This is a genomic window from Pantoea sp. B_9 (genome assembly GCF_008632015.1).
GTDB classification, from domain to species: domain Bacteria; phylum Pseudomonadota; class Gammaproteobacteria; order Enterobacterales; family Enterobacteriaceae; genus Pantoea; species Pantoea dispersa.
The window spans coordinates 279,081-392,905 of the sequence record NZ_VWVL01000003.1; the positions used below are offsets into that span (position 1 = coordinate 279,081).

Sequence of the window (113,825 nt, forward strand, 5' to 3'; positions counted from 1 at the left end):
TTATTACTGATATCACTGATTTGAAAGCGTGTATTCTACGGCAATTTTATTCAAATGGAAATATTCACCCGCCGACAGATTTGTCCGGAAATATGCCCCGACCTGTACAGTTTTTGATTGGGCGTAAAGATTTTTGTCTCTTCATTGATTACGCATAAACATGTTAGCGGCTGATTTAATATTACTCGCCACCTACGTTAAGCCGTTCATTTAACATCGCGGCATCTCACACAATATACGTCACGGCGATTTACAGCTTAATAAATGGCGCCATGTTAACAACGCAGCGATTGCTGCAGGATTAAAAGCATAACTGGTCCACCTTAGCGCAGAAAAGGAAACTTTATAAACACCTTTCCTATCGGCAGCGTAATTATAAATCAATGGCGGTGACCGGGTACGAAGCTGGTACATGCGTGGTGTTCAGATGCCAGATCAGGATGCAGGCACAGCCGTTCAGGCGGGGAGGCCGTAGCTCACGCACCGGTTGACTGAGATTAAGGATGATTTCAGGCGTGATAGTTTCCTGTAAAGCAGCCTCAGGGCCGTTACTCCCTGAAGCATAAGATTTTTTCGCAGTGTAAAGGCGTCAGAAAGGCCGTAACAATTTCTTGCAATGCTAATCTTAATGCGTATATTTCTCATTTGCTTTCTTAACCAAATGCTCACCACAAAATAACGATAAGCCGATTGAGGAATATTATGTCTTGCAAAGAGATGCGCGTCCGGGACGGAGGTCTTGCGCCGCAGCGCGCGCTGCGCCGGTCACTGCTGGCAGTGCTGGTTGCCTCGGGTGTCGCTCAGGCGGCCGATACGCAAAACAGTGAGGCCACCCTGATCGTTGATGCCAGCGCCAGCGCAGAAGCGCAGCAGGCGCAGGCCGCAGCGGATTACAGCGTACCGGTGACGCGGGCCGGCACCAAAATGGCGCTGACCGCACGTGATATTCCCCAGTCGGTCACCATCGTCAGCAAGCAGCGCATGCAGGATCAACAGCTGCAGTCGCTGAACGACGTACTGAGCAACACCACCGGCATCCACGGTGTGGCCGCCGATATGGACCGCATCAATTACTATTCGCGCGGTTTCCTGATCGATAATTACATGACCGACGGCATTCCGACCGCGTTTGCCCAGCGCTGGAACCTCGGTGATGCGCAGACCGATACCGCGCTGTACGAGCGCGTCGAAGTGGTGCGCGGCGCAACGGGCCTGCTGACCGGACCGGGCAATCCTTCCGCCGCCATCAACATGGTGCGTAAACATGCCGACAGCAAAGAGTTTACCGGTAGCCTTGAAGCGGGCTATGGCAGCTGGAATAAGCAGCGTTACGTCGCCGATCTTTCTGCACCGTTATCACCGGAAGGCAACGTGCGCGGTCGCCTGGTTGCCGGCTATGAAGACAAAAACAGCTTCATTGAACGCTACGGCGCCGATAAGAAGTTTATCTACGGCGTGGTCGACGCTGACGTGACGGACGCCACCAGACTGTCTGTTGGTTATGAATTCAGCCAGGTAAATACCGATTCACCGATGTGGGGCGGTGCGCCGCGCTGGTACACCGACGGCACGCAGATCCACTCCCGTCGCGGCTATAACACCGCACCTGAATGGGCTTACAACAACAAAGAAAATAAAAAGGTCTTTGTTAATCTGCAGCAGAATTTCGATAACGGCTGGAACATCACCCTTAACGGCACGCATAACGAGATGTTCCTCGACAGCAAGCAGCTGTATCTCGACGGTTACTTCGATAAAACCACTGGCGCAGGCGTCTCTGGTTATGCCGGCTATCCGGTGGTGGGCGGAACCGGCTACAACACCGGCAAACGTAAGGTGGATGCGGTCGATGCCTTCGCCAGCGGTCCTTATGAACTGCTGGGCCGCCAGCATGAGCTGATGGTCGGGGTGAACTACAGCCGTCAGGACAACAAATATTACAGCGCCTGGGCCAACATTTCGTCAGCCGAGCTGGGCAACTTCAACCAGTTTAACGGCGATTTCCCGGAAACCGACTGGAATCCGCGTGAACCCGCGGCCGACACCCAACTGGTGCGGCAGAAGTCAGCGTATCTTGCGACGCGCATCAATCTGGCCGATCCGCTGCACCTGATTGTCGGGGCGCGCTACACCAACTGGAACCGCCAGACGCTGACGGCAGAGATGGAGAAAAACAACATCACGCCGTACGGTGGGGTGATTTGGGACTTCTACGATAACTGGTCTGCCTACGCCAGCTACACTTCGGTGTTCCAGCCGCAGGATTATCAGGATGCGTCAGGCGCTTATCTCTCGCCGGTGATTGGCAAAAACTACGAAGCTGGCGTGAAATCTGACTGGTTCAACAGCCGTCTGACCACCTCGGTATCGATCTTCCGCACCGAACTGGATAACGTCGGTCAGAGCACCGGACAGACCAATGCGCAGACCGGTAATACCATTTACGTGGCGAAGAAGGGTGTGGTAAGTCGTGGCGTCGAGTTTGAGGTGAATGGGGCGCTGACCGATAACTGGCAGATGACCTTTGGCGGGACTTCGTATGTGGCGGAAGATGCCAACGGCGATCGCTATAATTCACAGCTGCCGCGCACGTCGTTCAACCTGTTCACCAGCTATCGCCTGCCGATGCTGGACCAGCTGACGCTGGGCGGCGGGGTGAACTGGCAGGCGAGAACTTACGCGGATATCAATGGCCCGGATGGCAATGGCACCTGGCGCACCCGTCAGGGCAGCTATGCGCTGGTGGATCTGTTCGCGCGCTACGACGTGACCAAAAACCTCAGCCTGCAGGCCAACCTGAATAACCTGTTCGACAAAGAGTACGACGAAAACGTCGACAGCACCGGCATCGTCTACGGCGAACCGCGCAATTTTATGCTGTCCGCGAAATACCGTTTCTGATCATTAAGCAAGAGCCCAAAGCGGCACTTAACGTTCCCTCTCCCGGGGAACAGGCCGCACCTGACATTCCCTCTCCCGCGTGCGGGAGAGGGTTAGGGTGAGGGGAAAACCGCACCCTCCCCAACCCATGCACCTCAACATCCCGCCGCAATATAATCCCCGTTGGCACTCACCGGCACCACGGTAAAAAACAGCACCAGCGCAAACATCACCAGCAATATCCCACCGGCGATCCGTACCGCTCTCAGCAGCGACACCGCCTGCGGCGAGCGCTCTGCCAGCCACAGCTGCCCGGCGCGCTGACGATAATGTTGCACAAACAGTGCCAGCGCCACCAGCGCCATGCCGGTACCGAGCGCCATACTCATCACCGCCAGCATACCCCAGCGCGTAATCCCGATGACGCTGGCGAACAGCAGCACCGTCAGCGCACCGCTGCACGGCCGCACGCCGGTGGCAATGATAATACCCGCCCAGCTTTTCCAGTCGCTGCCGTGCCCAGCCGCGACGCCATGCGCGTGGCCGCAATGATCATGATGATGCTCCGCTGGTGGCCTGCGCCAGGCTTGCAGCAGCAGCATCACGCCCAGCCCGGCAATGAACACAGCGCTGGCTTTCTCCAGATACCAGCGACTCAGGCTGAGATCGCCGGTGGTCAGGTTAAAACCAACCGCCAGAATAAAGACAAAGGCAATCGCGCTCAGGCCCTGCACCAGGCTGCCCAGCAGCGGCACGCTCAGCGCCACGCCGCGCGGGGGCTGATGGGTGGTCAGCCAGGTGGTAACGATAAATTTACCGTGCCCGGGACCCACCGCGTGCAGAATGCCGTAAATGAAGGTCACAGCTAGCAGCCACAGTCCGGCACTGTACTGGCCGCTATTGATTTGCAGTAAATGGGTAACCAGCAGCCGGTGCAGCTGAATCTGACTTTGCAGCGCCCATGCCTGAAACGCGCTCCAGTGCAATGACAGCAGCGTCAGCGCGCTCAGCAGCAGCACGCTCGCGCAGAGAAATCCGGTTTTGGTGGCGGTCATAGTAATGAAGAAAGTGGTCCTGAATGTCACCAGCATGCGGATTTCTGCCGCGTTGTAAAGCCACGGCGGTTAAACGGCTGCCGCTCTCCGCATCGTGACGCATTCCCCTGCCTTGTGCAGCTGTCTATAATCTGCCGACAATTTCTCACGGATACCTTTTATGTCTGCTGATTCTCCTTTGCTGGCGGTACAAGACGTCACGCTGGCCGTGCAGGGGCGCACCTTGCTGGCGCCGGTATCACTGCAGCTGTACGCAGGTGAAACGCTGTTGCTCACCGGCCCGTCCGGCAGCGGCAAAAGCACGTTGCTGAAAATTATTGCCTCACTGCTGGAGCCCGATAGCGGCCAGATCCTGTTTCAGCAGCGGGATATTCATTCGCTGAAAGTCGAACACTATCGCCAGCAGGTCTCCTACTGTTTTCAGACACCGCAACTGTTTGGTGACACGGTGTACGATAACCTAGCGCTGCCGTGGCAGCTGCGTCAGCAACAACCGTCGCGCGAGCAGCTGGTGGCGGCGTTGCGCAGTCTGCATTTATCCGGCGACCTGCTGGACAAAAACGTTGCCGGACTCTCTGGCGGTGAAAAACAGCGGGTGGCTTTGCTGCGCAATCTGCAGTTTCTGCCACAGATATTGTTGCTGGACGAAGTGACCAGCGCACTGGACGAGCCCAATAAACAACGGGTTAACCAGCTGATTGCCGCGCTGGTGGCGGAAAAAGGGCTGGCGGTGATTCGTATCAGCCATGACGTACAGGAGATTGATGCCGCTGAGCGTATTCTGCGGCTGACCCCACCCGCAGCGGGAGAACAGCATGAATCAGCATAATATCAGCGATAGCTCGCTGCTGCTTTCACTCATGCTGGTGCTGGTGGCGTTGCTGATTAGCCAGAAAGAGAAGCTGGGGATGAGCAAAGACATTCTGTGGAGTGTCACGCGCGCCATTATCCAGCTGGTGATCGTCGGTTATGTGCTGAAGTCAATTTTCGATGTTAATAATGACTGGCTGACGCTACTGATGGTGCTGTTTATCTGCGTCAATGCAGCGCTGAATGCGCGCAAACGCAGCCGGCAGATCGATCATGGTTTTATCATCGCGCTGGTGGCGATTACCAGCGGTACGGCACTGACACTAACGGTGCTGCTGCTGAGCGGCGCCATTGCCTTTGTTCCCATGCAGGTAATCCCCATTTCCGGCATGATTGCCGGTAACGCCATGGTCGCGGTCGGGCTGTGTTTCACCAACCTCAATCAGCGCTTTAGCGACAACCAGCAGAAAATCATGGAGATGCTCAGCCTGGGCGCGCCGATCAAACGCGCATCCGCCGGGCTGATGCGTGACAGTATTCGTGCCGCGATGATCCCCACCGTTGATGGCGCAAAAACGGTGGGGCTGGTAAGTCTGCCAGGCATGATGTCCGGGTTGATTTTTGCCGGGATCGATCCGGTAAAGGCGATCAAGTACCAGATCATGGTGACGTTTATGCTGATTGCCACCGCCAGCCTGTCGACCATCATCGCGGCGTATCTGTCCTACCGTCGCTTTTACACCGCGCGGGCGCAGCTCAAACTGTAGATTACGCCTGAAACCGCAGTGCCACGCCGCTGGCCTGTTCCGCGCTGACCACGATGGTGTCTGGCGTTTCCTGTCAGCGACGATCAGCTAAAATCCGGGCAGGTTATCTGCGACATCAGCTGCTGATAATGCTGATGCTTGCCCATCTTCAGCGCATCAGCCGCCTGCAGCAGCGCGTTGTGATTGCTCTTATCCGCCAGAAAGGTCTGCTTGATTTTTTCGTCGTCGATGGAGACCGGCACGCGGCAGTGAGTGCGCAGATCGTTGATCATGGTCTGCTGCCGCAGCGCCAGCGCCAGATTCTCATACGGCGACGCTGCCAGCGCAGACGTGGCACTCAGGGTGAGCAGGGCGATCATGGCAGTGAAAGGTAATGTTTTCATTTTGCTTCTCCTTGATGAACGGAAACGGCGGCCGGGCACTGGGCGGGATCGAACACCGTACCCCAGTCCTGTTTTATATCGACAACGGTCCAGCCATAGTGCGCGGCCAGCCTGAGACCGTTAACCAGTTTGCCGCTGGCCGGCGGATGCGCATCGTAGGCGTATTCCCGCTGTGCATCGGTGTGATGCACCAGCAGGCCGAAGGTGCTGGCGGCAGGGTTGCCCGAGGTGTATTGCAGCATCGGGACATCGCCGTCGCTGTTGCCGAACGCTGCTACTGGCCGATGACCCATGAACAGATGGATGGCCACCGGTTTGGCCGCTTCATCATCATAAAATGCACCATTCATGGTTTTCCGCAACTGCGTGCCGTTGTCGCTGAGTGAAAATTCCGCAAGGGAAAACGAGCCAACCACCTGCTCAGGTGGAATGCCGTACATCTGTTCCGCCAGCACGCGCATAAAATCGATGCCGCCGCCGGAGATAATCCATGTGCGGAAACCGTGAGCGCGCAGATAATCCAGCAGCTGGCGCATCGGCAGATAGCCCATGCGATCGTAGCGGCAGCCAAAACGCGTATCCCGCTGCGTCGCCACCCAGTTCTGCACGCGTTGTGCAAACTCATCGGTGGTGATACCGCTGTGAGTCAGCGTCAGCAAATGCATCAGCCCCTTTTTCCCGCTGGCGGCAATAGCGGCCGTGTTGTTGCTGAGCACCGCCTGCACCAGCGCATCCTGCTGCCACTGCGGATGCTGCGGTGCCAGCCGTTTCACTTCATCGAGCGCAAACTGCAGCTGAAAGGTGAGCGGTGCTTCCGGCCATAGCGTGCCGTCATTATCGAACACCACGTAGCGCTGGTTAATAGGAATAAAGTCAGCGCTGCCGGCGCGGGTGGTGTCATCCACCCACTGTGTAATGGCACGCTTTGCCGCACCGTCACGCCAGGCGGAGAGATCGTCAGCCTGACTGACGCTAGCGAGGCACAGCGTGAGGCCCGCCAGTATAGAAACAGTTTTCATCGGCGACTCCTGTGATGTGGAACGAGATCGGGCAGCGCATGAATACGCCAAAGGCGGCTCCACGCATGGCCGGCAAACATCAGCGCCTGACGCAGTAAACGGCGGCCAGCCCACAGCACCGCGACGAGGAGAACCACGGTTGCGGCGAGCAGCAGCCACTGCCGCCAGGGGCGTTCAGGCCCGGCACGCAGCACCTGTTCGCTGCCGGCCGGGCGCGCAGGCAGAATGTCATAGTGATGGGCGGGCAGCGTGGCGAGCTGCCATGTCTGTTGTCGGGTATCCCACCAGCGCAGCTGCACCGGCGGCAGCGTCAGGCTGCCGGCGCTGTCCGGCAGATAGCGCAGCCGCTCGCGTCGCTGGCTGCCAGTGATTTCACCGCGTCCGCTGGTCAGGACGCTAACCTCGGGCGTCAGCAGCTGTGTACTGGCACCGGGCAAATCGATCAGCACCGGTGGAATCTGTCCGGCGACCACACCACTGGCCTGCAGCGTAATCTGACGTTCCACCACGTCGCCTGCGTGCAGCGCGTCGCCCTGCGCGGCACGATACAGCGTCACTTTTTCCTGCAGATGAAGCGTGGCGGCGGGCAGGAAGCGATCCGGCTGCTGCACACCCGGCGGCCAGCGCACATTTTTTTCCAGCGCTGGCAGCGTAACGGTCTGCGGCGGCTGGTCCGCGGATTGCAGGGTGATGTCCAGCGCCGGCAGCTGCAGTTTGCCCTGATCCCAGGCCATCAGCTGGCGCTCCATGCGGATGCCGCTCCAGCTGACACCGTCACGCTGACGCGATACCAGCTGATTGGGAATGGCCGCCGGCAACAGCGTGCCGTTGCTGACCGGGAAGTCAGGCCACTGTGGCGGTGGGTTAAACCAGCTATCGGTCCAGTAGGTTACCGCGACGCGCAGCGGCTGACCCGGCACCAAACGGTCATCGCCAACCAGCTCGCGCGTGATGTCCATCGCGGCGCGCGCGGGCCCGGTCAGCAGCAACAGGCAAATCAGCAGCGTTCTCATGGTGACTCCTGACGATAGAGATTTTCCAGCAGGCCACCGGGCGACAGGCTGAGATTGTCGTACCACTGACTGACCTGCGGTGCCGCGTGACCTGCAGGCTGCATGACCTGCTGCGCGACGCCTTGCTGTTTGTGCAGGTCTTTTTTGCTGCCGTCAGGATCGTAATCCTGCTCTTTTCCCTGTGCCGCCTGGCGATCGCGCTCCTGCTGACGAAGCTGCATCACAATGCGCGCGATGCTGGCGCGATTTTGCTGTGCCATTCGCCAGTCGGGACGCAGGCTCAGCGCCTGATCGTAATGCTGCAGCGCCTGCTGCCACTGTTTCTGCTGCGCCAGGCTGTTGCCCAGCCACAACAGCGATTCAGGCGTCACGGGTGCCTGACGAAAAGCGCCGCTGGCGGCGGAAAAATCACCGGCATAGTAGAGCGCAATGCCGCGGCGCAGCGGATCAACATAGTGCTGCGCCGCGCGCGCGTAATCCTGCCGTTGAAAGGCATGTTGCCCTTGCAGGTCGGGCGGGATAAACGCATCCAGCAGCGCGGCGGCCGCCGGCGGCGTTATCCCACTGAGCGGCAACACAATCAGCACGATCAGAATCTGACGACGCCACCACAGCAGCAGCAACAACATCGGCGCAATCAGCCAGTAGCCGCTGTTGTGCCACGGCAGATCCTCGCGACTGTTTTGCTGGGCGCTGAGGCTTTGCTGAATATGGTGCCTGATGGCAGGCAGATCGCTGTCATCGGGGGTGGCGAGCGTAACCGCCACGCCGTTGGCGCGTAGCTGCTGGAAGCGCGCCACGTTGAGGCGGGTATCAATAGCCTGACTGGCGAAAGCGGGCGGCAAGGGGCCGCCTGGCGCAGTGCCGGGCACCCACAGTTGCAGCGGCAGCGAGGTCTGGCTGAGCAACCGGGCATCATCCTGGCGCAACGTATCGGCCACCAGCACAATGCTGCGCGGCGTGTCCGGCAGATTATCATCGGCCAGCCTGAGAGCGGCCGCCAGGCCATTGCCCTGACCGTCCGGTAGTAACGTTGGCTGCTGCGCCTGCAAGAACAGCGAGTAAAAGACCGGATCGTTGGTCAGCGGCGTGGTCAGCCAGGCACCGCCGCGATACACCACCAGGCCAAAGTGGCTACCCGGCATCTGCTGCATCAGCTGAGCGATCTTATGCTGCATGCGCTGATGCCGGTCGGGCGGGAGATCCTGCGCCAGCATGCTGAGATCCTGTTGCAGAATCACCATCACGTTACTTTGCGGCGTAACGCCGCCCGGCAACGCCTTCTGCCATGACGGCCCTGCCAGCGCCAGCACGCCGAGCGCCAGCAGCCACGGAACGGGTGACAACCGCTGCAGTCGCTTACCGGTAATCAGGGCGTGAAACGGCGCTGTCATAATGCGCTGCCAGGCGCTGCGCTGCGCGCGCAATAGCCACGCCAGTGCCAGACAAACCAGCAGCCCGGACAGCCACCACGGGTGCATAAAATGAAAGCCATTCATGCTGCACGCTCCCGCAGGCGCGCCAGCAACAACGTCGCGGTTAACAGCGTCAGCGCCGCGCCGAGCGGCCAGGCAAACAGCGGGCGCGTAAACGACAGACCGAGCGTCGCCACCTGCGCGGGCGTTTGGGCGTCAATGGTTTGCCAGACACGTTGTAGTGCGCTGCCTGAGGTAGCCGCCTGAAACGCGCTACCGCCGGTGATGCGGGCAATATCCTGCATCAGCGCGCTATCGACTTTGTCCTCGCCGCTGGCGTTAATATCGCCAAAGGCGATGGTATCAACCTGCACCTGATGCTCTGCTGCCAGCTGCGCAGCGAGGGCGGGCGGCAGCTGTGAAGCGGTATCGTTGCCGTCGGTAAGTAAAATCACCATGCGGCTGGCGTCCTGTTCCAGGCTGCTGTCCAGCAGTTTGACCGCCACCCCCAGCGCATCGCCGATGGCGGTTTGCTGGCCCACCATGCCGGGTGCCAGCTGGTTGATGCGCGCCAGCAGTGCCTGCTTATCGGCGCTGATCGGCGCAAATGGCCACGCCTGACTGGCAAAAATCACCAGCCCGATGCGATCGCGGGTTCGCTGCAGCACAAAATTGTGCACCGAGCGCTGCACCGCCTGCAGGCGAGTGGTGCCCGCGCCGGCGTCGTTTTTCGCCATCGAACCGGAAACATCCAGCACCAGCACCACATTGCGCATCGGCTTATGCTGTAGCTGCGGTGGCAACAGCAGCTCAGGGCGCGCCAGCGCGGCCAGTAACAGCAGCCACACCAGCCAGAACAGCAGCGTTTGAGGCCAGCGGCTGGCCGGTGGGGCATTCTCCAGACGCAACTCCCTCACCAGTTCCGGCAGGAACGGCACGCGCACCTCTTCGCTGACCGGCTGGCGTGGTGGTAGCAGAAAGCGCGTCAGCAGCGGCAGCGGCAGCAGGAGCCAGACCCACGGCCAGGCAAAATCGAAGCGGGTAAGCAGTTCAGACATCGGGCAGTGCCTCCAGCCAGCGCCGCAGCTGGCTGCGCAGGCGCTGCATTTCATCAGGCGACAGGCTATTGTCCGGCTGGCAGTAACCGTCAAGCAGCCGCTGATAGGTCGCGGCATCCAGCGGTAGCTCCTGCAGTAACTGGCTGAGGCTCAGTTCACTGACCTGAGCACGCGGCTGGTGCACCAGCCGCACCCGCTTAATCAGCCGCAGCCAGCTATCAATGCTGTTGTCGTGACGTAAAACCTGACGCGCTTCACGCCGCCAGCGATTGCGCCGCCAGCGCGCTGTGCGCCACAGCGCCAGCAGCACAAGCAGGGCCGCTAACGCGCCTGCCAGCCACCACCAGCCCGCAGGCAGCGGCAGCCAGGATATCGCGGGCGGCAGGTCAGGCTGCAGCAGTGGCGGAACGCTAAAGCCTTTTTCCAGCATGCTCGTCTCCCTGCGTCAGCTGACGCAATAACGGTTCACTCACCACAATGTGCTGCACGCGGATGCCGAGCCGCAGCAGTCGCGTCTGCTGCTGTGCCAGCCGGGCGGTGACCCGCTCGCTAATCTGCTGACGCAACGCGGGCGAAAGCGGCAGCGTAACGTGCTGATGCTGGTAATGCGCGGCGAGATAGCCCTGATGCGGAAGCCGCAGATGCAGATCGTCGAGCAGCACAAAGGCGGTGATATCACACCGGCGCGCCAGCGCCGCCAGCAGCGCGTCACTCTGAGCGTCAAGATCGTGGAAATCGCTGATCAGTGCCAGCCAGCTTCCGGCAGGCACCTGCGCCCGGATACGTTGCAGCACCTGATGGAGTGGCAGACTGCTGGCGGGCTCCTGCGGATAGCGCGCCGGCAGCTGATTATTCATTTGATGCAGGTCATTCAGGCACGGCGCCAGGGCGAGTTTCGGCGAGCGGCAGCGCTGCAACCTTAGGGTATCATCGCTGAACACGGCGGCCCCGAGACGATCGCCATCGTGCCAGCTACGCCACGCCAGCAGCGCTGCCAGATGAGCGGCGGCAACCGATTTAGTCAGCCCGCGCGTGGCGAAATACATGTCCAAGCGCTGATCAACCAGCAGAAATACCGGCCGCTCGCGCTCTTCGTTATACAACCGCACCCAGGGTGTGCGCAGACGCGCGGTGGCCTGCCAGTCGATCAGCCGCACATCATCGCCCGGCTGATAGCGGCGCAGGCTGTCAAAATTGAGTCCGCGTCCCTGCTGACGCGACACGCGCTCGCCGGCCATCGCGCCGGGCGGCAGCTGAGCCGGCGGATTGCGCAGCTGCTGCGCTGCACCCGCCAGCGCCAGCAGGCCGGGCAGGGTGACGGCCAGTGCGGTATCCGTCATGCGACCACCGCATCCAGCAGCATGCGCACCACATCATCGGCTGTCACCTGGTCGGCGCTGGCCTGATAACTCAGCAGCAGACGATGCCGCAGCACCGCCGGGGCAATGCGCTGAATATCGTCCGGCAACACCGCATCGCGCCCTTCGAGCCACGCCTGCGCACGCCCGGCGCGGTCCAATGCCAGCGTGCCGCGCGGGCTGATACCCAGCGCCACATAGCTGGCAAAGGTGTCGCTGACCTGCTGCGGCTGGCGCGTCATTTCCACCAGCGAGACGATGTAATCTTCCACCGTGGGCGCGACGTAAATGTCGGAGATGGCCTGCCAGCAGCGCCCGATGTCCGCCTGGCTGATTTTCACCAGCGGCGGCACAGCGGCGCTGACGGCAGGGGTGTCCTGTTCGCGATATTTTGCCTGCTGTTCGGCGCGCACCAGCTGCATCACGCGCTGTTCATTCTCTTTCGAGGGATAGTGCACCAGCACTTTCATCAGGAAGCGATCCAGCTGCGCTTCCGGCAGAGGCCAGGTGCCTTCCTGATCGACCGGGTTCTGCGTCGCCAGCACCATAAACACGCCGGGCAGCGGCCAGCTGTTGCCCGCCACCGTGACATGACGCTCCTCCATGGCTTCCAGCAACGCCGACTGCACGCGGGCCGAGGCGCGGTTGATCTCATCGGCCAGAATCAGGTTGCCGAACACCGGGCCTGGCCGGAAACGAAACTGCTCCTCTTCACGCGTGGCGTGTTGCTGATAAATTTCGCTGCCGGTGATATCCGAGGGCAGCAGATCCGGTGTGAACTGAATACGGCTGAAGTCGCCTTCAATGTGGCGCGCCAGCTCACGCACCGCACGGGTTTTGGCCAGTCCGGGCAGTCCTTCCAGCAGAACGTGGCCGTCGCATAGCAGCGCGATAATCAGCATGCGCACCAGCTCTGGCTGACCCAGCACCTGCTGGTTCATGCTTGCTTCCAGGTCGAGAAACCGTTGCCGCAGGGTCATTGCGTCACTCCCTGTTTTTCCCGCTCAAGCAGCGTGGCGATACCCACCAGGATCGGCTGAGCATAGGAAAAAAACGCTTTGATGCCGGGACAGAGATAGTTAAGGCCGGGTTCACCCTCTGCGCTGCGCACGATGCGGTTTTTCGGGCATTCGCCCCAGCATAATTTGAGGTAAGGACAGCGTTTGCAGACGGCGGGCAGGGTGTCGCGTTTCCCGAGGCCAAACGCTTTTTGCCGTTCGGAAAACGCCAGGTGCGCCAGTTTAGTGTTGGCAATATTGCCCAGCTGATACTCCGGATAGACGTAGTGATCGCAGGCATAGATATCACCGTTTTTTTCAATGGCGAGGCCCTTGCCGCAGAACTCTGAAGTCACGCAGATCTGGCCCGGCAGGCCCAGGGTTTGCGCCACTGCCGTTTCAAACAGGTTAACCTGCACGCGCCCTAAATCGTTGTTGACCCACTCCTCAAACACGGCGATGAGAAAGCGTCCCCAGTCATCGGGATCGACCGACCAGTCGGTCACCACCGAGTCGAGATCGCCCGGCCGCGCGCGGCGGGAACCGCTCACCGGGATGCTGTCATCGCGCCAGAACTGCGGCGCGGTTTGGGTAAAATCGACCGGCTCGACGCAGGGATTGAATTGCAGATAGGTCGCGCCCAGTTCGCGCGTGAGAAAACGGTACACCTGCAGCGGAAAGCGTGCATTGGTCCGGTTGACCGTGACCAGCGCGTTGAACGGCACGCCGTGGCGTTGCAGCGCCGCCACACCCGCCATCACTTTGTCGAAAGTCGGTTTACCGCTGCGTGTTACGCGATAGCGATCGTGCAACTCGCGCGGGCCATCAATCGACAGCCCGACCAGAAAGTGATGCTGCTTCAGAAAGCGCGCCCAGCTATCGTTCAGCAGGATGCCATTGGTTTGCAGATCATTCTCGATGCGTTGCCCTGGCTTCTGATACTTTTGCTGCAGCGCCACCACCTTTTCGAACCACAGCAACCCCATCAGCGTCGGTTCACCGCCTTGCCACGAGAACACCACCTGATCGCCATCCTGACTATCAATGTACTGGCGAATATAGTTCTCCAGCACTTCATCGGACATGCCGCTGTGATGATCCTGCTGCAGCAGCTGCTCTTTATGCAGGTAAAAACAGTAGTTGCAGTCGATATTGCAGCGCGAGCCGGTGGGTTTGGCCATTACGTGAAAGCGGCGTTTATACGCCGGGCCGATGCCGTTGTATTTTTCCGCCGAGGGCAACGGGCGAACCGGCAGTGTGGTGCTGTATTTCATCAATGCCTCCGAATACCGGGCACGGCGTGCCCGGCTGTGAGTGATAACTCAGTTGGTGGCCGGGCTGCCTTCGTCAATCAGTTTCTGCACATCCGAAACGGTGAAGGAGCCGGGTTTCTGACGAGGCGGGAACTCTTTGAAGCTTTGCAGCATTTCTGCGGCATATTTCTGCGCGCCACCCAGCAGGAACAGACGGTCATAGAACCAGTGGTTGTAATCCATACCGCTGTCACCGCGCTCCAGCGGGTCGATCTCGAGGTCGAAGATCAGTGGCGTGCGCAGTTTAACGAACGGATATTTCCACAGGTCGAGGCCGGTGTGTTCCTGAATCATGAAATGGGCTTTCCAGCGACCGTAGCGCATCGCTAACAGATCGCCGTCATCGCTCCAGTAGAAGAACTCATTACGCTGATCGGGCCCTTTGCCCTGCAGGAAATCCAGCTGGTTGTAACCGTCCAGATGCACTTTGTAGGTCATGGCGCTGGTCTTATAGCCTTTCAGCAGCTGCTGTTTGATATCCGGCACGCCCGCTGCGGCAACCAGCGTCGGGAACCAGTCGTTGCTGCCGAAAATATCGTTGATCATCGTGCCAGGCTTAATATGCCCCGGCCATTTGATCATCGCGGGTACGCGGAACCCGCCCTCCCAGCCGGTATTTTTCTCGCCGCGGAATGGCGTCATGCCGGAATCAGGCCAGGTGGCGATCATCGGACCGTTGTCGGTGGTGTAAATCACGATGGTGTTATCTTCGATACCCAGATCTTTGATTTTCTTCAGCACCTCGCCGATCATTTTATCGTGCTCAACCATGCCGTCTGCGTAGTCGCCGAGGCCGGTCACGCCCTGATCCTGCGGTTTAATGTGCGTTTTGTTGTGCATGCGCGTGGTGTTGAACCAGGTAAAAAACGGTTTGCCCGCTTTGACCTGACGCTCCATGAAATCGTTGTTGGCGGCGAGGAACTCTTCATCCACAGTGCCCATACGTTTCACGTTCAGTGGCCCGGTATCTTCAACCTTGCCATCCGCGCTGGCTTTAATGACGCCGCGCGGACCGAACTGTTTACGGTACTCAGGATCTTTCGGATAGTCCGGGTTCTCCGGTTCTTCTTCGGCGTTCAGGTGATACAGATTGCCAAAGAACTCGTCGAAACCGTGCGCGGTAGGCAGGAATTCATTGCGATCGCCCAGATGGTTTTTACCAAACTGACCGGTGGCATAGCCGAGCTGTTTCAGGATCGAGGCGATGGTCGGATCTTCTTTCTGCAGGCCCTGCGGCGCACCTGGCATACCGACTTTACTCATGCCGGTGCGGAACGGCATCTGCCCGGTGATAAACGACGAGCGTCCGGCGGTGGAGCTTTGCTCGGCGTAATACGAGGTGAATTTGGCGCCCTCGGCGGCAATACTGTCGATGTTGGGCGTTTTGTATCCCATGGTGCCCTGGTTATAGGAACTGATGTTCCAGTAGCCAATGTCATCGCCAAAAATCACCACGATGTTAGGCTTGCCCGAATTTTGCTCGGGCGCGGTAGAGGGCGTCGGGGATTGAGGAGCCGCATGGGCGCTCCAGGAACAGCAGGCCACAGATAGCATGGACGCTAATAGTGACTTGCTAAAAGGTAATCTGGACATTTCTGCACTCCGATAATTGTATTCCGACCAGGTCAGAATTTTTCCGACCGAATAAGTGCTGCGCAGACGGTTATTTCCTCCTTATCCTGAAAGGACGATAGATGAATAAACACATCTTTTTGATAGCTATTTCCCGGTGCGGAATGGCGGTGCTCAGTCAGTCTGATTATCTGTGATTTTAAATAGTTTTTATTAAAGCGTGGCCCGCTGCACGCAGGCTGCGTGCAGGCGAAAAAAATGCGGTGTGCGAGAGGATAAAAGTAACCAAGGTATAAAAATGCAAAAAATGAGCAGGCTGTGTATCTGGTTATGTAGCAACCATAGCGGCTCATAACTGGAATGCCAAGTGCTATTTTAAAAATGTGAGCAGCAGAGTGATTTTTTCCTGCTGTATCGCACTGCTCCGCATTTCGGCTAAGGTATTTCTTATTTTGAATAAGCTTAAAATAACTTAATATATTGTAATATATGAATTATTTTTCCGTGGACTGAAAGTGCTTGGTTATTTTTTACGAGGCGGGTCATATTTTTCAGCGTTCAGGTTTGCGTTATTTTTATGGCTCACCTAAGCCTTAAAAGGCCATCCGGAACGGGATGGAATCAATTAATCTGGGGTGATTTATGAAAAAATTACGGTAGCAATAATGTCATTGCTGGTGGCGTCAACTTTCTCTTTATCGGCTCTGGCAGCGCAGGAGATTACTAAAGAAGAGGCTAAGCAGTATCAGGAAGTTGGTAAGGTTAGTACCAATAATGAATACAGTTCACCGGCAGAGGCCATGGCTGAAATCTCGAAAAAGGCCGATGAGATGGGGGGTAAATATTTTGTGATCACCTCCGGCAAAGAAGGCAAGAAAATACAGGGTACGGCAACAGTGTATAAATAAAAATTTATACGCTGATAATCAGGCGTTATAGCCACGACAACAGGCCGTTTTAATAACGGCCTGTTGTCGTGTTTCTATTTCTACAGGAAGCGATGAGATTAAGATCTGGTTCGCTTACCAGGTCGTCAGCAGGCAATCTACTCCGACAATATTTTCATAGCTGAAACCGCAGCGCCACGCCGCTGGCCTGTTCCGCGCTGACCACGATGGCATCCGACTCTTCGCGAAAAGGCACATCGCCCAGCAGCAGGCTGGCTTTCACCCTGCGTAAGTCGCTGCTGCGCAGCGTCAGCGCGGCCATACGCGCACTGCCGTCATAATCGGGCGGCAGGCCGGTAAAGCGCTGCGTCACATAGTGCGCAGCGGCAAAGCGCACGGTGGCCACGCCCGCTTTCAGCACAAACGCGCCCTGCTGGCAGGCGGTGAGCTTATCGGCACCAAATAAACGACTGTAGGGCAGCGCGGCGGCTGCCGGATCCTGGGCCACCACCACAAACTCAATAATATCGGTCACCGCGTTGGGATGCTGCTGCCACACTGGCTGCCAGACCGCCTGCGGTGTCTCATGCTGGCAGAAAAAACTGCGTCCGTTTGGCACCAGAGCGGGGCGCAGGCGTACGGTGCGAAAGCGCGCCTGCTGTGCGCTGCCATCCGGCAACTGCACCGGCCGGTAAAAACTGGCGGCGGGATCGCCATCAATATCCTGACTTTCCAGATAGCGCCACACCGCATCGGCATCGCCGGTTTTCCATGCCAGACCGCTCAGGCCCGCCGGTGCCTGCCAGATATCCTGACGCTGGTGCGCACGCCCGGCTTCATAGCCCAGCAGTTCCAGATAATTATCACCAAACACCGCCAGATGATTACTGGAGCCAAGCGAATGATGGCCGCGTGGCGTGAGCTGGAAACCGAGCCGGCGATACAACGCGCTGGCGTCATCCAGCCGATCGGCAACATTGATCACTGCATGATCGAGCTGTGGAACGGGTACCGGTATCGCCATTATCTGCCTCCTGGTTCGCATCATTACGATGACCGCGGTGTCGCGCTGCGTTCGGCTTCGCGTTGCGGTTGCCAGGCGAGCTGCGCGTCGGCGCCGAACGCCCGGGCAATATGTCTGACCAGCGTCGCGGCCTGCGCCGATGATCGCTGGCGCGCGCTGGCATCCTCGCTGTGCAGCACGCCTTCCACGACGACCTCTGGCGGCAGCACGTTCCAGCTGTTGCCGCCCTGAAAGCGGGTGACATCCAGGCCGGCGGCCGCCAGCGCGCTGACGATGTGGCTGCCGGTAACGATACTGTCGATGCCCTCATGCGGACGTGCAGCATGAGCGCCTTTGCCGTGAATGGTGATATGAAAATGGTCAGTAAACGCTGCCGGTGTGGCAGATAACGTGTGTGTCATGGTCATCCCTGCGGCTGTTCGGGTAAGAAAGGTTCGCCCAGCGTTAGCATCAGGCGGTTGGCCCAGGCAAAAAACGCGGCGGACTGGATCAGGTCCAGCAGCTGCAGCGTATCCAGTCCGTGCTCGCGCAGCGCCTGCAGTTGGGTCTGGCTGCTGGCGACCGGGGTTAGCGATAAGGTGGCGACAAAATCGATAATCGCCGCCCAGCGCGCGGACTGGCCGTGTGCCAGCTCGGCACCCGGCGCGACATTCAGGAGTTTCTGCACCGCAGTCTCATCTTTTGACAGCTGACTGGCTTTGCGGGCATGCACGGACGCGCAGTAAATGCAGCCGTTGACTTTACTCACCACCGTGGCCGCCAGTTCGCGCTCGGCGCGAGGCAAACCGCCCGGCGTATAAAAAATGCCTTTATCCGTCAGCGTGCGTTGTTCCAGCAGCGGCAGATTGCGCGCCAGCAGACGGAAATAGTCGGACTCGCTATGACCGTTTTTTGCCAGTGTCGCCTGTTCTTCCGCCGTAAACTCGCTGAGCGGTTTGGCTGCCAGCCACGGCTCCCAGCCCAGCTCCTGCTGGGTAAACGCAGTGAGCGCAGTCTGACCGCTGGCCGTAAGCGGGGCGCTATGCCATTTGCCGGCCACCGCATGCGGCTGCGCGCGCGATGTTTCACCGCTCAGCAGGCGCAGGCCGGTCAGCAGGCGACTCTGAAAGCTGACAAATCCCACCAGCTGCGCCAGCGTGACGATGCCGCGCGGCGTCCAGCCGGCATGGCGCAGCGTGGTCAGTTGTTGCGGTGTGGCGTCGACCGGATGCAGGCTCAGCAGCTCAGCAAAGGCGCGACCGGCGGCAAAGCGCGCATCTGCCGGGGGGGCGCTGGATTGCTGCTGATAGTGTGCCTGCAATGACGTGACGCCGTGCCAGCCGGCGACCTGCCCGGCGAGCGCGTAGCGCTGCGCCAGCGGGAAATCGTCGTCATCCTCGCCAAACAGCACCTCATAGCTGCCCTGAGCGTGTCGGGTCGCGGCCTGACGCACGTTGCGCGCCTCTGCCAGTTGCGCAGCCGGGTCGATATCGGCCAGCGCCGCCAGTAAATCTGTAGCCTGAGACATGGTTTTCTCCTGTTAAGCGGTACCCAGCGCACGCAGCGTGGGGGCAATATGTTCAGCAATTAACGCCACCGAACGCAGCGTATCGGCGTGCGGCGGATCGATAGAGTGCACCTGGAAGGTTATGTCGGTGGCGCGCGTCAGCGTGCTGTCGGCCAGCAGCGAAGCCAGCACCGCGTCGGCATCGCCGATATGCGCATCGAGCTGGCGCGCGTGGCTCTCCAGCGTGCTGCCGGTGATGTCGTGGCCCGCCTTGCGAAACTGCTCCGCCTGGCGCTGCAGGCCGGGTGCGGCAAGGCGACGCGCGTAGTCGTTCGAGTCGGCAACAAACGCGGTGCGTGAAGCCAGGATGCGGGGCGCCACGCCCGACGGCAGCGCCGCGAGATAAGCATCGATCATCGGGTTTTGCAGCTGCTGCAGCGACAGGTCCGGCTGGCCCGCCGGCCGCGGCTGGGTACGCGATAACATCAGCCCGTGACCGGCCTGGCCGGCATGCGTCGCGCCTGCAACGGAAAAGGTGGCGATCCACACACGCTGCGCCAGCGTGGGAGCCGGCGGATAGAGATGATTGTCCGGATGGGCCAGCGTGTCGCCGCGCCACGCGCTGAGCAGCGTATGCAACTGGTCGGCAAACACGCCGGCGCGCTGTTCGCTGGTCAGGCCAAACGGCAAAAATGAGGTTGGCGTGCCGCCGGAGCCGAGCCCCACCTCCAGTCGTCCGTCGCTCAGCAGGTCCAGCACCGCCGCGTCTTCGGCCACGCGCAGGGCATTTTCCAGCGGCAGGGTGATGATGCCGGTGCCGAGGCGGATATGACGGGTGTGCGCGGCCACGTGAGCAAGAAACACCAGCGGTGAGGGCAGCCCGCCTTCTTTTTCATGAAAGTGGTGCTGCGCGATCCAGGCACTGTCAAATCCGCAGCGTTCAGCGTGCTGAATCTGTTCCGTCGCCAGCCGGTAGCGCTGTTGCGCCGTGGTGTCGTCGAGCAGGCGGGTAAAAAAACCGATGCGTTTGCGCGTCATGCAGACTCCTTAATCAGCGGACGGAAAACCGGAATGGCGTCAATCAACGCGCGGGTGTAAGGGTGCTGCGGTGCATTGAACAGTGTGACGGTGTCACCTTGTTCAACCACTTCGCCGGCGCGCAGCACGGTAACGCTGTGTGCCAGTCGTCGTACGGTGGCTAAATCGTGGGTGATAAACAGATACGTGAGGCCCAGCTCGCGCTGTAACTGTTGCAGCAATTGCAGAATCTGCGCCTGCACCGTGACGTCCAGCGCTGACGTTGCCTCATCCAGCACCAGAATCGCCGGTTGCGGGATCAACGCCCGTGCGATGGCGACGCGCTGACGCTGGCCGCCGGACAGCTCGCGCGGCTTGCGCGTCAGCAGATCCAGCGGCAGTGCCACCCGCTGCGCCACCTCGCGCACCCGCTGCTGGCGCGCGGCGGCGCTGAGCGAGCCGAAGTTGCGCAGCGGTTCTTCAATGATGTTAAACAGCGTCTGGCGCGGATCGAGCGAGGTAAACGGATTCTGGTAAACAAACTGGATTTTGCGCCGCAGCTGACGCAGCGCTTCGCCGCGCAGGCTGCTGGCATCAATGCCGTCGATCACCACTTTGCCGCGATCGGCGCGTTCAAAGCCAAGCAGAATGCGCGCCAGCGTGGTTTTGCCGGAGCCGGATTCACCTACCAGCGCGTGCGTCGTACCGCGTGGCACCGTCAGGCTGACCGCTTTCGCCACCGTCAGCGTCTGCTGCCTGCCAAGCGCAAACTGTTTATCGATGGCGTTGAGCTGAATCGCCGGTGTGGAAAAACGGGCTGCGGACGGATAAGGCAGAGCAGTAGCGTCGGGCACCGCGTCCTGTAATAGCTGGCGGGTATAAGGATGCTGTGGCGCGCTGACCAGCGTCGCTGCGCTTCCCTGTTCCTGGATCTCACCGTGACGAAACACCAGCAGACGGTCCGCGCGTTCCGCGGCCAGCGCCAGGTCGTGGGTGACAAACAGCACGGCGGTGGCGAACTCACGGCGTAGCTGGTCGAGCAGATCGAGAATGCGCTTTTGCACCGTAACATCGAGCGCGCTGGTCGGCTCATCGGCGATGATCAACTGTGGTTGCAGGGCGAGGGCTATGGCAATCAGCACGCGCTGCTTCATTCCGCCAGAAAGCTGATGCGGATATTGATGCAGGCGCTGCTCAGGATGGCTCAGCCCAACTTTTTGCAGCAGTTCCAGCACGCGCTGCTGGCGCGCGGTCCGGCTAAGCTTCTGATGCAGCTGCAGGATCTCGCCAACCTGATCGCCAATGGTCTTCACCGGATTAAGCGAATTACCGGGATCCTGCGGCACCAGGCTGATATGCACGCCGCGCACGCTGTCCATGCGCCGGGATGACCAGCCAGCGATATCGGTGCCGTTCAGCAAAATTTTACCGCTATCGCGCCGGGCATTGTCCGCCAGCAGACCGATAATCGCCTGGGCCGTGGTGGTTTTGCCTGAGCCGGATTCACCGACCAGCGCCACCATTTCGCCCGGCTGCAGGGAAAAGCTCACGTTATGCACCACTTCACGCCACACGCCGCGCTGGCGATAGCTGAGGCTGAGGTTTTCCACGCTTAATAGCGCTGTCATGCGTCACCTCCTGCCAGCTGACGGCTGACGCGATTCGCCGCCAGCACCACGGCGACCACCACCACGCCGGGAAAGGTAGTCAGCCACCACGCGGTAGCCAGATAGTTGCGGCCTTCGGCGATCAGCAAACCCCATTCGGGGGTCGGTGGCGGCGTGCCATAGCCGAGAAAGCTGAGGGTTGAGAGCGCCAGAATGGCCTGACCGAACTGCAGTGCGGCGAAGGCAATCACCGCGGTCAGCGAGTTCGGGACAATGTGGCGCCACAGTACCTGCCAGAAACGGCCGCCACTGCCGAAAGCCGCTTCCACATATTCACTGCGGCGAACCCGCACCACTTCGCCGCGCGCCAGCCGGGCAAAACTGGCAATCGAGGCAATGCCCACCGCCAGCGCAGCGTGCACGGTGCCAAAACCCAGCAGGATCAGCAGGCTTAATGACAGCAGCAGCGCCGGGATTGAAAGCAGCACATCAACCAGTCGCATCAGCGCCTGTTCAGTGCGGCCGCCCACGGCCCCGGCCAGGACGCCCAGTGCGGTTCCGCCAGTGAGCCCCATCGCCACCGCCGCGACCGCCGCAGAGAGCGACTGCGAGGCACCATAGACGATGCGCGCCAGCAGGTCGCGTCCGAGTTGATCGGTGCCGAGCCAGTGCGCACTGTGCGGCGCTAAGCGCTGCGCGCCGGCAATGCCTTCGGTCGGGCTATAGTGGGTGAACAGTTGCGGTGCCACGGCCGCCACGAATGCCAGCGCCAGCACCGTCCATGCCAGCCACAAGCCAGGCTGCAGGCGACGGGCACGATCGCGCCGCAAGGCCGGCTGTCCCTGACGCGCGGTAGAGTAATCGACCAGACTCATGAATTTCCTCCGGCTACGGTTTGCAGACGTGGGTCGAACAGCGGCATCAGCAGATCGACCAGCAGGTTGATCAGTACAAACGCCAGTGCGGAGATCATTACTACCGCCTGTAACACCGCCACATCCTGATTGTTGACCGCCTGCTGGGTCAGCTGACCGATGCCGCTTAAGCCGAACACGGTTTCGGTAATCAGCGCGCCCGCGATCAATTCCCCCAGCAGCAAACCGGCCACATTGAGCACCGGCAGCAGCGCGTTGCGCATGATATGGCGCCACAGCACGTGTGGTGCGCTGGCACCTTTGGCGCGGGCCACGGCGACAAACGGCTGAGTAGCAACCTGATCGATGCTGCGCAGCAGTATCTGGGCCAGCGGGGCGGAGATGGGCACGGCGACGGTCAGCACCGGCAGAATCAGCCCCTGCAGGGGCGATGGGTTGATCACCGGGATCCAGCGCAGTTGAAAGGAGAACAGCTGAATCAGCGCGATGCCAAGCCAGAACGTCGGCAGCGAAATAAACAGTGCCGGCAGCGACTGCAATAGCGTACGCAGCAGGCGTAGCGCAGGCAGTCGCGCCAGCGCCGCCAGTACGAAGGCCACCACGCAGGCAACGGCAAATCCGGCCAGCGCCAGCTGCAGCGTGGCGGGCAGATTGCTGCGCAGCAGATCGCTGACCGGCACACCTGCCTGCACCGAGTAGCCAAAGTCACCGCGCAGCATCGCCAGCAGCGTATGCAGATACTGCTGCCAGATCGGGCTATCGGCACCGTAGGCCTGCCGCATCTCTGTAATTTGCTGCGGGCTGAGACCCAGATCCGGATTCTGGAACTTGATCAGCACCGCATCGCCAGGCAGCACCTGCAGCAGCAAAAACGACAGGGTAAATGCCGCCCATAACACCAGCAGGCTTTGCCCCGCTCTATGCAGCAGTGCGTGTCGCATCATCATCCTCTCAATGTTTTTCCAGCCATGCGCCGTAGAACGACGGCCGGCCTACGGCTTCAAAACTCACGCCCTTCAGCCACGGCGCGCCGGCAAACACCTGCGGCTCTTCAAAGATCGGGATCACATAAGCCTGATCCAGCAGATAACGCTGGGCGTCTCCGGTGAGCGCCAGACGTTTCGCCGGATCGACTTCGGCCGAGATTGCCACCAAAAGCTTGTTGAGTTGGTCGTCACGGAAATGCCGGACTTTGTCGCTGGAGCCGCCTTTTTGCAGCAGCGCATCGCGGTTGGCGGGATAAAACATGCTCTTCACCACGTCCGGGTCGGCGCGGCCCACTTCCGAGACCGTGAGCGGGGTTTTTAGCGGATCGAGGTTGTCCAGCGTGCGGCTGCCGGCGTCACCGGCTTTCACCGTGAGCTGGACGCCAACCTGACGCCACTGCTGGGCCACCAGCTGCAGCACTTCTTTGTTCTGCGGCTGCGGCAGCGATTCATACACGGTCAGGGCCAGCTTTTGCCCCGCTTTAGCGCGGATGCCGTCGCTGCCGGGCTGCCAGCCAGCCTCATCAAGCAGTTGTCTGGCGCGGGCGGGATCGTATTTCAGTTTGTCCGCGAGGTTGACATACCCGGCGGCCGAGGCGGCGATCACCGAGGTGGCCTGCGGATAGTTAGGTGAAAACAGGGTTTGCACCACCTGCTGCGCGTTGGTCGCGTGCAACAGCGCCTGACGTACGCGCAGATCGCTGACCAGCGGGTTGTCCGGGCGGAAGCTGATGCTGTCGTTGACGCCACGCGTCGGCGCTGCGTAAACCGGGAACGCCTGCTGCTGCGCCTGTTTTTCGTCATACGCCTGCACCTGGCGAATAAAATCGGCCTGGCCGGCCAGCAGCGCGCCGATGCGCACGCTATCTTCCGGTGTGACGATAAATTTGATACCAGCCAGATTCGCCGGTCCCTGCTGGGTGCTGTTTTTCGGTCCCCACTGGTAATCTTTGCGCGCGGTTAAATCCACTTCCCGTCCAAGCTTTTCATCGCTGACCACAAATGGCCCGGAGCCAATAATATGGCGCGCATCGCCGAGCTGGTCGAAACTGCGCTGCAGCGTGCTAAGAGAAACCAGCCCGGAGCCAATGGTGGCGGTGCCCTGTAAAAATCCAGGTGAGGGCTGTTTGAAATAAAATTTCACCGTCTGGGGATCAATCACTTCGCTGCGTTCGTAATTATTAATCACTTCAGATACCGGCAGGCGCTGGGCTTTATTACCGAGTCCGTAAGTATCAAAGTTTTTCGCTACGGCATTCGCATCCAGCGGCGTGCCATCGGAAAAGGTGACGCCAGGACGAATTTTAAAGGTATATTCCGTTTTATCCGCGTTGCTGCTCCAGCTTTCGGCAATCCACGGTTCCACCTGCAGCGTTTTCGGATTTTGCCACGTCAGTTTGTCGGTGATCTGATTGAGAATGCCGCCGTTGGGATAAAAACCCCCGGCCGGCGGATAAAGATTGGTATGTGCCTGCTGTTCCAGATAAATCAGCGTGCCGCCTTTGACCGGCGTCTCCGCCGCGTGGGCGCTAAATATCCCTGTCAGCAGGGCTAAGCTCAGCGCCCGCAAGTGAAAATGCGTCTTCATGATGATTTCCTTTGTTATCAAGTGCCCGGTGGGCTGAAATCATCATCAAATGTGCAACCCGTGAGTTGAACCAATGAATTGCACTAAGCTTTTGCGAAAATAACAAAAGCGGAGAATTAATTGTATGCCGCAATTACCGGGTTGTTTTCCTGGCTCGATAAAAATTGTTTTTTTCTCAACCTGAAAACCTGCACTGAGGTTATTGCTGCTGCGGATCATTACCGGCTCGCGTAATGTTAACCCGATAGAAAGCGAAATCCGCTTTACGAAAAATCAGGCTTTCATCAACCAGTATTATGACTATTTCTCATTTCCTGATTCGCTTTGCCGATTTAGTTGTTTTACGAAATATAAATCTCCCCGCCACACTAAGCGCCATATTCATCGCAACCCTATTCATCGAAATAAGGAACAGGCGCATGTCATACCGACTGAGTTTGCTCGACAAATCACCGATTGCAGCAGGTGAGAGCGCCACGCAGGCCCTGCATCGCACACTGCAGCTGGCTCAGCGCGCGGAAGCCTGGGGTTATCACCGCTTCTGGCTGGCGGAGCACCACAACAGCGAGCAGCTGGCGAGTCCTTCGCCGGAATTGTTGATTGCCTGGATCATTGGCCAGACCCGGCATATCCGCGTGGGTTCCGGCGGCGTGATGTTGCAGCACTACAGCCCTTATAAAGTGGCGGAAAACTTCAACCTGCTGGCTGCGCTGGCACCTGGACGTATCGACCTGGGCGTGGGGAAAGCGCCCGGCGGGCTGCCGCTTTCCACCCGCGCGCTGCAATTGGGGGTGCACCAGCAGGAGAAAGGCAGCTTTGCCGAACAGCTGGCGCTGCTGGATAGCTGGCTCAGTGTGCCGCCGGTGGGGGATGAGGAGATCCTGCGCGCCACGCCGCAGCCGCCGCGTCCGGCCAATCGCTTTCTGCTCGGAGCCAGCGAAGCGAGCGCCCGACTGGCGGCAGAGCTCGGCTGGCAGCTGGTGTTCGCCGCACACCACAACGGCGATCCGCAACTGATGGCGCAGGTGCTGAACAGCTATCGCCAGCACAGTCAGGGTCAGCGTGCGCTGGTGGCGGTGCAGGTGGTGGTGGCGGATTCGCCGGCAGAAGCTGACCTGCTGGTCGACACACTGCGTATTTATCACGTCAGCGTGACGGGCGGACAGAGCGTTAACGTCGGCAGCATTGAACAGGCTGAGCGCTATGTGCGTCAGGGCGGCTTCAGTGACTACGTGATTGAGCCACGCACGCCGTCGCTGCTGAAAGGGACCGCGGCACAGGTGCACGCGCAGCTTGATGCGCTGCACCAGCGCTACGGCATTGAAGAGTTTGTTATTGATACGCCGGTGGCGGAGGAGCAGGCGCGGGTGAAATCCCTCGAACTGCTGGCGACGCATCGTCTGGTTAGCGCCTGACCGGGAGGTCCTGTGACGATAGTAAACGAACAGCAGCTGATTGACTGGCGGCGCGAGCTGCACAGCTGGCCGGAACTCTCCGGTCATGAAGTGGAAACCAGCGCGCGGCTGCGCCGCTGGCTGCAGCAGGCTGACGTGCGCCTGCTGGATTATCCGCTGCACACCGGCGTGGTGGCGGAAGTGGGTCAGGGCGCGCCCCTGATCGCCCTGCGTGCCGATATCGATGCATTACCGATCCATGAAGCCACCGGGCTGCCTTTTCGTTCACGGCAAGCCGGCGTCATGCACGCCTGCGGTCACGATGTGCACAGTGCGGTGATACTGGGTGCCACGCTGCAGCTGAAAGCACAGGAAGCTCAGCTACCGGGGCGGGTGCGCATCCTGTTCCAGCCAGCGGAAGAGATTGCTCAGGGCGCGCGCCAGTTCATCGACGCGGGGGTGCTGGATCAGGTGCAGGCGATTTTTGGCATGCACAACGAACCGGGTTTGCCCAGGGGCACCTTTGCCACGCGCAGCGGTGCGTTTTATGCCAACGCCGATAAATTTGTGGTGCGCGTGCACAGCACCCGCGCGGACGTGAACAGCATCCTGGTCGCCAGCCAGATTATTCAGGCGCTGCAATCCCTTACCAGCCGCAGCTTTAATACGCTGGACAGTCTGGTGCTGAGCGTCACGCGGATTGATGCGCACAGGCACGACGGTCAGCCGACGGCTGAAGCGGAATTTGGCGGCACGGTGCGCACGCACGATAAACAGGTGCGCGCGCAGCTGGAGCAGCGTGCGCGTGAGGTGGTGGTCAATATCGCCGCCGCCAGCGGTGCCACGGCCACCTTTAGCTGGCATCCGGGGCCGCCGGTACTGGAGAACGACGCCCACTGGGCACAGTTTGCCAGTCAGGTGGCGCAGCAGGTGGGTTATCAGGTGCAACAGGCTGAGCTACACCTTGGCGGCGAAGATTTCGCTTATTACCTGCAGCAGCTCCCTGGCGCGTTTGTCAGCATTGGCAGCGCCAGTGAATTTGGCCTGCATCACGGTGGCTTCAACCCCGATGAAGCGCTGATCGCCCCGGCGGCACACTACTTTAGTCAGCTGGCGCAACAGGCATTGCAGCAGCTAAACGCGCGATGTCGCGACGCCATCATTAACTGATTTTCTTCCATTTCTGGCAGCGCTGTACGGCGATAAGGCTATCGCCGGCAGGCTGCGCCATGAGCAAAGAGAGACGATTATGACTGCAAGACAACTGCGCCTCGGCACCATTCTGCACGGCGCATCCGGCAACATGTCCGCCTGGCGTCATCCGGCGGCGCAGGCGGATGCCAGCATCAGTTTTGATTACGCCCGCCGTATCGCCCGTAAAGCCGAGGCTGGCAAACTGGATTTCCTGTTTGTCGCCGATGGCCTGTTCATCAATGAGAAATCGATCCCGCACTTTCTTAACCGCTTTGAACCGCTGACGCTGCTGTCGGCGCTGGCCGGCGTCACCGAGCATCTCGGCCTGGTCGGTACGGTGTCTACCTCCTACAGTGAGCCGTTCACCGTCGCCCGCCAGTTCGCCAGTCTCGACCATCTCAGCGGCGGGCGCGCGGGCTGGAATGTGGTGACATCGCCGCTGGAGGGCTCGGCAAAAAACTTTTCGCGTCAGCAGCATCCCGAGCATGCGCTGCGCTACCGCATCGCCGACGAATACCTGCAGGTGGTGAAAGGGTTGTGGGATTCCTGGGAAGAGGGCGCGTTTGTGCGCAATAAAGCCAGCGGTCAGTTCTATGCGCCTGACAAACTGCACACGCTGAATCATCACGGTGATTTTTTCCAGGTACAGGGGCCGCTGAACATTGAGCGCACGCCGCAGGGCCGGCCGATTATCTTTCAGGCGGGCGCCTCGGAAGATGGCCGCAAGCTGGCGGCGCGTCATGCCGATGCCATCTTCACTCATCAGCCAACGCGCGAAGAGGCGCAGGCGTTCTACCGGGATGTGAAGCAGCAGCTGGTGGCGAACGGGCGTGAACCGGGCGATCTGCACATTTTCCAGGGCGTCAGTGTGATCGTGGGGGAGGATGACGCAGACGTCGAGCGCCAGTACCAGACCACCGCGGCGCTGGTGTCGATTGAGGATGCACTCAACTACCTTGGTCGCTTCTTTGACCATCACGACTTCTCGCAGTATCCGCTCGACCAGCCGTTCCCGGACATTGGCGACATTGGCCAGAACAGCTTCCGTAGCACCACTGACGAAATCAAACGCAAAGCGCGCGAACACGGCCATACGCTGCGCCAGGCGGCGCTGGAAGCCGCGACGCCGCGTCCGCTGTTTCACGGTACGCCACAGCAGGTGGCGGATGGTCTGCAGCTGTGGTTCGAAACCGAAGCCACTGACGGTTTCATTATTCAGGGCGGCACGCCGGACACCTTCGAGCGTTTTGTTGATCAGGTGATTCCGGTTCTCCAGGCGCGCGGCCTGACGCGTCGCGAATACCCGGGCAGCACGCTGCGCGCCAGCTTTGGTCTGAAACAACCGCTCAACCAGTTCACACCACAATAACGATGAGAAAACACGCTATGCAGAAAAAATCCCTGATTGTGCTGCTGTTACTGAGCCTGAGCAGTGCGGCACTGGCCGAGGACGTGGCCGTCAATGGTCAGCAGGTGAGCCTTGCCGCCAATAAAACGCCCATCAACACGCCAGAGAATCCTGCCGCCGTGGCGCAAATTCCGGCGGGCCACAAATTTGCCGTGCCGGGATCGTTCACCGTGGCGGTGGCGGCACTCAACTCGCCGCCGCTCACGGTATTCAGCGACGACAATAAAACGCTGCTGGGCAGTGAGGTGGATATCGCGCGTCTGGTGGCCGACAGCCTCGGGCTGAAGCTCAACATCGTGCCCACCTCGTGGGAGGACTGGCCGCTGGGCGTGGCATCGGGCAAATATGACGCGGCGATCACCAACGTGACGGTGACCAAAGATCGTAAACAGCGTTTTGATTTTGCCACCTACCGCAAAGATTCGCTGGGCTTCTATGTGAAAACCAGCAGCCCGATTACCTCGCTGAGCAAGGCAGAAGATATTGCCGGCCTGCGCATCATCGTCGGCTCCGGCACCAATCAGGAGGCCATCCTGCTGGCCTGGGATAAAGAGAATCAGGCTAAGGGACTGAAGCCTTTCACACCGGTTTATACCAAAGATGACGCTGCGCAGACGCTGGCGTTACAGGCCGGGCGCGCCGACGCTTACTTCGGCCCTAACGTGATTGGCGCATGGAAAGCGGCGCTGACCAAAAAGACCCGGCTGGTGGGTAGCGTGGACGGCGGCTGGCCGAAGGCGGCGCACATCGCGGTGACGGTGAAGAAAGACAACGGGCTGGTGCAGCCAATCAACACCGCACTCAACGGCGTGATCAAAAACGGTGACTACGACAAGGTGCTGAACCGCTGGGGTGAAGGCGTGGAGCGTCTGGATCGTTCCGAGATCAATCCGCCCGGACTGGGCGATTAAGGAGGCGGCATGAGCCAGCAATTTTTCCGCGAAGTGTCACCGGAAGCGCCGGAGCTGCAGCCGATTCTTGACGGTCTGTTTGGTGAATATGCAGCACGCTACGGCGATTTCTTCAGAAAACACAATGAAGTCGAGCTGACCGAGTGGTATCTGCCGCCGCGCGGGCTGTTCATCGTGCTGGAGCGCGACGGTGAGATCATCGCCATGGGCGCCTACAAACCGTGGGATGCTACCACCGCCGAACTGAAGCGCATCTGGACGCGGCGTGACCTGCGCCGTCAGGGACTGGCACTGCTGATTCTGCAGGAGCTGGAGCGCCGGGCGCTGCGCGCAGGCTATCAGCGCGTGTTTCTCACCACCGGTTTCCGTCAGCCGGAAGCGGTACAGCTGTATATCGGCCACGGCTATCAGCCGCAGTTTGAGCTGCGCGAAGATATGGAGATTTACGGCCAGCCGCCGCACGATGGCCGACTGCGTTTTCTGAAAGTCATTGATGTGCACAACGTGGCGCAGGCCAGCTAAGGAGAGCCACCATGAGTAAGCAACAACCTTTGACCGTGGTGCCGGCACGCTATCCGGCGCGTACCGTCGGTGCCATCATCGCGCTATTTATCCTTGCGGCGGTAATCGATTCCGTGGCCTTTAATCCGCGCTGGGAGTGGAGCGTGTTTGCCCGCTGGTTTTTCGATCCGGTGATTCTTAATGGCCTGGGACAAACGCTGCTGCTGACGCTGTGCGGCACGCTGCTGAGCCTGATATTCGGCGGCCTGCTGGCCCTGGCGCGGCTTTCGTCATCGTGGCTGCTGAGCACGCTGGCGTTTGGCTATATCTGGCTGTTTCGCTCGCTGCCGCTGATTGTGGTGCTGATCATTCTGTATAACTTCTCGTATCTGTACGACACGCTGTCGTTCGGTATTCCTTTCACCGCCCTGTCGTGGGGGCACTTCCAGACCATTAACGTGCTCGGCCAGTTCCCGGCGGCGGTGATTGGCCTGACGCTGGTGCAGAGCGCGTATAGCGCGGAGATTATTCGCGGCGGGTTTCTCGGTGTCGATCACGGTCAGTTTGAAGCCGCTTCGGCGCTGGGATTATCGTCGTCGCGTCGCACGTTTCGCATCATTCTGCCGCAGGCACTGCGCGCGATTATTCCCACCACCTTTAATGAGATCATCAGCCTCGCCAAGGGCACCTCAATGGTGTATGTGCTGGCGATGCCCGAGCTGTTTTACACCATCCAGATGATCTACAACCGCACCCAGCAGGTGATCCCGCTGCTAATGGTCGGGGCCGCCTGGTATCTGATCATCACCACCGTACTGTCGCTGCTGCAGCACAGCGTCGAGCGCTGGCTGGCACGCAGCGTCACGCGTGAACCGCAACCTTCGCGCTGGCGCCAGTGGCGCAACCGCAGCGTGAACCCCGCCGTCAACGAGGAGCTGTCTCATGTCCGAAGCCATTGATTACCGCTATCTGCATACCACCGGCGCCATCAGTATTACCGGCGTCAGCAAGACGTTTGGCCGGCATAAAGCGCTGGATGAGGTGTCGCTTGAGCTGGCTCCCGGTTCGGTGACGGTGATCCTCGGGCCGTCCGGTTCTGGCAAATCGACGCTGCTGCGCACCATCAATCATCTGGAGCGCGTGGATGAAGGCTTTATTCAGATCGATGGCGATTACATCGGCTACCAGCGGCGCGGCGATAAACTCTATGAGCTGAAAGAGAAGGCGATTTTGCGGCAGCGCATCAACGTCGGCTATGTGTTCCAGAACTTCAATCTGTTTCCGCACCTGACGGTGCTGGAAAATCTGATTGAAGCGCCGATTGCCCATCGTCAGCTGTCGCGCCGGGCAGCGATCGATCGCGCCGGTGAGCTGCTGGATGTGGTCGGCCTGCGGCACAAAGCCGATGCCTGGCCGCGGCATCTCTCTGGCGGTCAGCAGCAGCGCATTGCGATTGCGCGTGCGCTGATGCTCAACCCGCGTGTGATGCTGTTTGATGAGCCGACTTCGGCGCTCGACCCGGAACTGGTGGGCGAAGTGCTGGATGTGATTAAAAAGCTGGCGCGATCCGGCACCACGCTGGTGATTGTCACGCACGAGATCGGCTTTGCGCGCGAAGTGGCAGATAACGTGGTATTTATGGTTGACGGTCGCGTGGTTGAGCAGGGCAGCAGCCAGCAGGTGCTGAATCAGCCGCGTCATGAGCGCACCAAACGTTTCCTCGCCCGGGTGCTGTAATGAAGCAAGTGATCATAGTCGCGCTGGCGGGTGCGGTGCTGGCGGCACCCGCGACAGGCGCGCAACAGCTGGACGCCAGTCATAACGAAACGCCGATCACCATGGCGGCCAATCCGCAGGCGATCGCGAAGATCCCCACCGGATTTCATTTTGTTCAACCCGGCTATTTAACCGTCGCCACTTCAGCCAATAATTCACCGCCGATTGGCCTCTGGGCGTCTGATAATAAAACGCTGATCGGCAGCGACCCGGACATTGCGCGCCTGCTGGCCGACAGCCTCGGTCTGAAACTCAGGCTGGTGCCGGCGGCGTGGGAGGACTGGCCGCTGGGCATCACGGCAGGGCGCTATGATGTGGCGATGTTTAATATCGCGGTGACCGAGGAGCGCAAGCAGAAGTTTGATTTCGCCACCTATCGCGCGGATAACCACGCCTTCGCGGTGAAAGCGGACAGTAAAATCAGCGCGATTCGTCGCCGGGAAGACGTGGCCGGCAAACGGATTATCGTGGGCTCCGGCACCAATCAGGAGCGAATCTTACTCAGCTGGGATGAGAAGAATCGGGCGCAGGGCCTGGCCCCGGTGCAACCGATTTATCTCAACGATGATGCCTCCGCCACGCTGGCGCTGCTCTCTGGCCGGGCCGATGCGTCATTTGGCCCGCAGGCCATGGCGGCGTGGAAAGTGGCTTCGCGCGGGCAAACCAAAATTGTCGGGCACGGACCGTTTCGCGCCTGGGTGGCGGTCACCACGAAGAAGGGCAATGGCCTGGACGTCGCGCTGCAGCAGGCGATCAACGGCGCTATTGCTGGCGGCCAGTACCACCAGGTGCTGGCAAGATGGGGTGAAGAGGGCGAAGCAGTAGAGATTTCGCAGGTTAATCCGCCTGGGATTGTTTATCAGGAGAATTAGGGCGGGGTGGCAGAGCGGCGAGATGAGTTTTTATCCGTTCAACAACACAGGCAATAGCGGTAACGGCACAATTCATTGCGCTATGCCGGGAGGGCATGGCGCTTCTGAACATTAGCGCGATAAATCGCGCCGCTACAAGATGTGCGGTTTACAAGCACCAGAATGACACTTCGCACGTAGCGTAGCGGCGCAATTTATTGCGCTATGACGGGATGGGCATGGCGCTTCTGAACATTCGCGCGATGAATCGCGCCGCTACAGTTTCGTGCAATGTGATGTATTGCGTGAGGACACAGCAATCCGTCCACACGTCATCCCGCCCGGTTTATCCTGCTTTTTTTATCCACTGCAATGCTTCGGCGGCGGGCAGCGGGCGGGCAAAATGGTAGCCCTGGAATAAATGGCAGCCCTTATTGCGCAGGTGCTCGAAATACTCCTCGCTCTCAATCCCTTCCGCCAGCACGTTCAGCCCCATCGCGCGCGACAACTCAATGGTCTTTTGCACCACAATCGCCGCCGATTCGTTTTCAAAAATGTGCATGATCAGGGATTTATCAATCTTAATATCATCAATAGCGAAATCACTCAGCGACTTAAGCGAAGAGTAACCGACGCCGAAATCGTCGATCGCCCACTTAATCCCTAACTGGCTGAAGTGGTTAATGACATCCCCAATGCGCTGCTGATCGTAAATAAAGGTGGTCTCGGTAATTTCAAACTTCAGCCGCTCGGGACGGATTTTGTAATGCGACAGCGTCAGCAGCGTGTCATGGGTAAAGTCGCGGTGCATCAACTGCAGCGGGCTGATATTGATGGAAAACACCAGCGGGGGCAGCCGCAGCACGCGATCCCACTCAACGATTTGCTGCAGCATGCGCTCCAGCACCCACTTGCCGATATCGATAATCAGCCCGCTTTTTTCGGCTACCGGAATAAACACTTCCGGCGAGATAAAGCCTTTCTCCGGGTGCTTCCAGCGCAGCAGCGCTTCAAAACCGATGAGATTTTTGTCGCCATCGACCTGCGGCTGGTAATAGAGCTCCAGCTGCTGGCGCTCAATGGCGGACGCGAGCTCGCGCTTGATAAGATCGGTGGCGGAATAATTGCCGCCATAGGTGAACACGGTCGACAGCAATGCCGTCACCGGCACTGCACAATTGAAAACGGTAAAAACGGCTTCCTGCGGAATATTCAGATGGAAACGATTATTTTCCCAGGTCAAACCGGTGGTGACAAAAAACAGATAACACAGCAGGCACAGCAGCGGAAATATTTTACTCAGATAAAAGGATTGCTGGCGCAACACCAGTGCCGAACCGATGATCAAGGCCACCAGATAGTTATATTCTGAACGCTTGCCGGCAGCGTGATGATTATCCACCAGCAACAGCACGATGATGGTAAATAATAACGCATGGGTAATGATCGCCAGATGCCGCTCCAGCCGGTCGCTGAAGGCGCCGATGATGATGTAGCCCCCCAGCGCTATACTGGCGATATACAGACAGCCAATGTCATGATGACCGCGACTGAAATTCAGGGTTGCCATAAAGATACCAGCCACGATACTGGCGACGCCGGCAATCAGCAGCGTCAGGCGGAGCTTTTTTTCCGGGCTATCACCCTGCAGAATGAAGGGCAGATTACGGATGCGCGACCAGGCTGAACTCAACAAAGGGTTCATAAACGGTTCCGGGTTTTATTGTCATGACGCGTGAAGGTGTAAACGCCACATAATATATTTAAGCGAGACGACTGTCATAATTGTTTTCAGATTATTTGCGCGTTAAGCGCGGATTTTTATATTTGACATAAGCGGCGTCAAATAGCGCTATTAACGCATTCAGGTGCAATATTTAACGCCGCCAGCGATAAGCGATGCGCTATACCGGCGAAGGCGCGCGCAGCGCGGCCCGATTGTTCCTCGCCAGTGACGTCGCCGCAGAGTAGAATGACCACGCGGCGCGGCGACAGCGTGCCGGACAATAACAGCCGGAACCGCAGCCGGATACGCGTCACCAGGTTGGACTAACCCACTTTCAACATACTGATTGCAATGAAAATTCGTTTCTTATCTGCTAATGAACTCAAGCTGGCCGAGGTGCGTACCATCCTTGAGCCGGTGGGTGTCGAAGTGGTGCCCATTGCGCGCCGTATTGAAGAGATTCAGACCGAAAATGAGGTGGAGCTGGTTCGTGACAAACTGACTAAAGCCTTTTCAATCATTGGCCGCCCGCTGTTTGTCGAGCATACCGGTCTTTATCTGGATGGGCTCAATGGCCTGCCCGCCGGTCTGACGCGCATCTTCTGGAGCCGGCTGAATGCGGAACGCTTTACCAAACTGGTGAACGGGCTGGACAGTCCGGGCGTGACCGCCAAAACCGTCCTCGGCTACTGTGACGGGCGCAAAATGTACCAGTTTGAAGGCCAGCTGCGCGGCACCATTGCACGAGAGCCGGCGGGGCCGCGTGAGTTTCAGTGGGACTGTGTGTTTATCCCCGAAGGGCACACCCAGACGTTCGCTGAAATGGGCGAACTGAAAAACGAAATCTCGATGCGCCGCCTGGCGCTGGATCGCTTTGCCACCTTTCTGAAAACTTCGCGGGGACTGGCATGAAACCGGAACTCAAACGCGCTTACGATGCCGGCAAACTGATTCTGTTCGCCGGTGCGGGCATCTCACGCAATCTCGGACTGCCGGAGTGGCACGAGCTGATTGCACATCTGGCTAATGAACTGGGCTACGATCCGAAGATCTTCAATACCTACGGCACCCATTTGTCGCTGGCGGAGTATTACAAACAGCGCAAAGGCTCGCTCGGCCCGCTGCGCAGCTGGATGGATCGCGAGTGGCACCGTCCGGACATCGACGTACGCAGCTCTGAAATCCACACCATGATCACTCAGGGCAATTTCTCGCGCATCTATACCACTAATTACGACCGCTGGCTGGAGATGGCGCATGAAGCGCACAACGTGCCGTACAGCAAGGTCGCTAATGCCGCCGATCTGGTGTCGCTGACCGAAGATAAGCGCCATATTATTAAACTCCATGGCGACTTTGACGATGATACCTCCATTGTGCTGGATGAGAGCAGCTACTTTGAGCGGCTCTATTTTGACTCGCCGCTGGATATCAAACTGACCCATGATGTTATGGGTAACTCCGTGCTGTTTGTTGGCTACAGCATCAGCGATTTCAATATCCGTCTGCTGTTTTATCGCCTGACCAAGATGTGGGGCCGCACCGGGCTGGCGACCGCACGGCCTAAATCCTACCTGTTCACCAACCGTAATAATCCGGTGGCGAAAGAGGTACTGGGGCAGTGGGGCATTGAGATGATCGTGTCTGAAGAGGACGATCCGCGCAAAGCGCTGGCAACCTTCCTCGAAGAGCTGCTGGCTTAAACGGCAAGCAGAAACCGTTGGCGAAAAAAAGCCGAATGAAATATACTGTATATAAACACAGTAAATGAGGTGCATCATGGCAGTCGAAACCAAATATGTTGTGGTCAGAAAGGGTGAAGAGAAGATGACGTTTGCCAATAAAAAAGACGCAGATGCATGGGACAAGATGCTCGATATGGCCGACGCGTTCACCGACTGGCTGCAGCAACATCAGCCAGCGATGGATGAGGCCCAGGCCGAAGCGCTGGGCATGCTGCTGGCCGAACAGAAAGACGCGGTGCAACACATTCTGCGCACCAGCAAACTGCCGGACGCGGTGAAAGACAGCGGCGAAACCGCTGCTGACTACAGCGATACGGCTGTGCCGGAAAAAGAGAAGAAGGTGCGTGCGGTCAAAGCCGCCTGAGTAACAGCTTGTTCGCTTTTTACTGCTGCTGAATCCGGGCCAGCCTCTGTGCTGGCCTGGGATCCGTGCTAAGGATCAGTGCGTGAACAGAGAGAAGGTGCCTGAGTAGTAACTGATCATCCACGCCACATACACCAGCCAGACCACCATTAACCCTGCCAGACTCAATTTACCTGCCATGTTGCATTCCTCTTGTTATGCGGCGCGTTGCGCCCGTACGCAATAACCTGACAGCACAACGAAGTGGCGATCTTGCGCCAGATCAAATTCCCTCTTTTTTACTGCATCGTCTTAGCGTTTTTAATGGCGACCCGACGCCACAACAGCGGTTGATGGTTTTCTGATCGGACCTGCCAGGCCATCAAGTTCCCGGATTGTGCGCCGATAGAGTGATTACAGGGATGCAGGTGCACAGGGCGTGATTCTTTTTCAGTAATAAAGTGTCAACACCAGGAGCGCCGACATGGCCACAACCGTATCTAATAAGAAAAAAATGAGCACCCGCACACAAATGCTGCTGACGGGCGCCTTAACCATCACCCTCGGCTTCGCCGTGACTATCGGCGTGCTCAGCTGGCAGTCCAGCAATGAGCAAAAATCGCTGGCGGAAAGTTACTTACAGCAGATTGCGCAGAGTCAGGCGCTGCAAATCCAGCAGGAGCTGAGTTACGCACGCGATGTCGCACACAACCTCGGCCACAGTCTGATTGCCCTGCCGGCTGCCGGCGTGCAGGACCGCAAAGTGGCCGATAAGCTGCTGGTCTCTGCACTGCGTGATAATCCGGACTATCTCTCTATATCGGTCATCTTCGAAGAAAACGCGTTTGACGGACGCGATGCTGAGTTTGCCTCTCAGGCTGGCGCGGCACCTAAAGGACGTTACGCCTATTTCGTCGATCGCGACCAGGGCGGCAATTTTGCCCTGCATCCGCTGACCTCAATCTTTACGCCAGGCCAGGGCGATTACTATCTGCTGCCGCAGAAAAGCCAGAAAGATACGCTGATCGAACCTTATAGCTATGCCTATAACGGTGTGCCAACGCTGCTGACCTCGGTGGCCGCGCCAATTATCAGCCAGGGCAAACTGTGGGGCGTGGTGACGTCCGATATCTCACTGGCGTCATTGCAGGAAAAAGTGAACAGCATCAAACCGTGGGAAGGCAGCGGTTACGCCATGCTGCTCTCCAGCGCGGGCAATGTGGTGTCTTATCCGGACAAAAGCCAGACCAGCAAAGCCTGGAAGGGCGACACACATAATTTCAGCAGCACGGTCACCGAACAGCATGACGCTATTCTGGGCGAGGATGCGCTGGTAGCCTGGCGGCCGGTGGTGATCGGTAACAGCGATCAGAAATGGTATCTCGGCGTGGTGGCCCCGGTGAGCAAAGTCATGGAAGCGGCGCACCGTCAGCTGATTAACGCGGTGATTTTAATGGTGATCAGCATCCTGGTGGTGTGCGCACTGCTTGGGCTGGTATTTAGTCGCAAAGTGCTGAAGCCGATTGGCGGTGAGCCACTGACCGCAGCCACCATTGCGCTGGCGGTGGCCGATGGCAAACTGGATAACGCTATCCCGCTGAAAGCGCGCGACAGCAGCAGTCTGTTCTTCGCCTTGCACACCATGCAAAACCAGCTGCGCGAGATTGTCGGGCAGATTCAGGATGCCAGCGCGTCGGTGCGCCAGGGCGCAGGTGAAATCGCCAGCGGCAACCTCAACCTCGCGTCACGTACCGAAGAGCAGGCGGCCGCGCTGGAACAAACTGCCGCCAGCATGGAGCAGATTACCGCGACGGTGAAACACAACGCTGCTAACGCGCATCAGGCGACGACGCTGACCGATAACGCCACGCACATCGCCAGCCGCGGTGAGTCACTGGTGGGCCAGGTAGTGCAGACCATGGCGCAAATCGACGACAGCGCGAAGAAAATCGGCGACATCACCGCCATTATCAACAGCATCGCCTTCCAGACCAACATTCTGGCGCTCAACGCCGCGGTTGAAGCGGCGCGCGCCGGGGAACAGGGACGCGGTTTTGCCGTGGTGGCGTCGGAAGTGCGTAATCTGGCACAGCGCAGCGCCAATGCGGTGAAGGATATCGCTGCGCTGATTGAAGAGTCCGGCCAGCGCGTCGGCAGCGGTGTGCAGCTGGTGCAGGATGCCGGTAAAACCATGCAGGAGATGACGCAGGCGGTGAACTCGGTGCGCACCATTATCGGCGAGATTGTTACCGCGTCAGACGAGCAGGCGCGCGGCATCAGCCAGGTAACGATCGCGGTGAACGAGATGGATGGCACCACCCAGCAGAACGCCGCGCTGGTCCAGCAGATGTCAGCCGCCGCCAGTTCGCTGGAAGACCAGGCGGCACAGCTGGCGCATACCGTGGGACGTTTTCACCTCAGCTGAGGTCGGTGACAGATCGCCGGCACGCGGCGTAAATCAGGACGGTCGCCACATCAGGCGACCGTTTTATTCCTTTCATCCGTTTCGCCGTGACGGCATCATGCGCAGCAACGTATTGTCTTTAATCAGATAATGATGCACCAGCGCGGCCGCCGCGTGCAGACCAATCAGCCAGTAGCCGTAGGGCGCGAGGGTTTCGTGCCAGTCGCTCAGCATATCGGCAAAGTCAGGATCCGGGCTGGCGCTGACCGGCATCGGAATCGCAAAAATCCACCAGTTACGGCCCATGTAAAAGCGCGAAAGAATGCCAAGAATCGGCAGCACGATAAAGAACAGATAGATCGCCAGATGCATCAGATGCGCCAGTCCGGTTTGCCAGTGTGGCGGCTGGGGTTCGATTTTCGGGCTGCGATGGCGAAAACGCAGCACAATGCGTGACAGCATCAGCAACAGCACACAACTGCCGGCGCTGAAATGTCCGACGATCATGGTGTAGCCTTGCCAGGATCCGCGCGTGAATAAGCCGCGAAACTCCATGGTGCAGTAAGCGGTGGCCACCAGTACCAGCGTCAGCCAGTGAATAAAGATTTGCGCAGGGGCATATTTGTTACGCATAGCCAGTCCGAAAATAAGCGGTGTGGGATGCTTAACATAGCGAAAAACGCGCTGAATTAATTCATTTTTTGCCACATCCCGTTCGGCTTACTGTTCGGCTGCCTGCAACAGCTGACGCAGCAGGGTGGCAAGCTGCTGCTGCTGCCGATCGTCCAGCGTGGCCAGCAGCGCGTTCTGCGTTTGCGTATGCACCTGCAGCGCCTGCTCAATCTTCGCCAGCCCGGCCGGCGTCAGCGTCACCAGCGTGCTGCGCTTATCATCGGCATCGGCAACACGCGCAATCAAGCCCTCTTCTTCCAGCCGGTTAAGCCGGTTGGTCATGGCACCGGAGGTGACCAGCAGCGATTTGTAGAGCTGCGTGGGCGACAGCCGGTAAGGTGCGCCGGCACGCCGCAGCGTCGCCAGCACATCAAATTCGCCGTCGCGAAAACCAAAGGGCGCCAGCGCCTCAGCGCGCTTTTTCGCCAGAAGCTTCATCAGGCGCAGCATGCGGCCAAAAATCGCCATGGAAGAGGCGTCCAGCTCCGGCATGGCGCTGGCCCATTGCGCAACGACAAAATCTACGTGGTCAGTCATGTCAATTCTCATCAGTTCACGGCGGGCAATGTGTCGCTTTGTGCGCACCCGCTATCGTTCTTCCGCAAAGTATCTTAACGTTAAGATACTTTGGTGTATGGAGACAGAATGTGAATCGTACCTTACCTGCTATTGGCTTGTTTGCTTTACTGGTTTTTGTAGTGGCGTTGAATTTGCGTCCGGTGATGGCGGCCATCGGACCGCTGTTCCTGCAACTGCAGCACGATGCAGATCTCAGTGCCACGCAGCTGAGCCTGCTGACGACGCTGCCGGTCATTATGATGGGGCTGGCGGCGCTGGCCGGACCGCTGCTGCTGCGCAGGCTGGGTGAAGCGCGCGGCATTACCGCTGGCCTGATAGTACTGGTGTTCGCGGGTGGCGCGCGTGGCGTCGATCACAGCGCCGCCATGCTAACCGCCAGCGCGCTGCTGGCCGGCTGCGGCATCGGGCTGATCCAGGTGCTGATGCCCGCGCTCATTAAACGTCACTTCGCCTCGCGTGCCGGTACGCTAATGGCACTGTTCACCACCGGTATTATGGCCGGAGCCGCAGTGGCCGCTGCCAGCGCCGCGCCGCTCGCCAGCCATGCCGGACTGACGATCGCCCTGATGCTGCCGTCGCTACCGGCGCTGATCGCATTGATTCTGTGGCTGCGCCTGCAGCCTGTGACCACGAGAGTAAACACGCCACCGGCCGGCGGCGTACACCGCACGCCGCGCGCCTGGCTGTTGATGCTGTTTTTTGGCATCGGCACCGGTGCTTACACGCTGGTGCTGGCGTGGCTGCCGCCATTTTACATGCAACACGGCTGGCTGCCGGCGCAGAGCGGCTACGTGCTGGGCGCATTAACCCTGACCGAAGTCGCCGCCGGATTTATGCTCTCCGCGCTGATTCATCGCTGCCGCGATCGCCGCTGGCCGCTGCTGCTGGTGCTGGCTTCCCTCCTGCTGGGGCTGATCGCACTGCTCTGGCTGGGCGGCGAACGCGCCTGGTTGCCGACGCTGCTGCTGGGATTGGGGATCGGTGCGCTGTTTCCGCTATCGCTGATTGTCACGCTTGATCATGCCCGTACGCCGGAAGAAGCCACTGCGCTGCTGTCGTTTGTGCAGGGCGGCGGCTATATGCTGGCCGCGCTGATGCCGCTGATAGCCGGCATCGTGCGCGACCGCGCGGCATCGCTCGACAGCGCGTGGCAGATCATGGCGGCGGGCGTGCTGCTACTGATGCTGATGGCGCTGCGACTCAAACCCCAGCGATAACGGCAGGAAACCATTGTCAGGCGGGGTGCGCTGTTTTATAAACCGTGCAGAGTGAGAGGATCGATAAATCAGGAGCAATGATGTCCCCGCAGGTCGGTGTTGGCGTATTAATTTTCCGCGATGGCAAGCTGTTGCTCGGCCAGCGTAAAGGCAGCCACGGTGCCGGTGACTGGTCGGCGCCGGGCGGCCATCTGGAGTTTGGTGAATCACCGGAAGCCTGTGCGCGGCGGGAAGTGCTGGAGGAGACCGGTCTACAGCTGCACAGCGTACACAACGGCGCCTTCGTCAGCGATGTGTTTCCGGCGGTCAACCGGCACTATATTACGCTGTTGATGGTAGCGCCGGACGCCAGCGGCGAGCCGCAGTTACGGGAACCGGATAAGTGCGCAGGCTGGCACTGGTTCGCGCCTGAGGCGCTGCCTGAACCGTTGTTTGCCCCGCTGCAAAGCTGGCTGGCGCGCGACGGTCTGGCAGCACTGCAGGCGCTGGCCCAGCGCAAAGATCGCTAACCGTATTGCTTCATCGAGGCTTCGGCATCTTCTCCGGCCGGGATGCGCATCGGTGTGGCGGGATCGGTCGCGGCACGCCACACGGCAGCGGCAACGTCCTGTGCTTTAGTGGTTGGCTGGGGCTGCTGCATGCCGGCGATGATGCCATCAAACATCGGCTGGTAAGGCTCGAGCAAGGTGTTTTCCATGCGCGGCCGGGCATTTTTGCCAAAGTCGGTGGTGGGAGCCATCCCGGGTAATACCAGTTTCACCTGAACATTAAAGGGCTGCAGTTCCAGCGCCAGCGACTCGGTAAAGGCGTTGACGGCCGCTTTGCTGCCGGTATAAACCGCCAGCATCGGCAGAGATTTCAGCGTCACCGTCGAGGTCACATTGATCACCATGCCACTGTTTTTAGCGCGAAACTGCGGGATGACCGCCTGCGTCATGGCGATGGTGCCCAGCGTGTTGGTTTCGAACACCTCCCGCACTGAGGACATCGGCGCGCCTTCCAGCGAGGTTAATAATCCGATGCCGGCATTGTTGACCAGCACATCAATCTCTCCTGCTTCAGCCAGCGTTTGCCTGATGCTGGTGGCATCGGTGACATCCAGTGGCAACAGGCGCAGATGGGCGGATTCAGGAAACAGTTCGGCGCGCGGGGTGCGCATGGTGGCGATGACTTTCCAGCCGCGCTCCAGAAACCAGAGCGCGGTAGCATGACCAAAACCAGAAGAGCAGCCGGTGATTAAAATGGTTTTCATGGTTCACTCCTGCATTGCGTTGGGTAAGAGCTCACTATAGAGTGCCACTACCGGACTCACTACAACGTACAGTCCTGGTTTCATTTGCAGGAGTCCATTATGATCGATCCGCTCGCCGAAATGGTGTCACTGTTACAGCCCGGGGCGGCTTATTCCAAACGCGCGCGTGCCAATGGATTATGGCGTGTGCAGCGCAGTGAGACCGGCCAGCCGTTTTACTGCGTGGTGCTGGAGGGGCGCACCCGACTGGAAATGAAAGGTCATCCTCCGGTTGCGCTTGAGCCGGGGGATTTTGTCCTGATTCCGGCCGCGTGGGAGTTTTGCATGACCAGCGAGCAGCCACCGGCCGCAGATGCGCCTGATTCGATGCCGGAGATGCTTGCGCCGGGCGAAGTGTGGCTTGGCGATCGGCAGCAGCCAGCCGAGGTTCAGACGCTGATTGGTTATTGCCAGTTTGCCGCACCTGACGCGGGATTGATTGTCTCGTTACTGCCACAGTTTATTCATGTGCGTGGCGTATCGCGCCTGACCACGCTGGTGCAGCTGGTCAGGGATGAGTGTCGTGCACAGCGTCCGGCACGGCAGATCGTGCTGGAACGTTTGCTGGAATTACTGCTGATCGAGGCGCTGCGCGCAATGCCCGCGGCGAATGCATCGCCTGGCGTGATGCGGGGACTGGCCGATGAGCGGCTGGCCGGGGCGATTCGCGCCATCCACGCCAGGCCAGCCCATGGCTGGACGGTGCCCCAGCTGGCGAAACACGCGGCGCTATCGCGCTCGGCGTTTTTCGTGCGTTTTCGCGATGCAGTGGGCATGGCGCCGATGGCATATCTGCTGACGTGGCGCATGGCGCTGGCGAAAAATCTGCTGCGCAGCAGCCGCCTGTCAGTAGCCGACGTGGCTGAACGGGTGGGTTACCGCTCTGCCAGCGCCTTCAGCATCGCTTTCACCCGCTTCACCGGCCAGACGCCGACCGGCTTCGCTGGCGCGGAACGGCGCAGCGGCACCGCAGAAGCTGAGCCAGCAATCGCCCAGGTAAGTTAATCACGCCCGCAGTGGCCGCCAGCGTAAAACGGGCCGCCATAAAGCGTGCAATGCCGTTCAGTTCAAAAATACCCTGTTAAAGCCGGTGCGCATCAATGCGCACCCTACAAAACCGTGCCGTTACCCGGCAGGGCCACCATTTATGGTGAGCCAAAACACATTATAAAACCGTGCAATTAACCCGTAGGGTCGCCATTTATGGTGACCCAAAACATATTATAAAACTGCGCAGTTACCTTGTAGGGTCGCCATTTATGGCGACCAGGGAATACTTGCCTGCGCCACAGACGACCATACAAGACAGCCATAACGCTACAATAGCGTTAAGCCGTTTTCACCGGTCAGCCAATCACCGGCTTAGCGTTTCGCCACCTGCTCGCCATCCGGGTTTTTGCCATGCCCGGCAGCAGCCAGCTCGGTATTAAAGTGGGAGACCAGCACCGAAAAAGTTTCCTCTGCTTTCATGCGGTACAGCTGTTCGGACGGATGAATACAATCGGGTGACATCAGCGACTGCCAGTCTTTCATCTGCAGGATGCGCTGATACTGACGCGCCAGCGGCACCGACTCCGCTTTAGCCAGCGCGTCCAGTTTGGTGACGTAAGGTGCAACGTGCCATTTCTCCGCGCGGCCACAAATCGGGTGCGGCTCCTGTAATATCACCTGCTTACCCTCTTCACGGGCAATAGTGATCAGCTGTGTCATCACCTGGGTATATTTATCCGGGCTAACCTGGTAATCCTTTTCTATATCGCGGAAATGGAAATGGCGTGCATCGTTGGTGGCAAAATTCAGCAAAATGATTTTTGCCGGCGATTTCTTCATCTCTTCGCGCCAGCTTTTATTATTCTTGTAGAAATATTTGCCATTTAACAGGTCCATGGCCTGCGATGAGGACGCACCTTTATTCACTACGCGGATGCCATCGCCGTACTTCTCCTGTAACCACTGGTTAATCAGAGCAATCTCATTGTCTTTAATATAGATTGCGCGCAATTTGCCATTTTCCTTTATCGCCATGGCACCGCGCGTACTGGAACCGCCATAGGCTTCAATAATAAAGTTATTATCGGGCTTGCCGCTTTCGGCGAATGCGGTATTGCACAGACAGGCTGTGGTAATCAGCAAAGTGACGATGCCAGATAGCGCTCGTTGCATAACAAATTTCCGCCTTTTGATACTCAAGGTTACATGGAGAATCGGTTGTTTACCGTAAGCGAATTACCTTAACAGGGGAGATTGCGGGTCAACAATCCGAAAGCACGGTTGCGAGGTGAAAATTAGGTCAACTCTGAGACAAAAGCTGCTCGCCGAATAAAAGTTATTTAAATACAGTCACATAAAATCAAACCTTGTCCAGCATTCACTCTTCAGCCAGAAAATCCCGCATTGACGCCTGCTTAAAACATCACGGTTGCTTCAGGACATAACGCGGTTTGATTAGCGAATTTTCGCACTACGAGTCGAACCGTTAATCCACAACCTGATGTAAAAGAGTGGGTTTTCGCTGTTTTTCCGGCAGTTAGCTGCTAATAAGCACTGCCTGACGATAACTTTTACCATCAGAACATTCTGGCTTAAGCTTTATAGCCATTGCACAGTGACATTCTTTACACTATGGCGAAATTCCGAAACGTTTCTAAACATAATGTATACAGATTAATCCGGTGTTAGCATTCTGACTGAATCATTATGATTGCGTTACAACTCATTTCAGGATGTGCAATGTGAAAACAGAATCCTTTTTATCCAGCCGCAATATTGGCCTGGATCTGCTGCGTGCCGGCCTAATTCTGGAAGGGGTGTTATTACACGCCTCACGGAGTTTACCGGGTGAGAATGGCTGGTATTATGTCGCGCAGCGCGATCCCTCGGAAATATTCACGGCACTGCTGAGCATGGTGCACACCTTCAGGATGGAAGTGTTCTTCTTTCTTTCGGGCATGTTCTCCGCGCTGATTATTTTGCGCAAAGGGCAGAAATTCTTTACGGATAATCGCCGTAAGCGCGTCCTGATTCCGCTGATATCAGCCTATCTGTTTATTCCGCCGCTGATGTATTTTATCGCGGGACAGATGAATAACACCCCGCTGAGTCTCGAAGGCTGGCTAAACAGCTATACCATGATGCACCACCTGTGGTTCCTCGTGTCGCTGTCGGTGATGTCGCTGCTGGTACCTGGCGCGTTCTATCAGTGGAGCGCCCGTCAGCTGGGCAAAATGTCGTTGCCAATGCTGATCGCCACGCTGGTGGTTCTCGGTAACGCCTGCTTCGTGCTGAAGTTTCTGGTGAAAGGGCGCGGTGAATTTGTCGAGCTCATCCCGGTGACCGCACGTTTCCTCGTCTACTATACCGCTGGTTTTGCGTTATACGTCAACCGCGAGAAAATTGCCCGGTACGCCAACAGTAAACTGATGAATGGCTGGCTGGTGGCCGCGCTGGTGCTGGCGGTGTGGGCCGCCTGCTATGTTGTCGCGCATAACCATATCACCGGGGTAATGAAATATGTGCCGGTGATGCTGGGAAGCGTGCTGTCGGTGATGCTGTCCTACTGGCTGGTATTTAGCTTCGAACGCATCAACGTGAAAGAGAGTCGCATTCTGACGGCGATTGTGGATTCCGCGCTGATCATCTATTTGCTGCACTATCCGGTGGTGATCATTTTCTCATGGCTGCTGGATGTCTGGTTACCGGATAACCTGTCAGTCCTGTATGTCCTGATCGATTTTGCCCTCGGCATTGCGCTGAGCGCGGTGTGTTACGCCATCGTCAAACGTTCACGCTTCGCCTCGTTCATGTTTGGCCTCAAGCCGAAAGATAAAAAAGTGGCGGTGCCGGTCGAAGCGCGACTGTAATTGTCATCATGCCCGGCAGCCACTGGCGTGCCGGGTATTATTTCCCGCCATCTGATTTTTGCCATTTTCCGCATTTTTAGTTCCAGATAATTATCTCAGGCCGTTAGCGCAATTCCTAAAGCTTATCGCCGTCATCACAATTCCTTAAGTCAAACTGGACGTTTTAAGCTGATCGCGGTAATACTCATTTCAACGGATTTCCAGCCGTAAGCTATTACGACAATATATTTCGCTTCGCTATTTCCCCGCACTGCGCATTCGCTGTGCGGCATTTGTCTTTTCTCTGGTGAGGACAATAGTGTGTTTAAATTAAATCCTTTGTTGCTGAGCCTGCTTGCTGCGCAGGGCTTAATGCTGCCTGCCACACCGGTATCGGCGGTGGTATTAAAACCTTTCACTCCCGAGCGCAACGACGATAAAGTTGGCGCTTATTGCTTATGTAATGGTTCCACCCAGACGCTAAGCGGCGTGCCGCGCTTTGCCGCTGGAGAAAGTGGCATGAGCAGCGTCACGCTGGGTGAACTACAAAAGGTTGGGCGTATTATTAATGACAATTTAATCGGCGAGCCCCGCCTGCAACTCGGCGCACAAAATTACGCTATTGGTATTCCGGATGAAGAAACAGGCAGTTATCGTGTCTATCAGGTTTATAACAGTGCGGAAATGATTGCGCCGGCGGAAATTAATGGCGCTACGGTAGTGCCAGATTATTATGATGTGAACGATAAGCAATATATTGATGCGCGCGAGGCGACAGTCACTAATGGCCGGTTAAATATCAATATTGGTCAGCAAGGCGCAGCCGCTAACGCCAGCACCAATCGCTGGTCAATGGCGGCCAAACAGAGTCAGTTATTTGCCAGCAGTAATAACGGCCAGATTAACTGGGACAGTAATAACCGCATCCGCTTTACCGCCGCCACGCCGCCGTACGGTGGCGATCGGCTGGCATTTGATGCCGGAGGCGTGGTGACCTACGCCGGTCTGTTTGATGTCACGCTCAAGGATGGCAGCAGCAACGCGTACTACGTCAGTAATCTCAATGAATTGCGGAACTATAACGACTGGCTGATTGACCAGATTAGTGGCGGCAACCTGAGCCCGGAAAGTTATAACGCCGCGCTGAACCAGGCGTTCAGCCTGCGCGACGGTCGTGTGGTTTACCGCATGAGCACCGGTAATTACGATGATGAAGTGGCTGCCGCACTGGGCGATCAGGTGGTGCTGAGTGCCGATGGCGCGAAAGCCAGTGTGAAAATCAATCGCGGCAAAACGCTGGAAGTGGCCAACAGCGCCAGCGCCGTGATGCGCGCCAGCAACGGTGCAACGGCGATTATCGCCGGAAAACTGGCGACCAGTAACGCGCTCTCATCCGAAGCGGGCGCGCTGGAGCTGATCAGCGGCGCGCGCGGTATCAATAATGGTGTCATCAACAGCGGTTTTTTCAACGCCGCCAATGGACGGGGCGTGGCGGAGGATTCCCTCGGCTATGCGGGCACGGCGGTGTCAGCGATTTATGACAGTGAGTTCCGCAACAATGGCGTGCTCAATGTGCATATCGGTGATGCGCCGTGGGGCACCGCCGGCTTATTTCTCGGCAGCAGCAGCGCGGTCAACCACGGCAATATTAACATCGGCATTCACGATGTGGCGAACGGCTCCTCAGCAGCAGCGGTGAGTTTCAGCGGCGAGGGCAGCTTCGTCAACGCGCGCGATGGCACGATTTACCTCGGCCGCACACCGCAAAATCATAAGGGCGACGTCACGCAGGATGTCGCGGTCAGCCTCGGCGGTGGCATCAGCGCCATTTCCGGCCTGCTCGACTCGCGTGCCATCAATGATGGCCGTATTGTTATCGGCTCAAAAGTCGAGAACGCGGTTGGCATGCGCATCGAGGCCGGGCCCAACGCGGTGTCACTGAATAACGGTGTTATCGACGTCAACGGTATGGCGCAGGCGCTACCGCGCGAAAATATCGCCATGCTGGCGATGGATTCCGGCAGCGGCGGCCAGGTGGGCAACCGCGGTACCCTCAATCTGAATGGCTATAACAGCACCGGCCTGAAAGTGATCGCCACGGCGGGCAATCAGGCGCACGCCTTCTCCAGCGGCGCGATCAACGTGGCGGGTGACGCCGACCGCTTTGGCGGCACCAACAATACGGCGGTGTGGGTAACTGGCGAACCGGGCGGTCACGCCAGTGCCGATATCACCGGCCCAATCCGGCTCAGCGGCAAAGCGGGCATCGGGATTCGTGCTGAAGGCCAGGCAACGGTCAACGTTAGCGCCCGCGCCATTCCCACCTCCAGCGGCAGCGACAGCATGCTGGATAGCGGACAGATCAGTTTCTACCGTATCGGCCCGGATGCGCGCATTAATCTGCCGGCCAACGGCCGCTACAGCGCCTCCGTGTGGAACGGCACGATTTTTCGCGTCGAGCAGGGAGCGGATTTTGAAGGGCGCGGCCTGACTTTGTCGATGAACAGCCCGTTTGCGACCGGTGTGTACGGCAGCGGTGCCGGCACCGACATTGATACCCACGGCGCGACGCTGAACATCGCCAGCTTTGCCAGCGGGCTGACCATTACTGATGGCGCCCGCGCCACCATTGATGCCGCAACGCGTATTCACCTCAACGGGTCTGATGCCCGCGTCGCCATCGCTGACGGTAATCGCTATACGCTGCAGGGTAACGTTGTTAACCCTAATACGCAGTTCGACCCGAACACTTTACTGATCAATCAGGCGGCGATAGACGGCCGCGCCAATAACCAGCAGCCGTTTACCGTGATGAATCATGCGCGGCTGGTGAATCGCGGCGCGATCTCCCTGCGGGGTGAAGGCGTAACGGGTATCTACGCGCAGTATGGCGCAACGGTCGACAACCGCGGCGATATCAACATTTTACGTAACGGCCGGGCACTGTTCGCCGATGGCTATCCGGGCGCCGGCGACGGCAAAACCCTGACGGAGATTAACAATAGCGGCACGCTTAATCTCTACAGCGGTCAGAGCACCCAGCAAACCACCACCTTCGGTGCGGTCTCGTATCACCAGCTGGGGCGGATTAACCAGAACGGCACGATTAATCTGTACGGCGATAACGTGGTCGGCGCGAAAGCCTTTGCCGGCGGTCGTATTACGCTGGGCACGAACAGCCGCGTGGTGTTCCATGACGCACAGCAGATCGGCTATCAGGCTTTCGATCCCGGCTCACGCCTGATCGTCAACGGCAGCCCGATTGATGTCAGCAGTCGTAACTCGACGTTGTATGAAATCCGCAACGGCGCGTGGCTGTACAACCAGGGCTTTGGCAACGTCACGCTGAGCGGCAGGGACAGCACCGGCATCGTGGTCAGCGGGACGGATGCGCTGGTATCCAGCACCGATGTTTATCAGGTCACCGGTAAGGGTGCCACCGTGTTGCGCGCCAGCGATCGCGCGCAGGGGATCATTACCAGCCTAATCGCGCTGAACGGCAAAAACACCCTCGGCGCGCAGGCGACAGGCGATGGCACCGAGGTCTACGCCGCCTCGCTCATCACCGGCACCGGGCACAACGCCACGGCGTTTGATGTCAGCGGCGACGCGCGCCTGTTTAATCAGCAGCAGGGCGTAGTGGATTTGCGTGGCCGCAACAGTACCGGGGCCCGGGTGCACGATGGCGGTAACTTTATCAACCGAGGCACGGTTAGCGTCGCCAACGGCACCGGCGTGGATGTCAGCAGCGGTTATGGCCAGTATGTCCCGCTCGACAGTACCTTACGTGTGAATGACGGCACCGCCGCGCTGCGCGTGGGCTCCGGCGGCGCGATGAAAATTTACGGCGACGGGCAGGGGGCCAGCACGCTGGCGGCTTACGGCAAAGCCGATGGTTTGCTGCTCGACAGCGGTGCGCAGCGCTTTGAAGCCAACGACATCATCATCGGCGCTTACGGCAGCGGCACTGCGCTGAACAATCGCGCCGGCATCAGTGATATTTCGCTGAGTAATGTGCGCTTCAAGGCCAATGGTGGCACCGGCATTCGCTCTGCCACCTCGTTCGATCCGGCGGGCAGCGCGCAGATTCACGTCGGCGCAGGCGGTACCGGCTATCGTTTTGAAAACGCAGATGGATCGACCACGGGCAACGATTTAGTGATTGGGCGCGACTACCGCATTGAAGTCAACGGCAGCGGCACCGGCGTGCGTGCCAACACCCGTGGACGGGTGATTGCTCAGGGCCTGATTGATATCCGCGATGCCGATGGCGGTTCGGCGATTGTCACCCGCAGCGCCAGCCAGGTGATCAACCAGGGCACCATCCGCTCACAAAGCCGCGTCGCACCGCTCATTGATTTGCGCGGCGGCGAGACGGTGTTTATCAACCAGGGCACGCTGGATGCGCCGTACGCCGATCAGGTGGTAGTGGCGGGCGGCGCGACCCGTGATGTGGTGGCACTGCTGGCGGGCAAAGTCACGGGCGAAGTGAACACCGGCAACGGCAGCGATACGCTGCTGGTTACGGGCGGCACGCTGGATGGCGGCCTGAGTATGGGTGACGGCAGCGCGAATCAGGCGACGGTGCAGGCTATCAGCCTGAACCAGACCCGTCATATCACCAGCGGCGGCGCGGATAGCACGCTGAACCTCAGCCAGCTCAATGCGCGCGGCGGTTCGTTCCGGCAGGACGACCTCACCAAAGGCACCAACCTCGGCGCGGGCTGGAGCACGCTGAACTTCATCGATACGCAGTGGACGCTGAGCGACAACATTAAACTGGCGCACAGCACCATTAATATCGATGCCGGGTCCACGCTGTTCGCCGGCGATGGCGTTAACGCGCGGCTGCAGGGGGCCAGCAATGATTCGCTGGTAGTGAATAATGCAGGCACGCTCGACCTGACCAACGGTGGCAATTTGGCGGCAAATACCCTGACCATCGAAGGTAGTCTGGCCTCCGCGCAGGGCCGCCTGAAACTCAATTCGACAGCCACCCACAGCGACGTGCTGCTTGTTAACGGTAACGCCAGCGGCACGACCTGGGTGGATGACCGCCTGCAGGGCGGCGGGCTGCTGGACACTAATCGTGACAACGTTATTGCCGCTAGCGAAGGCGTTTCGCTGGCGCAGGTGACCGGCAGCGCCAGCGCCGACAGCTTCAGGCTGAGCAATGGCTATGTGGCAGCCGGGCCGTGGCAGTATGGTCTGTACAGTTTTGCACGGGGCAGTAGCGCGGGCGGCAACGTATGGGACTATCGTCTGGCAAACAATTTCATCTGCAGCGATGGCTCGCTGTGCCAGCCGCAGGCGGGCAGTGCGGTGAAGGCGGTACGTCCGGCGGTTACGCCGCAGGTGCCGTCCTGGATCTCCGCACCGGTCGGGCTGGCGTACTACTCGCTGGCAGTCACTGACGATCTGCATAAGCGTCTCGGCGAATTGCGCCAGCAGCCGGCAGACAACGCAGAGATGTTTATCCGCTACCTCGGTTCGGATTTGCAGTATCGAAGCAATCGCGGCCTGGACGCCTGGGGTTATGACTTCGACCTCAACTACAGCGCCGTACAGCTCGGCGGCAATTTGCTGCGCGCCGATGGCGCTGAAGATAGCGTACGTGGCGGCGTCGCCTATACGCGCGGCAACACGCGCATTCGCCCGCATGCCGCTGACGGGTACAGCTCCACCAGCTTTGATAGCGATACGTTGTCACTTTATGGCACCTGGCTGCGCAGCAGTGGCTGGTATGTAGATGGTTCGCTGAGCTGGAGCGGCTACCGTGGCGAAACCGACATTGCGCGGCAGAAAGCGGTCGCCAAACCCAAAGGGCACGGCTGGACGGCGTCAGTCGAGTCTGGCTATCCACTGATGCTGGCGGGTGATGTGCGCCTGGAACCGCAGGCACAGGTTAGCTGGCTGCGTATGAACATGGACAGTTTTACCGATGATGACGGCGCGCGCGTCTCTTATAACGATTACGATCAAACCATTGGCCGGCTCGGCGCACGCGTGGCGCGCAGCTGGCAGGACAGCAGTCAGAACCAGTACACGCCGTATCTGCGCGCTAACTATTATCGCGGCTGGGGCGGTACGGCGCAGGTCAGGGTCGGCGCCAGCGCCAGCGACCTGAGCCAGAGCTTCAGCAGCGGCAAATTTGGCCAGATGTGGGACGTCGGCCTCGGCGGCACGGCGACGCTGATCAACAACGTGGCGCTGTATGCCGAGGCGGATTACCGCGAAGAGATTGCCGGCAATGGCGTCAAAGGCTGGCGCTACAATGCCGGGGTGCGCTGGTCGTTTTGATCGCTTAAACGTGCAATTACAGGCGGCGCTGTGATGCGGCGTCGAACAGCATCGCACGTTCGCTGTCCAGCGTGACCGGTAAAATATCACCGGCGCGCGCGCCGGAACGCTGGGTGGTAAACAGCATCAGCGGGTGGCCAAACAGCGAACCGTGAATCAGTTCGGACAGGCCGGTCGGCTCCACCAGCGACACTTCAAGAGGCAGCGCATGCTGCTCACCCGGCTGCGCCAGACTGATGTTTTCCGGCCGGATGCCGTAAATGACGTCACGGCCAGCGGCCTGTGCTGCCCAGTGCGTATTCAGGGGCAACTGAGCGCTGTCGCTGATACGCACGCCGCTGGGGGTCATCACGCCGTTGATAAAATTCATCGACGGTGAACCGATAAAACTGGCGACAAACTTATTGGCCGGTGTGTCGTACAGCTCCAGCGGTGTGCCCACCTGCTGAATGACGCCGTGATTGAGCACCACGATGCGGTCCGCCAGCGTCATGGCCTCAACCTGATCGTGGGTAACATAAACGATGGTGTTGTTCATTTGCTGATGCAGTTTTTTGATCTCCACGCGCATCTGGCCGCGCAGTTGCGCATCGAGGTTGGAAAGCGGCTCATCAAACAGAAACACCTGCGGCTGACGCACAATGGCGCGGCCCATCGCCACGCGCTGCCGTTGTCCACCCGACAGCTCTTTTGGCCGGCGATCAAGCAGATGTGTCAGGCTGAGAATCTCCGCCGCTCGCCGGACTTTCTCCTCAATCTCATCACGCGGTCGTTTCTGAATTTCAAGGCTGAAGCCCATGTTGCGCGCGACCGTCAGATGCGGATAGAGCGCATAGCTCTGGAACACCATCGAAATATCGCGGTCTTTCGGCGCCACCTCGTTCATCAGCTGACTGCCGATATGAATATTGCCGCCCGTTGCCAACTCCAGACCGGCAATGGTGCGCAGCAGGGTGGATTTACCGCAGCCGGACGGGCCGACCAGCACCACGAACTCACCATCTTTAATGGTCAGATTGATGTCGCGCAGAACCTCAACGTTGCCGTAGCGCTTTTCAATTTGTGCCAGCGTAATTTCAGCCATTATTTACCCCTTAACCGCACCGGCGGTGAGTCCCTGAACCAGGTAGCGTTGAATGAAAGCGAAGAACAGACAGGCTGGAATTAACGCCAGCACGGCGGCAGCCATCATTTCGCCCCACGAAACGGCGAATTTGGAGACGAAACTGAGCAGCCCGACCGGAAAGGTCATGACTTCGTTTTTGTTGATCAGCATCAGTGAGAACAGCAACTCACTCCACGCGGCGGTGAAAACGAAGCCGAGCGTCGCCGCCATGCCGGGCAGCGTCAGCGGCATCAGCACGCGGTACAGCGCCTGAAAGCGGGTGCAGCCTTCCAGCATGGCGGACTCTTCGAGATCTTTCGGGATGGCATCAAAAAATGACTGCATCAGGAAGGTGGCGAACGGGACATTAAAGGCGCTGTAAATCAGAATCAGCCCCAGCAGACTATTCGTCAGTCCCAGCGGGGCCATCACCCGGTAAATCGGCGCAATGATCATCACCAGCGGAAACATCTGGGTAAACAGCAGCAGGGCCGCCATCACCATCTTGCCGCGAAACTGAAAGCGGGAAAAGGCATAGCCGGCAGCCGCGGCAATCAAGGTGGTGAGCGCGGCAGTGCTGCAGGAGACAATGAGACTGTTCATAAAAAACGTGGGGAAATCACTGTCGGTCAATACCTTCGCAAAATGGCTCAGGGTGAAACCGCCAGGTAACAGCGTCACACCCTGACTGAACAGTAACCTGTCCGGCGTGACGGCAATTTTAATGATCCAGTACAACGGAAACAGCGCAAACAGCAAATAGGCGGCGATGCTGAGACGATGACCGATCAACGGTAACAGGCGCATGCAGACTCCTTACTTAAGTAACTGATGGCGGATGCGCAGCAATACCAGCGCATAGCAGGTCATCAGCAGTAACAGACACACCGCCATCGCCGAGGCATAACCAAAATCCAGTTTGCGATAAGCGGTGGTGAAGATGTAACTGGAAAGAATCGAGGTTGAACCGGCCGGACCGCCGTCGGTCATCACCACGATTAAATCGGCAAAGTTAGCGATCCAGATGGTACGCAGCATCACGGTAATGGCGATCATCGGGGCGAGAAACGGCAGGGTGACTCGGCGAAACTGCTGCCAGCCGCTGGCACCGTCAATGGCTGCTGCTTCATACAAATCTTTGGGAATCGACTGCAGTGCCGCCAGTAAAGTGATGGCAAAAAACGGGATGCCGAACCAGACGTTAGCAATCACCGGCCCCCACATCGCCAGTTGCGGATCGGAAAGAATATTGTAGGGTTCACTGAGAATGCCCACGTCGCTGAGCCACTGTGGCAGCGGACCCACAACCGGGTTGAGCAGCCAGGACCAGGTCAGGCCGGAAAGAAACGCCGGCACCGCCCACGGTAAGAACACCAGCGCCTGCACCCAGCGGCGAAAGCGAAACTCGCGGTTAAGCAGCAGCGCCAGCGCGAGGCCGAAAAAGAACTGCAGCAGCAGTGAACTCAGCGTCCAGTTAAGGGTATGGCCGAGCGCGCGAAAGAAGCGGCGATCGTCGAGCATCTGCGCAAAGTTCGCCCAGCCAACCCAGCCGCTCTCCAGCGGATTGAGCAGGTTCATGCTCTGAAAAGCGTAAGAAATGCCGATCGCCATCGGCACGAAGATGAACAGGGCGATCAGCAACAGGCCCGGTGACAGATACCACCATGGCTCCGCAAGCCGGGTCCAGCGCCAGCGGCGGCGCGCCGGGCTGGCAGGAAGAGAGATTTCAGGCGTCATTTCAGGGCTCCGGTTTACGCGGGATTACTGGCTGGCGAGCCAGGCTTTTTGCTCTTTACTCAGATAGCTGGCCCAGTCCTGCACCATATCTTTGGTGTCGTTTTCGCCCAGTAACGTCTCCTGGCTGCTCTCTTTCACGATCACTGAATTGAAATAGCCCCAGCCTTTGAGATGGGTCGGCATGGTGAGCGGCACATAATTTGGATCGTTCAGCTCCTTAAACCAGCCGGCAAACTGCGGCGTCTGATAGAACGGGTCCTGTTCCGCACCTTTATAGATGGGTAGCGTGCCGACAAACTTCGCCCACGCCAGGTTGTTGGTTTTATTACTGAGGAAGGTAATCAGCGGCCAGGCGACATCGTTTTGTTTACCCTGTTTGAACATCGCCCAGCCGGTATAGCCGATGGTCGGGAAGGCTTTACCGGACGGTCCGACCGGCATGGGCGCCACAGCAAAATCCTCAGCCGCCATGCTATTTTTAATCGCGATCAGCGCGTCCGGATCCTGATCGAGCATCGCGCATTTGCCGGAATAGAAGCCCGAGACAATCTCGTTAAAGCCCCAGTTCACGCTGTCTTTTGGCGCGCCGCCTTGCTGATACAAATCGACCAGCAGTTGTGCCCCCTTTATCGCTCCCGGCTGGGTTAAGGTACTGTTGCCGTCTTTATCAAAGAAGGCAGGCGAACCGTTCATCGCCGCCATAAACATCATCCACGCATTGGTTCCCCCGACACCGCCGCGCATGCAGTAGCCGCTGATACCGTTACCTGACTGACTAATACGCTTCGCGTCGCGGGCAAACTCGTCCATGGTTTTCGGCGGCTCACTCAGTCCTGCCTGCTTAAACAGCTTTTTATTCCAGAACAGCGCCCGCAGGTAAAAACCGTACGGTACCATGGTGGCTTTGCCGTTCGCGGCCCGCGCCATTGCCAGCGTTTTATCCGTCAGCTGGGCGCTTTCAGGCCAGCTTTTCAGGCGGGGTTCCAGATCTTCCAGCATATTGTTGCTGGCGTATAAGCCTTGCCAGGTATCGGGCATCTCCACCAAATCCGGAACCTGTCCGCTCTGTAACATGGTGCCCAGTTTTTCAAATGCCTGACCCCACGGCAGTGAAATCAGCTCAATCTCGGTACCGGGATGCTGCGTCTTATATTCGTCGAGCATTTTTTGCAGAAGCGCGGTACGTGGCGGGCTGGTAATAACTTCCACCACGGTGAGTTTGGCGGCGAGGCTGCAAAAGGCGCTGCCTAAACCCACGGCGAGTACCAGGGCTTTCAGGGCGAAACGTGTTGTCATGGCTGGTTCTCCGGAGCGTGATTAATGGTGAGTGGCGGCAGCAAGTGCCTGATTCAGATCGGTCCAAAGATCGTCGGTCTCTTCGAGGCCAACAGAGATACGGATCAGGCGCGGCGAGACACCAAAATCCTGGGCTGAATTAAATTCACTGGCCTGATTAATGACCGAAATCGCCGGCATGACCAGGCTCTCGAAACCTCCCCAGCTGACGCCCATGTGGAACAGTTGCAGGGCGTTGCAGAATTGCGGTATGTCGACCTGTTCGGTCACGGCAAAGGAAAACAGCCCGCTGTAACCGCGCAGCGTGGACCATGCAGGGGGATTGAGCCCGGGATGGCAAACCGCGCTGACCTGCGGATGGTCACGCAGCTTTTCCGCCAGCTGCAGGGCGCTGTGCTGATGCTGCTTCATACGCAGCGGCAGCGTGCGCAGGCCACGCATCAGCAAAGAGGCTTCGTTCGCAGACAGTTTGCCGCCCAGGAACGGACTAATGTGACGGGCAATGTTGTTGATGTGCTGGTGGCTGGCAATCACCAGGCCGGCCACCACATCGCTGTGGCCGCTGATGTACTTCGAGGCGGAGTGCACCACGATGTCGATACCACACAGCAGCGGCTGCTGGAAAATGGGCGAAGCCCAGCTGTTATCAATCAACGTGACGACGCCCGCATCACGCGCCAGCGTGGCCAGCTGCCGCAGGTTCTGTTCACTCATCACCCAGCTGGAGGGACTTTCCAGATAGAGCAGGCTGGCACCGGGCAGCGCGGCGGCCATCGCCGCTTCATCGTCGCCATCAACAAACTGCGTCGTGATGCCGAAACGCTGACAAAAGCCGCGCAAAAAGCGGTAAGTATCGGGATAGACATGATTAACGCAGACCACTTTCGCGCCTGGCTGAACCACACTCAAAATCGCGTTGCTGATGGCGGCCATGCCGCTGGCAAAGGCGAGGCAGGCGTCACCGCCTTCCAGCGCGGCAACTTTATCCTGTAGCGCTTTGACCGTCGGATTATCAACGCGGGAATAGAGCGGCTGGTCGCTCTCACCGCGAAAGCGGGCGATCATGCTGTCGTAATCGCTGAAGGTAAACAGCGAGGACTGATAAATCGGTGGCGTTACGGCGCCCTGTTCGTGGCGCTGGTCGTGGGTCAGCAGTGTCTGTTGCGCAGTAGGTTTAGCGTTTGGCATGGATCACGTCCTTCATGTCGCGTTCGGTGATATCAAGAATCTGGTGGCAAAGGGCGCGCGCGGCCTGGCTGTCGCGGGCGCGGATGGCGTTAAACAGTTCACGGTGCAGGGGAAACGAGTCTGAAAACAGCGCCTGCTCCGGCGGGGATTCGAAAAAGGCGTGCAGCGTGTCGTAGACGCCGTTAAGCATCTGCAACAGCAGCGGATTACCGGCGGCGCGGTAGATGCTGGTGTGGAAAGCCCAATCCTCCGGCCCGGCGGAACCGATAGCCAGGTGCACACGCTCCATCTCTTCCAGCCGCCGTTCGATTTCCAGCAGGTCGTCGGCGCTGGCGCGCTGCGCGGCCAGCACGCAGGATTCGGACTCAATGATGCGGCGCACTTCCAGCGCATGAAGCATGTTGGCGGAGTCGTTTTTAAAGCGCAGAGAGAGAAAGCTGTCATGCAGACCGACTTCCGCCTGCAGAAAAGTGCCGCTGCCTTTTTTGCGCACAATGATACCGAGTGCTTCCCAGCGCTTGAGCGCCTCGCGCACCGTATTACGGCTGACGCCCAGTTTCTCCGCCAGCTCGCGCTCCGGCGGCAGGCGACTGCCCGGCTGCGCGCCGGCATGCGCCATGTAGCGCGTGAGCGCATCAAGAATCAGCGTATCGCTGCGCGTCGGAATGATGGGATGGAGTTCAGCCGGGTCATGCATCGCTATGCCTTAATTGGTCCAACATCTCTACCAAAGACATAGCAACCCGCATGCCAGAATCATGAAGCTTTGATTCAGCAGGAGATTTGATGCCGTAATAAGCGCAGATTATGAGATCTGCTGGTGCAAAACCCGCCAGAGTGCACCGTGGTGTGGCGGTGCGGTGGTCGTTTTTTGATTAACCGGGGTGTGAATTCAGCAGATGCAGTGGCACAGCGGCAACGCTCAGCCAGCAAAACCGTTAGCGATGACGTTAAGGTATAAAAAGAGCGTTGTGACAGGTTAAATGGGCAGCCTTCATTGCGTGCCCATCTCTTAAAACCGCGATCAGCGGCTAAACGGCATCGATCAGGCCGCCGTCGACGCGGATCACGCTGCCGGTAATGTAGCTGGCGGGCTCACTGGCGAGAAAAGCGGCGGTGGCGCCATATTCGTGTGGCGCGCCGTAGCGGCCCATCGGTATGCTGCGCCGGCTTTGGGCCGCGACGGCAGCGGCGGTGCTGTTTTCGCGTTGCGCCTTCAGCGCATCAAGCTGACTGACGCGCTCAGTATCAATGCGTCCCGGCACCAGGACGTTAACCGTTACACCATCCGCGGCTACCTCGCTTGCCAGCGTTTTCGACCAGCCCAGCAGGCTCATGCGCAGCGCATTGGACAGCGCCAGATTGGGGATAGGCGTGACCACGCCGGACGAGGTGGAAGTGATAATGCGTCCCCAGCCGCGCTGGCGCATGGCCGGCAGCACCTTGTCGCTCAGTTGAATCAGCGCGTCCACCATCACCGCAAACTGCTGTCGCCAGAGTTCACTGCCGGTACCCGCGGCTTTCGCGGGTGGCGGCCCACCTGAATTATTCACCAGAATATCCACCGCGCCCCAGCGCTGGCGAATCGCCTCCAGCACGCTGTCAAAGGTGTCGGGTGCCGCCAGATCCAGCTGGAACGCCTGCGCCTCACCGCCGTCAGCGATAATGCGCTCCACCGTTGCCTGCAACTTGCTGCTATTGCGCCCGGTGACCGCCACGCGCACGCCCTCCTGCGCCAGTGCCAGCGCTATCGCCTGACCCAGACCGCTGCCTGCACCACATACCAGCGCCACGCGCCCTTGTATTTGCAAATCCATCACTGCCTCCTGATTGTATTTTCAGGATCGTAATGTGCAAAAACAGTGCCGGTTATGCGCCCGGTTTACGCATCTGTACCTGATCGAAGGCGAATTGCAGATGCGTTTTCATCAATTCGGCCGCCTGCTGCGGTCGGTTTTCACGCAGCGCGTCGATAATGGCCACGTGCTCTTCGCACCACTCTTTCACCCGCCGTTTATTTTGGTAGCTGCCAAATTCCAGCAGGCGGCGCAGGCGGTTTTGCTGTTGAATCGCCTGCAGCACAAACAGATTGCCGCTGGCTTCGGCCAGCGATTCATGAAAAGCGGCATCCGTCTCGAAAATGTCGCGCGCCGGTACCTGCGTGAGGTCCGGATGGGTAATCAATCGCAGATGCTGTGCCCGCAGGCGCTTCAGCATGGCACGGTCCGCACGTAATTGCGGGCTGAGCAGGGCGGCTGGCTCAATCATCAGACGAAATCCATAACTGTTGCGCAGCGCGACTTCCGAGTTAAGCGTTTGCTGAAAACGCCAGCCATGTCCCGCATTGCGCGCGATTAACCCGTCTTCCGACAGCTTGACCAGCGTGCGTGTCAGAATGCCGCGATCAACGTCATAGCGCTGGCTGATTTCCGTCTGGGTGAACGATTCGGGCAGGGCACCGGCAATACGATCGCGTACCAGTAGCTCGTACAACGTCTGGTCGCTGCTCTGCGGGGGTTCAATGTCCAGCTGCTGTAACTCGTCTGCCCCTTTTAGCAGAAAAAATCCCTGATTGGGCCGCGCTTCCACTGCGCCCAGTCGGGTCAGTTCTTTAAGTCCTGCCCGCACCGGCGTGCGGGAAACGCCCAGCGCGTCTGCCAGAGGTTGTTCACGTAAGTGCTGACCTGGATCGAATCTTGCTTCATAGATCAGGTCAAGTAGCTGACGTGCAATACGACGGCTGCTGGCGGAGGAGTCAGGCTGCATAGAACGGGATTTCCTGAAATGTATTATTGTCAACTAAAGGTACAATAACATGTTGAGGAAAATGCTGCGATATAAAGCAATGCATGCACGCTAAGCGTGCAGAGTGCACCAGGAGAAGACGTTTTTTATCACCATGAATGTATTTTATGAATCATAAAAACCAATTTAAACGTTTACCAGGAGACACAGATGATCAGCAATTCATTTCGCTCTACCGGTCGGTTGCTGGCGCTTGCCACGCTGGCCCTGATGCCCATCATCAGCCAGGCGGCAAGCGATCGCGTTGCGCCAGGCAAACTGACCTACGGCACCGCAGCCACCTTTATGCCGTTCGAGTTTGTGAAAGACGGCAAGCTCACCGGTTTTGATATCGAGCTGATAACCGCGCTAAGTAAGACGCTCAATCTGCAACCCGCAGCCATGCCAATGGAGTTTAAAGGGCTGATCCCGGCACTGCAGGGCAAACGTCTCGACATCATTAACTCAGCGATGTACGTCAACCCGGCGCGTGCGGCGCAGGTGGATTTTGTTCCTTACCTCAAAATCGGCAGTCGCGTCGTGGTGCGTAAAGGCAATCCGGCCGGCATCACCGGGCGCGATCTGTCGCTGTGCGGCAAAAACGTGGCGGTCACGCTTGGCGGTATCGAAGAGAGCCAGGCGCGGGTGGATAACCAGAACTGCCTCGCCGCCAAAAAAGCCGCGATCAATGTCATGACGTTCCCGGCGGCAACGGACTCGGCAGTGGCTGTTGCGCAGGGGCGCGCCGATGCAGAGTTCCTCTCAACGCCCGGTACCGTTGCGTTGTTTAGCGAGAAGCCCGGCATGTTTGAAGCGGCAGGCGCTGAGTTTGAAGCCGATACCCACATCGCTTTTGCGGTCCGTAAAGGCGACAGCGCCACCAAAGCGCAACTGGAACAGGGACTGCAAAACCTGGTGAAAGACGGCACTTACAAGCAACTGATTGAGAAATGGAACTTCCCGGACTCCGTTGCCATTTTTTAAACCGCTGACCGGAGAAAGCTATGTCGATCGATTTAATGTGGCAGTACTTCCTCTCCCGCGAATTTCTGCAGGGCGCGTGGATGACGCTGCTGATTACTCTGTGCTCGCTGTTGTGCGGCGTAGTGCTGGGACTGGTGCTGGCGCTGCTACAGGAAGCGCCATTTCGTGCCGCGAAAGGGCTGGCGTTTTTTTATCTCTGGCTGTTTCGCGGTACGCCGGTGCTGTTCCAGATCATCTTTGTCTACAACGTGTTGCCTGGTTTCGGTCTGCGCTTCTCCGCGTTTACCTGTGCTGTGCTGGCGCTGTCGCTTAATGAGGGCGCCTACATGGCGGAGATATTACGTTCCGGCTTACAGGCGGTAAAAAGCGGCCAGCGCACCGCCGGTATGGCGCTGGGAATGACCCAGGCTCAGATCATGCGCAAGATTGTCTTGCCGCAGGCCGCGCGCATCGTGCTGCCACCGATGGGCAATCAGATGATCAGCATGCTGAAGTCCAGCGCGCTGGTGTCGGTGATTGCGGTGCAGGAGTTGTTGCTGGTGGCGAACCAGACCGCCAGCGCCAGCTTCCGCTATTTCGAGGCGCTTTGCGCGGCGGGGCTCTATTACCTGCTGCTGACCTCGCTGTTCATGCTGTTTCAGTCGTGGCTGGAGCGCACGCTCGACCCGAAACTGCGGCGTGGAAAATGGCAAAAGGCCCGGGCGCGCCACCGTCGGTTAACCAAAGCGGCGGATACCGCAGGAGATCTGTCATGAACGAGACAAAACCACCGCTGCTGGAGCTGATTGGCATCGACAAGAGCTTTGGCCGTCAGCCGGTATTGAAGAACTGTTCGCTCAGCGTTCAGCGTGGGGAAACGGTGGTGCTGATTGGGCCTTCCGGTTCCGGCAAATCTACGCTGCTGCGCTGCGTCAATCTGTTGTCACCCGCCGATAGCGGCGATGTGTTCTTCACCCGCCAGAATATCAGCCGGGGAGAAGTGCCGCCGCACCAGTTGCGCCAGCGTATTGGCATGGTGTTTCAGAACTACGAGCTGTTTTCCCATCTGACGGCGGCGGAAAACATCATGCTGGCACCAATGACGGTACTCGGCGTCAACCGCATCACGGCACGCAAACAGGCAGAAGCGCTGCTGGCGAAGGTGCGTATTCACGATCGGGCCGATCATTTCCCCGACGAATTGTCTGGCGGTCAGCAGCAGCGCGTGGCTATTGCCCGGGCGCTGGCGATGAAGCCGGAACTGATGCTGTACGACGAACCCACGTCAGCGCTCGATCCGGAGATGATCCGCGAAGTGCTTGATGTGATGGCGGAACTGAGCGCCGAAGGGATGACCAGCATGGTCGTCACCCATGAAATGGGGTTCGCGCGCCGTGCCGCCAGTCAGATTCTGTTCATGGAAGAGGGCGAAATCCTGGAGCGCGCCAGCGCCAGCGACTTCTTCAACCGCCAGGTTAGCGAACGCGCCCAGCGTTTTCTCGATCAAATCCTACATTAACAGCGGAGCCATAATGACTATTCACCCGGTCGACAGCGTGCGCATGAAGCGCGACCTCGCCACGCTGGTAGCCATCAATACAGAAAATCCTCCCGGTCAGGAGCGCGAAGCGGCAGAGTGCGTGGCAGGCTGGCTGCGCGAGGCCGGTTTTGACCTGTCGTTCAGTGAATATGCGGCAGGGCGCACCAACGTCATCGCGGTTCTGCACAACGGTGCCGGACCCTGCTTCGCCTTTAATACCCATCTGGATACAGTGCCTGCCGGCAGCGGCTGGTGTAGCGATCCCTTTACCCTTACCGAGCGCGAGGGACGCCTGTACGGTCGTGGTGCCTGCGATGCCAAAGGACCGCTAGTGGCGATGGTAGAAGCGCTGCGCCTGCTGGCCGCCAGTCGCCACCGCTGGTCCGGCACGCTGATGGGGGTGTTCACCGCCGATGAAGAGGTCGCCAGTGAAGGCGCGAAGTTTTATGTCCGGCAGGCACCGCCGGCCATCGATTTTGCGGTGATTGGCGAACCCACCGGCAACGCCACGTTTTCTGCCCATAAAGGCAGCCTGCGACCGCGCGTCAGGGTGAAGGGCGTAACGGCGCACTCGGGCACGCCAGAGCTGGGGGTAAATGCCATCTATCAGTCCGCCAGATTACTGGGCCTGATTGAGCAGTCGCATCAGCAGCAGGTGCGCTGTCGCTGCCACGCGCTGGTGGGCAATGCCAGCCTGACGGTGACGCGCATCCATGGGGGGCACGCTGATAACGTGGTGCCGGACAGCTGCGAGCTGCTCCTCGACCGCCGCATGGTGCCCGGTGAGGACGAGCAGGCGGTGAAGGCCGAACTGCAGCAGCTGCTTGACCACGCGAAAGCCACTGCTGGCGTGGAGGCGGACATCATCGCCTGGCAGGCCACCACGGGCGGGGCCACCGAGACCGACAGTAACGAAGCGATTGTGCAGCACAGCCTCGCCGCCTGTCGTCGCCACGGGCAGGCGGAACCGGGCCCGTTTGGTTTTCAGGGGGGATGCGATTTAGTGCATTTTCGTTCGCTCGGGGCGAAAGGCGTGGTGATCGGACCCGGCAGCCTGGCGGTGGCTCACAAGCCAGATGAGTTCGTGCCTGTTGAAGAATTTATTGCTGCCGCAGCCATCTACCTCGACGTGGCACTGGCGATGCTGCCGCAGGAGTCCGCAACGTGAAAGCAACGCTTTGGCGCGGTCAGCTGCGCTATGACGCAGTCACGCTGCACACCGCGTCCTCGGGCGCAATCAGCGCGCTGGATACGCTGTGGCTGCGGCTGGACGATGGCACGCGCTGCGGCACGGGCGAGGTGCGGCTCAACATTCAGTACCTGCACGGCTACAGCGCCGATCGGGTGCTGGAAAACATCACCCGCGCCCTGGCAGGCTGGAACTGGGCACTGGCGCCGCAGGCGATGCTGGAGCGTGTGCATGCGGATGGGGCGGGACTGCTGGCACCGGCGCGCATGCTGTTCGACATGGCGCTGCATGATTTACTGGCGCAGCAGGCCGACGTAAGCCTTGCGCACTGGCTCGGTGCCGCTGCGGCCAGCCCCGGCTACCCGACCAACCAGACGCTGTTCTGGGGCAGTGAAGCGCAAATGCTGACGCAGGCTGAACAGTACGTTGCACGTGGCTTTACCCAGCTCAAACTGCGTACCGGCGTGGCGGATGTGGCGACCGATCTGGCGCGGTTGCGCGCCCTGCGCGCCCGCTTTAGTGAGGCCATCACGCTGGCGATTGATGTCAACGGTCAGTGGTCACTGGCGCAGGCGCACGCCGCTTTTCCGGCGCTGCAGGCGCTGAATCTCAGCTACGTCGAACAGCCGCTGGCACCGGCTAACGATGCCGCACTGGCGCAACTGAGCGGTTATGGCGTGCCGATCATGCTGGACGAGAGCCTCAATAGCCCGGCAGCTATCGACCAACTGATAGCGGCGAATGGCGCGCTGTGGGGCCATCTCAAGCTGGTGAAGCTGGGCGGCATTGCGCCGACGCTTGCGGCTGCACGGCGCCTGCAGGCGGCCAGCATCCCTTTCATGATAGGTCAGATGAACGAAGGCCATGCGGCAACAGCGGCGGCGCTGCAGGTGTGTCGCGCCATGCAGCCGCGTTTCGCAGAGCTGTACGGTGCCGATGGCCTGATAAACGATGCGGTGAGCGGCCTGCATTATCAGCAGGGCACTGTATTCATCAATGATTTACCCGGCTTGGGCGTGCATTTTGATGCCGCGCGCGCCACTTTTCTCCAGGAGTCTGGTTATGCAACAGCTGAATAATGTTATCCAGGGAAGTGAATCCGCCTTTAGCGCACAGGAGTACGCACAACGCATCCAGCGCACCCGCGAACGTCTCAATGCGGCCGGCGTTGATGTGATGATTGTGACCGGACCAGAAAATATTTTCTGGTTAACCGGTCAGCAAACACCGGGCTATTACACCTTTCAGGCGCTGGTGCTGCCAACAGAAGGGGATCCGGTGTTTGTTATCCGCCAGCTCGAATACTTTAACTTTATCGCCAACACCTTTATCTCAGATGCCGCCATCTATCAGGATGGCGATAACCCGGTTGATTTTCTCGTTGCCCTGCTGCAGCAGCGCGGCTGGCTTAGTAAGCGTGTCGGGCTGGACAAACGCGGCTGGTTTTTGCCGGTAGCCGTGTATGAGGCGTTGCAAAGTCGCATCGGCAGCCTCGCCGATACTGCCGGGGTGATTGAGCCGCTGCGCGCAGTGAAGTCGCCGGCGGAAGTGGAAAAGATCGCTCAGGCGGCGCGCTATGTTGACGCCGGCATGCAGGCCGGTATGGCTGCAGTGCGCGCCGGGGCGGATGAAAATGCGCTGGTCGCGGCCATGATGGGAGCCGCCATTGCGACCGGATCCGAATATGTCGGGATGGAGCCGCTGGTTTCCAGTGGCCCACGCAGCGGTGTGCCTCACGGAACCTGGCGTCGTCGCGTGTTGCAGGATAATGAGCCGGTGTTTCTTGAGATGGCTGCCGCGCACGATCGCTATCACGCCGCGCTGATGCGCTCGGCATGGCTGGGGCGGCCCCCTGCTATTGCGCTGGAAATGGAGAAAGTGTGTCAGGAGGCGCTCCAGGCGGCACTGGATGCCATTCGGCCGGGCGCAACCTGTGCCGCACCGCACATAGCCTGCCAGCAGGTGATCGATCGCGCGGGCTTCACCGACAACTTTAAAAAACGCACCGGCTACTCTATCGGTGTCTCGTTCGCGCCGGACTGGGGCGAGGGCGGCATTCTCAGCCTGTACAGTGGCGTCAACACCGAACTACAGCCAGGCATGACCTTCCATATCCCCCCGGCGCTGCGTATCTACGGCGAGTTTACGGTTGGCGTTAGCGAAACCGTGGTGGTGACGGAAACCGGCTATCGCCAGCTCGGTTCGCTGGCTCGCCCATTAACCTGCTTATAAGGAAACCCGATGAAAGACATCAGCGAATGCCGTGAACGCCTGCGCGGTATCTTTAACATTACCGTGACGCCTTTCAGCGCCAGCGGCGACATTGACTTCGGCTCCCTGCGCGAAAATATCGAACGTATCATCGGCCTTGGCTACGACGGCCTGTTAATTGGCGGCACTTATGGCGAGTTTCCGGTGATGTCAGTGCCAGAACGCCGTGCGCTGTTTCACGCCGTGATGGACTGCGTGCAGGATCGTGTGGCGGTAATGCTGTGCAGCGCCAGCGCAGATCCGCGTGATGCCCGCGAGCTGACGCAGCTGGCCGGGGAGCTGGGCGGTTTGCCGATGGTCACCGCGCCTTTTGTCAGCGAAATTACCGACGCGCAAATTCTTGCCTATTTTGCTGAGATGGCACCCCTGTCGAAAACCGGCATTCTGGTTTACAACGCGCCGGGCATTGGTATCACCCTTTCACCGGCACTGCTGGAGCAACTGGCGGCGATACCGGGCGTGGTGGGCATCAAACAGGGCGATCTGAATCCAACCGCCATCGATCAGATTGCCAACCGGCTGCGCGGCAAACTGCGTCTATTTTGTGCCTCCGATCTGGCCTTTGCCGGCCCGATGATGGCCGGATTTGATGGCATCAGTACCACCAACAGCGGCGCGCTGCCGGAGCTCATCCTTGCCTGCTATCGTGCGCTGGAACAGGGCGATGCCGCCACCGCGCGCGATCTGCACCAGCTGTGGTTTGACTATCGCACGCTGGCACGCCAGCACGGCCAGCCGCAGCTGGTGAAAGCGGCAATGGCGCTGCGCGGTTTCAATGGCGGCACGGTGCGCGCACCGCTGCAGCCGATCTCGCCAGACGCGCTGGCCGCGCTGACCAGCGTGATGCAACGGCTGGCCAGCGACGGACGCAGCGGGGTTACGCTGGCGTCACCAGCGCCCGCAGAAAGGCCGTAAACAGCGGGTGCGGTGCATCCGGGCGCGACTGTAGCTCCGGATGGCCCTGTACCCCTTGCCAGAAACGGTGATCGGCCAGCGCAATGCCTTCGATGATGTCATCAGTCTGGGCGGTAACCTGCACGCCGCTTGCCAGCAGCGGCGGCAGCAGTTGCGGATTAAAGCGATAGCGATGGTTGTAATGCATAAGGTTAAACGGCTCAGCGGCCGGGTATGGCAGCAGGCCACAGCGATGGCGACCATCGGCAAAAGCAATAAAGCTGTGCACCGCGGCCTGCGGTGCCACTTCTGCCAGCATGGCCTGACTGAGCTCTGGGTGACGTTGTAACGCAGCCGTGCACATGCTCTGCATGCCGAGGCACAGGCCTAGTGTGGGAATGTTGCGCTGCCGACTGGCGTGCGCCACGGCGATTTGACCGCGCACCGCTGCCATCGAGGCACCTCCCGGTAGCAGAATGCCGTGCACCTCGTCGAGTTCGGACAGCTCATCTGACAGTGCTGCGGGAGCGAAAAAGTGAATATCCACATCGAGCGCCAGCGCCCGGGCTGCGGCGTAAAGCGCATCGAGAGTGGCCGGATAGCTGTCACGCTGATCGTGCTCGCGCGCTATCAGAGCAATACGCAGCGCGTGGCGGCCGGGGGTCGGTGCAGTCAGGGTATGTTGCAGCAGGGTGTTGCTGCCATTCTGCAGCCGCATTGTCCTCTCACAGGAAAGCGCCTTGAGGCGCTGGCCTGGCAAATGAGCAATGCGCGCTACATCCGCCTGCGCAACGACGATTATGGCTTCGTTCGCAGGCAGCAGGGTTACATCGCGAACTTCGTGCTGCAGTGTATCGCTCCGATACAGTCCGCTGGTGACGCAGTAACCTGCCGCCGCGACATGCTGATGGCTGTCGGGGAAATCGCCGGTGAAATCCGGGCGCAGGCTCCATAACGGTAACGCCAGCTGATTGGCATACAGGCTGGCAAGCAGCCCAAAGCGCGCCGGAACGCGGGCATCATCAACAATGAAAATAGGTAACACGGCACTCTTCCTGCTGGGATGGGGTGATTAATTGTATTAGTTGATTCAGGATATACAAAAGAGGATTTATGAATAGTCAGCTACTGGCTCGTCGCATGCAGCGCGTCCGTCCATCTCCTACCGCCGCAATTTCCGATCGGGTGCGTGCGCTGGAAGCCGCCGGCAAGGCGATAATCAACCTCGGCGAGGGAGAACTCGATTTTGCCACGCCGGACAGCATCAGCTATGCCGGTATTGCCGCCATTGTGCAGCAGCAAACCAAATACACCGCCGTTTCCGGTACGCGTGAACTCAAAACAGCGATTGCCGCCAAGTTTGCCCGTGATAACCAACTGCATTTTAGCGCTGAGCAGATCATTGCCGGCAGCGGCGCCAAGCAGCTGATTTTCAACGCACTGCTGGCTACGCTGGATGCTGGCCAGCAGGTGATCATTCCTGCCCCTTATTGGGTTTCCTATCCGGATATGGTGACGCTGGCGGAAGGCGAACCGGTGATCGTGGCCTGTCACGAACAGCACGACTGGAAGCTGCAGCCGCAACAACTGGCTGCCGCGCTGACGCCGGCAACGCGTTGGGTGATTCTGAACTCACCGGGTAACCCGACCGGTGCGGTTTACAGTGCGCAGGAGTTGCGGGCACTCGCTGAGGTGCTGACCGATCATCCCCAGGTGCTAATCATGGCGGATGATATTTACGAGCCGTTACGCTACGACGCCACGCCATTCAGCACTTTTGCCGCGGCGGCCCCGCAGCTGGCTGAACGCACGCTGACAGTCAACGGTGTCTCAAAAAGCCATGCCATGACCGGCTGGCGGCTCGGCTATGCTGCCGGTCCGGCATGGCTGATTAACGCGATGCAGATTTTGCAGTCGCAGAGTACCTCTAATCCCAGCAGCATCTCGCAGGCAGCAGCGGTTGTCGCGTTGCAGCAACCGGCCGAATTTCTGGCAGGCTGGCTTGCTACGCTTGATCGGCGACGTCAGCAGGTGCTGACAATGATCGCCACCAGCAACGGCCTCAGCGCCCGGGCGCCGCAGGGAGCATTCTATATTTTTGCCAACTGCCAAAAGTTACTGGGATGCGTGACGCCGCAGGGGGAACCACTGGAGGACGATAGCGCGCTAGCCAGCTGGCTGTTGCAGGATGCACAGGTTGCGGTGTTGCATGGATCGGCGTTTGGCATGCCGGGTTATTTACGCATTGCCTACGCGGTTGACGAGGCGTTGCTGGAGCAGGCGTGCGCGCGGCTGAAATCTTCGGTGGCAAAACTGCGCTGATGTCCGCCATGAGGGATTGATACGCGAGCGGATGCTGGCATGCATCCTCCTGATCGCCAGCAATGGCGATCGGGTGAGGCAGGTGGCAGTTTAAAAGAAAAATGGCCAGCGAGCACGCTAATGACAGCATCAGCCCGATTTTCGACAAAGAGAAGGAGCAGAAACGCCTGCAGACGGCTCAGCTGATCGGTGAACCAGGCAGCCAGGTTGCTGATATCGCCCGGACGCAGGGGCAGATTGAGGCGACGGAAGCAGGTAAGAAGGAACTGGCAAAAAACAACATAAACCAGCCGGATGCCGACGCTCCTGCGGCTAAAAAAAAAGCGTATCAGGAAGCGCTGGAAAACAGCAGTTATTATAAGAAGGCCATGGCACTCTGGGGCACCGGCAGCGATATCCAGAAAGGGATTCAGGCGGCGACTGCGGCGATTCAGAGTTTGGCGGGTGGCAATCTGGCGCAGGCAGCCAGCGGCGCGGCGGCACCGTATCTGGCCGAGCAGATACACAAATATACCGCCGACAATCAGGCCGCAAAAGCGATGGCTCATGCAGTGGTAGGTGCGGTAACATCGCGGGCGGCAGGAACCAGTGCGGCAGCAGGCGCGACCGGTGCGGTCAGCGGAGAGCTGATGGGCAGCTGATCATGCATTCGATGTATCCGGGTAAACAGGTCAGTGACCTGCAGGAGTCGGACAAGCAGTTCATCAGTGCACTGAGTACCCTGGCTGCAGGTCTGGCAGGCGGTGTGACCGGCGGCGGCAGCGCCAGTGCGCTGGCCGGCGCTCAGGCAGGGAAGAATGCGGTTGAGAATAACTGGCTGAGCGTGCAGGAAGCCGACAGAAAGAAACAGCTGGAGACGAAGCGCGACTATCTGAAACAGGAACTGATACCGGCTGAAGCGAAAGAGCTGGCGACGATTAATCAGACAGATAAAGCGCGTGATGAAGCGATAAAAGCGGTCTGTACGGATGGTAATAAAGGTGGTTCAGCCTGTGGTGCGCTGATTGGCCCGGCTCAGGAAGCATTTAATAAATATGGTGAAAATGCGACCTACTCATTGTTGTACAGGGATTTATATCCACAGGATGTGAAAAATCTGGAAAGTGTTTTGCAGGGACTGGATGCAGGCAGTATCAGCCGCGACCAAGCCATAACAGCAATAGCACAGGCGTCCGGTGTGAGCTGGGAAACAGCAGCAGGCCGTTATGATATAGCAATGCAGACTTAGGAACTGGCTGCCGCTCTGGCGGGTGCTCACGGGCTGAAGAGTGTAATTAAGGAACCGACAAAAGAGAGTTCAGCAAAAAAACTATCTCAACCTTCAGCCGGAAGAACGGCAGAGCCAAATAGAATTGCTGCTGATGAGGAGGCTTCAGGGTGGTCACAGTACGATAAATACCGTAATGAAAGCGGAGACTGGAACTGGCCTGCAAAATTAGGTTTTGCCGAAGAACCAGTTAAAACAACGCTTCCTGTAGGCACTCATTTGGATAGGTATGGCAAGACAAATGGTTCTTTCCTGGCACCACAAGGTACGCCCCAGGAACAGCGCGCTTTAGCACCTGGCTCCTTAGCGGATAAGTACCATGAATACGTTGTCATAAAACCGTTGCCTGTTATGCAAGGGAAAATAGCCCCTGCTTTAGGTGAACCTGGCGGAGGTATTCAGATTCTGCCTAATATGCAGGAACGAGTAAATGTACAATGGTTGTAAGACAACAAATATCTTGAGAAGGTTAATTGAAATGCTGTTGAGTATTAATGATCTTCAAAAAAAAATAGATGCGCTGGTTTTGATATTAGGTTTTCCGGTTCACTCTGTTAACCTTTGCTCAGCACCTATTGATGATGGAACGCCTTATATTTCATTTGAAAATGAAAAGTATAATTATATCTATTCCGAGAGAGGATATGAGTTCTCTAGAAAGGTTACAGATTCAACAGATGAGTTACTTTATTGGATTATGTATGATTTTATACATGATGTAGCAGTCGAGTACGAATTAAATAATCGGATTCCTGGTAAAGATAGTCGGCGTATTTATTTTCCAAAGATTATTGAGCTTATGAAAAAAATCAACATCGAATGGGGAATAAAATCTCGAAAACATTTTGAAGAAATTCTTGCTGCCAGTCCTTACGATGATAGCCTCTACTTATAATCTTAACTCAATAAATCCCGGCCTTGGTGCCGGGATTTTAATCCACAGATCAGTTAATTACCCTTCATTCGCCAGCCGGATGAGCAGTTGCCCCGGCCCGGTGATCACCTCGATCTTCTGCCCGGTCGTGAAGCCCAGCTGCTCCAGCCAGCGGCCTTTGATGGTGAGCTGCGGCAGCGGGTTCGGCTGGCCCCGGTTAGGCCGGTAGCCGACCCTGTAATAATGCGCCTGTAGTCCGCAGGTAGCGGTTGTGGGTGTGCGGGTCTCTGACTCATGATGCGTGTCAGCCATGATCAACTACTTCTTAGTTGCTCATGGTCAGCGGGCTGGGGTGCTTCAACACCTCAGTTCCGCGTCTGTTAATTACTCCGTTTTACCAATCGCTGCCGTAACACTCTGGAAATGCTCACTTCTGAATTAGTATCGTGCTCTGCCATGATTAACCCTCTCGTATAGTTGGTTGTGGTTAGCGGGTTGGGGTGTTGGCGCACCTCAGCTCCGCGCCGGATATCTACTCTGTTTAACCAATAACATCGTCCAGCATCTCAGCCACAAACTTCTGCCACGTCATTAGCAGTTGCCTGATCGCATCGATCTGCCTTTCCAGCCGCGGCACCGTGCAGTTGTTAGAATGATAAGATCGCGGGCGGCAGGCAACAGCGCGGCAGCAGGCGCGACCGGTGCGGTCAGCGGAGAGCTTATGGGCAGCTGATCGTGCATTCGATGTATCCGGGTAAACAGGTCAGCGACCTGCAGGAGTCGGATAAGCAGATCATCAGTGCACTGAGTACCCTGGCTGCTGGTCTGGCAGGCGGCGTGACCGGCGGCAGTAGCGCCAGTGCGCTGGCCGGCGCTCAGGCAGGGAAGAATGCGGTTGAGAATAATGCGCTGAGTTTGGGTACGGGTATGACCAGTTCAGGCTCCGCTGCGCAGTCATGGAATCAGTATTCACAGGAACATAACCTTACACCAGAGCAGAAACAGGCAGGATTGGATAAACTGACGCCGGGTGATTTGCCTGACGGCGCGAATGTAACCAAGGTTATCGTGAATGGATATAAGGACGGCGTGTTGATAGCAGGAGCAGCTTATTTAGGTCCGGCTGCATCGGTAGGTAAAGTAGTCGGTGGTGCAGTCATCGCGGCAATGGCTAATGGTACGTATCAGTGGTTTGATATCAACAGTGAGAAGAATCAAAGCCTGCCTGAAAATCAGCAAAAACCTGGGACTACTGGGGCAGTGCTTCTGCGGCTGTAACCGGCGCACTGGCGCCGGGACGTGGACTATTGCAGAACGTAGGAATAGCTACGACTGGTGCGGCATTGAGTAATGGAGCTGATATTGGGGCGATTGGTATCGCCGCAAGTAGCGCTGGATTGGGATGGGGATTTGGTGAATATGCACCAGGGGTTGTTAATTCGTTAACAGGAAAGGATGCACCTGGCTTCATATTTGATGCTGTAGGCTCGCTCGGGACAGAGTTTTTAGGTGAATATACACAAAATCTCTTAAATACACCAACTCCACAAAAATTTTCTGAAAAAGAAAAGGAGGAGAAAAAATGATCGCATATATCAAATTACTAATTTACTCTTGTGTTTTTTGTATACTGATTTGTTTTATTTTAGGGGCTGGAGCATCGGTCATTATATATATTAAAAATGGATATTTTCTAATTCCCGATGGACAGCTAAAGAGAGCTATTGTTTTTGGATCTATTGCAGGAACAGCGATTACATTAGCTACAATAGTTTTTAATCTGATAGACAAGTTCAATACGCGAAAATCTCCCCCATCAGATCCTAATTGATCTTAACAAGGAATTCCGGCCAGTGAGCCAGGATTCCTTTTTTATCAGTCAGTTATCCTTCAGCAGCCAGGCGGATAATCAACTGTCCCGGCTCAGTGAGCACCTCGATCTTCTGCCCGGTCTCAAATCCCAGTGCCGCCATCCAGTGGCCCTTCAGGATAATAAACGGTGAAAGCGTGAACTTCCTCTGATCCCGGACATATCCCAGGTGTAACGTCTTGATTTAGTTGTGGGCGTGTCGGTCTCTGACTTATGATGCGTGCCAGCCATAACCAGCTCCTCGTTAATTGCTTGCGGTCAGTGGGCTGGGGGTTCGACTACCACGGTTCCGCGCCTGTTAGCGGTTCCGTTTACCCATCACGTTATCCAGCATCCCAGAAATAAACTTCTGCTTCGTCATTGGCATCTGCCGGCTCGCATCGATCTGCCTTTCCAGCCTTGGCACCAGTGCAATGGTTCGTGTGATAAGATTGCGGGCGGCAGGAAACAGCGCGGTAACAGGCGCGACGGGGGCGGTCAGCGGAGAGCTGATGGGTCAGTTGATCATACATTCGATGTATCCGGGTAAAAAGGTCAGCGACCTGCAGGAGTCGGATAAGCAGATCATGTGCACTGAGTACCCTGACTGCAGGCCTGGCAGGCGGCGTGACCGGCGGCAGTAGCGCCGGTGCGCTGGCCGACGCTCAGGCAGGGAAGAATGCGGTTGAGAATAATGCGCTGACTATCCCTGCACCTCCAGTTCCTGTTCCGGGTGTGCCTGTTGGTCCCGGCGACCAGATTAAACAGGATGCAGATAAGAAAATAGCTTCAGGTCTTAAAGGTACAATTAAAGATCTGGGTGATGCGCTGGACAAGGCAACGCAATGCTCCTTCGGACGAGCTTGTTCTTCGGAAAATGGCGAAGAGCAGAACCAGCCAAATATTGGCAAAGATTTGTCGGATGCTGATAAAGCCGAATTGGGTGGAACGGGTTCCGGAACGCCTGGCGGTTGGGAGCCACAAGATGAGGAAAATGCACGAGATAAGGAAAACGGTTCAAATAATAGTTTTGACCGTTTCAGGAAAGATGATCTTATTTCGTCTGCGAACGAGCGAATTAACTAACAAGGTTTATCCGCTGCGGCCAGAGCATGGGAAAAACACGCAGGTAGACCTGGTGGTGTTTTTGAAATTTTAAAAGGCAATCCAACACAGAAAAGTGAAGCAGCGAATCAGTTTGTAAATGAAGTGCTGAATAATAAAAGCACTATAAAAACAGAACTTTCCAGAGGTGGCGTGGAATATAGGTTGCCTGATGGCAGAGGTGTGCGCTATAACTTAGATGGCTCATTTTCTGGTTTCTTAGATCCTAAAAAGCCGAGATAAATATATGAACAATGATTTTGAATTAACCTTATTCAGTGATTCTAAATATGAAGAAATTACAGCGGAGATCTCTTACAAAGATCAGATTCTTTGCCAACTAAATAAAGATAAAGGCCCTGACAATATAGAAATAGAGTTTTTCTCAGATGCCAGGATACTTGCTGAACAGAATGCAATGAAATTTAGTTTAAGCAGTTTTTTGCAAATCCTGGCGGAAGCAACGGAAGAACTGAAAATATCTTGATCAGATAAAATCCCGGCCACCGAGCCGGGATTTTTACATTATCAGTCAACCGCCAGGCGGATGATCATCTGATCCGGCGTGGTTATCACCTCGATCTTCTGCCCGGTCTCAAATCCCAGTGCCGCCATCCAGTGGCCCTTCAGGATAATAGACGGTGAAAGCGTGAACTTCCTCTGATCCCGGACATATCCCACGGTGTAACGTCTTGATTTAGTTGTGGGCGTGTCGGTCTCTGGCTTATGATGCGTGCCAGCCATAACCAGCTCCTTGTTAATTGCTTGCGGTCAGCGGGCTGGGGTATTCGAGCACCTCAGTTCCGCGCCTGTTAGCTAATCCGTTTACCCATCACGTTATCCAGCATCTAAGAAATAAACTTCTGCTTCGCCATTAGCGTCTGTCGGATCGCATCGATCTGCCTTTCCAGCCGTGGCACCAGTGCAATGGTTCGTGTGATAAGATCGCGAGCAGCAGGAAACAGCGCACGAGCAGGCGCGACCGGTGCGGTCAGCGAAGAGCTGATGGGCAGCTGATCATGCATTCGATGTATCCGGGTAAACAGGTCAGTGACCTGCAGGAGTCGAATAAGCAGATCATCAGTGCACTGAGTACCCTGGCTGCGGGTCTGGCAGGAGGTGTGACCGGCGGCAGTAGCGCCAGTGCGCTGGCCGGCGCTCAGGCAGGGAAGAATGCGGTTGAGAATAATGCGCTGAGTGATATTGCTGAGAACAAAGCCTCAGGAATATCGCAGCAGGAGAAATATCAGAAAGCGCAGGATGCGTTGGTGAAGGTTACTGAGGAATTCAAGGCTCAAAACTGTGCCGGAATGAGTGCCGAAGCCTGCGGTGCTAAAATGGATGCGCATCGTGATGAATTGCTGAGAGGTGCGGGTCTGGCCGGACTGGATTTTGTGCCGGTTGTCGGTGACATTAAGAGTTTTGCGGAAGCGCAGACGGCGCTGGATTATCTGGCAGCAGTTATCGGGATAATACCGGGTGCAGGGGATGTGGCAGGTAAGGCGATTAAGGCTGCGGAAACGGCGCTGAAGAAAGGGGATGTGGTTGAAGCTTCACGGCTGATTAATAAGGCCAGTGATGAGGTCTCTGCTTATAACGCAGCAGCCTATCCGAAGCTGAAAGACGATCTGATGCAGCAAAACCTGAACAATATCGCTAAGCAGGATCCGAGGTTGGACGCCGTTGTCAGGGGTGATAATGGAAAACTGAATTATGGTATTGGTTCTGGAAGCAGAGACGAAGCAGATCGATTAGGTAAAATCTGGGTAGGAGATGGGGCTATACCAACAACGGACGGAAAAGGTCTGGTTAGTGCTGATGGTTTAAGGGTATACCGTTATCCTGTTTCGGAGCCAAATGCTCCAGAGCATTTGAATCCAACAGGAGTGCAAGCCAACTTCGAAACCTACCAAATAAACCCATCAACTGGTGAAAGGATACGTATTGGTAGTGGGCATATGAGTATTAAAAAATGAAAGCTGAATTGAAAATGCTAGGAAATGATTTATTCGATCTGAAACTTTATCTTCCAGAAGAAGCAGATAATTTCATTATGTCATTAACGTTAACAATTGGACCTATCGATGAAACTAGTAGCAATTATTTTTATGTAAAAGTCTGCACCCCCGAATGGCTCTGCAAACATCATTGGCTGCCGGAGTTAATGCGCCACACGCTTCTGGTGCGTAAATACGATCTGGATGAAATCAAAAAGACGATCACAGACTACATCGATCAGTGTGAAGGTGAAAACTGGATGGATATAGCGCAAAAGCTCTCCCGCGTCTTTTCCTGGGAATATGAAGATTACCAGCCCTTGAATGATTAACCAAAATATCCCGCCACCGAGCCGGGATATTTTTACCTGCCGCTTCCTCCACCGCCAGCCGGATGATCAACTATGCGCTGAGTGCCAGTCAGGCGCTCAGCTTTGATAAAGAGCTGTCAGACTGCCGGAAATCCGGCAGCGATTGCCAGCCAGTAATCGATAAATGTAAGCAGGTCAGCGATAAGCAAAGCGCAGACACCGATCAGAAACTGAAAGATAATCCGCTGGAAGCTGTCGTTGTTGATAAAGAACTGGCGCAGGGCGGCGTTGATATGGCGGCGCGTCCTGGCTGGGTAGGAAAGCTTCATGGTGTTGAGGTAATGACAAGCGATGAAGTCAAAGCCTATGTTCAGCAATGGAATGGACAGGATCTGAGAAATATAGATGTAAACAGTCCCGGCTGGACGAGTTTTGCGGCGTTGATATCCGATCCTGAAAATCAGGCTGCTATAACTTCTTTGAGAATGTTGGGTAAAGACCTCGTCATAATTGCGAAGAATAGTTTGACAACTAGATCTTTGTTTAATGAGATGACCACACAAGGAATTAAAGTTACACCTGAAAATGTTGCTAGTGCAGAAAAGGACAATGGCGGAAAATTTATTATTCTTGAAAAGGAAATTCAAAAGCAGGATTACAACATATTGTGGAACAGCATGGGAGCCAATTTGCTCAAATAGGTGTATCAGAAGCATGTATTCCTGATATAATAATGAAAGCTGACACTGATGGTAAAGTTGTTGGTTATCAAGGTCCTGGGATTGGCAGGCCCATCTATGAAACCATGATAAATGGTAAGAAGTACTATATTGCTATTACTGTAGGGAACAACGGCTACGTCGTAGGGGCTAAATTGCGAGGCTCGGTAAAATGAAAGAGATAAAATTGAGGGCTGACTATCATTGTCATCCATTATGGGGAGGTGGTTCGGACGACTTTAGTGATATATCACCCGAGGAATTACCAATATCACTGGAGCTGAAAAATAGCCTGAATGAATGGGCTAAACGATATGATGATATTCTCAATGTAGATGATCCTGCATCATCCAGTTTTAAAAGTGAAAAAGAAGAAAATTTATTTATTGATGTTGGGTATAAATTAGCCGAGTGTCTTAAAAGAGAATTAGGAAACACATACAAAGTCACATATCACTCTGATTACTAATTAATACAATCCCGGCCAGCGAGCCGGGATTTTTACATTATCAGTCCGCCGCCAGCCGGATAATCATCTGCCCCGGCGTGGTGATCACCTCGACCTTCTGCCCGGTCGCCAAATCCCAGCTCGGCCATCCAGTGGCCGCGCAGGGTGATCGACGGTGAAGGCCGGTGCTTCAGGTGGTCGTGGATATATCCCACGGTATAACGTCTTGATTTAGTTGAGGGCGTGTCGGTTTCTGACTTATGATGGGTACCAGCCATAAGCAGCTCCTCGTTAATTGCTTGCGGTCAGCGGGCTGGGATATTCGAGCACCACAGTTCCGCGCCTGTTAGCTAATCCGTTTACCCATCACGTTATCCAGCATCTCAGAAATAAACTTCTGCTTCGCCATTAGCGTCTGTCGGATCGCATCGATCTGCCTTTCCAGCCGTGGCACCAGTGCAATGGTTCGTGTGATAAGATCGCGGGCGGCAGCACGGCAGCAGGCGCACCGGTGCGGTCAGCGGAGAGCTGATGGGTCAGTTGATCATGCATTCGATGTATCCGGGTAAACAGGTCAGTGACCTGCAGGAGTCGGATAAGCAGATCATCAGTGCACTGAGTACCCTGGCTGCAGGTCTGGCAGGCGGCGTGACCGGCGGCAGTAGCGGCAGTAGCGGCAGTGCGCTGGCGGCGCTCAGGCAGGGAAGAATGCGGTTGATAATAATGCGCTGAGTGATGGATTCCAGTTACCGAAAGGGATCACAGACTACGGGATGGTGGTGAGATCATGGGTACAGTACGTACAGGATAATAATATCTCCCAGGAACAGAATCAGGCTGGGCTGGATAAACTGGCAAAAGGTGATTTACCGGAAGGTGCCAATATCCCGAAAGTAATCGTTGAAGCTTATAAAGATGGCGTCCTGGCTGCCGGGGCGGCTTATCTCGGATCTACTGCATCTATAGGTAAGGTGGCAGTGAGCACTGTTATTGCCGGTATCGCGAATGGTAGTTATCAGTTGCTTTATATGAGCAGTCCAGGCAATGAAGGTAAGATTTATGATTACTGGAGTACTGCGACAGCCGCTGCTACTGGTGCTATGGCTCCGGGACGGGGAATTTGGGCGAATACGGGAATTGCGGCCGGTAGTGCTGTGTTTACGGACGGGCCAGATCCTGGGGCTGTTGGTGGAGCCGTTGCAGGTTCGGTGGCCGGAGGATACTTTGGTGAATATGCGCCCGGTTTACTTAAACCTGCTTTAGGGATTTCGTCTGGTTTTTGGGCGGAAATAGGTGGTGCTTATACATCAGAAATTTTGGGGGACGCAACTAAAGATGCAATTGATAGGGCGGGGAATAATAAATGAATAAAAAACCTACATTTTATCTTCTTATTTTAAGCATGTTATATGGAGTTATCTGTTTTTTTTGCTTAGGAATTGTTTTACGGCTAATCGTTAATTATTTACATACAGGCAATTTACAAATTGGCTTAGATGCAATATATAAAACTATAGTCATGAGTGGAATAGCTGGAGTAGCCGCTGGTTTTGGCTCATGGATCTTTGCCAGGATAGATGAACATAAAACCCGAAAATCACCGCCTTCCGACCCCAAACCCTGAATAAAAATCCCGGCTATCGAACCGGGATTTTTCAGTTTGATGAATTAGGCATAAAAACATAGAGGTGAAAATTATCCATGAATAGTTATGCTCGTCTGGTAAAGATAATAGCTGACATGGCTATTTTTCTGGAGTTCTCTGATGAAGAGTCTTTGGATCCTGATATTGCTGTGGGAATGATGGAAAGTATTACGGCTGAACTACAACTTATAAGTCTTGATGATAAAAAGAAAGTAGTAAGTACTTTTTATCTGGTATCAAAAGAATATCAAGGAGATCGTGCAGTCTATATTAAACAACTTCCTGAATCACTTGGCTTGATATAATTGTATGGTAATCATTCCCGCCCATAGCTGGCGGGATTTTTTTGCCTTGAATCCCTCCAACAGCAGACAAGATATGTTTTTGAAGCACCGCCATAATCGGCACTCCAAAAGCGATCCTGTCAGGGCGCAGCCCCGACACCCAAAAAAAGCCTTACAAATACGCGGGCAACGCTGTTTGTGAGCGTCAAAAATATCACCGCAAATCATCCGCCCTGGCGTAGTGATCGCCTCGATCTTCTGTTCGGTCGAAATCCCAATCCGATCAACCAGTGGCCTTTATAGTGATGAAAGATGAAGGTTTGTGCTCCAGGCGAACGCGGATATTTACAGATGCGTGCTCAGCAAAGATGCATAACCAGCTTACTCAGACGCGGCAGAAAAACCCGTTATTCGGATAAATTCTGTTCCTGGTTCGAGTGCTATTGAAAGCTTTCCAGCAGCCCTGTCGGCGCTGGATTACCAGGCTGCAACAATCGAAATCATTTCGGCTTCAGGTAATGCCACCGCTAAGTCACTCAAAGCACCGTTCCTCACGCTGCGATTACCAGCCCGCAATCCCTGACGTGCCGATCTACCCCGCAAATTTCCGCTCTCTGCCTGGTAAAGGCGCGCCTGCCTGACTACACCTTAAGCATCCTTGTTATCACTGTCCTTTCCGCTGTTTAAGCGGTTTTCACCCTGCGCCAAGGCATCCTGCCGCGCTGGCACCTTAAGCGGTCAGACATGATTTCTGACCTGATTCGGAGTGAATGATGAAAAGTCGCAACCTGACGCGATCGGCGGTCGCGTTTGCCACATTGAGTTGCCTGTATGTGCCGTTCAACGCTCTGGCGTGGGATAACCTGACGGTATTCGGCGATAGCCTGAGCGATGGCGGTAATGTCGGGCGTTTTACTTATGATGGCGCCCAGCATCCGCTGTATGACGAGATTCTTGCTGCACAGCTCGGACAAACGCTGCAGCCGTCGTCGCGCGGTGGCAGCAACTATGCACAGGGCGGCGGCGTTACCGTGCCGGCGCTGGATGCCAGCCTCAATACGCAAGACCAGCTGGCTGCTTATCTGCAATCCACCGGCGGCCGCGCAGATAGCAACGGACTGTACATTCACTGGGTGGGCGCTAACGATATCGCGGCGGCGGTGACCAATCCGCTTACCGCGCGCGAGACCATCAGCAACAGCGCCAGCGCGGCGGTGTCGCAAATCAAAACCCTGCTGGATGCCGGTGCGGGGGCGGTAATCGTGCCAAACGTGCCGCAGCTTGGCTCCACGCCTTTCATGGTGCAGGCGGTGCTGAGTGTGCTGGGCCCGGCGGCGCAGTCGGCGATGGTCGCGGCGTTTGCCTCGCTGGACAGCCATGCCACGCCCGACGTGGCTGCGCGCCAGCAGGCGGTGCGCGACGCATTCGATCAGGCCGCCGCACAGGTATCGACCATCCCGGCGCTGCGTGCCGCGCTGGCGCAGCAGCTATTTTCGGCCTGGCAGGTGCTCAGCGAGCAGGTGACGGCCCTCTCCGATGGCTATAACCAGCAGGAAGAAGCCGGGCTGGTGGCGCTGAATGGCAACATTGTGCGTGCCGACATCGCCGGCCTGTTCAACGAGGTAATTGCCGATCCGCAACGCTATGGCCTGAGCAATACGCTGGGGATGGCCTGTCCGGTTGGCACCTCTGCCGCCGAATGTACCTCGTCAACACCCGGTTTCAGTAACGCGCAGGCCTATCTGTTCGCCGACCGGCTGCATCCCAGCCCGGCGGTACATGCCATGATCGCCGACTATATTCAATCGATCCTTGACGCACCCGCGCAGGTGGCGGCGCTGGCACGGGCTCCGCTGATGCTGTCGCGGGATATGCAGAACACCCTCGACGGCCATTTACAGCAGCAGCGACAGCAGCCGGCCAGCGCCGGTCAGGTTAGCGTGTTCGGCGGCTATGCCGGTCAGCATATTGATTATCGCGGCGATAGCCTGCTCAACGGTGACGCCAATACCGGCAGCCTGACGCTGGGATTAGGCTATCAGTTCACGGATAACTGGCAGGCAGGTCTGCTGTTGTCGAGCACCGCGCAGCACCAGCATCCGTCGGCGCACTACGACTACAAGCTGCGCGGCAATTTGCTGGCGCTGTATAGCCAGCTGACGCTGCTGGAGCAGGGCTGGATCAATGCGGATGTGCACTATGCCGATCTCGATTTTGACAGCATCGAACGTCGCATCAATATCGGCCCGGCAACGCGCACCGAACAGGGCAGTAGCAGCGGAAAAATGCTCGGGCTACGGGTGCAAACCGGCTGGGATCTGCCGATAGGCGAACACCTTTCTACCGGTCCGGTTGCCAGCTACGCACTGGATTATGTGCGGGCAGGGGGCTACAGCGAAAACGGCGACAGCAGTACCGCTATGCGCTTTTCCGATCAAACCCTGCATTCGCAAATCGGCGCGCTTGGCTGGCGTATCGACAGCAAACAGTGGCCGGTGAATCCGTGGGCGCAGCTCAGTTATAACCACCAGTTCGGCGATACGCAGAACGCGGTGCGCGCCGGGCTGAAGTCAACGCAGACCGGCTTTGTACGCAGCGTCAGCGCCGGTGATAAAAACTGGCTGGATATGTCGCTGGGGGCCAGCGTGCCGCTGGGTGAAACGGTCAACGCCTTTGCCGGGGTTTCTGCGGTCGGTGGCAACAGCGCCTATCATCAGCTGAGCTGGAATATTGGCCTGAACGCGACATTTTGACGGCGACGCGCCAGTCGAAAATTTTTACTGGCGCGTTATCTCGCGTAAAAAATTAAACTGATGATCGCGGGAAATATTTCGATAATTCAAGCCATTCTTCTTCGTAAGTCAAATTAATCAGAACGTTCGTACCGGCGATTACCACAATTATTCTGCGATAAATCTGTAAAACGTAATTTTGTCGCTTCGCTTTCCTTCCGGAATCATATCGTTATTCTGTTCCGGCAAATCACCCCGCTGAAAAGCTCCCGTATAACCTGGCACAGGTCAATATATTAATTTTCAATCACTTATACTGCTGATGCTCTGTCGTATTACGTTAATAATTTATGGGGAACACCATGGCGAATACATCTGGCACCACCAGCACTACCACACCATCTGCCACCGGGACGGTGATTCAATTACATACCATTGACGATTTACGTAAACAGGAACCTGTTTCGATTGGCGAAATTGCGTCGGTGCTGGAATACAGCCGTGGCAGTCGGATGGGCGGCGGCGTGTTTGTCTACGATGCCACCGACAACAGCACGCCCGATGACGGCGGGCTGAATTTCGTGACGTCCGGTAAAAAGCGCTGGAAAAGAGTGGTCCTCGATTATAGCGCGGTCACGGTGGTGGATTTTGGCGCGATAGCTGATGGCACCACCGATTGTATTGATGCGGTAATCCGCATGTTTAAATGGTCGCAGCGTGTATTACCCTCCGCGGGCATTCGCTTTACTGCCGGTGAGTTCAGCCTGTCCGGCTTTGATTTAGCGGAAGTGCTGGGCAGCGACAGAGAGATTAACCGCTTTAAAATTTCCGGCGCGCCGGTCAACTTCGGTTATTTCCCCACCACCACGCTGAAATTTAACTGGGGACCGAAACCGCGCAAAACTCATTTCTTTAGCGTGCGCGCACGCTATGTGGAGATCTCCGGCTTTGTGGTGAAAGGCATGAGTTCTGACAGCGGCGAAGACGGCGGCACGGCGTTTAATAATGTCGGCTTCTTTACCAACAGTATTTTCGGTGGCCAGTTTCTGCGCGTCAGCAGTATGGAGTTTCGCTACCTCGGCGGGCGAGCACTGGAACTGATTGATACGCTGGACTGTAAAATCGACCAGTTTTATTCACGTGGCTGTCAGGGCAGTATTGTCTATGCGCGCTGGTCCGACCGGGAACAGGGTGCCTGGGATCATTCGACCGCCATTGAACTCTCCAACTTTAATTTGCAGCGCAGCACCAAACAGCCGGTGTTCGATCTGCCGCGCTGCACGCAATCGTTTATTCGCAATGGCTGGATCGAGCACTCCGAATTTGCCGGCGATCTCACCAATGGTCAGTGGACCATTGAAGGGCTGGTGATTGAATCGACGCAAAATCCCATGAAAATGGGCTACTGCCGCGCGATGATTATTCAGAAAAGCGTGCACCGCGATAGCGCGGGCTTTGACTTCAGCAAAGAGGGTATTGAGCCATGGACGCTGCTGGCGGAAGGCGATCGTGGCGTGATGGAGATTTCCGATCTTGGCGCGATCATTCAGGGATCGCTGAGTTATGACTTCACTACCTCGCAGCATCACATGGATAACCGTGGCAAAGACGCGAAATGGTTTTACGTCGGCGAATTTAATTTTTCCGACGCCACCTCACAAATTCACGTTCGCATTCTCGGCAGCGCGCAGTATGTTTCCCAGTCGGAAACGCAAACCGATTACAGCTACCGGACACCGGAGGGCGTGGCGCATATTTATCTGCAGGCGCGCAACGACGATAACACCATTGGCAGCTGGCACAGCGAAGGCTCCTCACCCGTAATTAAGGTGCATATTGAGGGCAAAGGCGCACACACCAAACTGTACGTTAAAATTCCGGCCTATACCGGCTTCTCAATTGCGCTGGTGGAAACCAACGGGCGCGATCGCTATCAGTCCGGTCAGTGTTTTATTTTCCGCAAAAGTTTTACCGCCTGCAGTGCGGAAGAAGCCACGGCACTGGATAACCAGCCGGTCGTCGCCTTTGAGCAGCACTGGGTGGGCAATAAAGATGTCGGCTTTGGTTACAACAATAATAAGGAACTGCTGCTGCGTGGGCCGTTTTTTGAACGGCAGGAGCAGGATGCCGTGGGGAAGTGGATCACCCGCCGTTTTCTGAAAGTCCGCGTGAACGGCGTGCCGCGCAGTATTGAATTACTCGATCCGGATAACCCGCGCTAACGCTTCAGGCCAGCAGTATTCCTCTGCTGGCCTGAATAAATCATTTTCCCCAGCGCTGACGTAAATAATCGACTGCCTGCTGCGTCTGCGGCTGATTAAGATAATCTTCGCGAAACAGAATGGTGCCGTCGATGTGCGGCAGCGATTCATTCAGATCGAGCTGTTTTTTCAGTTCGGGAACGCCGCCCTGAACCGTCCAGTCCGGCTCACTTTTCGAGGCTTCACCCACCTTATACAGCGCCACGCCAATGTACAGCCGGGTGTGCGTGGGCTGTACTACATTGGCCCACCAGCGCGCCAGGACGTCATAGCGCGCGGCCTGACGGGCAAACGGCCAGTACAACTGCGGCGCGATGTAATCCAGCAGGCCAAGCTGCACCCAGCGGCGCGTGTCTGCATAGGCTTCATCATAAGCCGCCGCACCGCGCGTATCGGAGCCGGCGGCATCGTGCGACAGATTACGCCATACGCCCGCCGGGCTGACGCCGAACTCAACGCCCGGCTTGAGCTGCTTAATCGTGTGGGAAACCTGTTCGATCAGCAGCTGGGTATTGTGCCGCCGCCAGTCGGCTTTGCTGGCAAAGCCCGCGCCGTACTGGCGGAAGGTGGCGCTGTCATTGAGCGGCGATGCCGCGGTTTCGGTGTAGAAATAGTCATCGAACTGAACGCCATCAATGGCGTAGTTTGACACCACTTCCGCCACGATGCTGGTGATCCAGTCGCGCGCCGCCGGAATGCCCGGATCGAGCACGAAGCGGTCGCTGGCGGTGCGGATCCAGTCGCGATGCAGCACAAACACGCTGGCCGGCTGCAGCTGGAGCGTGTTGTTTAACGCCGTCACGGTGGCAGGTTTGGTATTGGTCGACACGCGATAAGGATTAAACCACGCATGCACCTTCATACCGCGTTTGTGCGCCTCGTCGAGGATAAATTGCAGCGGATCGTAACCCGGATCCTGCCCGATGTTGCCGGTCAGGGTATCGGACCATGGCAGGATGCGCGAACGCCACAGCGCGGTGCCATCGGGCTTCACCTGGAAAAACACCGTGTTGATCCCCAGACTATGCAGCTTATCCAGTTTGGCCGTCAGTGCCTGCTGCTGCTGGCGGATACGCAGTGCCGGGCTGGCTGTGACGGAGGATATCGGCGGCCAGTCGAGGCGCGACACCGTGGTGAGCCAGACGCCGCGCACTGGTTCAGTCTGCGCTGTGGGTTTGGCCGGAACAGGAGGTTTAGTCGGCGACGGAAACGGGGTGACCAGCGATTTTGGCGGCTCCGAGGCACAGCTGGCCAGCAACAGCACGGCAGACAGCAGACGGGCGACGCGTTTAATGTGGGTAACAGAGAGGTAACGCGCTGAACAGGCTATGATAAACTCCGTTTCTTGTAGTCCGTTATTCGCAGGCGTTCATTCTCTGATCCTCAGACATAATGTCAAGACATTGGCTAAGATGAATGCCGCCGCGGCGCTGTCGCGCGTCCCGCATCTTACAGGAGTTCTCACTATGCAATACGAAGACCTTTATCGCCGCATTGGCCAGATCATTTTTAGCTGTGGCCCCGACGGCGCGCAGGTGCTGGTGGTGCAGGCGGAGCTGTTTGCCGATGAGGAGGGCGGGCAGTTTCAGTTTAACTACCTTGATGAAAACGGCGAACCGGACTGGTTCGAGCCGGACGCGCGCGCGATTGGCGATCTCAGTGCCGCGCTGAAAGACTTTCAGCAATACTTTATCGAACATGAGATGACTGAAGGGCAGCCGGTGTGGACGCACTGCACCGTGACGATTAACGTGGCGGATGAGTCGATCAGTATTGATGTGCAGTAACGGCGGGCTTCCGTGCCCGTTAAGGCGAGCGTTACGAACGCAGCGCTACCATCTCCTCGCTGTTTTTACGCGCCGCGCGCTTGCGGTGCACTATCTGGCTGGCAACCAGCACCAGCAGCGTTAACAGCCCGGTGGCGATAATTTCTGAACGATGCTGTGCATTGAACAGCATTGACGTCAGTACGCCAACAATGAACACCATGGTGGCCCACGTCAGACCCGGGAACAGCCACATGCGATAGCTGAGCTGCTCGCCGCGCGCCTCGCGCTTTTTCCGCAGCACCAGATGCGAAGCGGCAATGACCAGATAAACCAGCAGCGCAATGGCGCCGGAGCTGGCCAGCAGGAACTCAAACACCGCGCTCGGCGCCAGATAGTTGGCGATCACCGCCAGAAATGCTGCGGCGGTAGACATCAGTACTGCGACCCACGGCGTGCCGCTGCGCGTGGTGCGCGAGGCCGCCGCTGGCGCATCCTGACGACGCGACAGGGAATAGAGCATGCGCGACGCGGTATAAAGCGCAGAATTGAGACAGCTGCATACCGCGATCAGCACCACCACATCGACAATCTGCCGGGCATACGGCACGTTCATCATCTCCATCGCCGTCTGGTAAGACCCGGCTTTCATCAGCGACGGCGTATTCCACGGCACCAGCGCCACCACCAGAAAGATCGACAGCAGATAAAACAGCGCAATACGCCAGATCACCGAGTTGGTGGCGTGGGTAATTTGCTTGCGCGGCTCATTGGATTCGGCGGCGGCAATGGTGACGATTTCCGTGCCCATGAAAGAGAACATGGTGGTAAGAATGGCGGCGAGCACGGCACTGATCCCGTTAGGCATGAAGCCGTGAGTGTCGTACAGGTGTGAAATACCCTGCGTGCTGCTACCGGGCAACAGGCCAAACAGCGCCAGGCTGCCGGCACAGAGAAAGGCGACGATAGCTACCACTTTCAGCAGCGCGAACCAGAACTCAAACTCACCGTAGTTTTTCACGCTGAACAGGTTACTGATGGTCAGGAAGCTGGTGATCGCCAGCGTGTATTCCCACACCGCCACCTGCGGGAACCAGCCGTGCAGAATGGTGCCGGCGGCGTTGGCCTCCAGCGGAATCACCAGTACCCAGAACCACCAGTAAAGCCAGCCGATGGTAAACCCAGCCCAGCGGCCAAGGGATTTGTCGGCGTAGGTGGAGAAGGAGCCGGAGTCAGGTGAGGCGACCGCCATCTCCGCCAGCATGCGCATGATCAGTACCACCAGCGCACCGGCGGCGATGTAGGCCAGCAGCACCGCCGGCCCGGCTTCGGCAATCGCATGGCCGGAACCGACGAACAGCCCGGCGCCAATCACACCGGCAATTGACAGCATGCGCACGTGGCGGGGTTTCAGGCTTTGTGCCAGTACATCGGCATTCTGAGCAGTCATCAATATCTCTCCAGATCGTCTCTCAGGCAGGGCAGACCCCGCCTGTTATGCAGGTGAAACTTGCCTGCACGCGGCAGGCAAGCGATCGGACAATGGGTGGAACGCTAAGGCTGGCTGAGCAGGCTGTCGAGAATATCCAGCGCCTGGCGGAACTGGGTATCCGGAATGGTGAGCGGATAGAGGAAGCGGATCACGTTACCCTGCGGGCCACAGGTCAGCAGCAGCAGACCGCGCGCCATCGCCTGTTGCTGCAGCGCCTGCGCCTGCTGCGCGCTGGCAAACTCCACGGCTACCATTGAGCCCAGCGCACGCACGTCGGTAATCGACGCGTTAGCGCGGCGCGCGCGGTGCAGCAGTTCGCTCAGCGTAGCGCCCAGTTGGCTGGCACGCTGGCACAGCTGTTCTTCGTCGATGACATCCAGCACCGCATGCGCGGCGGCAATCGACAGCGGATTGCCGGCGTAAGTACCGCCCAGCCCACCCGGACCGGGCGCATCCATGATGTCAGCGCGACCGCTCACCGCCGACAGCGGCATACCGCCCGCCAGACTTTTCGCCATGGTGATGAGATCGGGCTGGACGCTGTAGTGCTCCATGGCAAACAGCTTGCCGGTGCGGGCAAATCCGCTCTGTACCTCATCGGCAATCAGCAGGATGCCGTGCTCATCGGCCAGCGCGCGCAGCTGCGTAAGAAACTCTGCCGGCGCGATGTGGAAACCGCCTTCGCCCTGCACCGGTTCCAGTACGATGGCGGCCACATCCTGCGGCGCGATGTCGTGGCTGAACAGGTCGTGCAGGCTGGCGATAGCGTCCTCAACGCTGATGCCGGTCACTGCGTTAGGGTAGCGGGCGTGAAACACCGAGGCCGGCATCGGGCCAAAATCGCGCTTATAGGGGGCCACTTTGCCGGTCATCGCCATGGTCATGAAAGTACGGCCGTGAAAGGCGTTACCGAAGGTGATGATGCCGTGACGACGGGTGGCGGCGCGCGCCACTTTAACCGCATTCTCTACCGCTTCAGCGCCGGTGGTGAAAAAGGCGGTTTTGGCTTTACCGGCAATTGGCACCCGCTGATTGATGCGTTCCGCCAGCGCCACATAGCTCTCATACGGCGTGACCTGGAATGCGGTATGGGTGAATTTTGCTAACTGATCGGCAATGGCCTGCACGATACGCGGATGACGGTGGCCGGTGTTGAGCACCGCGATGCCGCCGGCGAAATCAATCCAGCTATTGCCCTCAACGTCACGTAGCGTGGCGTTTTCGGCCTGATCGACATACCACTGACAAAGATTACCGGTGCCGCGCGGCAGCGCGTCATCTTTGCGTTGTTGCAACTGGTTGTTTTTACCTTCCATAACCTTTCCTTAGCGATAAGCGTCTTTACAAATCACGACAAACACGTTTATTTATGCCTGCACTGAGCGCGGTTGCCAGAGCCAATTTCACTGAGAAGGATGGAGCCAATTGCGGAGTTTGTACGCCGATCATGTATTGGAACGACTACAGTTTGTCGCGGAAGGCACGCTGCAGCAGCGCCTGCTGCACTGCATGCAGGCGGCGATTGTAGAGGGCATTTTCCCGCGCGGCTCACGCCTGCCGGCGACGCGTGATTTAGCGCGCGAGCTGGCGGTGTCGCGTAATACGGTGCTCAACGTCTATGAAAATCTGGTCGCGCAGGGATATGTCAGCGCGCGCACCGGCAGCGGCACCTGGATTGCAGAAAACCTGCCGGAAGGGAGCCTCAACAGCACGCCGGCGCTGCCGCTCAGTGAACCCCTGATGAGTAAACCGGCGGCGATTTCAAAACGCGGCGCCACGCTGCTCGGTCACGCCAATGCCTCGCCTTATCAGTGGGGTGCGTTTGTGCCCGGCGCGCCGGATGTACGTGAGTTTCCGCATAAGTTGTTTAGCCAGATTCAGTCGCGCCTGAATCGCGAACCCGACATCGAGCGGCTGATTTACAGCAGTAACGGCGGCTGTCCGCAGCTGCGCCAGGCGCTGGCTGAGTATCTCAGCGTAGCGCGCTCGGTGCGTGCCGACGCCGATCAAATCATCATTACCGAAGGCATTCATCAGGCGGTGGATCTGGTGACGCGCGTGCTGTGCGACGCAGGCGATCCGGTGTGGATCGAGGAGCCAGGCTACTGGGGCACACGCAACCTGTTACGCATTAACGGGCTAAAAATTCAGGCCAAAGCGGTGGATGAACAGGGCATTATTCCGGAGCTGGCACCGCGCAGCAAAGCGCCGAAGATGATTTTTGTGACACCGTCACACCAGTATCCGCTGGGTGTGCATCTCAGTCTGGAGCGGCGCAGACAGCTGCTCGACCTGGCGCGCAAACACAAAAGCTGGCTGGTGGAAGATGACTATGACAGCGAATTTCGCTTCGCCGGCCAGCCATTCCCCTCGCTGCAGGGCTTTGAGCCGGATGCGCCGGTAATCTATATGGGCACCTTCAGTAAAACGCTCTATCCTGCGCTGCGTCTCGGCTATCTGGTGGTGCCGAAAGCGCTGGCGCAGCCGCTGCGCGTGGCGGCGGCCGAACTTTATCGCGGCGGCCATCTGCTGGTGCAGCGCGCGCTGGCGGAGTTTATTCAGAAAGGCCACTACGTGACGCACATCCGCCGCATGCGCAAACTCTACAGTCAGCGCCGGCGCTTTATGATGACGCTAATTGAGCGCTACCTGGGCGCGGCCTTTATGCCGGTGGTCAATCATGAAGCAGGGCTGCATCTGGTGCTGAATCTGCCCCCGGGCTGCGATGATGTGGCGATTGCCGCGCTGGCGCTGCGACGCGGCGTCAAGGTGCGGCCGCTGTCGCAATACTACATGCATCCGCAGGAGCGACGCGGTCTGCTGCTCGGTTACGCCTGCGTGGATGAGCGCCAGTGCCAGGATGCGTTTGGTGTGCTCAAAGCCTGCCTGGTGGAAGCGGGCATCGCCGGGCGGGGATAGCCCCGGCGTGTGCCTTACGCCCGGCCAATGCTGTCCAGTTGCGCAACCACCTCCGGGCTGAGCGTTAGCGCCGCGCTGGCCAGGTTTTGCTGCAGATGCTGCGGCGAGGAGGTGCCGGGAATCAACAGAATATTATCTGAGCGTTGCAACAGCCAGGCGAGCGCCACCTGCAGCGTACTGGCGTTGAGCGTGCTGGCCACCGCGCTGAGCTGTTCCGACTGCAGCGGCGAAAAACCGCCGAGCGGAAAGAACGGCACGTAGGGAATGCCCTGCGCCGCCAGCTGATCGATCAGCGCCTCATCCTGACGATTGGCGAGGTTATACAGATTCTGTACGCAGGCAATCGGCGTCATCTGCTGTGCCTGCGCCACCTGACTGGCGGTCACGTTGCTCAGGCCAATGTGCCGAATCAGGCCACGCTGTTGCAGTTTAATCATCGCCTCGATTTGCGGCTCCAGCGATCCCTCTGCCGGTCCATGAACGCTCAGCATCGAGCGTAAATTGACCACCTCCAGCACGTCGAGCCCCAGATTGCGCAGGTTGTCTTCAACCGCCTGCGTCAGTTCCTCCGGCGTGCTGGCGGGCAGCCAGCCGCCTTTGGCATCACGCCGGGCACCCACTTTGGTCACCAGCACCAGATCGTCGGGGTAAGGATAGAGCGCTTTTTTGATCAGCTGATTGGTGATGTGCGGCCCGTAAAAATCACTGGTGTCGATGTGATTCACACCGGCAGCCACGGCATCGCGCAGCACCTGTAGCGCGCGGGCCTCATCTTTTGGCGGGCCAAACACGCCGGGACCGGCCAGCTGCATGGCACCGTAGCCGAGACGGGCAACCTGACGGTCGCCCAGCGTATAAGTAGTTGTAGCCTGTGACATGTAAACCTCCTTCATCGGATAGTGTTTAAATTGTAATCACAACGGTGCTGTGCGACTATCCGTGTAAATCAGGACAGACTGTACGGAGTGACGCACAATGGCGCTGGATATGGCGTTGCTGCATGCGGTAGTAGCGGTGGCAAAAGCCGGCGGATTTCGCGAAGCGGCGCGCATGAGCGGCAGCAATCCGTCGCGTTTGAGTGATGCGGTGCGGCGCGCCGAAGAGCAACTGGGCGTTCGGCTGTTCAATCGCACCACGCGAACGGTGGTGCTGACCGAAGCGGGCCGGGCGCTGATGTCACGGCTGCTACCCGCTATGAACGAAGTGGATGCGGCGCTGGATGCCCTGAACACGTTCCGTGACACGCCGGGCGGCACGCTGCGGCTCAACGTGCCGGTCAGCGCAGCGCGGCTGGTATTACCGGCGATTGTGCCGGGATTTTTGCAGCGCTATCCGGACATCCGGCTGGAGATCGTGGCGGAAAGTAATGTGCAGGACATTTTTCGCGACAGCTGCGATGCCGGTATCCGTTATGACGATCATCTGGAGCAGGATATGGTGGCGCTGCCGATTGGTCCGCGCGTGCAGCGCTTTGCCGCGGCCGCGGCGCCGGCCTATCTGGCGGCTTATGGTACGCCGCAGCATCCGCGCGACCTGATGCAGCATCGCTGTCTGTATGGTCGTTATGCCACCGGGGTGACGGCCGAATGGGAGTTCAGCCGCGGCGCGGAACGCATCACGCTACAGCCGCAGGGGCCGCTGATTTGCAGCATCGGTGCGGCGATGGAGCTGACGGTGTCAACGGCCATCGCCGGTGCCGGCGTGGTCTATCTGTTTGAGGACTGGCTGAAGCCGGCGCTGGCCAACGGCAGTCTGCAACCGATTCTTGCCGACTGGTGGCTCAGCTTTCCCGGCCTGTGGTTGTATTACAATGACCGCCGGCTGATCCCGGCGCCGCTGCAGGCGTTTCTCCGCTGGATACGCGAACTCAATGCGACGCCGGGTTGACCAGCAGCCCGGAAACCAGCAGCCGAAAGGCCTGCACCGCACGCGGCAGTGCCGCGACCGGCTCATCGGCAGCGGCAATCCACAGCGCGGCATTGAGCGCGGCGCCGTTGACCAGTTGCGCCGCCGCTTCGGTATCGACCGTTTTCACCGTACCTTCCTCAATCAGCTCCGCCAGCATGGCGGCGCTGGTGCGCAGACAGGCGGTCTGATTAGGCCAGCGCGACGGATCGCCCAGCACCGCCGGGCCGTCCAGCAGCATGATGCGCTGGACTTCCGGCTCCAGCGACATCTCGATATAGGTAATGGCTTCCGCCAGAAACGCGTGCCAGCGAGTGTGATACTGCTGTCCGGCTGCGCGCATCTGCTCAAGAATCTCGCCATCAATCTGGTCAATGACCGCCTGTAGTAACCCTTTCTTATCGCCAAAATTATGGTACAGCGCACCGCGCGTCAGCCCGGCGGCTGCCGTGAGGTCATCCATTGACGCTTCGCTGTAACCCTTCTGCGCAAACGCGCGTCGTGCAGCGGCAATCAGTTTGCCGCGTGTCTCTTCCACCTGGTCTGCCCGTCGTCTGGCTGCCATCGCTGTTCCTTAAATTTTGCATTGACATACGCCGCGTATGTAAAACATAGTAATACATACGCGGCGTATGTTAAAGCGAAAGCGGGCATAGCTAACCCGCTTTCTTCTCTCATCTTCAGGAGTACGATTATGAACAAACGCGATGCTGTTTTTCCAGCGGGCCGTCAGGCGTTGTACAACATCAATAAATACTCTGCGGCGATTCGCTCCGGCGACCTGCTGTTTGTTTCCGGCCAGGTGGGCAGTCGTGATGATGGCACCGCCGAGCCCGATTTCACGCGTCAGGTTAATCAGGCGTTCACCAATCTCGCGGCGGTGCTGAAGGCCGCCGGTTGCAGTTTTGATGACGTAGTTGATGTCACTACGTTTCATACCGATCCGGAAGCGCAGTTCACCACGGTGAACGAAGTACGGCTGCGCTTCTTCGGCGATGCGCCTTATCCCAACTGGACGGCGGTGGGCGTCAACTGGCTGGCGGGCTATGATTTCGAAATCAAGGTAATTGCGCGCATTCCGCAGTGAGCCAGCGTGCGGCGATCAGTCTGCAACCCATAAAAAAGCCGCTAACCGTTGCCGGTTAGCGGCTTGTTCACTTCACGCCTAATCAGGCGCTCAGCAGTTGATCAGCAGTTTTTTCTACCAGCGCCAGCAGCAGCTTGATGTCTTCCAGCGTGACGGTCGGGTTCAGCAGCGTCAGCTTCAGGCAGGTCACGCCTGCATGCTCGGTCACACCGACGTTAGCGCGGCCAGACTCCAGCAACGCATCGCCGATGCGCTGGTTGAACAGGGCGATCTGCGCGCTGTCGCTCAGCTGTTCTGGACGATAGCGGAACAGTACGCTGGCCAACTGTGGCTGCATTACCAGCTCCAGACGTGGCTCAGATTCAACGAACTGCGCAACGTCCTGTGCCAGGCTCACGCCGTGGTCGATAATCGCGGCGTACTGTTTCTGACCCAGCGCTTCCAGACCCATCCACAGTTTCAGCGCATCGAAACGACGCGTGGTCTGCAGTGATTTGGACACCAGGTTCGGCACGCCAGCTTCTTCATCGAACTCGGAGTTCAGGTAAGCCGCCTGATAACGCATCAGCTCATAGTGACGCGCGTCTTTCAGCAGGAACGCGCCGCAGCTGATGGTCTGGAAGTATTGTTTGTGGAAGTCGAGGGTGACGGAATCCACCAGCTCCAGACCATCCAGGTAATGACGATACTTTTCAGACAGCAGCAGCGCACCGCCCCAGGCCGCATCCACGTGCACCCAGATGTTGTGCTCAGCGGCGATGGCTGCGATTTCACGCAGCGGATCGATGGCGCCGGCATCGGTGGTGCCTGCCGTCGCGACGATCGCCAGGATCTGTTCGCCGTTGGCTTCAGCCTGCGCCAGTTTGGCTTTCAGGTCATTCACGTCCATACGGGCAAACTGATCCGATTTCACCTGCACCACAGACTGATAGCCGTGACCCAGCAGCGCCATGTTCTTCTGCACGGAGAAGTGGGCGTTTTCTGAGCACAGCACTTTAATCTTGCGCAGATCGCCAGTAATGCCGTGCTGCTGCACGGAATGGCCCTGACGCGCATAGAAAGCGTCACGTGCCAGCATCAGGCCCATCAGGTTGCTCTGCGTACCGCCGCTGGTGAACACGCCCGCATCACCGGCCGGATAGCCAACCTGCGCACGCAGCCACTCAATCAGTTTGATTTCAATAATGGTGGCAGAAGGGCTCTGATCCCACGAATCCATGCTCTGGTTAGTGGCGTTGATCAGCACTTCAGCCGCCTGGCTTACCACCAGGCTCGGACAGTGCAGGTGCGCAACGCACTGCGGATGGTGCACCGCCAGACTGTCTTTGAGGAAATATTCAATCGCACGTTCAATCGCGGCCTGGTTGCCCAGGCCGTTTGGATTGAAGTCGAGCGTTATACGCTCGCGCAGTTCGGCAACCGTTTTGCCCTGGTACATCTCAGGCTGTTGCAGCCACTGCACAACCGCGGCGCTGCTCTGGGCAATCGCCTGCTGGTACGCCTCAATGCTCGGGGCCGAGGCGGCCAGAATCGGGTTTACTTCAGACATTTACTCTTCCAGTCAAACAGGTTTGACGCCAGCGCCCAGCAGCGCCTGCTCAAATTTATCCAGGAACACGGCCAGCTCTTCGTTGCTGATCAGCAGTGATGGCAGCAGGCGCAGTACCGCACCATGACGACCGCCACGCTCCAGAATCAGACCGGCTTCGAAGCATTTTTTCTGCAGCAGTGCAGAGAGTTCGCCGTCGGCCGGGAAGCTACCCATGTGGTCAGCTGGCTCGTGTGGCTTAACGATTTCGATACCGATCATCATCCCGAGGCCGCGTACGTGACCAATAACCGGGAAGCGTTTCGCCATCGTGTTCAGCTGGGCTTTCAGCCATTCACCCTGTTCTGCCACTTTGCCGGCGATGTTCTGCTCGGTCAGGATCTTCAGCGTCGCCAGACCGGTTGCCATCGCCAGCTGGTTGCCGCGGAAGGTACCGGTGTGGTGGCCAGGTGACCAGGCGTCAAACTGCTTTTTGATACCCAGCACGGCCAGAGGCAGACCGCCGCCCACCGCTTTAGACATCACGATGATGTCTGGCTCAATGCCCGCGTGTTCGAAGGCAAAGAACTTACCGGTACGGGCAAAGCCAGCCTGGACTTCGTCAAGGATCAGCAGAATGCCGTGTTCCTGGGTCACTTTGCGGATGCGCTGCAGCCACTCAGCTGGCGCCGGGTTCACGCCGCCTTCACCCTGTACCGCTTCGAGGATCACGGCCGCAGGCTTACGCACGCCGCTTTCAACGTCGTTGATCAGGTTTTCGAAGTAGTAGGTCAGGGCTTTCACGCCAGCTTCGCCGCCTAGGCCCAGCGGGCAACGGTACAGGTGCGGGTAAGGCATGAACTGCACTTCTGGCATCATGCCGTCAACCGCTTCTTTCGGCGACAGGTTGCCGGTCACGGACAGCGCGCCGTGCGTCATCCCGTGGTAACCGCCAGAGAAGCTGATTACGCCGCTGCGGCCGGTGACTTTTTTCGCCAGCTTCAGCGCCGCTTCAACGGCATCAGCACCGGATGGACCGGTGAACTGCAGGCAGTACTCTTTACCCTGACCTGGCAGCAGCGAGAGCAGAGATTCGGAGAACTGATCTTTCAGTGGCGTCGTCAGATCAAGAGTATGTAACGGCAAGCCGCTGGTAATGACATTTTGGATGCTCTGCAGAACATCAGGATGGTTATGACCAAGTGCCAGCGTCCCTGCGCCAGCCAGACAGTCAAGATATTGTTTGTTTTCAACATCCGTAATCCACACGCCATTGGCTTTGGCAATCGCTAAAGGCAACTTGCGCGGGTAACTCCTGACGTTTGATTCAAACTCAGCCTGACGGGCTAAGAATGCGTCGTTGTTTCCGTTGAATGAGTTGGCACCAAAAGTATCAATACGGACTTTATCCGTCATCATATCTCTCCTTCAACCGGGGCTCGAACAGGCTGGCCGATTGACTAGTTGAACAAAAAAGTATCAGTGGCTCAAAAAACGCGGCCAATATAGAGCCTTTTGACGCACATCACAATGATTAATTTTGTTTAGAATTGTTTATTCTTTTCATATAGGAATCAGGACGTTGGACAGAAACTGGCCACTTATTTTAGCGCCGCGATATGAACAGGCGATTAAATAATCGTGTGAATAAAAAGACTTATGCCCGCCAGTGCCAGCCACGGACCAAAGGGCAACACGTGATGCAGCTCGCGTTGCCAGCCTAATCGGGCCAGCAGAACAAACAAAATTGCGCCTGTGTAAGCCAGTAACAGCACAAAGGGTAAAAGCGCCCAGCCAAGCCAGGCACCCAGCGCAGCCAGCAGTTTGGCGTCTCCGCCACCGAGACCGGGGCGCTTTTTTATCAGCTGGTAGAGTCCACCCATTAGCCGCAGTGCGCTGTAGCCGGCTATCGCGCCGAACACCGCGTCATGCAGCGTTCCGGGCAGCCAGTGCAGCGCTTTGAACAGCAGGCCAAGCCACAGCAGTGAAAGGGTGAGAGCGTCCGGCAACAACAGATGCTCAATGTCGATGAGTGTCAGCGCCAGCAGAATCCAGGCGAGCAGCAGGGCGGCAGGCAGGCGGCTATCGGGCGGCAGCAGCCAGGCCAGCGCCAGGCTGATCGCGGCGGTGAGCAGTTCCGTCAGCGGGTAGTGCAGGCTCACCGGGTGGTGGCAGTAGCGACAGCGTCCGCGTAACAACAGCCAGCTGAGCAACGGCAGCATGTCGATCGCGCGCAGCGTGGTCTGGCAGTGTGGACAGTGCGAGCGCGGCAGCAGCAGGGGAATGCCGGGTTGCGGGTTCATTACCTGCTGCGGCAGGCGATAAATGACCACGTTGAGAAAGCTGCCGACGCACAGCGCCAGCAGTGTACCGATCAACCAGTAGGCGATTTCCATGAGGTTTTCTCCTGCTGTCCATGCAGCGTTGGGTTTTTCTGTCGCCACGAATGGCGATCGTGCAGATCATGGCGCGGTTACCGTGGGGGCGCATTGATGCGTACCGGTGTAAGCGGGGCGATTTTTTGCCCGGTTGCACGACAGGTTGGCATAAAGGTGCCGCGTAACCTGTTTGCGCGATAAATCGCGCCGCTACGGATTTGTGCGGTTTGACGGCAGGTCGCCATAAATGGCGACCCTACAGGTTTCGCCGGGCGCGCATTTATACGCACCGCGAAATCGCGCCGCTACGGATTTGTGCGGTTTGACGAAAGGTCACCATAAATGGCGACCCTACAGGTTTTGTAGGGTGCGCATTTATGCGTACCGCGAAATCGCGCCGCTACGGATTTGTGCGGTTTGATGGCAGGTCGCCATGAATGGCGACCCTACAAAACCTGTAGGGTGCGCATTGATGCGCACCGCGATCTGTCGACAACCCCGGCCGGTGTGCGAGAGGCACAATACGCCGGCGGAGACGGCGTGGCGAGCAGCAAAGCGGCGTTGCAGCGATTTGCAGCAGGATTTACGAGCGGGCTCCAGAGAACAGAGAAGATATAAGCAGGGATGCGTGAATTTCACGGGCTGGCAATGACCAAATCGATGCGAAGACAGGCAAAAATCCAATCGATGGGCCAGCTGAGGCAGGCAACAATCTAATCAATACGCCAGCGGAGACAGATAATAATCAAATCAATGCGCCAGCGAATTTACTGGCTCTGTTTAAACTGCTGCATGGCTTCCAGCACATTGCTGGTGGCGAGCGACATCACCCATTCGCTGTTGAGAAACACGTCGTAATGGCCGGCGTTATAGCGAAATACATACAGCTCACCGCGGAAACGCAATCCTTTTGTTTTCACGCCAATGTGATGCCGGCGCAGTGCTGCCTGTGAAAGTCTGTCAGTCGCGGTTCTCATCATCATTCTCCTGTCCAGCCTCTGGCGTCACTATCCCAGGGAAGAATAAGCAGCCAACCTTAGGATAACCTTAAGAACAGTATAGTCTCTTAGTTAATGTATTGAAAAATAGCCACTTTAATTGCCGTGTGTCGTCATGCAGGCCAATGATGTCTGATCCGATGCTGATTTCCGGCCCCGGCGTGCAATCTTCTACCAATCTTCAACATCACGTAAAAAAGTCAGCGTGCCGCTTTGCCATTTAATGTTCAGTTAAGTTTTCCCCCGTATTTTGGTTTCTTATAGCGATAAAACAGACTTGCTTAAGTTTTATTGCGCGCAGATGACAGCAGCCCTGCGAACGCACTCGTTTAAGTAACGTTTAAACAATAGGTTACAGGGTGTTTCATCAGGTTGTCATGCGCAGCAATAACGCTTGTTTTATTTTTCAGCATGTTTTCAGGCACAACAGTAAGGTTATCTTATGAGTTTCCTTCCGTTTTCGCGCCCGGCATTGGGTGAGGAAGAACTGGCCGCGGTGCAGGCGGTATTTGCATCGGGCTGGATTACCACCGGACCGCAGAATGCTGCGCTGGAGCAGGCGTTTTGCCAGCTCACCGGCAACCAGCACGCTATTGCCGTCAGCTCCGCCACAGCAGGCATGCACGTTACGTTGATGGCGCTGGGTATCCAGCCCGGCGACGAGGTGATCACCCCGTCGCTGACCTGGGTTTCCACGCTCAATATCATTACGCTGCTGGGCGCCACGCCGGTGATGATCGATGTGGATCGCGATAACCTGATGGTAAGCGCAGAACAGATCGAAGCGGCCATTACGCCGCGCACCCGCGCCATCGTGCCGGTTCACTATGCCGGTGCGCCGGCGGATATCGACGCCCTTCGCGCCGTCAGCACACGCCACAATATCCCGCTCATTGAAGATGCGGCCCACGCGGTAGGTTGTTATTACAAAGGCCGGCACGTCGGGCAGCAGGGCACTGCAATCTTTTCGCTGCACGCCATCAAAAACATCACCTGCGCCGAAGGCGGCATTGTGGTGACCGATGACGCGCAGCTGGCTGACTGCCTGCGCAGCCTGAAATTCCACGGCCTCGGCGTCGATGCCTACGATCGTCATACCCATGGCCGCAAACCGCAGGCCGAAGTGATCATGCCCGGTTTTAAATACAACCTGCCAGACATCAACGCCGCGATTGCGCTGGTGCAGCTGCAAAAGTTGCCGGCCATCAATGCACGTCGCCAGGCCATCGCCGCGCGCTATTTGCGCGAGCTGGCAGATACGCCGTTGCTGCCGCTGGTGCAGCCGGCGTGGCCGCATCAGCATGCGTGGCATCTGTTTATCATTCGCGTGGACGAAGCGCGCTGCGGTATCAGTCGCGATGTGCTGATGGAGCAGTTGAAAATCCATGACATCGGCACCGGTCTGCATTTCCGTGCCGCGCATACCCACAAGTATTACCGTGAACGCTATCCGCAGCTCTCGCTGCCGGCCACCGAATGGAACAGTGAACGTATCTGCTCGCTGCCCCTGTTCCCCGACATGCTCGATGACGATGTAACGCGTGTGATTGCTGCCTTACGCCACCTTGCGGGAGCCTGAGATGCTGGAAGAAAAACCGATTCGCAAAGTCTCCGTGGTGATCCCGGTGTACAACGAAGAACAGAGCCTGCCGGAGCTGGTGCGCCGTACCGACGCGGCCTGCCGCACGCTCGGCCTTGACTATGAAATCTTACTGGTGGATGACGGCAGCGCCGACCGCTCCGCGCAGATGATCGCCGATGCGGCGGATATGCCGGGCAGTCACGTGGTCGGCGTGCTGCTGAATCGCAACTACGGGCAACACTCGGCGATTATGGCCGGTTTCAGCCATGTTTCCGGTGATGTGATCATTACGCTGGATGCCGATCTGCAAAACCCGCCGGAAGAGATCCCCAACCTGGTCAAAGCCGCGCAGCAGGGCTACGACGTGGTCGGCACCGTGCGTCAGAACCGTCAGGACAGCTGGTTCCGACGCCGCGCTTCACGCACCATCAACCACCTGATTCAGCGCGTGACCGGCAAAGCCATGGGCGATTATGGCTGCATGCTGCGCGCCTATCGCCGTCACATTGTCGATGCGATGCTCAACTGCCACGAACGCAGCACCTTTATCCCGATTCTGGCGAACACCTTCGCGCGCCGCACCATTGAACTGCCGGTTACGCATGCCGAGCGTGAGTTCGGCGACTCCAAATACAGCTTTATGAAGCTGATCAACCTGATGTATGACCTGGTGACCTGCCTGACCACCACGCCGCTGCGTCTGCTGAGTATTGTCGGCAGCTTAATCGCGCTGGCCGGTTTCGCCTTTTCTCTGATCCTGATTGTGCTGCGCCTGTTCCTCGGTGCCAGCTGGGCCGGCGACGGTGTGTTCATGCTGTTTGCCGTGCTGTTTATTTTTGTCGGCGCGCAGTTTGTCGGTATGGGCCTGCTGGGCGAATACATCGGTCGTATTTATAACGACGTACGCGCCCGTCCGCGCTACTTCATTCAACGTGTTATCCATCCGCAACAAGATGCCCCGTCTGTACAGGAAATTAAGCAATGAAAACTATCGTCTTCGCCTATGCCGAAATGGGCTGTGCAGGCATCACTGCGCTGCTGAACGCAGGCTATGAAATCAGTGCCATCTTCACTCATGCGGACACCTCGCCGGAGAGCCATGCGTTTCCTTCGGTAGCACGCCTCGCGGCTGAGCAGGGCATTCCGGTTTATGCGCCGGAAGATGCTAACCATCCGCTGTGGGTGGATCGCATCCGCACCATGCAGCCGGACTTTATCTTCTCGTTTTATTATCGCGCCCTGCTGAGCGACACCATTCTGAACTGCGCGCGGGTTGGCGCGTTTAACCTGCACGGCTCGCTGCTGCCTAAATACCGTGGTCGTGCGCCGCTTAACTGGGTGCTGGTCAACGGCGAGACGGAGACTGGCGTAACGCTGCACCGCATGGTGAAACGTGCCGATGCCGGCGACATTGTGGCGCAGCAGCGCGTGGCGATTGACCCGCAGGATAATGCGCTGACGCTGCACCGTAAGCTGGTGGCCTGCGCCGGCCAGCTGCTGGAAGGCGCGCTGCCGCCGATGAAGCGCGGTGAGATTGCCGCCACGCCGCAGAACGACGCGGAAGCGACCGTGGTCGGTCGCCGCACGCCGGAGGATGGCCGTATCAACTGGGAGCTGCCGGCGGCTAAAGTGAATAACCTGGTGCGTGCAGTCACCGATCCCTGGCCTGGTGCGTTTGCGTATGCCGGCACGGTGAAATTCGTGGTGTGGAAAGGGCGGGTTCACCAGGATGCGCCCAGCGCCAAACCGGGCACGGTGCTGTCGGTAGAGCCGTTCCTGATTGCCTGCGGCGAGGGCGCGCTTGAAGTGGTCACCGGGCAGAGCGACAACGGTGTTTACATGAACGGCAGCCAGCTGGCGCAGAGTCTGGGCATGGTGCCGGGTGCGCTGCTTTACTCGCAGCCGGTTGCTGCGGTAAAACGCCGCACGCGGGTGCTGATCCTCGGCGTAAACGGCTTTATCGGCAACCATCTCACCGAACGCCTGCTGCAGGATGATAACTTTGAGGTTTATGGCCTGGATATCGGTTCCGATGCCATCAGCCGCTTCCTGGATGAACCGCGCTTCCACTTCGTTGAAGGGGATATCAGCATCCACTCTGAATGGATTGAGTATCACATCAAGAAATGTGACGTGGTGCTGCCGCTGGTGGCGATCGCCACGCCGATCGAATATACCCGTAATCCGCTGCGCGTGTTCGAGCTGGATTTCGAAGAGAACCTGAAGATTATTCGTGACTGCGTGAAGTATAAAAAGCGCATCATTTTCCCGTCGACCTCCGAAGTGTACGGTATGTGTACCGATCAGCATTTCGACGAGGATCACTCCAACCTGGTGGTCGGACCGATCAATAAACAGCGCTGGATCTATTCAGTGTCGAAACAGCTGCTGGACCGGGTGATATGGGCCTATGGCGAAAAAGAGGGGCTGCGCTTTACGCTATTCCGTCCGTTTAACTGGATGGGCCCGCGTCTGGATAACCTCAACGCCGCGCGTATCGGCAGTTCTCGCGCCATCACCCAGCTGATCCTTAATCTGGTGGAAGGCTCGCCGATCAAGCTGATCGACGGCGGCGCGCAGAAGCGTTGTTTCACCGATATTCGCGACGGCATCGAAGCGCTGTTCCGCATTATCGAGAATAAACACAACAACTGCGATGGCCAGATCGTTAACATTGGTAACCCGGAGAACGAAGCCAGTATTAAAGAGCTGGCGGAACACCTGCTGGCCAGCTTTGAGCGCCACCCGCTGCGCGATCGCTTCCCGCCGTTTGCCGGTTTCCGTGAGGTAGAGAGCAGCAGCTATTACGGCAAAGGCTATCAGGACGTGGAGCACCGCAAGCCGTCGATTAAAAATGCCCGCCGGCTGCTCGACTGGACGCCAACTGTGGCGATGGATACCACCATCGACAATACGCTGGACTTCTTCCTGCGCACCGTTGAGCTACAGGAAAAGCCATGAAGCGAGTGGGTTTGCGTGTTGATGTCGATACCTGGCGCGGCACGCAACTGGGCGTACCGGCGCTGCTGCAGCAGTTCAGCCTGCATCAGCTGCAGGCCAGCTTCTTCTTCAGCGTTGGGCCGGACAACATGGGGCGCCACCTGTGGCGCCTGATGAAGCCGCGCTTTCTGTGGAAGATGCTGCGTTCGCGCGCGGCCTCGCTGTACGGCTGGGATATTTTACTGGCCGGTACCGCCTGGCCGGGTCGCGAAATAGGCAAAGGGCTGGCGTCGATTATTCGCGCCACGGCAGATCATCATGAAGTGGGCTTACACGCGTGGGATCACTTTGCCTGGCAGACCTGGGCTGGCGTCTGGTCGCCACAGCAGCTGAATGCGCAGATTGCGCGCGGTAAAGTGGCGCTGGAAGCCATTTTGGGTGACAGTGTCACCTGCTCTGCAGTGGCAGGCTGGCGCGCCGACAGCCGGGTACTGGATGCCAAGCAGCCGTTTGGCTTTCGCTATAACAGCGACTGTCGCGGCAGCGGGCCGTTCATTCCGCGCCTCAACGATGGCAGCCTCGGCACGGTGCAAATTCCGGTAACCCTGCCAACGTGGGATGAAGTGGTAGGCCAGCAGGTCAGCGCGGAGGGGTTTAACGACTTTATTCTCGCGCAGATGCATGCCGCCAGCGGTACGCCGGTCTATACCATTCACGCAGAGGTCGAAGGCATCGTCGGTTTGCCCGCCTTTGCCGATCTGCTGACGCGCGCGCAGCAGCAGGGCATCCGGTTTTGTCCGCTGAGCGAGCTGCTGCCGGACGATCTCAGTACGCTGCCACAGGGCCATGTGGTGCGCGGGCACATTGCCGGCCGGGAAGGCTGGCTGGGTTGCCAGAGTTAACATTTTACAGGACCCAAGTATGGAAACACCGATGCGCAGCCGCACCCGCATAGTGCTGCTGATAGCGCTTTTTGCTCTCTATTATCTGATCCCGGTGCCATTCCGCGATCTCTGGCAGCCGGATGAAACCCGCTATGCCGAAATCAGCCGCGAGATGCTGCTGAGCGGTAACTGGGTGGTGCCGCATTTTTTTGATTTGCGCTACTTCGAGAAGCCGATTGCCGGTTACTGGGTCAATAATCTTGGCCAGCTGTTATTTGGGCATAATAATTTTGGCGTGCGCGCCGGTGCGATTATCTGTACCACGCTGAGTGCGCTGCTGATCTACTGGCTGGGCAAGCGGATGTTCGCCAGCCGCAAAATAGCGCTCACCGCCAGCGTGATCTTTCTTACCTCGCTGCTGGTTTATGGCATCGGCACTTACGCCGTGCTCGATCCGATTCTGCTGCTGTGGCTGGTGGCGGCGATGTGCAGCTTTTGGTTTGCTGCGCAGGCGCACAGTACCTCACAGCGGCTGACGGGCTATATGCTGCTCGGCGCGGCCTGTGCCATGGGTTTCATGACCAAAGGCTTTCTGGCGCTGGCGGTGCCGGTGCTGGCGATTGTGCCCTGGGTGCTCTGGCAGCGACGTTTTGGCGAACTGCTGCGCTGGGGGCCGCTCACGATTGCGGTGGCGGCCGCGATCAGCGCGCCCTGGGCGCTGTCCATCCAGCATCAGGAAGGCGATTTCTGGCACTACTTCTTCTGGGTCGAACATATTCAGCGCTTCGCGGAGAGCGATGCGCAGCATAAAGCGCCGTTCTGGTTTTACCTGCCGGTGTTGGTGGCGGGCTGTTTACCGTGGCTCGGCCTGTTGCCAGGCGCGCTGAGCGGCGCATGGCGACAGCGTCAACAGCACGCTGCCACGATCTATTTGCTTAGCTGGGTTGTACTGCCGCTGCTGTTCTTTAGCATCGCCAAAGGCAAACTGCCGACCTATATTCTGCCGTGCTTTGCGCCGCTGGCGTTGTTAATGGCGCATTATGCGCACGGTAACACCGCGCGCCTGAAACAGGCGTTGGCGGTAAATGGCTGGATCAACCTGCTGTTTGGTCTGGTTGCCACGCTGCTGGTCGTGGTGGTGCTGGCACCCTGGGGGCTGGCGCACCATCCGGTGTACGCGCGCGATGAGTTGCTGCGGATACTGTGCGCTGCGCTGGCATTTGCCGGCTGGGCGGTGATGGGCTGGTTAAGCCTGAAAACAGGCCGCTGGCAGCTGGCTGCGCTTTGCCCGCTGGCATTGGCGCTGCTGGTCGGGTTGGCTATCCCACAAAAGGTACGTGACAGCAAACAGCCGCAGAGTTTCGTCAGCGCCGTTCGGCCTCAGCTGGCGCAGAGCCGCTATCTGGTGGTGGACAATTCCGGCATCGCTTCTGCGGTCGCATGGGAATTGCGCCGCAGCGATATCACTTTCTTCGATGAAAAAGGTGAGCTGGAGTACGGACTGGGTTATCCCGATGCAAAAACGCGCTACGTCGACGGGGAAGCCTTCGCTGACTGGCTGCGCCTGCATCGCCGACAGGGTCCGGTGGCACTGGTGCTGCTGCTGAATTCTGACGAAAAGCAAGCGGATGCGCATCTGCCGGTGCCGGATGATGTGTATCAGCAGGGACGGCTGGTCTACTACGGCTACAACGCGACACCATGAATCTGCTACTGATCCTGCTGGTAAGCCTGCTCAGTTGTGCCGCCCAGCTGTGCCAGAAACAGGCGGCCCACTGCGGCGGGCAACGCCTGTTCGGCTGGCTGGTGCTCAGCCTGCTGCTGCTGGGGACGGCGATGCTGCTGTGGCTGGTGGTGCTGCGCACCGTGCCGGTCAGCGTGGCTTACCCGATGCTGAGCCTGAATTTTGTGCTGGTGGCGGTGGCGGCGCGCGTCATCTGGCGTGAGACCTACACGCGGCGGCAGTGGCTGGGTACGTTGGCGATCGTTGCCGGGGTGGCGCTGATGGGGAGCCATCTGTGAAGGGCTGGCTGCTGGCGCTGGCCAGCGTGCTGCTGGTGTCGCTGGCGCAGCTGCTGCTGCGCACGGCAATGCTCGCGCTGCCACCGCTGGATACATGGACCGCGCTACCGTGGCAGCACGGCCTGATACCGTTAATCGGCGGACTGGCGGCCTACGGCTGCTCAATGCTGTGCTGGCTGCTGGCGCTGCGGCTGTTGCCGCTCAACCGGCTCTATCCGCTGCTCAGTCTGAGCTATGTGCTGGTGTGGCTGGCCGCTATTTCCCTGCCAGCCTTGCATGAAACCTTCCGCTGGAGCAGTCTCGCTGGCGTCATATTGATCGTCTGCGGCCTGCTGTGTGTGGCGCTGCCGCGCCGTTAACCGTTAATGCTGCTGCCACGGGTGATATTCACCCTGGCGGCGGCCTGGCGCCGTTTCCGGCAGACGCAGCAGGCCGAACAAAGAAATCACCCCCAGCACTGCAACATACAGCGCCAGACCATACCAGTGGCCGTGGGTCACCTGCAGAATCTTCACCGCCACCAGTCCGAGTACGCCGCTGCCGATCAGCGAACCGATCTGCCAGATCACCGCGATACCGCTGCAGCGAATGTGCGTGGGAAACAGTTCGGGGAACCATGACGCCTGCGGGGCATAACACATGCTGTGGCCCAGCGTCAGCGCCACGATCATCGCCAGCTGCGTGAGCCAGTAGCTGTTGTGCGCCAGCGCGAGAAAAAAGGGCACGATCGAGAGCATGATCAGCAGCGTGCCGATCAGGTAAACCGGCTTGCGACCGATGCGGTCGGAAAGGGCACCCATCAGCGGGATCGCCAGTACTTCGAGGATCACCGCGACGATCATACTGTTCATCAAAATGCCGGCATCAAGCTGATTAGCCTTACCCCAGGCAAGGATGATGACGGTAAACAGGGCGAAGGCGCAGGCTTCGATCAGTTTCGCTGCCACGCCGTTGACCACCAGCCGTGGATTACCACGCAGCACCTCTTTTAACGGCCTGGATTCTGCCGCTTTGGTTTCACGAATGGCGGCGAAGACCGGCGATTCATCAATGCGCAGGCGAATAAACAGGCCGACAATCACCAGCAGCGCGCTGAGCAGAAAAGGTACGCGCCAGCCCCAGTCCATCATCTGCTCCGCGGTCAGCGCGGCATTAAGCACAGCGAACAGCGCCAGCGGCAGCAGAAACCCGACCGGAGCACCAATCTGCACCCAGCTGGCAAAGAAACCGCGCCGGGAAGGCTGCGCATATTCGGCCGTCATTAATACCGCGCCCGCCTGTTCGCCGCCAACGCCAAACCCCTGCAGCAAACGGATGGCAATCAGTAATACCGGGGCCCAGACGCCAATTTTTTCGTAGGTTGGCAGCAGACCAATGCAGAACGTGCCAAGGCCCACGATCAGGATGGTCGCCACCAGCGCCTTTTTGCGTCCCACTTTGTCGCCGATGTGCCCAAACACCATGCCGCCAATGGGACGTGCGAGGAAGCCCACCGCATAAGTGGCGAAGGCAGCGAGTGTGCTGACCAGCGGATCGTGACTGGGAAAGAACAGATGGCCAAAGAACAGTACCGCTGCCGTACCGTAAGCGAAAAAGTCGTAATACTCTGCCGCCGTGCCTATCGCCGAGGCGCTGGCGACGCGGCGAATCAATGATTTAGGGTGAGCTTCAGCGGTATCAGATTGAGCAACAGTTGAAGAGGCCATGACAAATCCTGAAGAGGTTAAAGAGCGACTACCATACAAGAAGGTTTGTGCAGTTATTGCGCGATTGATCACAAAGCGTGGCGACTCCCGGCGTAAAGGGGCCGATCTGCTGCGCTTAAATAACCACCTCGCCCAACCTTCACTCGCCTTTTTTCGGCTGATGTAAATCCATCAAAATAAACCGGTCAAAAGGCTTGAACTCACAATTTGAAAAGCAGGTTTCAAATATAAATTAACATGAAATAAAAATGCCGATAGCCTGGACGCGCTGCTTTGTTCTGATGCTTTTCCTAACGCATTTTTTACCAGGAGGTATTATGGAAAAAGAACTTTATCTCTCCACCAACACCGCGTCCGGCCCCAACAGCACAACAAAAACCGAACCCTTCGTAAAAATCATCGCGCTGGTGGCGACACTCGGCGGGTTGCTGTTTGGTTACGATACCGGCGTGGTATCCGGCGCGCTGCTGTTCATGCGCAGCGATTTGCATCTCACGCCGTTCACTACCGGGCTGGTGACCAGTTCACTGTTGTTCGGCGCTGCCTTTGGCGCGCTGCTGGCAGGGCACTTCGCGGATGCCCTCGGGCGCCGCAAAATCATCATCACGCTGGCCTTTATTTTTGCCCTCGGCGCGGTCGGCTCTGCCTTCGCACCTGATGTGGTGACGATGATTGCGTCACGCCTGTTTCTTGGTATTGCCGTTGGCGGGGCGGCTGCCACTGTGCCGGTGTATATCGCGGAAATTGCCCCGGCGAATAAACGCGGTCAACTGGTGACGCTGCAGGAGCTGATGATTGTCTCTGGCCAGCTGCTGGCCTATGTCTCCAATGCCACTTTCAATGAAATCTGGGGTGGCGAACATACCTGGCGCTGGATGCTGGCCATCTCCATCGTACCCGCCGTGCTGTTGTGGATCGGGATGGTCTTTATGCCGGAAAGTCCACGCTGGCACGTCATGCGCGGCAACACCGCTGGCGCGCGCAGGGTGCTGGAGAAAACCCGGGCGGCGGAAGACGTGGAGTGGGAGCTGGAGGAGATCGAAGAGACCATCGAAGAGCATCGCCAGCAAGGCAAAGGTCGCCTGCGTGACCTGCGCACGCCATGGCTGCGCAAAGTGTTTTTACTGGGAATTGGCATTGCCGCCATCCAGCAGCTGACCGGTGTGAACACCATCATGTACTACGCGCCAACCATGCTCACTGCTACCGGCCTGAGCAACGATGCGGCATTGTTCGCCACCATCGCCAACGGCGTGATCTCGGTAATCATGACGCTGGTGGGGATCGTGATAATCGGTAAGGTTGGGCGTCGTCCGCTGGTGCTGATAGGGCAGATGGGCTGTACCGCCTGCCTGTTCTTTATCGCTACGGTGTGCCTGCTTATGCCGGAGTATCACGCCGGTGGTGCGGTTAATCTGCTGCGGGCCTATCTGGTACTGGCCGGAATGCTGATGTTTTTATGTTTTCAGCAGGGCGCGCTGTCACCGGTCACCTGGTTGCTGCTGTCGGAAATCTTCCCGGCGCGCATGCGCGGCATTTGCATGGGCGGTGCCGTTTTTGCCTTGTGGATTGCCAACTTCGCCATTTCCATGGCCTTCCCGCTGTTGCTGGCCGCCTTTGGCCTGGCCGGGGCTTTCCTGACTTTTGCCGTGATCGGGATCGGCGGCGCCCTGTTTGTACTGCGCGCTATTCCGGAAACCAAAGGGCGCAGCCTGGAACAGGTCGAACACTATTTCTATGAACTGTATGACGGCAAAGGCTAAATGTGAGGGCGCTCAGGCTGATGTAAATCACTCAAAGAAGCCGCAGAGCGGGCAAAAAAGATACCTTACTATCAGGGCATGTCAGTACCTTGCAGCAAACAGAACCTTACCCAGTGATTATTATCCAGGAAAGATCATGACCTACAAAATAAGCAGTGACCGATTCTGTGTTAACCGTAAAATTGCTCCTCATCTCAGCATGGCGGAATTCTTCGCGCTGGTGCAACAGCTGGGATTAAATAAAGTTGAAATACGCAATGATATGAAAAGCGGCAGCGTGACCGACGGCGCAGGCGGTGAGGAAGTGCGTCGCCTGGCAGCGCAGCATCAGCTTGAGATCGAAACCATCAACGCGGTGTATCCCTTCAACCAGTTAGATGATGCGGTGCTGGAAAAAACGCGCGCGCTGTTAGCCGATGCGCGCGCCACCGGGGCGAAAGCGCTGGTGCTCTGTCCGCTCAATGATGGGACACCGGTAAGTAATGAGCAAATCGTACAGGCGCTGCAAACCCTGGCGCCGCTGTTTGCCGAATATGGTGTTGCCGGGCTGGTTGAACCGCTCGGTTTTCCGCAGAGCTCACTGCGCTCCGCCGCGCTGGCGCAGCAGCTTATCGCTCAGGCCGGCGTGCCGTTTAACATCGTGCTGGATACCTTCCATCATCACCTGTACGAAGGCGCCGAACAGGATTTCGCCGGTGGCGTAGACGTGAATCACATCGGCCTGGTGCATCTCTCTGGCGTAACGGATGCGCGCCCGACTCATCAACTCACCGACGAAGAGCGCATCATGCTGAGCGCGGATGACCTGCTGAAATCCCGCGAGCAGGTGCAGCGCCTGGAAGAGATGGGCTATCGCGGTGTTTATGCTTTCGAGCCGTTTTCGTCGGTGATGGAGAGCTGGAGCGCTGAGGATATTGCGCGCGAAATCCGCAGCAGCATTGATTATCTCAACCACTAACCAATCCGGCATTTTGCTGAAGGAACCTCGCATGACACTCAATATTGGTGTAATCGGCACTGGCGCTATCGGCCGTGAACACATTCGTCGTTGCAGCCAGGTGCTGCAGCATGCGCGCGTGGTCGCGCTTAATGATATCAATCGCAGCAACTGTGAGCAGGTGATTAGCGAGCTCGGCTTGCAGGCGGAGATTTACGACAACGCGCACGATTTAATCGCCGCGCCGGAGGTGCAGGCCATTCTGGTTACCTCGTGGGGCCCGACGCATGAAGAGTTTGTGCTGGCAGCCATCAAAGCCGGCAAAGCGGTATTCTGCGAGAAGCCACTGGCAGTGACCGCGCAGGGCTGTATGAATATTGTCGAAGCGGAAATTGCCGCAGGCAAAAAACTGGTGCAGGTGGGTTTTATGCGACCGTACGACAGCGGCTATCGCGCGCTGAAAGCAGTTATCGACGGCGGCACCCTGGGTGAGCCGCTGATGCTGCACTGCGCGCACCGCAATCCGGCGGTCGGCGATGCTTACACCACCGATATGGCGATCACCGATACGCTGATCCATGAACTCGACGTGCTGCGCTGGCTGCTGAACGATGATTACGTCAGTGCGCAGGTGATTTACCCACGCAAGACCCGCCACGCGTCATCGCACCTGAAGGACCCGCAGATTGTGCTGCTGGAAACCGCGAAGGGCATCCGTATTGATGTCGAGATCTTCGTTAACTGCGCCTATGGTTACGACATTCAGTGTGAGGTGGTCGGCGAGAGCGGCATTGCCCGCCTGCCTGAACCGATGTCGGTGCAAACCCGCCACGCGGCGCAGCTCTCCACCGGCATTCTGACCGACTGGAAAAAACGTTTTATCGCTGCGTATGACGTTGAGCTGCAGGATTTCATCAACAACGTGCTGTCGGGCAATATGACAGGCCCGTCGGCGTGGGACGGCTATGCCGCCGCCGTGGCGGCCGATGCCTGTGTCGCGGCACAGAACAACGGTGACATTGTCCCGATTACCATGCCGCCACGTCCGGCTTTTTATTGTTAATCCCACCACATCGCGGCTGGCACACCCTAACCGGTGCGCCTTTATGTGACATTGTCACCTGTTGACAGCCATCTTCCCCTCAGTCACCGCCGCGCCTCACATTTGTTAGCGATCCCGTGTATCATCGCCGCCTTTATGTTGTGCAAGGAAAAGTGTGATGACGGAGAGCGTAATGGCGCGCCGCCAGCCCTCGGTATGGTGGGGCGCCATGATCATCTGTGGGACGGTAGTGGGCGCCGGTATGTTTACGTTGCCGATCGTGATGGCCGGGGCGTGGTTTGGCTGGGCGCTGCTGCTGCTGGGCATAAGCTGGGGCGCAATGCTGCTCTCCGGGCTGCTGTTTATGCGTGTCAGCCTGCATTATCCGCCGGGCGCGGGCTACGATACGCTGACGCGCGATTTGCTCGGGCGCGGCTGGGCCAGCATCAATGGCCTCAGCATCCTTTTTGTACTGGGCATTCTCACCTACGCTTATATTTCAGCCAGTGGTCCGGTTTACCAGCACTCGCTGAATCAGCTTGGCGTGCCGCTCTCAACCGCCGGGGCCAAAATCGCGCTGACGCTGTGTGTCGCCGCTGTGGTGTGGCTCGGCACCACCGGCGTCAGTCGTTTGATGACGTTCTGCGTGCTGGCAAAAATCCTGCTATTGATTTTGCTGTTCGGCGGGCTGTTAACCCAGGTTGACGTGCCCTCGCTGTTCGCTGCCGCCGCGCCGGGAGACAGCTACTGGCCTTACGCGCTGGGCGTGCTGCCGTTCTGTCTGGCCTCTTTTGGCTATCACGGTAACATCACCGGACTGGTGAGTTATTATCA

At 57.8% G+C, this 113,825-nt stretch carries 108 protein-coding genes and 3 pseudogenes (1 of these 111 only partly in view); 63 read left to right on the forward strand and 48 right to left on the reverse strand.

Going from position 1 to position 113,825, the window contains the following annotated elements:
- The first annotated feature begins 702 nt into the window (after positions 1-702).
- Complete coding sequence (gene fhuE / locus F3I21_RS11540) at positions 703-2,901, forward strand: ferric-rhodotorulic acid/ferric-coprogen receptor FhuE (protein WP_150058947.1); 2,199 nt, start codon at positions 703-705, stop codon at positions 2,899-2,901.
- Between the two features lie 134 nt (positions 2,902-3,035).
- Here fhuE and F3I21_RS11545 read toward each other — a convergent pair whose 3' ends face one another.
- Positions 3,036-3,935 carry a nickel/cobalt transporter gene (locus F3I21_RS11545; protein ID WP_150059107.1) on the reverse strand — a complete coding sequence of 300 codons (900 nt, stop codon included), beginning with the start codon at positions 3,933-3,935 and terminating at the stop codon, positions 3,036-3,038.
- A 160-nt stretch (positions 3,936-4,095) separates the two neighbouring features.
- On the opposite strand from F3I21_RS11545, the gene fetA reads away from it, so the two are divergent.
- Positions 4,096-4,764: an iron ABC transporter ATP-binding protein FetA gene (gene fetA, locus F3I21_RS11550; RefSeq protein WP_150058948.1), complete on the forward strand. Its 669-nt coding sequence runs from the start codon at positions 4,096-4,098 to the stop codon at positions 4,762-4,764.
- Positions 4,751-5,512, forward strand: coding sequence for an iron export ABC transporter permease subunit FetB (gene fetB, locus F3I21_RS11555; RefSeq protein ID WP_150058949.1), 762 nt, complete (start codon positions 4,751-4,753; stop codon positions 5,510-5,512). The genes fetA and fetB overlap by 14 nt, the downstream gene beginning before the upstream one ends.
- An 83-nt stretch (positions 5,513-5,595) precedes the next feature.
- Here fetB and F3I21_RS11560 read toward each other — a convergent pair whose 3' ends face one another.
- Genes F3I21_RS11560 through F3I21_RS11605 form a run of 10 tightly spaced genes read right to left on the reverse strand, consistent with a single transcriptional unit; the run spans position 5,596 to position 15,662 of the window.
- Positions 5,596-5,895 (reverse strand): YicS family protein, encoded by a 300-nt coding sequence (locus F3I21_RS11560; RefSeq protein WP_150058950.1) that lies wholly within the window; start codon positions 5,893-5,895, stop codon positions 5,596-5,598.
- Positions 5,892-6,914 (reverse strand): HAD family phosphatase, encoded by a 1,023-nt coding sequence (locus tag F3I21_RS11565; protein WP_150058951.1) that lies wholly within the window; start codon positions 6,912-6,914, stop codon positions 5,892-5,894. The genes F3I21_RS11560 and F3I21_RS11565 overlap by 4 nt, the downstream gene beginning before the upstream one ends.
- The gene (locus tag F3I21_RS11570; RefSeq protein WP_150058952.1) at positions 6,911-7,927 is read right to left on the reverse strand and encodes a BatD family protein; all 1,017 of its coding nucleotides are present in this window, start codon (positions 7,925-7,927) and stop codon (positions 6,911-6,913) included. The genes F3I21_RS11565 and F3I21_RS11570 overlap by 4 nt, the downstream gene beginning before the upstream one ends.
- The gene (locus F3I21_RS11575) at positions 7,924-9,426 is read right to left on the reverse strand and encodes a VWA domain-containing protein (protein ID WP_150058953.1); all 1,503 of its coding nucleotides are present in this window, start codon (positions 9,424-9,426) and stop codon (positions 7,924-7,926) included. The genes F3I21_RS11570 and F3I21_RS11575 overlap by 4 nt, the downstream gene beginning before the upstream one ends.
- Positions 9,423-10,400 (reverse strand): VWA domain-containing protein, encoded by a 978-nt coding sequence (locus tag F3I21_RS11580; protein ID WP_150058954.1) that lies wholly within the window; start codon positions 10,398-10,400, stop codon positions 9,423-9,425. Before F3I21_RS11580 ends, F3I21_RS11575 begins: the two co-directional genes overlap by 4 nt.
- Positions 10,393-10,830, reverse strand: coding sequence for a DUF4381 family protein (locus F3I21_RS11585; protein WP_150058955.1), 438 nt, complete (start codon positions 10,828-10,830; stop codon positions 10,393-10,395). The genes F3I21_RS11580 and F3I21_RS11585 overlap by 8 nt, the downstream gene beginning before the upstream one ends.
- Positions 10,811-11,740, reverse strand: a complete 930-nt coding sequence (locus F3I21_RS11590) for a DUF58 domain-containing protein (RefSeq protein WP_150058956.1) — start codon at positions 11,738-11,740, stop codon at positions 10,811-10,813. The genes F3I21_RS11585 and F3I21_RS11590 overlap by 20 nt, the downstream gene beginning before the upstream one ends.
- A complete protein-coding gene (locus tag F3I21_RS11595) occupies positions 11,737-12,738 on the reverse strand; it encodes a MoxR family ATPase (RefSeq protein ID WP_150058957.1) in 1,002 nt (333 codons plus the stop codon). The genes F3I21_RS11590 and F3I21_RS11595 overlap by 4 nt, the downstream gene beginning before the upstream one ends.
- Complete coding sequence (locus F3I21_RS11600) at positions 12,735-14,030, reverse strand: anaerobic sulfatase maturase (protein ID WP_150058958.1); 1,296 nt, start codon at positions 14,028-14,030, stop codon at positions 12,735-12,737. Before F3I21_RS11600 ends, F3I21_RS11595 begins: the two co-directional genes overlap by 4 nt.
- Positions 14,031-14,078: 48 nt before the next feature.
- Positions 14,079-15,662 carry an arylsulfatase gene (locus tag F3I21_RS11605; RefSeq protein ID WP_127834936.1) on the reverse strand — a complete coding sequence of 528 codons (1,584 nt, stop codon included), beginning with the start codon at positions 15,660-15,662 and terminating at the stop codon, positions 14,079-14,081.
- 644 nt (positions 15,663-16,306) lie between these two features.
- Here F3I21_RS11605 and F3I21_RS11610 point away from each other — a divergent pair.
- Positions 16,307-16,549 (forward strand): YdgH/BhsA/McbA-like domain containing protein, encoded by a 243-nt coding sequence (locus F3I21_RS11610; protein WP_150058959.1) that lies wholly within the window; start codon positions 16,307-16,309, stop codon positions 16,547-16,549.
- Positions 16,550-16,703: 154 nt separating this feature from the next.
- Here F3I21_RS11610 and F3I21_RS11615 read toward each other — a convergent pair whose 3' ends face one another.
- The 8 genes from F3I21_RS11615 to F3I21_RS11650 are packed head-to-tail and all read right to left on the reverse strand — an operon-like array spanning position 16,704 to position 25,111.
- Positions 16,704-17,552, reverse strand: a complete 849-nt coding sequence (locus F3I21_RS11615; RefSeq protein ID WP_150058960.1) for a VOC family protein — start codon at positions 17,550-17,552, stop codon at positions 16,704-16,706.
- A 23-nt stretch (positions 17,553-17,575) separates the two neighbouring features.
- Positions 17,576-17,953 (reverse strand): peptidase dimerization domain-containing protein, encoded by a 378-nt coding sequence (locus tag F3I21_RS11620; RefSeq protein ID WP_059012118.1) that lies wholly within the window; start codon positions 17,951-17,953, stop codon positions 17,576-17,578.
- 2 nt (positions 17,954-17,955) lie between these two features.
- On the reverse strand, positions 17,956-19,059 hold the full coding sequence (locus F3I21_RS11625; protein WP_059012116.1) for an alkylhydroperoxidase domain protein: 1,104 nt from the start codon (positions 19,057-19,059) through the stop codon (positions 17,956-17,958).
- Positions 19,060-19,071: 12 nt separating this feature from the next.
- Complete coding sequence (locus F3I21_RS11630) at positions 19,072-20,076, reverse strand: putative FMN-dependent luciferase-like monooxygenase (RefSeq protein ID WP_150058961.1); 1,005 nt, start codon at positions 20,074-20,076, stop codon at positions 19,072-19,074.
- The gene (locus tag F3I21_RS11635) at positions 20,073-21,683 is read right to left on the reverse strand and encodes an ABC transporter ATP-binding protein (RefSeq protein ID WP_150058962.1); all 1,611 of its coding nucleotides are present in this window, start codon (positions 21,681-21,683) and stop codon (positions 20,073-20,075) included. The genes F3I21_RS11630 and F3I21_RS11635 overlap by 4 nt, the downstream gene beginning before the upstream one ends.
- Positions 21,680-22,537: an ABC transporter permease gene (locus F3I21_RS11640; protein ID WP_058770236.1), complete on the reverse strand. Its 858-nt coding sequence runs from the start codon at positions 22,535-22,537 to the stop codon at positions 21,680-21,682. Before F3I21_RS11640 ends, F3I21_RS11635 begins: the two co-directional genes overlap by 4 nt.
- Positions 22,534-23,478: an ABC transporter permease gene (locus F3I21_RS11645; RefSeq protein ID WP_190286100.1), complete on the reverse strand. Its 945-nt coding sequence runs from the start codon at positions 23,476-23,478 to the stop codon at positions 22,534-22,536. Before F3I21_RS11645 ends, F3I21_RS11640 begins: the two co-directional genes overlap by 4 nt.
- Before the next feature lie 10 nt (positions 23,479-23,488).
- On the reverse strand, positions 23,489-25,111 hold the full coding sequence (locus tag F3I21_RS11650) for a TIGR04028 family ABC transporter substrate-binding protein (RefSeq protein ID WP_150058963.1): 1,623 nt from the start codon (positions 25,109-25,111) through the stop codon (positions 23,489-23,491).
- Between the two features lie 419 nt (positions 25,112-25,530).
- Between F3I21_RS11650 and F3I21_RS11655 the strand changes: the two genes are divergently transcribed.
- The 8 genes from F3I21_RS11655 (at position 25,531) to F3I21_RS11690 (ending at position 33,167) form a co-directional block, all read left to right on the forward strand.
- Positions 25,531-26,526 carry an MsnO8 family LLM class oxidoreductase gene (locus F3I21_RS11655; protein WP_150058964.1) on the forward strand — a complete coding sequence of 332 codons (996 nt, stop codon included), beginning with the start codon at positions 25,531-25,533 and terminating at the stop codon, positions 26,524-26,526.
- Positions 26,527-26,544: 18 nt separating this feature from the next.
- Positions 26,545-27,675 (forward strand): amidohydrolase, encoded by a 1,131-nt coding sequence (locus tag F3I21_RS11660; RefSeq protein WP_370515522.1) that lies wholly within the window; start codon positions 26,545-26,547, stop codon positions 27,673-27,675.
- Positions 27,676-27,754: 79 nt separating this feature from the next.
- Positions 27,755-29,068, forward strand: coding sequence for an LLM class flavin-dependent oxidoreductase (locus tag F3I21_RS11665; RefSeq protein ID WP_058770232.1), 1,314 nt, complete (start codon positions 27,755-27,757; stop codon positions 29,066-29,068).
- Positions 29,069-29,085: 17 nt separating this feature from the next.
- Positions 29,086-30,018, forward strand: a complete 933-nt coding sequence (locus F3I21_RS11670) for an ABC transporter substrate-binding protein (protein ID WP_058781522.1) — start codon at positions 29,086-29,088, stop codon at positions 30,016-30,018.
- 9 nt (positions 30,019-30,027) lie between these two features.
- Positions 30,028-30,540, forward strand: coding sequence for a GNAT family N-acetyltransferase (locus F3I21_RS11675; RefSeq protein ID WP_021509059.1), 513 nt, complete (start codon positions 30,028-30,030; stop codon positions 30,538-30,540).
- A gap of 11 nt (positions 30,541-30,551) precedes the next feature.
- On the forward strand, positions 30,552-31,478 hold the full coding sequence (locus F3I21_RS11680; protein ID WP_021509060.1) for an amino acid ABC transporter permease: 927 nt from the start codon (positions 30,552-30,554) through the stop codon (positions 31,476-31,478).
- A complete protein-coding gene (locus F3I21_RS11685; protein ID WP_021509061.1) occupies positions 31,462-32,256 on the forward strand; it encodes an amino acid ABC transporter ATP-binding protein in 795 nt (264 codons plus the stop codon). Before F3I21_RS11680 ends, F3I21_RS11685 begins: the two co-directional genes overlap by 17 nt.
- On the forward strand, positions 32,256-33,167 hold the full coding sequence (locus F3I21_RS11690; protein ID WP_150058966.1) for an ABC transporter substrate-binding protein: 912 nt from the start codon (positions 32,256-32,258) through the stop codon (positions 33,165-33,167). The genes F3I21_RS11685 and F3I21_RS11690 overlap by 1 nt, the downstream gene beginning before the upstream one ends.
- A gap of 325 nt (positions 33,168-33,492) precedes the next feature.
- On the opposite strand, the gene F3I21_RS11695 is transcribed toward F3I21_RS11690, so the two are convergent.
- Complete coding sequence (locus tag F3I21_RS11695) at positions 33,493-34,851, reverse strand: bifunctional diguanylate cyclase/phosphodiesterase (RefSeq protein WP_150058967.1); 1,359 nt, start codon at positions 34,849-34,851, stop codon at positions 33,493-33,495.
- 372 nt (positions 34,852-35,223) lie between these two features.
- Between F3I21_RS11695 and F3I21_RS11700 the strand changes: the two genes are divergently transcribed.
- From F3I21_RS11700 to F3I21_RS11715, 4 genes are all read left to right on the forward strand, one after another.
- On the forward strand, positions 35,224-35,784 hold the full coding sequence (locus F3I21_RS11700; protein ID WP_010618047.1) for a non-canonical purine NTP pyrophosphatase: 561 nt from the start codon (positions 35,224-35,226) through the stop codon (positions 35,782-35,784).
- Complete coding sequence (locus F3I21_RS11705; RefSeq protein WP_010618046.1) at positions 35,781-36,575, forward strand: SIR2 family protein; 795 nt, start codon at positions 35,781-35,783, stop codon at positions 36,573-36,575. The genes F3I21_RS11700 and F3I21_RS11705 overlap by 4 nt, the downstream gene beginning before the upstream one ends.
- A 76-nt stretch (positions 36,576-36,651) precedes the next feature.
- Positions 36,652-36,981: a YebG family protein gene (locus F3I21_RS11710; protein WP_150058968.1), complete on the forward strand. Its 330-nt coding sequence runs from the start codon at positions 36,652-36,654 to the stop codon at positions 36,979-36,981.
- A 463-nt stretch (positions 36,982-37,444) separates the two neighbouring features.
- The gene (locus F3I21_RS11715) at positions 37,445-39,385 is read left to right on the forward strand and encodes a methyl-accepting chemotaxis protein (protein WP_021509066.1); all 1,941 of its coding nucleotides are present in this window, start codon (positions 37,445-37,447) and stop codon (positions 39,383-39,385) included.
- Between the two features lie 72 nt (positions 39,386-39,457).
- On the opposite strand, the gene cybB is transcribed toward F3I21_RS11715, so the two are convergent.
- Both cybB and F3I21_RS11725 read right to left on the reverse strand, forming a co-directional pair.
- Positions 39,458-39,997 carry a cytochrome b561 gene (gene cybB, locus F3I21_RS11720; protein WP_031280003.1) on the reverse strand — a complete coding sequence of 180 codons (540 nt, stop codon included), beginning with the start codon at positions 39,995-39,997 and terminating at the stop codon, positions 39,458-39,460.
- 87 nt (positions 39,998-40,084) lie between these two features.
- Positions 40,085-40,573: a MarR family winged helix-turn-helix transcriptional regulator gene (locus F3I21_RS11725; protein ID WP_150058969.1), complete on the reverse strand. Its 489-nt coding sequence runs from the start codon at positions 40,571-40,573 to the stop codon at positions 40,085-40,087.
- 110 nt (positions 40,574-40,683) lie between these two features.
- On the opposite strand from F3I21_RS11725, the gene F3I21_RS11730 reads away from it, so the two are divergent.
- Positions 40,684-41,832 carry a CynX/NimT family MFS transporter gene (locus tag F3I21_RS11730; protein ID WP_223815665.1) on the forward strand — a complete coding sequence of 383 codons (1,149 nt, stop codon included), beginning with the start codon at positions 40,684-40,686 and terminating at the stop codon, positions 41,830-41,832.
- Between the two features lie 80 nt (positions 41,833-41,912).
- Positions 41,913-42,341 carry an NUDIX hydrolase gene (locus F3I21_RS11735; protein ID WP_021509070.1) on the forward strand — a complete coding sequence of 143 codons (429 nt, stop codon included), beginning with the start codon at positions 41,913-41,915 and terminating at the stop codon, positions 42,339-42,341.
- Here the strand turns inward: F3I21_RS11735 and F3I21_RS11740 are convergent.
- Complete coding sequence (locus F3I21_RS11740; protein ID WP_150058970.1) at positions 42,338-43,084, reverse strand: SDR family oxidoreductase; 747 nt, start codon at positions 43,082-43,084, stop codon at positions 42,338-42,340. The genes F3I21_RS11735 and F3I21_RS11740 overlap by 4 nt on opposite strands.
- Positions 43,085-43,183: 99 nt before the next feature.
- Here F3I21_RS11740 and F3I21_RS11745 point away from each other — a divergent pair, with 99 nt between their 5' ends.
- Positions 43,184-44,128: an AraC family transcriptional regulator gene (locus tag F3I21_RS11745; protein ID WP_150058971.1), complete on the forward strand. Its 945-nt coding sequence runs from the start codon at positions 43,184-43,186 to the stop codon at positions 44,126-44,128.
- A 357-nt stretch (positions 44,129-44,485) separates the two neighbouring features.
- On the opposite strand, the gene F3I21_RS11750 is transcribed toward F3I21_RS11745, so the two are convergent.
- Positions 44,486-45,286, reverse strand: a complete 801-nt coding sequence (locus tag F3I21_RS11750) for an SGNH/GDSL hydrolase family protein (RefSeq protein ID WP_072208996.1) — start codon at positions 45,284-45,286, stop codon at positions 44,486-44,488.
- A 560-nt stretch (positions 45,287-45,846) separates the two neighbouring features.
- Between F3I21_RS11750 and F3I21_RS11755 the strand changes: the two genes are divergently transcribed.
- Both F3I21_RS11755 and F3I21_RS11760 read left to right on the forward strand, forming a co-directional pair.
- Positions 45,847-46,983 (forward strand): acyltransferase family protein, encoded by a 1,137-nt coding sequence (locus F3I21_RS11755; protein WP_220496544.1) that lies wholly within the window; start codon positions 45,847-45,849, stop codon positions 46,981-46,983.
- Between the two features lie 300 nt (positions 46,984-47,283).
- A complete protein-coding gene (locus tag F3I21_RS11760; protein WP_150058973.1) occupies positions 47,284-53,262 on the forward strand; it encodes an autotransporter outer membrane beta-barrel domain-containing protein in 5,979 nt (1,992 codons plus the stop codon).
- 16 nt (positions 53,263-53,278) lie between these two features.
- Here the strand turns inward: F3I21_RS11760 and F3I21_RS11765 are convergent, their stop codons facing one another.
- The 8 genes from F3I21_RS11765 to F3I21_RS11800 form a co-directional block, all read right to left on the reverse strand.
- The gene (locus F3I21_RS11765) at positions 53,279-54,346 is read right to left on the reverse strand and encodes an ABC transporter ATP-binding protein (RefSeq protein ID WP_150058974.1); all 1,068 of its coding nucleotides are present in this window, start codon (positions 54,344-54,346) and stop codon (positions 53,279-53,281) included.
- Between the two features lie 3 nt (positions 54,347-54,349).
- Entirely contained in the window at positions 54,350-55,174 is an 825-nt protein-coding gene (locus tag F3I21_RS11770; RefSeq protein WP_058759117.1) for a carbohydrate ABC transporter permease, read from the reverse strand.
- Positions 55,175-55,183: 9 nt separating this feature from the next.
- Positions 55,184-56,104, reverse strand: a complete 921-nt coding sequence (locus F3I21_RS11775; RefSeq protein ID WP_132463025.1) for a carbohydrate ABC transporter permease — start codon at positions 56,102-56,104, stop codon at positions 55,184-55,186.
- Between the two features lie 24 nt (positions 56,105-56,128).
- Positions 56,129-57,400: a sugar ABC transporter substrate-binding protein gene (locus F3I21_RS11780; protein WP_150058975.1), complete on the reverse strand. Its 1,272-nt coding sequence runs from the start codon at positions 57,398-57,400 to the stop codon at positions 56,129-56,131.
- Between the two features lie 21 nt (positions 57,401-57,421).
- Positions 57,422-58,588, reverse strand: coding sequence for a PLP-dependent transferase (locus F3I21_RS11785; protein WP_150058976.1), 1,167 nt, complete (start codon positions 58,586-58,588; stop codon positions 57,422-57,424).
- On the reverse strand, positions 58,575-59,285 hold the full coding sequence (locus F3I21_RS11790; RefSeq protein ID WP_021509083.1) for a FadR/GntR family transcriptional regulator: 711 nt from the start codon (positions 59,283-59,285) through the stop codon (positions 58,575-58,577). Before F3I21_RS11790 ends, F3I21_RS11785 begins: the two co-directional genes overlap by 14 nt.
- Positions 59,286-59,619: 334 nt before the next feature.
- Positions 59,620-60,405 carry an SDR family oxidoreductase gene (locus F3I21_RS11795; protein ID WP_150058977.1) on the reverse strand — a complete coding sequence of 262 codons (786 nt, stop codon included), beginning with the start codon at positions 60,403-60,405 and terminating at the stop codon, positions 59,620-59,622.
- A gap of 52 nt (positions 60,406-60,457) precedes the next feature.
- The gene (locus F3I21_RS11800; protein WP_132463013.1) at positions 60,458-61,354 is read right to left on the reverse strand and encodes a GntR family transcriptional regulator; all 897 of its coding nucleotides are present in this window, start codon (positions 61,352-61,354) and stop codon (positions 60,458-60,460) included.
- Between the two features lie 249 nt (positions 61,355-61,603).
- Here F3I21_RS11800 and F3I21_RS11805 point away from each other — a divergent pair, with 249 nt between their 5' ends.
- Genes F3I21_RS11805 through F3I21_RS11835 form a run of 7 tightly spaced genes read left to right on the forward strand, consistent with a single transcriptional unit; the run spans position 61,604 to position 68,250 of the window.
- On the forward strand, positions 61,604-62,356 hold the full coding sequence (locus tag F3I21_RS11805; protein ID WP_370515521.1) for an ABC transporter substrate-binding protein: 753 nt from the start codon (positions 61,604-61,606) through the stop codon (positions 62,354-62,356).
- Between the two features lie 20 nt (positions 62,357-62,376).
- Positions 62,377-63,111 (forward strand): amino acid ABC transporter permease, encoded by a 735-nt coding sequence (locus F3I21_RS11810; protein WP_150058979.1) that lies wholly within the window; start codon positions 62,377-62,379, stop codon positions 63,109-63,111.
- The gene (locus F3I21_RS11815) at positions 63,108-63,854 is read left to right on the forward strand and encodes an amino acid ABC transporter ATP-binding protein (protein ID WP_058775910.1); all 747 of its coding nucleotides are present in this window, start codon (positions 63,108-63,110) and stop codon (positions 63,852-63,854) included. The genes F3I21_RS11810 and F3I21_RS11815 overlap by 4 nt, the downstream gene beginning before the upstream one ends.
- A gap of 13 nt (positions 63,855-63,867) precedes the next feature.
- Entirely contained in the window at positions 63,868-65,043 is a 1,176-nt protein-coding gene (locus F3I21_RS11820) for a M20 family metallopeptidase (protein WP_150058980.1), read from the forward strand.
- On the forward strand, positions 65,040-66,143 hold the full coding sequence (locus F3I21_RS11825; RefSeq protein ID WP_150058981.1) for a mandelate racemase/muconate lactonizing enzyme family protein: 1,104 nt from the start codon (positions 65,040-65,042) through the stop codon (positions 66,141-66,143). The genes F3I21_RS11820 and F3I21_RS11825 overlap by 4 nt, the downstream gene beginning before the upstream one ends.
- Complete coding sequence (locus F3I21_RS11830) at positions 66,127-67,296, forward strand: Xaa-Pro peptidase family protein (RefSeq protein WP_150058982.1); 1,170 nt, start codon at positions 66,127-66,129, stop codon at positions 67,294-67,296. The genes F3I21_RS11825 and F3I21_RS11830 overlap by 17 nt, the downstream gene beginning before the upstream one ends.
- Before the next feature lie 9 nt (positions 67,297-67,305).
- Positions 67,306-68,250, forward strand: coding sequence for a dihydrodipicolinate synthase family protein (locus F3I21_RS11835; RefSeq protein WP_150058983.1), 945 nt, complete (start codon positions 67,306-67,308; stop codon positions 68,248-68,250).
- Here the strand turns inward: F3I21_RS11835 and F3I21_RS11840 are convergent.
- Positions 68,213-69,274 (reverse strand): gamma-glutamyl-gamma-aminobutyrate hydrolase family protein, encoded by a 1,062-nt coding sequence (locus tag F3I21_RS11840; protein WP_150058984.1) that lies wholly within the window; start codon positions 69,272-69,274, stop codon positions 68,213-68,215. The two genes, F3I21_RS11835 and F3I21_RS11840, sit on opposite strands and share 38 nt — an antisense overlap.
- Positions 69,275-69,342: 68 nt before the next feature.
- Here F3I21_RS11840 and F3I21_RS11845 point away from each other — a divergent pair, with 68 nt between their 5' ends.
- The 5 genes from F3I21_RS11845 to F3I21_RS11860 all read left to right on the forward strand — a co-directional run bounded on the left by F3I21_RS11845 (position 69,343) and on the right by F3I21_RS11860 (position 72,713).
- Positions 69,343-70,551 (forward strand): pyridoxal phosphate-dependent aminotransferase, encoded by a 1,209-nt coding sequence (locus tag F3I21_RS11845; RefSeq protein WP_150058985.1) that lies wholly within the window; start codon positions 69,343-69,345, stop codon positions 70,549-70,551.
- Positions 70,552-70,652: 101 nt separating this feature from the next.
- Positions 70,653-71,192 carry a hypothetical protein gene (locus F3I21_RS23360; RefSeq protein ID WP_288445023.1) on the forward strand — a complete coding sequence of 180 codons (540 nt, stop codon included), beginning with the start codon at positions 70,653-70,655 and terminating at the stop codon, positions 71,190-71,192.
- Between the two features lie 2 nt (positions 71,193-71,194).
- Complete coding sequence (locus tag F3I21_RS23580) at positions 71,195-71,779, forward strand: VENN motif pre-toxin domain-containing protein (RefSeq protein ID WP_288445024.1); 585 nt, start codon at positions 71,195-71,197, stop codon at positions 71,777-71,779.
- Positions 71,780-72,037: 258 nt separating this feature from the next.
- Positions 72,038-72,265, forward strand: a complete 228-nt coding sequence (locus F3I21_RS23585; protein ID WP_370515721.1) for a TNT domain-containing protein — start codon at positions 72,038-72,040, stop codon at positions 72,263-72,265.
- Positions 72,249-72,713: an Imm63 family immunity protein gene (locus F3I21_RS11860; protein WP_223815667.1), complete on the forward strand. Its 465-nt coding sequence runs from the start codon at positions 72,249-72,251 to the stop codon at positions 72,711-72,713. Before F3I21_RS23585 ends, F3I21_RS11860 begins: the two co-directional genes overlap by 17 nt.
- A 57-nt stretch (positions 72,714-72,770) precedes the next feature.
- Here the strand turns inward: F3I21_RS11860 and F3I21_RS11865 are convergent, their stop codons facing one another.
- A complete protein-coding gene (locus F3I21_RS11865; protein WP_150058986.1) occupies positions 72,771-73,004 on the reverse strand; it encodes a SymE family type I addiction module toxin in 234 nt (77 codons plus the stop codon).
- 432 nt (positions 73,005-73,436) lie between these two features.
- On the opposite strand from F3I21_RS11865, the gene F3I21_RS23555 reads away from it, so the two are divergent.
- Positions 73,437-73,970 carry a VENN motif pre-toxin domain-containing protein gene (locus tag F3I21_RS23555; protein WP_304622870.1) on the forward strand — a complete coding sequence of 178 codons (534 nt, stop codon included), beginning with the start codon at positions 73,437-73,439 and terminating at the stop codon, positions 73,968-73,970.
- A 29-nt stretch (positions 73,971-73,999) separates the two neighbouring features.
- Complete coding sequence (locus F3I21_RS23370; protein WP_223815668.1) at positions 74,000-74,278, forward strand: hypothetical protein; 279 nt, start codon at positions 74,000-74,002, stop codon at positions 74,276-74,278.
- A gap of 297 nt (positions 74,279-74,575) precedes the next feature.
- Here F3I21_RS23370 and F3I21_RS23590 read toward each other — a convergent pair whose 3' ends face one another.
- A complete protein-coding gene (locus F3I21_RS23590; RefSeq protein ID WP_223815687.1) occupies positions 74,576-74,746 on the reverse strand; it encodes a SymE family type I addiction module toxin in 171 nt (56 codons plus the stop codon).
- 734 nt (positions 74,747-75,480) lie between these two features.
- Between F3I21_RS23590 and F3I21_RS23595 the strand changes: the two are divergent.
- Both F3I21_RS23595 and F3I21_RS11900 read left to right on the forward strand, forming a co-directional pair.
- Positions 75,481-75,708, forward strand: a pseudogene (locus tag F3I21_RS23595) (Contact-dependent inhibition of growth factor CdiA); the annotation flags it as partial.
- Between the two features lie 184 nt (positions 75,709-75,892).
- Entirely contained in the window at positions 75,893-76,132 is a 240-nt protein-coding gene (locus F3I21_RS11900; RefSeq protein ID WP_058776382.1) for a hypothetical protein, read from the forward strand.
- A 41-nt stretch (positions 76,133-76,173) separates the two neighbouring features.
- Here F3I21_RS11900 and F3I21_RS11905 read toward each other — a convergent pair whose 3' ends face one another.
- Positions 76,174-76,389, reverse strand: a complete 216-nt coding sequence (locus tag F3I21_RS11905; RefSeq protein ID WP_223815669.1) for a SymE family type I addiction module toxin — start codon at positions 76,387-76,389, stop codon at positions 76,174-76,176.
- A gap of 104 nt (positions 76,390-76,493) precedes the next feature.
- The gene (locus tag F3I21_RS23230) at positions 76,494-76,670 is read right to left on the reverse strand and encodes a hypothetical protein (RefSeq protein ID WP_190286089.1); all 177 of its coding nucleotides are present in this window, start codon (positions 76,668-76,670) and stop codon (positions 76,494-76,496) included.
- On the opposite strand from F3I21_RS23230, the gene F3I21_RS11910 reads away from it, so the two are divergent.
- The 5 genes and pseudogenes from F3I21_RS11910 (at position 76,665) to F3I21_RS11925 (ending at position 79,141) form a co-directional block, all read left to right on the forward strand.
- Entirely contained in the window at positions 76,665-77,621 is a 957-nt protein-coding gene (locus F3I21_RS11910; protein ID WP_150058987.1) for a VENN motif pre-toxin domain-containing protein, read from the forward strand. The two genes, F3I21_RS23230 and F3I21_RS11910, sit on opposite strands and share 6 nt — an antisense overlap.
- Entirely contained in the window at positions 77,618-77,974 is a 357-nt protein-coding gene (locus tag F3I21_RS11915; protein ID WP_150058988.1) for an immunity 8 family protein, read from the forward strand. Before F3I21_RS11910 ends, F3I21_RS11915 begins: the two co-directional genes overlap by 4 nt.
- Positions 77,975-78,042: 68 nt before the next feature.
- A pseudogene (locus F3I21_RS23600) lies at positions 78,043-78,492 on the forward strand (hypothetical protein); the annotation flags it as partial.
- A gap of 194 nt (positions 78,493-78,686) precedes the next feature.
- Positions 78,687-78,848, forward strand: a complete 162-nt coding sequence (locus F3I21_RS23605; protein ID WP_190286090.1) for a hypothetical protein — start codon at positions 78,687-78,689, stop codon at positions 78,846-78,848.
- Complete coding sequence (locus F3I21_RS11925; protein WP_150058989.1) at positions 78,845-79,141, forward strand: hypothetical protein; 297 nt, start codon at positions 78,845-78,847, stop codon at positions 79,139-79,141. Before F3I21_RS23605 ends, F3I21_RS11925 begins: the two co-directional genes overlap by 4 nt.
- A gap of 32 nt (positions 79,142-79,173) precedes the next feature.
- Here the strand turns inward: F3I21_RS11925 and F3I21_RS11930 are convergent, their stop codons facing one another.
- Positions 79,174-79,398, reverse strand: a complete 225-nt coding sequence (locus tag F3I21_RS11930) for a SymE family type I addiction module toxin (RefSeq protein ID WP_336699231.1) — start codon at positions 79,396-79,398, stop codon at positions 79,174-79,176.
- Between the two features lie 277 nt (positions 79,399-79,675).
- Here F3I21_RS11930 and F3I21_RS23540 point away from each other — a divergent pair, with 277 nt between their 5' ends.
- From F3I21_RS23540 to F3I21_RS11960, 6 genes and pseudogenes are all read left to right on the forward strand, one after another.
- Positions 79,676-79,852 (forward strand): VENN motif pre-toxin domain-containing protein, encoded by a 177-nt coding sequence (locus tag F3I21_RS23540; RefSeq protein WP_255467579.1) that lies wholly within the window; start codon positions 79,676-79,678, stop codon positions 79,850-79,852.
- Positions 79,828-80,487, forward strand: a pseudogene (locus tag F3I21_RS23385) (adhesin); the annotation flags it as partial. The gene F3I21_RS23540 and the pseudogene F3I21_RS23385, both read left to right, overlap by 25 nt.
- The gene (locus tag F3I21_RS23390; protein WP_141495965.1) at positions 80,484-80,744 is read left to right on the forward strand and encodes a hypothetical protein; all 261 of its coding nucleotides are present in this window, start codon (positions 80,484-80,486) and stop codon (positions 80,742-80,744) included. The pseudogene F3I21_RS23385 and the gene F3I21_RS23390, both read left to right, overlap by 4 nt.
- 77 nt (positions 80,745-80,821) lie before the next feature.
- Positions 80,822-81,070, forward strand: a complete 249-nt coding sequence (locus F3I21_RS11950; protein WP_141495966.1) for a hypothetical protein — start codon at positions 80,822-80,824, stop codon at positions 81,068-81,070.
- Positions 81,071-81,819: 749 nt separating this feature from the next.
- Positions 81,820-83,802, forward strand: coding sequence for an autotransporter outer membrane beta-barrel domain-containing protein (locus F3I21_RS11955; RefSeq protein ID WP_370515516.1), 1,983 nt, complete (start codon positions 81,820-81,822; stop codon positions 83,800-83,802).
- 341 nt (positions 83,803-84,143) lie between these two features.
- Positions 84,144-86,003 carry a hypothetical protein gene (locus tag F3I21_RS11960; protein ID WP_081315781.1) on the forward strand — a complete coding sequence of 620 codons (1,860 nt, stop codon included), beginning with the start codon at positions 84,144-84,146 and terminating at the stop codon, positions 86,001-86,003.
- A gap of 40 nt (positions 86,004-86,043) precedes the next feature.
- Here F3I21_RS11960 and F3I21_RS11965 read toward each other — a convergent pair whose 3' ends face one another.
- Entirely contained in the window at positions 86,044-87,336 is a 1,293-nt protein-coding gene (locus tag F3I21_RS11965; protein WP_058759123.1) for a glycoside hydrolase family 10 protein, read from the reverse strand.
- A gap of 172 nt (positions 87,337-87,508) precedes the next feature.
- Here F3I21_RS11965 and F3I21_RS11970 point away from each other — a divergent pair, with 172 nt between their 5' ends.
- Positions 87,509-87,829 (forward strand): hypothetical protein, encoded by a 321-nt coding sequence (locus F3I21_RS11970; protein ID WP_058759124.1) that lies wholly within the window; start codon positions 87,509-87,511, stop codon positions 87,827-87,829.
- Between the two features lie 31 nt (positions 87,830-87,860).
- Here F3I21_RS11970 and gabP read toward each other — a convergent pair whose 3' ends face one another.
- Positions 87,861-89,258: a GABA permease gene (gabP, locus tag F3I21_RS11975; RefSeq protein ID WP_021509088.1), complete on the reverse strand. Its 1,398-nt coding sequence runs from the start codon at positions 89,256-89,258 to the stop codon at positions 87,861-87,863.
- A gap of 104 nt (positions 89,259-89,362) precedes the next feature.
- The gene (gene gabT, locus F3I21_RS11980) at positions 89,363-90,616 is read right to left on the reverse strand and encodes a 4-aminobutyrate--2-oxoglutarate transaminase (protein WP_150058990.1); all 1,254 of its coding nucleotides are present in this window, start codon (positions 90,614-90,616) and stop codon (positions 89,363-89,365) included.
- A gap of 109 nt (positions 90,617-90,725) precedes the next feature.
- Here gabT and F3I21_RS11985 point away from each other — a divergent pair, with 109 nt between their 5' ends.
- The gene (locus F3I21_RS11985) at positions 90,726-92,219 is read left to right on the forward strand and encodes a PLP-dependent aminotransferase family protein (RefSeq protein WP_190286092.1); all 1,494 of its coding nucleotides are present in this window, start codon (positions 90,726-90,728) and stop codon (positions 92,217-92,219) included.
- 14 nt (positions 92,220-92,233) lie between these two features.
- Here F3I21_RS11985 and F3I21_RS11990 read toward each other — a convergent pair whose 3' ends face one another.
- Positions 92,234-93,097 (reverse strand): aldo/keto reductase family oxidoreductase, encoded by an 864-nt coding sequence (locus F3I21_RS11990; RefSeq protein ID WP_058759127.1) that lies wholly within the window; start codon positions 93,095-93,097, stop codon positions 92,234-92,236.
- Positions 93,098-93,194: 97 nt separating this feature from the next.
- Here F3I21_RS11990 and F3I21_RS11995 point away from each other — a divergent pair, with 97 nt between their 5' ends.
- The gene (locus F3I21_RS11995; RefSeq protein ID WP_150058991.1) at positions 93,195-94,106 is read left to right on the forward strand and encodes a LysR substrate-binding domain-containing protein; all 912 of its coding nucleotides are present in this window, start codon (positions 93,195-93,197) and stop codon (positions 94,104-94,106) included.
- Here the strand turns inward: F3I21_RS11995 and F3I21_RS12000 are convergent.
- The gene (locus F3I21_RS12000; protein ID WP_150058992.1) at positions 94,087-94,689 is read right to left on the reverse strand and encodes a TetR/AcrR family transcriptional regulator; all 603 of its coding nucleotides are present in this window, start codon (positions 94,687-94,689) and stop codon (positions 94,087-94,089) included. The two genes, F3I21_RS11995 and F3I21_RS12000, sit on opposite strands and share 20 nt — an antisense overlap.
- A gap of 129 nt (positions 94,690-94,818) precedes the next feature.
- On the opposite strand from F3I21_RS12000, the gene F3I21_RS12005 reads away from it, so the two are divergent.
- Positions 94,819-95,211, forward strand: a complete 393-nt coding sequence (locus F3I21_RS12005; RefSeq protein WP_150058993.1) for a RidA family protein — start codon at positions 94,819-94,821, stop codon at positions 95,209-95,211.
- 82 nt (positions 95,212-95,293) lie between these two features.
- Here F3I21_RS12005 and F3I21_RS12010 read toward each other — a convergent pair whose 3' ends face one another.
- From F3I21_RS12010 to F3I21_RS12025, 4 genes are all read right to left on the reverse strand, one after another.
- On the reverse strand, positions 95,294-96,760 hold the full coding sequence (locus tag F3I21_RS12010; protein ID WP_059012974.1) for an aspartate aminotransferase family protein: 1,467 nt from the start codon (positions 96,758-96,760) through the stop codon (positions 95,294-95,296).
- A gap of 12 nt (positions 96,761-96,772) precedes the next feature.
- Positions 96,773-98,155 (reverse strand): diaminobutyrate--2-oxoglutarate transaminase, encoded by a 1,383-nt coding sequence (locus F3I21_RS12015; protein ID WP_150059116.1) that lies wholly within the window; start codon positions 98,153-98,155, stop codon positions 96,773-96,775.
- 215 nt (positions 98,156-98,370) lie between these two features.
- On the reverse strand, positions 98,371-99,135 hold the full coding sequence (locus F3I21_RS12020) for an A24 family peptidase (RefSeq protein WP_150058994.1): 765 nt from the start codon (positions 99,133-99,135) through the stop codon (positions 98,371-98,373).
- 749 nt (positions 99,136-99,884) lie between these two features.
- Positions 99,885-100,100, reverse strand: coding sequence for a hypothetical protein (locus F3I21_RS12025; RefSeq protein WP_223815670.1), 216 nt, complete (start codon positions 100,098-100,100; stop codon positions 99,885-99,887).
- 457 nt (positions 100,101-100,557) lie between these two features.
- Between F3I21_RS12025 and arnB the strand changes: the two genes are divergently transcribed.
- Genes arnB through arnF form a run of 7 tightly spaced genes read left to right on the forward strand, consistent with a single transcriptional unit; the run spans position 100,558 to position 107,902 of the window.
- Positions 100,558-101,694, forward strand: a complete 1,137-nt coding sequence (gene arnB / locus F3I21_RS12030) for a UDP-4-amino-4-deoxy-L-arabinose aminotransferase (protein WP_150058995.1) — start codon at positions 100,558-100,560, stop codon at positions 101,692-101,694.
- 1 nt (position 101,695) lies between these two features.
- Positions 101,696-102,682 carry an undecaprenyl-phosphate 4-deoxy-4-formamido-L-arabinose transferase gene (arnC, locus tag F3I21_RS12035; protein ID WP_021509379.1) on the forward strand — a complete coding sequence of 329 codons (987 nt, stop codon included), beginning with the start codon at positions 101,696-101,698 and terminating at the stop codon, positions 102,680-102,682.
- Positions 102,679-104,658 carry a bifunctional UDP-4-amino-4-deoxy-L-arabinose formyltransferase/UDP-glucuronic acid oxidase ArnA gene (gene arnA, locus F3I21_RS12040; protein WP_058759134.1) on the forward strand — a complete coding sequence of 660 codons (1,980 nt, stop codon included), beginning with the start codon at positions 102,679-102,681 and terminating at the stop codon, positions 104,656-104,658. Before arnC ends, arnA begins: the two co-directional genes overlap by 4 nt.
- Entirely contained in the window at positions 104,655-105,539 is an 885-nt protein-coding gene (gene arnD / locus F3I21_RS12045; RefSeq protein ID WP_141495974.1) for a 4-deoxy-4-formamido-L-arabinose-phosphoundecaprenol deformylase, read from the forward strand. Before arnA ends, arnD begins: the two co-directional genes overlap by 4 nt.
- Before the next feature lie 31 nt (positions 105,540-105,570).
- Entirely contained in the window at positions 105,571-107,226 is a 1,656-nt protein-coding gene (gene arnT / locus F3I21_RS12050; protein WP_150059117.1) for a lipid IV(A) 4-amino-4-deoxy-L-arabinosyltransferase, read from the forward strand.
- The gene (gene arnE / locus F3I21_RS12055; RefSeq protein WP_141495975.1) at positions 107,223-107,543 is read left to right on the forward strand and encodes a 4-amino-4-deoxy-L-arabinose-phosphoundecaprenol flippase subunit ArnE; all 321 of its coding nucleotides are present in this window, start codon (positions 107,223-107,225) and stop codon (positions 107,541-107,543) included. Before arnT ends, arnE begins: the two co-directional genes overlap by 4 nt.
- Complete coding sequence (arnF, locus tag F3I21_RS12060; protein WP_058781501.1) at positions 107,540-107,902, forward strand: 4-amino-4-deoxy-L-arabinose-phosphoundecaprenol flippase subunit ArnF; 363 nt, start codon at positions 107,540-107,542, stop codon at positions 107,900-107,902. The genes arnE and arnF overlap by 4 nt, the downstream gene beginning before the upstream one ends.
- A gap of 3 nt (positions 107,903-107,905) precedes the next feature.
- On the opposite strand, the gene F3I21_RS12065 is transcribed toward arnF, so the two are convergent.
- Entirely contained in the window at positions 107,906-109,249 is a 1,344-nt protein-coding gene (locus F3I21_RS12065) for an MFS transporter (RefSeq protein ID WP_150058996.1), read from the reverse strand.
- Positions 109,250-109,566: 317 nt separating this feature from the next.
- Between F3I21_RS12065 and F3I21_RS12070 the strand changes: the two genes are divergently transcribed.
- The 4 genes from F3I21_RS12070 to F3I21_RS12085 all read left to right on the forward strand — a co-directional run.
- Positions 109,567-111,012 (forward strand): sugar porter family MFS transporter, encoded by a 1,446-nt coding sequence (locus F3I21_RS12070; RefSeq protein ID WP_150058997.1) that lies wholly within the window; start codon positions 109,567-109,569, stop codon positions 111,010-111,012.
- Positions 111,013-111,148: 136 nt separating this feature from the next.
- Positions 111,149-111,970, forward strand: a complete 822-nt coding sequence (locus tag F3I21_RS12075) for a TIM barrel protein (protein WP_150058998.1) — start codon at positions 111,149-111,151, stop codon at positions 111,968-111,970.
- Positions 111,971-112,001: 31 nt separating this feature from the next.
- A complete protein-coding gene (locus tag F3I21_RS12080; protein WP_150058999.1) occupies positions 112,002-113,012 on the forward strand; it encodes a Gfo/Idh/MocA family protein in 1,011 nt (336 codons plus the stop codon).
- A 157-nt stretch (positions 113,013-113,169) separates the two neighbouring features.
- Positions 113,170-113,825: the 5' portion of an aromatic amino acid transporter gene (locus F3I21_RS12085; protein ID WP_088517257.1), read on the forward strand. It continues 583 nt past the right edge of the window; only the first 656 of its 1,239 coding nucleotides appear in the window; its start codon is at positions 113,170-113,172; its stop codon lies beyond the right edge, outside the window.

Coding starts and splice junctions, on each gene's coding strand:
- fhuE (WP_150058947.1), top strand. CDS start 703: ATGTCTTGCAAAGAGATGCGCGTCCGGGACGGAGGTCTTGCGCCGCAG.
- F3I21_RS11545 (WP_150059107.1), bottom strand. CDS start 3,935: ATGACCGCCACCAAAACCGGATTTCTCTGCGCGAGCGTGCTGCTGCTG.
- fetA (WP_150058948.1), top strand. CDS start 4,096: ATGTCTGCTGATTCTCCTTTGCTGGCGGTACAAGACGTCACGCTGGCC.
- fetB (WP_150058949.1), top strand. CDS start 4,751: ATGAATCAGCATAATATCAGCGATAGCTCGCTGCTGCTTTCACTCATG.
- F3I21_RS11560 (WP_150058950.1), bottom strand. CDS start 5,895: ATGAAAACATTACCTTTCACTGCCATGATCGCCCTGCTCACCCTGAGT.
- F3I21_RS11565 (WP_150058951.1), bottom strand. CDS start 6,914: ATGAAAACTGTTTCTATACTGGCGGGCCTCACGCTGTGCCTCGCTAGC.
- F3I21_RS11570 (WP_150058952.1), bottom strand. CDS start 7,927: ATGAGAACGCTGCTGATTTGCCTGTTGCTGCTGACCGGGCCCGCGCGC.
- F3I21_RS11575 (WP_150058953.1), bottom strand. CDS start 9,426: ATGAATGGCTTTCATTTTATGCACCCGTGGTGGCTGTCCGGGCTGCTG.
- F3I21_RS11580 (WP_150058954.1), bottom strand. CDS start 10,400: ATGTCTGAACTGCTTACCCGCTTCGATTTTGCCTGGCCGTGGGTCTGG.
- F3I21_RS11585 (WP_150058955.1), bottom strand. CDS start 10,830: ATGCTGGAAAAAGGCTTTAGCGTTCCGCCACTGCTGCAGCCTGACCTG.
- F3I21_RS11590 (WP_150058956.1), bottom strand. CDS start 11,740: ATGACGGATACCGCACTGGCCGTCACCCTGCCCGGCCTGCTGGCGCTG.
- F3I21_RS11595 (WP_150058957.1), bottom strand. CDS start 12,738: ATGACCCTGCGGCAACGGTTTCTCGACCTGGAAGCAAGCATGAACCAG.
- F3I21_RS11600 (WP_150058958.1), bottom strand. CDS start 14,030: ATGAAATACAGCACCACACTGCCGGTTCGCCCGTTGCCCTCGGCGGAA.
- F3I21_RS11605 (WP_127834936.1), bottom strand. CDS start 15,662: ATGTCCAGATTACCTTTTAGCAAGTCACTATTAGCGTCCATGCTATCT.
- F3I21_RS11610 (WP_150058959.1), top strand. CDS start 16,307: ATGTCATTGCTGGTGGCGTCAACTTTCTCTTTATCGGCTCTGGCAGCG.
- F3I21_RS11615 (WP_150058960.1), bottom strand. CDS start 17,552: ATGGCGATACCGGTACCCGTTCCACAGCTCGATCATGCAGTGATCAAT.
- F3I21_RS11620 (WP_059012118.1), bottom strand. CDS start 17,953: ATGACACACACGTTATCTGCCACACCGGCAGCGTTTACTGACCATTTT.
- F3I21_RS11625 (WP_059012116.1), bottom strand. CDS start 19,059: ATGTCTCAGGCTACAGATTTACTGGCGGCGCTGGCCGATATCGACCCG.
- F3I21_RS11630 (WP_150058961.1), bottom strand. CDS start 20,076: ATGACGCGCAAACGCATCGGTTTTTTTACCCGCCTGCTCGACGACACC.
- F3I21_RS11635 (WP_150058962.1), bottom strand. CDS start 21,683: ATGACAGCGCTATTAAGCGTGGAAAACCTCAGCCTCAGCTATCGCCAG.
- F3I21_RS11640 (WP_058770236.1), bottom strand. CDS start 22,537: ATGAGTCTGGTCGATTACTCTACCGCGCGTCAGGGACAGCCGGCCTTG.
- F3I21_RS11645 (WP_190286100.1), bottom strand. CDS start 23,478: ATGCGACACGCACTGCTGCATAGAGCGGGGCAAAGCCTGCTGGTGTTA.
- F3I21_RS11650 (WP_150058963.1), bottom strand. CDS start 25,111: ATGAAGACGCATTTTCACTTGCGGGCGCTGAGCTTAGCCCTGCTGACA.
- F3I21_RS11655 (WP_150058964.1), top strand. CDS start 25,531: ATGTCATACCGACTGAGTTTGCTCGACAAATCACCGATTGCAGCAGGT.
- F3I21_RS11665 (WP_058770232.1), top strand. CDS start 27,755: ATGACTGCAAGACAACTGCGCCTCGGCACCATTCTGCACGGCGCATCC.
- F3I21_RS11670 (WP_058781522.1), top strand. CDS start 29,086: ATGCAGAAAAAATCCCTGATTGTGCTGCTGTTACTGAGCCTGAGCAGT.
- F3I21_RS11675 (WP_021509059.1), top strand. CDS start 30,028: ATGAGCCAGCAATTTTTCCGCGAAGTGTCACCGGAAGCGCCGGAGCTG.
- F3I21_RS11680 (WP_021509060.1), top strand. CDS start 30,552: ATGAGTAAGCAACAACCTTTGACCGTGGTGCCGGCACGCTATCCGGCG.
- F3I21_RS11685 (WP_021509061.1), top strand. CDS start 31,462: ATGTCCGAAGCCATTGATTACCGCTATCTGCATACCACCGGCGCCATC.
- F3I21_RS11690 (WP_150058966.1), top strand. CDS start 32,256: ATGAAGCAAGTGATCATAGTCGCGCTGGCGGGTGCGGTGCTGGCGGCA.
- F3I21_RS11695 (WP_150058967.1), bottom strand. CDS start 34,851: ATGAACCCTTTGTTGAGTTCAGCCTGGTCGCGCATCCGTAATCTGCCC.
- F3I21_RS11700 (WP_010618047.1), top strand. CDS start 35,224: ATGAAAATTCGTTTCTTATCTGCTAATGAACTCAAGCTGGCCGAGGTG.
- F3I21_RS11705 (WP_010618046.1), top strand. CDS start 35,781: ATGAAACCGGAACTCAAACGCGCTTACGATGCCGGCAAACTGATTCTG.
- F3I21_RS11710 (WP_150058968.1), top strand. CDS start 36,652: ATGGCAGTCGAAACCAAATATGTTGTGGTCAGAAAGGGTGAAGAGAAG.
- F3I21_RS11715 (WP_021509066.1), top strand. CDS start 37,445: ATGGCCACAACCGTATCTAATAAGAAAAAAATGAGCACCCGCACACAA.
- cybB (WP_031280003.1), bottom strand. CDS start 39,997: ATGCGTAACAAATATGCCCCTGCGCAAATCTTTATTCACTGGCTGACG.
- F3I21_RS11725 (WP_150058969.1), bottom strand. CDS start 40,573: ATGACTGACCACGTAGATTTTGTCGTTGCGCAATGGGCCAGCGCCATG.
- F3I21_RS11735 (WP_021509070.1), top strand. CDS start 41,913: ATGTCCCCGCAGGTCGGTGTTGGCGTATTAATTTTCCGCGATGGCAAG.
- F3I21_RS11740 (WP_150058970.1), bottom strand. CDS start 43,084: ATGAAAACCATTTTAATCACCGGCTGCTCTTCTGGTTTTGGTCATGCT.
- F3I21_RS11745 (WP_150058971.1), top strand. CDS start 43,184: ATGATCGATCCGCTCGCCGAAATGGTGTCACTGTTACAGCCCGGGGCG.
- F3I21_RS11750 (WP_072208996.1), bottom strand. CDS start 45,286: ATGCAACGAGCGCTATCTGGCATCGTCACTTTGCTGATTACCACAGCC.
- F3I21_RS11755 (WP_220496544.1), top strand. CDS start 45,847: ATGTGCAATGTGAAAACAGAATCCTTTTTATCCAGCCGCAATATTGGC.
- F3I21_RS11765 (WP_150058974.1), bottom strand. CDS start 54,346: ATGGCTGAAATTACGCTGGCACAAATTGAAAAGCGCTACGGCAACGTT.
- F3I21_RS11770 (WP_058759117.1), bottom strand. CDS start 55,174: ATGCGCCTGTTACCGTTGATCGGTCATCGTCTCAGCATCGCCGCCTAT.
- F3I21_RS11775 (WP_132463025.1), bottom strand. CDS start 56,104: ATGACGCCTGAAATCTCTCTTCCTGCCAGCCCGGCGCGCCGCCGCTGG.
- F3I21_RS11780 (WP_150058975.1), bottom strand. CDS start 57,400: ATGACAACACGTTTCGCCCTGAAAGCCCTGGTACTCGCCGTGGGTTTA.
- F3I21_RS11785 (WP_150058976.1), bottom strand. CDS start 58,588: ATGCCAAACGCTAAACCTACTGCGCAACAGACACTGCTGACCCACGAC.
- F3I21_RS11790 (WP_021509083.1), bottom strand. CDS start 59,285: ATGCATGACCCGGCTGAACTCCATCCCATCATTCCGACGCGCAGCGAT.
- F3I21_RS11795 (WP_150058977.1), bottom strand. CDS start 60,405: ATGGATTTGCAAATACAAGGGCGCGTGGCGCTGGTATGTGGTGCAGGC.
- F3I21_RS11800 (WP_132463013.1), bottom strand. CDS start 61,354: ATGCAGCCTGACTCCTCCGCCAGCAGCCGTCGTATTGCACGTCAGCTA.
- F3I21_RS11805 (WP_370515521.1), top strand. CDS start 61,604: ATGCCCATCATCAGCCAGGCGGCAAGCGATCGCGTTGCGCCAGGCAAA.
- F3I21_RS11810 (WP_150058979.1), top strand. CDS start 62,377: ATGTCGATCGATTTAATGTGGCAGTACTTCCTCTCCCGCGAATTTCTG.
- F3I21_RS11815 (WP_058775910.1), top strand. CDS start 63,108: ATGAACGAGACAAAACCACCGCTGCTGGAGCTGATTGGCATCGACAAG.
- F3I21_RS11820 (WP_150058980.1), top strand. CDS start 63,868: ATGACTATTCACCCGGTCGACAGCGTGCGCATGAAGCGCGACCTCGCC.
- F3I21_RS11830 (WP_150058982.1), top strand. CDS start 66,127: ATGCAACAGCTGAATAATGTTATCCAGGGAAGTGAATCCGCCTTTAGC.
- F3I21_RS11835 (WP_150058983.1), top strand. CDS start 67,306: ATGAAAGACATCAGCGAATGCCGTGAACGCCTGCGCGGTATCTTTAAC.
- F3I21_RS11845 (WP_150058985.1), top strand. CDS start 69,343: ATGAATAGTCAGCTACTGGCTCGTCGCATGCAGCGCGTCCGTCCATCT.
- F3I21_RS23360 (WP_288445023.1), top strand. CDS start 70,653: ATGGCCAGCGAGCACGCTAATGACAGCATCAGCCCGATTTTCGACAAA.
- F3I21_RS23580 (WP_288445024.1), top strand. CDS start 71,195: ATGCATTCGATGTATCCGGGTAAACAGGTCAGTGACCTGCAGGAGTCG.
- F3I21_RS11860 (WP_223815667.1), top strand. CDS start 72,249: ATGTACAATGGTTGTAAGACAACAAATATCTTGAGAAGGTTAATTGAA.
- F3I21_RS11865 (WP_150058986.1), bottom strand. CDS start 73,004: ATGGCTGACACGCATCATGAGTCAGAGACCCGCACACCCACAACCGCT.
- F3I21_RS23555 (WP_304622870.1), top strand. CDS start 73,437: ATGTATCCGGGTAAACAGGTCAGCGACCTGCAGGAGTCGGATAAGCAG.
- F3I21_RS11900 (WP_058776382.1), top strand. CDS start 75,893: ATGAACAATGATTTTGAATTAACCTTATTCAGTGATTCTAAATATGAA.
- F3I21_RS11905 (WP_223815669.1), bottom strand. CDS start 76,389: ATGGCTGGCACGCATCATAAGCCAGAGACCGACACGCCCACAACTAAA.
- F3I21_RS11910 (WP_150058987.1), top strand. CDS start 76,665: ATGCATTCGATGTATCCGGGTAAACAGGTCAGTGACCTGCAGGAGTCG.
- F3I21_RS23230 (WP_190286089.1), bottom strand. CDS start 76,670: ATGCATGATCAGCTGCCCATCAGCTCTTCGCTGACCGCACCGGTCGCG.
- F3I21_RS11915 (WP_150058988.1), top strand. CDS start 77,618: ATGAAAGCTGAATTGAAAATGCTAGGAAATGATTTATTCGATCTGAAA.
- F3I21_RS23605 (WP_190286090.1), top strand. CDS start 78,687: ATGAAAGCTGACACTGATGGTAAAGTTGTTGGTTATCAAGGTCCTGGG.
- F3I21_RS11925 (WP_150058989.1), top strand. CDS start 78,845: ATGAAAGAGATAAAATTGAGGGCTGACTATCATTGTCATCCATTATGG.
- F3I21_RS11930 (WP_336699231.1), bottom strand. CDS start 79,398: ATGGCTGGTACCCATCATAAGTCAGAAACCGACACGCCCTCAACTAAA.
- F3I21_RS23540 (WP_255467579.1), top strand. CDS start 79,676: ATGTATCCGGGTAAACAGGTCAGTGACCTGCAGGAGTCGGATAAGCAG.
- F3I21_RS23390 (WP_141495965.1), top strand. CDS start 80,484: ATGAATAAAAAACCTACATTTTATCTTCTTATTTTAAGCATGTTATAT.
- F3I21_RS11950 (WP_141495966.1), top strand. CDS start 80,822: ATGAATAGTTATGCTCGTCTGGTAAAGATAATAGCTGACATGGCTATT.
- F3I21_RS11955 (WP_370515516.1), top strand. CDS start 81,820: ATGATGAAAAGTCGCAACCTGACGCGATCGGCGGTCGCGTTTGCCACA.
- F3I21_RS11960 (WP_081315781.1), top strand. CDS start 84,144: ATGGCGAATACATCTGGCACCACCAGCACTACCACACCATCTGCCACC.
- F3I21_RS11970 (WP_058759124.1), top strand. CDS start 87,509: ATGCAATACGAAGACCTTTATCGCCGCATTGGCCAGATCATTTTTAGC.
- gabP (WP_021509088.1), bottom strand. CDS start 89,258: ATGACTGCTCAGAATGCCGATGTACTGGCACAAAGCCTGAAACCCCGC.
- gabT (WP_150058990.1), bottom strand. CDS start 90,616: ATGGAAGGTAAAAACAACCAGTTGCAACAACGCAAAGATGACGCGCTG.
- F3I21_RS11990 (WP_058759127.1), bottom strand. CDS start 93,097: ATGTCACAGGCTACAACTACTTATACGCTGGGCGACCGTCAGGTTGCC.
- F3I21_RS11995 (WP_150058991.1), top strand. CDS start 93,195: ATGGCGCTGGATATGGCGTTGCTGCATGCGGTAGTAGCGGTGGCAAAA.
- F3I21_RS12000 (WP_150058992.1), bottom strand. CDS start 94,689: ATGGCAGCCAGACGACGGGCAGACCAGGTGGAAGAGACACGCGGCAAA.
- F3I21_RS12005 (WP_150058993.1), top strand. CDS start 94,819: ATGAACAAACGCGATGCTGTTTTTCCAGCGGGCCGTCAGGCGTTGTAC.
- F3I21_RS12010 (WP_059012974.1), bottom strand. CDS start 96,760: ATGTCTGAAGTAAACCCGATTCTGGCCGCCTCGGCCCCGAGCATTGAG.
- F3I21_RS12015 (WP_150059116.1), bottom strand. CDS start 98,155: ATGACGGATAAAGTCCGTATTGATACTTTTGGTGCCAACTCATTCAAC.
- F3I21_RS12020 (WP_150058994.1), bottom strand. CDS start 99,135: ATGGAAATCGCCTACTGGTTGATCGGTACACTGCTGGCGCTGTGCGTC.
- F3I21_RS12025 (WP_223815670.1), bottom strand. CDS start 100,100: ATGATGATGAGAACCGCGACTGACAGACTTTCACAGGCAGCACTGCGC.
- arnB (WP_150058995.1), top strand. CDS start 100,558: ATGAGTTTCCTTCCGTTTTCGCGCCCGGCATTGGGTGAGGAAGAACTG.
- arnC (WP_021509379.1), top strand. CDS start 101,696: ATGCTGGAAGAAAAACCGATTCGCAAAGTCTCCGTGGTGATCCCGGTG.
- arnA (WP_058759134.1), top strand. CDS start 102,679: ATGAAAACTATCGTCTTCGCCTATGCCGAAATGGGCTGTGCAGGCATC.
- arnD (WP_141495974.1), top strand. CDS start 104,655: ATGAAGCGAGTGGGTTTGCGTGTTGATGTCGATACCTGGCGCGGCACG.
- arnT (WP_150059117.1), top strand. CDS start 105,571: ATGCGCAGCCGCACCCGCATAGTGCTGCTGATAGCGCTTTTTGCTCTC.
- arnE (WP_141495975.1), top strand. CDS start 107,223: ATGAATCTGCTACTGATCCTGCTGGTAAGCCTGCTCAGTTGTGCCGCC.
- F3I21_RS12065 (WP_150058996.1), bottom strand. CDS start 109,249: ATGGCCTCTTCAACTGTTGCTCAATCTGATACCGCTGAAGCTCACCCT.
- F3I21_RS12070 (WP_150058997.1), top strand. CDS start 109,567: ATGGAAAAAGAACTTTATCTCTCCACCAACACCGCGTCCGGCCCCAAC.
- F3I21_RS12075 (WP_150058998.1), top strand. CDS start 111,149: ATGACCTACAAAATAAGCAGTGACCGATTCTGTGTTAACCGTAAAATT.
- F3I21_RS12080 (WP_150058999.1), top strand. CDS start 112,002: ATGACACTCAATATTGGTGTAATCGGCACTGGCGCTATCGGCCGTGAA.